The sequence below is a fragment of the Quadrisphaera sp. RL12-1S genome, from assembly GCF_014270065.1.
Taxonomy (GTDB): domain Bacteria; phylum Actinomycetota; class Actinomycetes; order Actinomycetales; family Quadrisphaeraceae; genus Quadrisphaera.
The window spans coordinates 56,761-172,103 of sequence record NZ_JACNME010000007.1 but is presented as its reverse complement, the minus strand read 5'-3'; the positions used below and the strand labels follow the sequence as shown (position 1 = coordinate 172,103).

The 115,343-nt window shown below is 76.8% G+C and carries 89 protein-coding genes and 1 riboswitch (2 of these 90 only partly in view); of the genes, 54 read left to right on the top strand and 35 right to left on the bottom strand.

Annotation, left to right across the window (positions count from 1 at the left end; genetic code table 11):
* From H7K62_RS14565 to H7K62_RS14555, 3 genes are all read left to right on the top strand, one after another.
* Positions 1 to 93, top strand: the 3' end of a protein-coding gene (locus H7K62_RS14565) for an HNH endonuclease signature motif containing protein (RefSeq protein ID WP_186719522.1). It extends 1,419 nt beyond the left edge of the window; only the last 93 of its 1,512 coding nucleotides appear in the window; its start codon lies off the left edge, out of view; the stop codon is at positions 91 to 93.
* Between the two features lie 85 nt (positions 94 to 178).
* A complete protein-coding gene (locus H7K62_RS14560; RefSeq protein WP_186719520.1) occupies positions 179 to 1,525 on the top strand; it encodes a hypothetical protein in 1,347 nt (448 codons plus the stop codon).
* 44 nt (positions 1,526 to 1,569) lie between these two features.
* Positions 1,570 to 3,081 carry a threonine/serine exporter family protein gene (locus tag H7K62_RS14555; RefSeq protein ID WP_186719518.1) on the top strand — a complete coding sequence of 504 codons (1,512 nt, stop codon included), beginning with the start codon at positions 1,570 to 1,572 and terminating at the stop codon, positions 3,079 to 3,081.
* Positions 3,082 to 3,131: 50 nt separating this feature from the next.
* Here H7K62_RS14555 and H7K62_RS14550 read toward each other — a convergent pair whose 3' ends face one another.
* The 3 genes from H7K62_RS14550 to H7K62_RS14540 all read right to left on the bottom strand — a co-directional run bounded on the left by H7K62_RS14550 (position 3,132) and on the right by H7K62_RS14540 (position 7,043).
* On the bottom strand, positions 3,132 to 4,430 hold the full coding sequence (locus H7K62_RS14550) for a multidrug effflux MFS transporter (protein ID WP_186719516.1): 1,299 nt from the start codon (positions 4,428 to 4,430) through the stop codon (positions 3,132 to 3,134).
* Between the two features lie 121 nt (positions 4,431 to 4,551).
* Positions 4,552 to 6,078 (bottom strand): hypothetical protein, encoded by a 1,527-nt coding sequence (locus H7K62_RS14545; protein WP_186719514.1) that lies wholly within the window; start codon positions 6,076 to 6,078, stop codon positions 4,552 to 4,554.
* A complete protein-coding gene (locus H7K62_RS14540) occupies positions 6,078 to 7,043 on the bottom strand; it encodes a glycosyltransferase (RefSeq protein ID WP_186719513.1) in 966 nt (321 codons plus the stop codon). Before H7K62_RS14540 ends, H7K62_RS14545 begins: the two co-directional genes overlap by 1 nt.
* A gap of 175 nt (positions 7,044 to 7,218) precedes the next feature.
* On the opposite strand from H7K62_RS14540, the gene H7K62_RS14535 reads away from it, so the two are divergent.
* Positions 7,219 to 8,298, top strand: coding sequence for a cell wall-binding repeat-containing protein (locus H7K62_RS14535; RefSeq protein ID WP_186719511.1), 1,080 nt, complete (start codon positions 7,219 to 7,221; stop codon positions 8,296 to 8,298).
* A gap of 73 nt (positions 8,299 to 8,371) precedes the next feature.
* Here H7K62_RS14535 and H7K62_RS14530 read toward each other — a convergent pair whose 3' ends face one another.
* A complete protein-coding gene (locus H7K62_RS14530; protein ID WP_186719510.1) occupies positions 8,372 to 10,936 on the bottom strand; it encodes a putative bifunctional diguanylate cyclase/phosphodiesterase in 2,565 nt (854 codons plus the stop codon).
* A 93-nt stretch (positions 10,937 to 11,029) separates the two neighbouring features.
* Positions 11,030 to 12,784, bottom strand: coding sequence for a S8 family serine peptidase (locus H7K62_RS14525; RefSeq protein WP_186719509.1), 1,755 nt, complete (start codon positions 12,782 to 12,784; stop codon positions 11,030 to 11,032).
* Between the two features lie 269 nt (positions 12,785 to 13,053).
* On the opposite strand from H7K62_RS14525, the gene H7K62_RS14520 reads away from it, so the two are divergent.
* The 8 genes from H7K62_RS14520 (at position 13,054) to H7K62_RS14485 (ending at position 23,602) form a co-directional block, all read left to right on the top strand.
* Complete coding sequence (locus tag H7K62_RS14520; RefSeq protein WP_186719507.1) at positions 13,054 to 14,175, top strand: class II histone deacetylase; 1,122 nt, start codon at positions 13,054 to 13,056, stop codon at positions 14,173 to 14,175.
* Between the two features lie 119 nt (positions 14,176 to 14,294).
* Positions 14,295 to 15,611 (top strand): APC family permease, encoded by a 1,317-nt coding sequence (locus H7K62_RS14515; protein ID WP_186719609.1) that lies wholly within the window; start codon positions 14,295 to 14,297, stop codon positions 15,609 to 15,611.
* Positions 15,612 to 15,985: 374 nt separating this feature from the next.
* Positions 15,986 to 18,016: a putative bifunctional diguanylate cyclase/phosphodiesterase gene (locus tag H7K62_RS14510; protein WP_186719506.1), complete on the top strand. Its 2,031-nt coding sequence runs from the start codon at positions 15,986 to 15,988 to the stop codon at positions 18,014 to 18,016.
* Between the two features lie 15 nt (positions 18,017 to 18,031).
* Positions 18,032 to 18,715, top strand: coding sequence for a TetR/AcrR family transcriptional regulator (locus H7K62_RS14505; RefSeq protein WP_222437629.1), 684 nt, complete (start codon positions 18,032 to 18,034; stop codon positions 18,713 to 18,715).
* Between the two features lies 1 nt (position 18,716).
* Positions 18,717 to 21,209 carry an MMPL family transporter gene (locus tag H7K62_RS14500; RefSeq protein ID WP_186719504.1) on the top strand — a complete coding sequence of 831 codons (2,493 nt, stop codon included), beginning with the start codon at positions 18,717 to 18,719 and terminating at the stop codon, positions 21,207 to 21,209.
* A gap of 112 nt (positions 21,210 to 21,321) precedes the next feature.
* Positions 21,322 to 21,831, top strand: coding sequence for a hypothetical protein (locus tag H7K62_RS14495; RefSeq protein WP_186719503.1), 510 nt, complete (start codon positions 21,322 to 21,324; stop codon positions 21,829 to 21,831).
* A gap of 95 nt (positions 21,832 to 21,926) precedes the next feature.
* Complete coding sequence (locus tag H7K62_RS14490; protein ID WP_186719501.1) at positions 21,927 to 22,865, top strand: EAL domain-containing protein; 939 nt, start codon at positions 21,927 to 21,929, stop codon at positions 22,863 to 22,865.
* A 350-nt stretch (positions 22,866 to 23,215) separates the two neighbouring features.
* A complete protein-coding gene (locus H7K62_RS14485) occupies positions 23,216 to 23,602 on the top strand; it encodes a hypothetical protein (RefSeq protein ID WP_186719500.1) in 387 nt (128 codons plus the stop codon).
* Positions 23,603 to 23,610: 8 nt separating this feature from the next.
* Here the strand turns inward: H7K62_RS14485 and H7K62_RS24045 are convergent, their stop codons facing one another.
* From H7K62_RS24045 to H7K62_RS14460, 5 genes are all read right to left on the bottom strand, one after another.
* Positions 23,611 to 26,199, bottom strand: coding sequence for a cell wall-binding repeat-containing protein (locus H7K62_RS24045; RefSeq protein ID WP_186719499.1), 2,589 nt, complete (start codon positions 26,197 to 26,199; stop codon positions 23,611 to 23,613).
* 69 nt (positions 26,200 to 26,268) lie between these two features.
* A complete protein-coding gene (locus H7K62_RS14475) occupies positions 26,269 to 27,069 on the bottom strand; it encodes a TSUP family transporter (RefSeq protein WP_186719495.1) in 801 nt (266 codons plus the stop codon).
* A gap of 69 nt (positions 27,070 to 27,138) precedes the next feature.
* The gene (locus H7K62_RS23305; RefSeq protein WP_186719494.1) at positions 27,139 to 29,754 is read right to left on the bottom strand and encodes a cell wall-binding repeat-containing protein; all 2,616 of its coding nucleotides are present in this window, start codon (positions 29,752 to 29,754) and stop codon (positions 27,139 to 27,141) included.
* 350 nt (positions 29,755 to 30,104) lie between these two features.
* Positions 30,105 to 30,305 (bottom strand): hypothetical protein, encoded by a 201-nt coding sequence (locus tag H7K62_RS14465; protein ID WP_186719492.1) that lies wholly within the window; start codon positions 30,303 to 30,305, stop codon positions 30,105 to 30,107.
* A 91-nt stretch (positions 30,306 to 30,396) separates the two neighbouring features.
* The gene (locus H7K62_RS14460) at positions 30,397 to 30,870 is read right to left on the bottom strand and encodes a hypothetical protein (RefSeq protein ID WP_186719491.1); all 474 of its coding nucleotides are present in this window, start codon (positions 30,868 to 30,870) and stop codon (positions 30,397 to 30,399) included.
* Positions 30,871 to 31,029: 159 nt separating this feature from the next.
* Here H7K62_RS14460 and H7K62_RS24040 point away from each other — a divergent pair, with 159 nt between their 5' ends.
* From H7K62_RS24040 to H7K62_RS14445, 3 genes are all read left to right on the top strand, one after another.
* The gene (locus H7K62_RS24040) at positions 31,030 to 32,241 is read left to right on the top strand and encodes a glycosyltransferase (RefSeq protein ID WP_186719490.1); all 1,212 of its coding nucleotides are present in this window, start codon (positions 31,030 to 31,032) and stop codon (positions 32,239 to 32,241) included.
* Entirely contained in the window at positions 32,238 to 33,305 is a 1,068-nt protein-coding gene (locus tag H7K62_RS14450; protein WP_186719489.1) for a glycosyltransferase, read from the top strand. Before H7K62_RS24040 ends, H7K62_RS14450 begins: the two co-directional genes overlap by 4 nt.
* 125 nt (positions 33,306 to 33,430) lie before the next feature.
* Positions 33,431 to 34,723, top strand: a complete 1,293-nt coding sequence (locus tag H7K62_RS14445) for a lipopolysaccharide biosynthesis protein (protein WP_186719487.1) — start codon at positions 33,431 to 33,433, stop codon at positions 34,721 to 34,723.
* A gap of 250 nt (positions 34,724 to 34,973) precedes the next feature.
* On the opposite strand, the gene H7K62_RS21625 is transcribed toward H7K62_RS14445, so the two are convergent.
* Positions 34,974 to 36,380, bottom strand: coding sequence for a PRC-barrel domain-containing protein (locus tag H7K62_RS21625; protein ID WP_222437628.1), 1,407 nt, complete (start codon positions 36,378 to 36,380; stop codon positions 34,974 to 34,976).
* A 146-nt stretch (positions 36,381 to 36,526) separates the two neighbouring features.
* Here H7K62_RS21625 and H7K62_RS14435 point away from each other — a divergent pair, with 146 nt between their 5' ends.
* From H7K62_RS14435 to H7K62_RS14420, 4 genes are all read left to right on the top strand, one after another.
* Positions 36,527 to 37,765, top strand: coding sequence for a glycoside hydrolase family 3 protein (locus H7K62_RS14435; protein WP_186719479.1), 1,239 nt, complete (start codon positions 36,527 to 36,529; stop codon positions 37,763 to 37,765).
* Positions 37,766 to 37,785: 20 nt separating this feature from the next.
* On the top strand, positions 37,786 to 39,852 hold the full coding sequence (locus tag H7K62_RS14430) for a DUF6541 family protein (RefSeq protein WP_186719478.1): 2,067 nt from the start codon (positions 37,786 to 37,788) through the stop codon (positions 39,850 to 39,852).
* A 64-nt stretch (positions 39,853 to 39,916) separates the two neighbouring features.
* Entirely contained in the window at positions 39,917 to 41,020 is a 1,104-nt protein-coding gene (locus tag H7K62_RS14425) for a hypothetical protein (RefSeq protein ID WP_186719476.1), read from the top strand.
* A gap of 75 nt (positions 41,021 to 41,095) precedes the next feature.
* Positions 41,096 to 43,270, top strand: a complete 2,175-nt coding sequence (locus H7K62_RS14420) for a DUF6541 family protein (protein ID WP_186719474.1) — start codon at positions 41,096 to 41,098, stop codon at positions 43,268 to 43,270.
* Between the two features lie 10 nt (positions 43,271 to 43,280).
* On the opposite strand, the gene H7K62_RS14415 is transcribed toward H7K62_RS14420, so the two are convergent.
* Together H7K62_RS14415 and H7K62_RS14410 are read right to left on the bottom strand one after the other, a co-directional pair.
* Entirely contained in the window at positions 43,281 to 44,636 is a 1,356-nt protein-coding gene (locus tag H7K62_RS14415) for a DUF1501 domain-containing protein (RefSeq protein ID WP_186719472.1), read from the bottom strand.
* Complete coding sequence (locus H7K62_RS14410) at positions 44,636 to 46,114, bottom strand: DUF1800 domain-containing protein (RefSeq protein WP_186719470.1); 1,479 nt, start codon at positions 46,112 to 46,114, stop codon at positions 44,636 to 44,638. The genes H7K62_RS14415 and H7K62_RS14410 overlap by 1 nt, the downstream gene beginning before the upstream one ends.
* 112 nt (positions 46,115 to 46,226) lie before the next feature.
* On the opposite strand from H7K62_RS14410, the gene H7K62_RS14405 reads away from it, so the two are divergent.
* From H7K62_RS14405 to H7K62_RS14370, 8 genes are all read left to right on the top strand, one after another.
* A complete protein-coding gene (locus H7K62_RS14405; protein WP_186719468.1) occupies positions 46,227 to 47,273 on the top strand; it encodes a cell wall-binding repeat-containing protein in 1,047 nt (348 codons plus the stop codon).
* Positions 47,274 to 47,377: 104 nt separating this feature from the next.
* A complete protein-coding gene (locus H7K62_RS14400) occupies positions 47,378 to 48,355 on the top strand; it encodes a glycosyltransferase (protein WP_186719459.1) in 978 nt (325 codons plus the stop codon).
* A complete protein-coding gene (locus H7K62_RS14395) occupies positions 48,352 to 49,251 on the top strand; it encodes a glycosyltransferase (protein ID WP_186719452.1) in 900 nt (299 codons plus the stop codon). Before H7K62_RS14400 ends, H7K62_RS14395 begins: the two co-directional genes overlap by 4 nt.
* 173 nt (positions 49,252 to 49,424) lie before the next feature.
* A complete protein-coding gene (locus H7K62_RS14390; RefSeq protein ID WP_222437627.1) occupies positions 49,425 to 51,542 on the top strand; it encodes an ArnT family glycosyltransferase in 2,118 nt (705 codons plus the stop codon).
* A 250-nt stretch (positions 51,543 to 51,792) separates the two neighbouring features.
* Entirely contained in the window at positions 51,793 to 52,986 is a 1,194-nt protein-coding gene (glf, locus tag H7K62_RS14385) for a UDP-galactopyranose mutase (RefSeq protein ID WP_186719450.1), read from the top strand.
* The gene (locus tag H7K62_RS14380; RefSeq protein WP_222437626.1) at positions 52,983 to 55,058 is read left to right on the top strand and encodes a glycosyltransferase; all 2,076 of its coding nucleotides are present in this window, start codon (positions 52,983 to 52,985) and stop codon (positions 55,056 to 55,058) included. Before glf ends, H7K62_RS14380 begins: the two co-directional genes overlap by 4 nt.
* Positions 55,055 to 55,930: an ABC transporter permease gene (locus H7K62_RS14375; protein WP_186719444.1), complete on the top strand. Its 876-nt coding sequence runs from the start codon at positions 55,055 to 55,057 to the stop codon at positions 55,928 to 55,930. Before H7K62_RS14380 ends, H7K62_RS14375 begins: the two co-directional genes overlap by 4 nt.
* A gap of 25 nt (positions 55,931 to 55,955) precedes the next feature.
* Positions 55,956 to 56,723 (top strand): ABC transporter ATP-binding protein, encoded by a 768-nt coding sequence (locus H7K62_RS14370; protein ID WP_370591785.1) that lies wholly within the window; start codon positions 55,956 to 55,958, stop codon positions 56,721 to 56,723.
* Positions 56,724 to 56,785: 62 nt separating this feature from the next.
* Here H7K62_RS14370 and H7K62_RS14365 read toward each other — a convergent pair whose 3' ends face one another.
* Positions 56,786 to 60,175, bottom strand: coding sequence for an arabinosyltransferase domain-containing protein (locus tag H7K62_RS14365; protein WP_186719440.1), 3,390 nt, complete (start codon positions 60,173 to 60,175; stop codon positions 56,786 to 56,788).
* Between the two features lie 157 nt (positions 60,176 to 60,332).
* On the opposite strand from H7K62_RS14365, the gene H7K62_RS14360 reads away from it, so the two are divergent.
* Both H7K62_RS14360 and H7K62_RS14355 read left to right on the top strand, forming a co-directional pair.
* On the top strand, positions 60,333 to 61,643 hold the full coding sequence (locus H7K62_RS14360) for a hypothetical protein (RefSeq protein WP_186719439.1): 1,311 nt from the start codon (positions 60,333 to 60,335) through the stop codon (positions 61,641 to 61,643).
* A 9-nt stretch (positions 61,644 to 61,652) separates the two neighbouring features.
* Positions 61,653 to 62,849, top strand: coding sequence for a glycosyltransferase family 4 protein (locus H7K62_RS14355; RefSeq protein ID WP_222437625.1), 1,197 nt, complete (start codon positions 61,653 to 61,655; stop codon positions 62,847 to 62,849).
* 45 nt (positions 62,850 to 62,894) lie between these two features.
* On the opposite strand, the gene H7K62_RS14350 is transcribed toward H7K62_RS14355, so the two are convergent.
* Together H7K62_RS14350 and H7K62_RS24035 are read right to left on the bottom strand one after the other, a co-directional pair.
* Entirely contained in the window at positions 62,895 to 63,830 is a 936-nt protein-coding gene (locus H7K62_RS14350) for a decaprenyl-phosphate phosphoribosyltransferase (protein ID WP_186719438.1), read from the bottom strand.
* Positions 63,827 to 64,381: a phosphatase PAP2 family protein gene (locus H7K62_RS24035; protein WP_222437624.1), complete on the bottom strand. Its 555-nt coding sequence runs from the start codon at positions 64,379 to 64,381 to the stop codon at positions 63,827 to 63,829. Before H7K62_RS24035 ends, H7K62_RS14350 begins: the two co-directional genes overlap by 4 nt.
* A gap of 140 nt (positions 64,382 to 64,521) precedes the next feature.
* Between H7K62_RS24035 and H7K62_RS14340 the strand changes: the two genes are divergently transcribed.
* Together H7K62_RS14340 and H7K62_RS24030 are read left to right on the top strand one after the other, a co-directional pair.
* A complete protein-coding gene (locus H7K62_RS14340; protein WP_186719437.1) occupies positions 64,522 to 66,555 on the top strand; it encodes a SpoIID/LytB domain-containing protein in 2,034 nt (677 codons plus the stop codon).
* Positions 66,556 to 66,703: 148 nt separating this feature from the next.
* Positions 66,704 to 68,797, top strand: a complete 2,094-nt coding sequence (locus H7K62_RS24030) for a peptidoglycan recognition protein family protein (protein WP_186719435.1) — start codon at positions 66,704 to 66,706, stop codon at positions 68,795 to 68,797.
* Positions 68,798 to 68,899: 102 nt separating this feature from the next.
* Here the strand turns inward: H7K62_RS24030 and H7K62_RS14330 are convergent, their stop codons facing one another.
* Together H7K62_RS14330 and H7K62_RS14325 are read right to left on the bottom strand one after the other, a co-directional pair.
* Positions 68,900 to 69,904: a GDP-mannose 4,6-dehydratase gene (locus H7K62_RS14330; RefSeq protein WP_186719427.1), complete on the bottom strand. Its 1,005-nt coding sequence runs from the start codon at positions 69,902 to 69,904 to the stop codon at positions 68,900 to 68,902.
* Positions 69,901 to 70,890, bottom strand: a complete 990-nt coding sequence (locus tag H7K62_RS14325) for a GDP-mannose 4,6-dehydratase (RefSeq protein WP_186719425.1) — start codon at positions 70,888 to 70,890, stop codon at positions 69,901 to 69,903. The genes H7K62_RS14330 and H7K62_RS14325 overlap by 4 nt, the downstream gene beginning before the upstream one ends.
* A 62-nt stretch (positions 70,891 to 70,952) precedes the next feature.
* Positions 70,953 to 71,018, top strand: a riboswitch (guanidine-III (ykkC-III) riboswitch).
* 29 nt (positions 71,019 to 71,047) lie between these two features.
* On the opposite strand from H7K62_RS14325, the gene H7K62_RS14320 reads away from it, so the two are divergent.
* A complete protein-coding gene (locus tag H7K62_RS14320; RefSeq protein ID WP_186719423.1) occupies positions 71,048 to 71,362 on the top strand; it encodes a DMT family transporter in 315 nt (104 codons plus the stop codon).
* Between the two features lie 32 nt (positions 71,363 to 71,394).
* On the opposite strand, the gene H7K62_RS14315 is transcribed toward H7K62_RS14320, so the two are convergent.
* Entirely contained in the window at positions 71,395 to 72,045 is a 651-nt protein-coding gene (locus tag H7K62_RS14315; RefSeq protein ID WP_186719421.1) for a TIGR03089 family protein, read from the bottom strand.
* 68 nt (positions 72,046 to 72,113) lie between these two features.
* Here H7K62_RS14315 and H7K62_RS14310 point away from each other — a divergent pair, with 68 nt between their 5' ends.
* The gene (locus tag H7K62_RS14310; protein WP_222437623.1) at positions 72,114 to 73,139 is read left to right on the top strand and encodes a DNA-3-methyladenine glycosylase family protein; all 1,026 of its coding nucleotides are present in this window, start codon (positions 72,114 to 72,116) and stop codon (positions 73,137 to 73,139) included.
* Positions 73,140 to 73,173: 34 nt separating this feature from the next.
* Here the strand turns inward: H7K62_RS14310 and H7K62_RS14305 are convergent, their stop codons facing one another.
* Entirely contained in the window at positions 73,174 to 74,073 is a 900-nt protein-coding gene (locus H7K62_RS14305) for an SDR family NAD(P)-dependent oxidoreductase (RefSeq protein ID WP_222437622.1), read from the bottom strand.
* 101 nt (positions 74,074 to 74,174) lie between these two features.
* Here H7K62_RS14305 and cofD point away from each other — a divergent pair, with 101 nt between their 5' ends.
* The 6 genes from cofD (at position 74,175) to H7K62_RS14275 (ending at position 83,344) form a co-directional block, all read left to right on the top strand.
* Positions 74,175 to 75,194: a 2-phospho-L-lactate transferase gene (gene cofD / locus H7K62_RS14300; protein WP_186719595.1), complete on the top strand. Its 1,020-nt coding sequence runs from the start codon at positions 74,175 to 74,177 to the stop codon at positions 75,192 to 75,194.
* 23 nt (positions 75,195 to 75,217) lie between these two features.
* Positions 75,218 to 75,640 (top strand): hypothetical protein, encoded by a 423-nt coding sequence (locus H7K62_RS14295; protein ID WP_222437620.1) that lies wholly within the window; start codon positions 75,218 to 75,220, stop codon positions 75,638 to 75,640.
* A complete protein-coding gene (gene cofE / locus H7K62_RS14290; protein ID WP_186719415.1) occupies positions 75,637 to 76,752 on the top strand; it encodes a coenzyme F420-0:L-glutamate ligase in 1,116 nt (371 codons plus the stop codon). Before H7K62_RS14295 ends, cofE begins: the two co-directional genes overlap by 4 nt.
* 873 nt (positions 76,753 to 77,625) lie before the next feature.
* The gene (locus H7K62_RS14285; RefSeq protein WP_186719591.1) at positions 77,626 to 77,880 is read left to right on the top strand and encodes a WhiB family transcriptional regulator; all 255 of its coding nucleotides are present in this window, start codon (positions 77,626 to 77,628) and stop codon (positions 77,878 to 77,880) included.
* Positions 77,881 to 77,942: 62 nt separating this feature from the next.
* Positions 77,943 to 81,581 carry a glycosyltransferase gene (locus tag H7K62_RS14280; RefSeq protein WP_186719406.1) on the top strand — a complete coding sequence of 1,213 codons (3,639 nt, stop codon included), beginning with the start codon at positions 77,943 to 77,945 and terminating at the stop codon, positions 81,579 to 81,581.
* Complete coding sequence (locus tag H7K62_RS14275) at positions 81,578 to 83,344, top strand: DUF5719 family protein (protein WP_186719404.1); 1,767 nt, start codon at positions 81,578 to 81,580, stop codon at positions 83,342 to 83,344. The genes H7K62_RS14280 and H7K62_RS14275 overlap by 4 nt, the downstream gene beginning before the upstream one ends.
* On the opposite strand, the gene H7K62_RS14270 is transcribed toward H7K62_RS14275, so the two are convergent.
* Both H7K62_RS14270 and H7K62_RS14265 read right to left on the bottom strand, forming a co-directional pair.
* Positions 83,331 to 84,251, bottom strand: a complete 921-nt coding sequence (locus tag H7K62_RS14270; RefSeq protein ID WP_186719402.1) for a cytochrome c oxidase assembly protein — start codon at positions 84,249 to 84,251, stop codon at positions 83,331 to 83,333. The genes H7K62_RS14275 and H7K62_RS14270 overlap by 14 nt on opposite strands.
* Positions 84,251 to 84,688, bottom strand: a complete 438-nt coding sequence (locus H7K62_RS14265; protein ID WP_370591784.1) for a metallopeptidase family protein — start codon at positions 84,686 to 84,688, stop codon at positions 84,251 to 84,253. The genes H7K62_RS14270 and H7K62_RS14265 overlap by 1 nt, the downstream gene beginning before the upstream one ends.
* A gap of 80 nt (positions 84,689 to 84,768) precedes the next feature.
* Here H7K62_RS14265 and H7K62_RS14260 point away from each other — a divergent pair, with 80 nt between their 5' ends.
* Positions 84,769 to 85,176, top strand: coding sequence for a DUF3499 domain-containing protein (locus H7K62_RS14260; protein ID WP_222437619.1), 408 nt, complete (start codon positions 84,769 to 84,771; stop codon positions 85,174 to 85,176).
* Positions 85,177 to 85,282: 106 nt separating this feature from the next.
* On the opposite strand, the gene H7K62_RS14255 is transcribed toward H7K62_RS14260, so the two are convergent.
* Positions 85,283 to 85,603 carry a hypothetical protein gene (locus tag H7K62_RS14255; protein WP_186719395.1) on the bottom strand — a complete coding sequence of 107 codons (321 nt, stop codon included), beginning with the start codon at positions 85,601 to 85,603 and terminating at the stop codon, positions 85,283 to 85,285.
* A 170-nt stretch (positions 85,604 to 85,773) separates the two neighbouring features.
* Here H7K62_RS14255 and H7K62_RS14250 point away from each other — a divergent pair, with 170 nt between their 5' ends.
* From H7K62_RS14250 to H7K62_RS14240, 3 genes are read left to right on the top strand one after another with little or no spacing between them, the layout of a single operon-like run.
* Positions 85,774 to 87,207 (top strand): phosphomannomutase/phosphoglucomutase, encoded by a 1,434-nt coding sequence (locus H7K62_RS14250; protein WP_370591783.1) that lies wholly within the window; start codon positions 85,774 to 85,776, stop codon positions 87,205 to 87,207.
* Complete coding sequence (locus tag H7K62_RS14245; RefSeq protein ID WP_186719394.1) at positions 87,207 to 87,416, top strand: Trm112 family protein; 210 nt, start codon at positions 87,207 to 87,209, stop codon at positions 87,414 to 87,416. Before H7K62_RS14250 ends, H7K62_RS14245 begins: the two co-directional genes overlap by 1 nt.
* Before the next feature lie 51 nt (positions 87,417 to 87,467).
* Entirely contained in the window at positions 87,468 to 88,595 is a 1,128-nt protein-coding gene (locus H7K62_RS14240; protein ID WP_186719393.1) for an SIS domain-containing protein, read from the top strand.
* A 37-nt stretch (positions 88,596 to 88,632) separates the two neighbouring features.
* Here the strand turns inward: H7K62_RS14240 and H7K62_RS24025 are convergent, their stop codons facing one another.
* On the bottom strand, positions 88,633 to 90,228 hold the full coding sequence (locus H7K62_RS24025) for a methyl-accepting chemotaxis protein (protein ID WP_186719391.1): 1,596 nt from the start codon (positions 90,226 to 90,228) through the stop codon (positions 88,633 to 88,635).
* 247 nt (positions 90,229 to 90,475) lie between these two features.
* Here H7K62_RS24025 and ahcY point away from each other — a divergent pair, with 247 nt between their 5' ends.
* Positions 90,476 to 91,921: an adenosylhomocysteinase gene (gene ahcY, locus H7K62_RS14230; RefSeq protein ID WP_370591782.1), complete on the top strand. Its 1,446-nt coding sequence runs from the start codon at positions 90,476 to 90,478 to the stop codon at positions 91,919 to 91,921.
* Between the two features lie 136 nt (positions 91,922 to 92,057).
* Here the strand turns inward: ahcY and H7K62_RS14225 are convergent, their stop codons facing one another.
* The gene (locus tag H7K62_RS14225; protein WP_186719387.1) at positions 92,058 to 92,888 is read right to left on the bottom strand and encodes an RDD family protein; all 831 of its coding nucleotides are present in this window, start codon (positions 92,886 to 92,888) and stop codon (positions 92,058 to 92,060) included.
* Positions 92,889 to 92,952: 64 nt separating this feature from the next.
* Between H7K62_RS14225 and H7K62_RS14220 the strand changes: the two genes are divergently transcribed.
* The gene (locus tag H7K62_RS14220; RefSeq protein ID WP_186719385.1) at positions 92,953 to 93,948 is read left to right on the top strand and encodes a stage II sporulation protein M; all 996 of its coding nucleotides are present in this window, start codon (positions 92,953 to 92,955) and stop codon (positions 93,946 to 93,948) included.
* Positions 93,949 to 94,005: 57 nt separating this feature from the next.
* Here H7K62_RS14220 and H7K62_RS14215 read toward each other — a convergent pair whose 3' ends face one another.
* From H7K62_RS14215 to H7K62_RS14190, 6 genes are all read right to left on the bottom strand, one after another.
* The gene (locus H7K62_RS14215) at positions 94,006 to 94,542 is read right to left on the bottom strand and encodes a TetR/AcrR family transcriptional regulator (protein WP_186719383.1); all 537 of its coding nucleotides are present in this window, start codon (positions 94,540 to 94,542) and stop codon (positions 94,006 to 94,008) included.
* A gap of 145 nt (positions 94,543 to 94,687) precedes the next feature.
* Complete coding sequence (locus H7K62_RS23300) at positions 94,688 to 96,079, bottom strand: DUF58 domain-containing protein (protein WP_186719381.1); 1,392 nt, start codon at positions 96,077 to 96,079, stop codon at positions 94,688 to 94,690.
* A gap of 67 nt (positions 96,080 to 96,146) precedes the next feature.
* Positions 96,147 to 97,133, bottom strand: coding sequence for an AAA family ATPase (locus H7K62_RS14205; protein WP_222437645.1), 987 nt, complete (start codon positions 97,131 to 97,133; stop codon positions 96,147 to 96,149).
* 137 nt (positions 97,134 to 97,270) lie between these two features.
* On the bottom strand, positions 97,271 to 98,737 hold the full coding sequence (locus tag H7K62_RS14200; RefSeq protein WP_186719377.1) for a DUF4350 domain-containing protein: 1,467 nt from the start codon (positions 98,735 to 98,737) through the stop codon (positions 97,271 to 97,273).
* The gene (locus tag H7K62_RS14195; protein WP_186719375.1) at positions 98,734 to 99,429 is read right to left on the bottom strand and encodes a DUF4129 domain-containing protein; all 696 of its coding nucleotides are present in this window, start codon (positions 99,427 to 99,429) and stop codon (positions 98,734 to 98,736) included. The genes H7K62_RS14200 and H7K62_RS14195 overlap by 4 nt, the downstream gene beginning before the upstream one ends.
* A 7-nt stretch (positions 99,430 to 99,436) precedes the next feature.
* Positions 99,437 to 100,558 carry a glycerophosphoryl diester phosphodiesterase membrane domain-containing protein gene (locus tag H7K62_RS14190; protein WP_186719373.1) on the bottom strand — a complete coding sequence of 374 codons (1,122 nt, stop codon included), beginning with the start codon at positions 100,556 to 100,558 and terminating at the stop codon, positions 99,437 to 99,439.
* A gap of 92 nt (positions 100,559 to 100,650) precedes the next feature.
* Here H7K62_RS14190 and mtrA point away from each other — a divergent pair, with 92 nt between their 5' ends.
* From mtrA to H7K62_RS14155, 7 genes are all read left to right on the top strand, one after another.
* Entirely contained in the window at positions 100,651 to 101,328 is a 678-nt protein-coding gene (gene mtrA / locus H7K62_RS14185; RefSeq protein ID WP_186719371.1) for an MtrAB system response regulator MtrA, read from the top strand.
* A 140-nt stretch (positions 101,329 to 101,468) separates the two neighbouring features.
* Positions 101,469 to 103,040 (top strand): MtrAB system histidine kinase MtrB, encoded by a 1,572-nt coding sequence (gene mtrB, locus H7K62_RS14180; RefSeq protein ID WP_186719369.1) that lies wholly within the window; start codon positions 101,469 to 101,471, stop codon positions 103,038 to 103,040.
* Complete coding sequence (locus tag H7K62_RS14175) at positions 103,033 to 104,856, top strand: LpqB family beta-propeller domain-containing protein (RefSeq protein WP_186719367.1); 1,824 nt, start codon at positions 103,033 to 103,035, stop codon at positions 104,854 to 104,856. Before mtrB ends, H7K62_RS14175 begins: the two co-directional genes overlap by 8 nt.
* Positions 104,857 to 105,022: 166 nt before the next feature.
* Positions 105,023 to 105,868: a phosphoribosyltransferase family protein gene (locus H7K62_RS24020; RefSeq protein ID WP_186719365.1), complete on the top strand. Its 846-nt coding sequence runs from the start codon at positions 105,023 to 105,025 to the stop codon at positions 105,866 to 105,868.
* A gap of 278 nt (positions 105,869 to 106,146) precedes the next feature.
* Entirely contained in the window at positions 106,147 to 106,911 is a 765-nt protein-coding gene (gene hpf / locus H7K62_RS22635; RefSeq protein WP_186719363.1) for a ribosome hibernation-promoting factor, HPF/YfiA family, read from the top strand.
* Between the two features lie 282 nt (positions 106,912 to 107,193).
* A complete protein-coding gene (locus H7K62_RS14160; protein WP_370591781.1) occupies positions 107,194 to 107,937 on the top strand; it encodes a response regulator in 744 nt (247 codons plus the stop codon).
* An 81-nt stretch (positions 107,938 to 108,018) separates the two neighbouring features.
* Positions 108,019 to 109,275 (top strand): winged helix-turn-helix domain-containing protein, encoded by a 1,257-nt coding sequence (locus H7K62_RS14155; RefSeq protein ID WP_370591789.1) that lies wholly within the window; start codon positions 108,019 to 108,021, stop codon positions 109,273 to 109,275.
* A 2-nt stretch (positions 109,276 to 109,277) separates the two neighbouring features.
* Here the strand turns inward: H7K62_RS14155 and H7K62_RS14150 are convergent, their stop codons facing one another.
* Positions 109,278 to 109,658, bottom strand: coding sequence for a hypothetical protein (locus H7K62_RS14150; protein ID WP_186719354.1), 381 nt, complete (start codon positions 109,656 to 109,658; stop codon positions 109,278 to 109,280).
* A 51-nt stretch (positions 109,659 to 109,709) separates the two neighbouring features.
* Entirely contained in the window at positions 109,710 to 110,906 is a 1,197-nt protein-coding gene (locus tag H7K62_RS24015) for a GNAT family N-acetyltransferase (protein ID WP_186719352.1), read from the bottom strand.
* 123 nt (positions 110,907 to 111,029) lie between these two features.
* Between H7K62_RS24015 and secA the strand changes: the two genes are divergently transcribed.
* Positions 111,030 to 113,726, top strand: coding sequence for a preprotein translocase subunit SecA (secA, locus tag H7K62_RS14140; protein WP_186719350.1), 2,697 nt, complete (start codon positions 111,030 to 111,032; stop codon positions 113,724 to 113,726).
* 52 nt (positions 113,727 to 113,778) lie between these two features.
* On the opposite strand, the gene H7K62_RS14135 is transcribed toward secA, so the two are convergent.
* A complete protein-coding gene (locus H7K62_RS14135; protein ID WP_186719341.1) occupies positions 113,779 to 114,351 on the bottom strand; it encodes an Rv3235 family protein in 573 nt (190 codons plus the stop codon).
* Positions 114,348 to 115,121 (bottom strand): LysM peptidoglycan-binding domain-containing protein, encoded by a 774-nt coding sequence (locus H7K62_RS21620; protein WP_222437617.1) that lies wholly within the window; start codon positions 115,119 to 115,121, stop codon positions 114,348 to 114,350. Before H7K62_RS21620 ends, H7K62_RS14135 begins: the two co-directional genes overlap by 4 nt.
* A gap of 141 nt (positions 115,122 to 115,262) precedes the next feature.
* Between H7K62_RS21620 and H7K62_RS14125 the strand changes: the two genes are divergently transcribed.
* Positions 115,263 to 115,343 carry the 5' end (the start) of a hypothetical protein gene (locus H7K62_RS14125; protein WP_186719339.1) on the top strand. It continues 471 nt past the right edge of the window, so the window shows 81 of its 552 coding nt (coding positions 1–81); it begins with the start codon at positions 115,263 to 115,265; its stop codon lies off the right edge, out of view.

The following is a 115,343-nucleotide window of genomic DNA, read 5'->3' as shown; positions in this document are numbered from 1 at the left end:
GCGAGGGCGCGCCAGCTGGTCCTCGGCGACCCGCCGGGCGGTCCACCGCTGGGCGAGGACGAGCGCACCGCCGGGGCGCTCGCTCGTCGCTGACCCCTGCCCGTCGGCGACCCGAGAAGTCCGGATCGTCCCGGCGCGCCTCCCCGGATCCGAGCGACCGGTCCTGCACGATCATGGTGTGCGTCGAGGTGCCCCGCTCCGGAGCGCCGGCGTGCTGTCGGCGGCCGTGCTCGCCCTCCTCGCGGTGGCGTCCCCCGCGGCTGCGAGCACGGCGGCAAGCACGTCTGGCGCTTCTGGGGCGTCTGGCGCCCAGCGGAGTCCCGCCACCGCCCAGACCCCTGCTGCAGCCCAGACGCCTGCTGCAGCCCAGACCCCCGCCGCGGCGCAGGTCCCCACCTCGGCGGCGACGACCGGTGGCGCGACCGCCCCGGCGTCCGCCCCGACCTCCGACTCGACGCCCAGCCCCTCCTCGCCGTCGTCGTCGGCGGTCTCCTCCTCCGGGAGCGCGGCGGCGACCGGCGGGGCGCCGTCGGCGTCGTCCTCGTCGCCGACGGCCACGGCGGTCGGGCCCCAGGCCGCCGCCGGTGTGACGGGCGTGCTCTACGCGGTGCTGCCGCACCCGGACGACGAGTTCGAGGTGTGGTCGCAGGTGGAGCAGACCCCGGACCTGTTCAAGGTGTTCGTGCTGCTCACGCACGGGGAGGAGTCGAGCAACTGCGACCCGGACCTGCCCGGCTACGACCGCGGCGAGGAGCCCGCGCCGGTCCCGCTGCCCCAGGGGAAGTGGACCCCCTCGTGCGAGGCGGCGCGCATGGACAGCTGGCGCGGGTTCTTCACGGACATGGCCGCCTCGGACCCCTCGGTGCCGTCGCGCTTCACCGACCGCGGTGAGGTCTCCCGCCTGGTCGGCGCGCGCAGCACCCCGGTGTGCCGGGTCGACGCGACCCCCGGCGTCTGCGCCAGCCGCGACCGCAGCGCGCACGTGTGGACCGACGACGGCGGCCACGGCGCGCTGGTGGTGTTCGACCTCGGCGACCGCGACGTCACCCCTGACGAGGTGGTGTGGGCGGTGGAGTCCGTGCGGGACAACCGCACCAGGCTGGGCGTTCCGGCGCTTCCGAGCCGCGGCGTGGTGGGCGCCTACTACGAGGAGGTCACGGCCTCCGGCTTCGCCTACCCCCACCCGGACCACCGCGCGGTGGCGGACGCGCTGTCCAGCACGGACCTGCACCTGGGCCCGCAGCTGGGCGCCACGGCCATCGACGACCCGCGGGTGCGCGTCACCGCCGCCGTCAGCGACCAGGGGATGGCCTCGGCCTTCGGGTGGGGGGACTGCACGGGGGCGCACCCGCGCCGCTACGGCTGGCTGTGGCACGACGACCACGACGCGCTGACGGGCGGCGTGGCCCGCTGCTTCCAGGTGGACCGCACCGGCCAGAAGCGTCTGTTCAGCCGCATGCAGTACTTCTGGCGGGACTTCGCGCCCGCGGCGTCGAGCACCTCCACCGCCGAAGGCGCCCGCTGACGCCCGCCCTGCCGGGGGACGAGGGCGGCGCTACGGTCCAGCCGGTGCCCGACCCCCGACCGCCCCGACCGCCGCGCCACGCCCGGGCCTCCCCGAAGCTGACGTCCGCGGTCTCACCCGGGCGCCGCCGGCAGCTGCTGGCGGCCCTCGACGAGCGCCTGAGCGGCAGCGCCCCCGCCAGTCCCGTCGGGCGGCGCGCCCAGCGCGCCCGCCTCGCCGAGCGCCAGGTGCGCGAGGTGCTGGAGGTGGCCGTCCGGTTCGGGGAGGCGGTGCTCTCCCTCGGTGCCACGGCGGCGGCCTCCGTGGACGTCATCCAGCGCACCTGCGCCGCGTTCGGGGTGCCCTGCCAGGTGGACGTCACCTTCACCGCCATCCTCGTGGCGCACGACGGTCCCGACGCGGGCACCGTCAGCGTGCTGCGCGTGGTGCAGACCCGCGCGGCCGACTACCACCGCCTCAGCCGGCTCACCGCGCTGGCCCACGACGTGCAGACCGACCCGGGCACCCCCGAGCTGGCCGACGCCCTGGACGACCCCGCGGTCCGCGAGGCGGTGCAGCAGCGGCTGGAGCGCGTGCACGCCAGCCTCGACGAGGTGCTCGAGGCGCCGCACCGGTACCGCCCCGCCCTCGTCACGGCGGCGCTGGGCACCATGGCCGCCGGGGTGGCCGTGCTGCTGGGCGGCGGACCGCCGGTGGTGCTGCTCTCCGCCACCGTGACGGCCGTCATCGACCTGGTGCTGCGGCGCCTGGGCGGGTGGGGCCTGCCGTCGTTCTTCCTGCAGGCCGCGGGCGCGGCGATGGCCACCACGGTGGCGGTGGCGCTGCTGGCGGTGCCCGGCCTGCCGGTGGCGCTGTCAGCGCTGCCGCCGTCGCTGGTGGTGGCCTCGGGGATCATCGCGCTGCTGGCCGGGCTCTCGCTGGTGGGCGCCGCCGACGACGCCATCAACGGCTTCCTCGTCACGGCCAGCGGCCGCCTGCTCGAGGTGCTGGTGCTGACGCTCGGGCTGGTGGTGGGCATCGGCGGCGTGCTGGACGTGGCCGACCGGCTGGGCGTGCAGCTGGTCATCGCCGACACCTCCCAGACCCCGTGGCCGCTGGCGGTGCAGGTGGTGGCGGCGGGCGTGGCCTCGGGGGCGTGGGCGGCGTCGTCGTTCGCGGGGCCGCGGGCCGCCGCGCAGGTGGCCGCGTGGGGGGCGCTGGGGTACGCGGTCTCGGCCCTGCTGGTCGGAGCCGGCGCCGCGCCCGCCGTCGGTGCGGCGGTGGCGGCGCTGCTGGTCGGCTTCGGCGCGGAGTCGCTGGCCGAGCGCACGCGCGTGCCCGCGGCGGTCACCGCCACGTGCGCGATCGTGCCGCTGCTGCCGGGTCTGACCATCTACCAGGGGCTGTTCGCGATGATCAGCGGCGCCCCGCCCGGCACCGGCGGGGGGCTGCTCCTGGGGGCCGCGATGGTCGGCGTGGGCCTGGCCGCCGGCACCACCCTGGGCACCACGCTGGCCAGCCGCGTGCGCGAGACGCGCCGGCGGCCGGCCGACGCGCAGGCCCCCGGCGCGGGCTGAGCCGGGACCCGGCGAAGGCCCGGCGGGGGTCCGACGGCTCCGGGCGAGCCTCAGTGGGCGCCGGCTCCAGGCTCGACGTCCACCGGGCCCAGCCGCCACGGGCGGACCACGACCACCAGCACGGTGGCGGCGGCGAGGGCGGCGCCGAGGATCACCACGGACATGGCGGTCGCGTCGTTCCCCAGGATCCCCACCAGCGGTGAGACCAGGGCGCCGACGCCGAACTGCACCGCACCCAGCAGCGCCGCCGCGGAGCCGGCGGCCTCGCCGTGGCGCGAGAGCGCCAGCGCCGGGGCGTTGGGCAGCGCCAGGCCTCCGGCGAACAGCACCGCCCACAGCGGCAGCGCCACGCCCCAGATCCCCCCGAGGCCCGAGGTGGCCAGCACGACCAGGACGGCGGCGGCGACCACCGCCGCGACGCTGCCGCCCAGGAGGATCTGCGCGGGCTCGAGGCGGCGCAGCAGCAGCGGGTTCAGCTGCGTGGCGCCGATGAGCCAGACCGCGCCGGCGCCGAAGAGGAACGCGAACTGCTGCTGGTCGAGCCCGAACTGCTCCTGGTAGACGAACGAGGCGCCCGAGACGTAGCTGAACAGGCTCGCCATGGTCAGGCCGGCCACCGCCACCAGCCCGAGGTAGGTGCGGTCGCGCAGGAGCGAGCCGAAGGTGGCGACCGTCGAGCGCACGCGCAGCGGCTGCCGCCGCTCGCGCGGCAGCGTCTCCCGCAGCGCCAGCGACCCCAGCACCAGCAGCGCGACGCCGTACACGGCCAGCACGGCGAAGACCCCGCGCCAGGACGTGACGCCCAGCACCAGCCCGCCGAGGGTGGGGGCGAGCACGGGCGCCGCCCCGATGACGAGGAACAGCCGCGACAGCATGGTGGCCGCGGCCCGCCCGGAGAGGCTGTCGCGCACCACGGCCAGCGCGATGACGGCGCCGGCCGACGTGCCGACGCCCTGCAGCACGCGCAGCACGCCGAGGGTGGTGATGTCGGGCGCGACGAGGATGAGCACCGAGCTCAGCACGTGCAGTGCGGTCCCCGCGAGCAGCGGGCCCCGGCGCCCGAGCGCGTCGGACAGCGGGCCCAGCACCAGCTGGCCCAGCGCCAGGCCCACGAGCGTGCCGGTCAGCGTCAGCTGCACGGCCGCCTCGGTGGTCTGCAGCTGGCTGGTGATGGTCGGCAGCGCCGGCAGGTACATGTCGATGGTCAGCGGGCCGATCGCCACGAACGCCCCCAGCACCAGCACCGTGCCGAGCAGGCTGCGCTGGGTGGGGGGCGCGCTCGCCGTCGTCGTCGTGCTGGCCGAGGTGGGGGTGGCGGCGGGCGCGGAGCGCTCCTCGCGCAGCGTCATCGTGGTCCTCCAGAACCGGGGGAGAGCGGTGGCGTGCGCGGGGGACCCGTGCTGCTGCCACCCAGCCAGAGCCCAGGGAGCACCGAGGTTGTTCCCGGACCCGCCCGGCGTCACGCACTGTTCACATCGGTGAGCGCTCCGGGGAGACCACCCGGCGCGAGGAGCCGCTCCGAGCGGACAGCACGCACGCCGCCACGACGATCCCCACGGCCGCCGGGACGCTGCGGTAGGTGAAGAACGCGTGCACCTGGGAGTGGTTGCTCAGCACCTCGTACCAGGCCGGCACCAGCAGCGCCGGGGCCGCGAGCACCGCCGCCAGCAGCAGCCGCTCGGCTCCGCCGCGGCGGGCTGCCACCACCAGGGACACCACGACGACGACCGCGGCGGCCACGAGCAGCGGCTGCGCCGTGGGGGCGGTGTCGAGCCACCGCGTGACGTTGGCGGCCGTCGGCGCGCCGAAGGATGGGTCCACCACCTGGCTGGCGCCGTCGAGGCGCTCGGCGGACTTGTCGCGGATGGCGGTGAACACGCCGGGACCCTGCACGGCGGCGGCGATGAGCCACCTGCACGCCCACGTGACGCCGTAGGCCACCGGCCAGGCGGCGCCAGCGGCGAGCACGGACAGCAGGACCGGTCGCAGCGCCCGGGGGCGGGGGGCGGCGCCCCAGGTGTCCGCGCCCCAGGTGTCCGCGCCCCACGTGACGGCGCCCCACGTGACCGCGCCGGCCGCCGCCGCGCACAGGCTCCAGGACATCGCGGGGGTGGTGAGCAGGTCGGTGTAGGCGAGCAGCGCCCCCGCCCCGCCCGCCCCGACGGCGGCCCCCCGCCAGCCGCGCAGCCGCACCGACCCGGTGGCCGCGGCGGTCAGCGCCACCCCGGCGGCGATGGCGGCCAGGGCCAGCGCGTGCGTGAACGCCAGCGCGGGCATCGCGAGGGCGTTGGTGGAGACCGCCACCGGGAGGACCAGCGCGCACGCCGCGGCGGGGCCCGCGCGGCGGCGCAGCGCCGCCCACGCCGCGATGCCCGCGGCGGCCAGCAGCGCGCCCGAGACCATGCGGACACCGGGCACGCCGAGGGTCGCGAGGACCGGGCGGGTGAGGAGGGCGTACCCGTTCCAGTAGCGGTAGTAGGTGGCCGGCGGCAGCACCTGCGCACCGGCGGCGAGCGCCCTGACCTGCGTGGCACCCGCGTCGCACGACTCCAGGCGCGGCCCGCCGGTGGCGCGGAACCACAGGCTGCGGGGGTCGTCCGGGGAGCTCACGCCGTAGCCGAGCTCCACGCACTCGGTGAACCTGTCGGCGCGCCCGCCCATGCCGTCCGAGACGTAGGAGGGGCCGTAGTCGCCGTCCGAGACGGCCTGCGCGAGCCTGTCGACGATCGGCGCGTTCGGCACGGCCTGCGCGACGATGAGCCCGGCCAGCAGCACCAGCTGCAGGAGCACCAGCGCCACGGCCCACTCCACGGCGAAGCGGGTGGCCGTGCCCAGCACCTCGACCTGGCGCGGACCGCGGTGCGGGGGAGCGCCGGCCCGGGCGGGGGCGCGGGCGCGGGAGGGCGTCCGCTCGTGCTCGCGCCGGTCGCGCCGGGGGCCGGCTGGACCGGCTGGACCGGCCGGGGACAGCGGGGGCGCCGGGTCGGGCGCGGACATCAGGTGCCCGCGGGCACGCGAGGCCGCGGCCGGGTGCCGGCCACCGCCTCGCGGACCAGCGGGGCGCCGGCGCTCCCGGCCCGGCTGGGACCACCCGGCACGGGCAGCTGCAGGTAGGCCAGCCGCAGCGCCTCCTGCCGGCCCCGGCGCACGCCGTCCAGCACCAGCCCCGAGGCCGCCGCGATCCCACCCAGCACCGCCGCCGCCAGCGGGGAGCCCAGGAGCAGCGCCACCGCCACCACGGCCGCGGCGAGCGGCGCGTGGAGGGCCAGCGGCCGCTCCGCGTGGGCCAGGCGGACCACCCAGCCCAGGATCCGCAGCCCGTCGCGGACCGTGCGCAGCTTGCTCTCGCTGCCCGCGGGGCGGTCCTGGAAGCCCACCGGCACCTCCACCTGCGGCACCCGCAGCACCGAGGCGTGCACGGTCAGCTCGGTCTCCACCTCGAAGCCGCGGCTGCGCGCCGGGAACGTCTTGACGAAGCGCCGGGACATCACGCGGTAGCCGCTGAGCATGTCGGTGGTGTCCGTGTCGAAGACCAGCCCCACCAGGCGGTTGAGCGCGCGGTTGCCGGCCGCGTGCCCGAAGCGGTACGCGGTGCCCGTGCTGGCGCGGCGGGCTCCGACGACGTGGTCGTACGGGCCGGACAGGAGCACCTCGACGAGGTCGGCGACGGCGCTGGCGTCGTAGGTGTCGTCGCCGTCGACGAGCACGTACACGTCCGCGTCGACGTCGGCGAAGGCCCGGCGCACCACGTTGCCCTTGCCGGGCGCGGGCTCGCGGCGCACCACCGCTCCGCGGGCCGCGGCCACCGCGGCCGTCCCGTCGGTGCTGGCGTTGTCGTAGACGACGACGGTGGCGTCCGGGAGCGCGGCGCGCAGGCCGTCGACGACCGCACCGACCGCTGCCGCCTCGTTGAAGCACGGGACCAGGACGGCGACCCGCCCTGCGCTGCTGGGCCACGACACACCGCAACGTAGCGCCGCGACGCGTCAGACCACGGGAGATCGCCGCAAGTGCCGCTGCGGCGTGGCGCCGCGGTCCGGGGCCGCCGGTGTGCCACGGTCGTCGGGACACCGACCACACCCGTGGTCACGTCTGGGGGGACTGGCTGTGCGCACCACCGGCTCGAGGGCAGCGGCGATGGCCGCTGGCCTGTTCGCCACCACGCTGCTGGGCACCCTGTGCACGGCCGGCGCTGCCAGTGCGGACACCGTGGCGACCGCCAGCCCGTCGGCCACTGCGAGCCCGTCGGCCAGCGCCAGCGCGTCGTCCGGGGCGCCCGAGGTCCGGCGCCTGGCCGGGGACGACCGCATCGGCACCGCCATCGCCGTCAGCCAGGCCGTCTTCTCCGACGGCGAGGGCGCGTACGCCGCCTTCGTCGCCTCGGCCGCCAGCTGGCCCGACGCTCTGGCCGCCAGCGCCCTGGCCGCCCAGTACGGCGCGCCGCTGCTGCTGGTGCCCGCTGACGGGCAGCTGCCCGGCGCCGTGCGCACCGAGCTGCAGCGCCTCAAGGTGGAGCAAGTCTACGTGCTCGGCGGTGACCGGTCCGTCAGCGACCGCATCAGCGCCCAGCTCAGCGACCTCGCCCAGGTGGAGCGCTTCGACGGCAACGACCGGTACGACACCGCCGGCTACGCCGCCAGCGTGCTCGCCGACCCCGGCAAGCCGCTGTACGTGGCGTCCGGGACGGGCTTCGCCGACGCCCTCGGCGGCGGCGCGGCCGCCGGGGCCGTGGGCGGGGCGCTGGTGCTCACCGACCCGGCGCGCCTGCCCACCTCCCTGGCGGCGGACGTCAAGACCCTCGCGCCCAGCAGCGTGGTGGTGCTCGGCGGCCCCGGCACCGTCTCCGACGCCGTGGTCGGCCAGCTCAAGGCGCTCCTGCCCGGCACGTCCGTGACCCGCACCTACGGGGCCGACCGGTACGAGACCGCCGCCCGGGCCAGCGCCCAGGTGCACGCGCAGGGCAGCCCGTCCACCCGGGCCGCCGACGGCGAGGACACCGTGTCCGCGGTCATGCTCGCCAGCGGCACCAGCTTCCCGGACGGCCTGGCCGGAGCGGCCGTGGCCGGGCCCAGCGGAGTCCCGCTGCTGCTCACCACCAAGGACTGCGTGCCGGCGGCGACGCTGGCGGAGATCAGCCGCCTGCGCGCCCAGCGCGTCGTCGTCCTCGGGGGACCGACCGTGGTCGGCCCGGCGGCAGCGGCCCTCACCCCCTGCTGAGGTGCGACGACGCCCCGCAGGATCCTGTGGGGTGGGCCGTTCCCGGGGTCGTGGGCGGCCGGTCGGGTGCCGCTCAGCCGCCGACGACGTCCGGGGTGGTCCGCAGGCGCGTGGTGGCTGCGTCCAGCTGGTCCGCGGCGGCGGGACGCGCGACGTGGAACCCCTGCACGAGGTCGCAGCCGAGCTCTCGGACGCGCTCGAGCACGAAGGCGTCCTCGACGCCCTCGGCCACCACGCGCAGCCCGAGGGCGTCCTTCAGCGCGGTGATGCTGCGGATGAGCGCCGCGGCGACAGCGGAGTCCTGCGCGCTGGCGGTGGACTCCAGGCCCCGCACGAAGCTCCTGTCGATCTTCAGCTCCTGGACCGGGAGCCGCTGGAGGTAGGAGAGCGAGGAGTAGCCGGTGCCGAAGTCGTCGAGCGAGAGGGTCACCCCGAGGGCCGACAGGCGCCCCAGCACCGGCACGGTGCGGGCGTGGTCTCCCATGACCACCGACTCGGTGAGCTCCAGCGTGAGCCGGGTGGCCGGCACGCCGGCCCGGGCCAGCGCCGCCGCCACGAGGTCGGGCAGCGCGGGGTTCGCCACGTTCCGGGCCGAGAGGTTGACCGCCACCGAGACGTCCACCCCGTTGTCCTGCCAGGAGCGCAGCTGCCGCAGGGCCACGCCCAGCAGGTGGTGCGTGAAGGGCTCCACGAGCCCCGTCGACTCGGCCAGCGGCACGAACCTGTCGGGGCTCAGCCGCCCCAGGCGCGGGTGGTCCCAGCGCACCAGCGCCTCCACACCGGTCACGAGGCCGGAGGCGAGGTCCAGCTTGGGCTGGTAGTGGAGCATCAGCTGGTCGGTGTCGAGGGCGCGGTGCAGGTCGGACAGCAGCTCCACGCGCTCCGCGCGGCCCTCGTCCATCGACGAGGTGTAGACCACGGCACCCGTGCCGCCCCCGGCGCCACCGCCGTTCGTCCGTGCGGTGTCGGCCCGCCGCAGCGCGTCCTCGAGCTCGTCACCGGGCTGCGCGACGGCCAGGCCGAGGCTGGCCGAGGTGGACACCGACGCAGATGTCAGCTGCACCGGCGCGTCGAGGACCCTCTCGATGCGCTCGGCAGCGGCCAGTGCGGCGGGGAGCGCGGGTGCTCCGTCCTGGGGGACGAGCACCACGGCGAACTCGTCTCCGCCGAGGCGACCGACGAGCGCGCCCGGCAGCGCCAGCTCCAGGCGGCGCGCCACCAGCACCAGCAGCTCGTCACCGCTGCGGTGGCCCAGCACGGCCTTCACCTCCGAGGCCCTCTCCAGGGCCAGCACCACCACCGCCGGCGCGGGCCCGGTGGCGAGCAGCGGAGCGGCCAGCTCGGCCAGGCCGGGGAGGTTGGGCAACCCGGTCAGCGCGTCGTGGCGGGAGTCGTGGCGCAGCCGGTCCACCAGCCACGCGCTGCGCAGGGCGACCTCGACGTGCCCGGTGAGGGTCTGGAGCAGCGCCAGGTCGTCGCGACCGAAGGTCGCCGTGTCCCCGGTGCGGTCGGCCACGACGAGCACGCCGCGGCGGCCCTCCACCTCCAGCGGGCAGGTGATCGCGTCGCGGAGCCCGTGCGCCGCCAGCCACTGCTGGTGTCCCCGGTCCCGCGTGCGCGCCCCCACCAGGCGGCCCTGACCGCTGGCGGCCACCTCCGCGAGGAGGGTGTCCGACGCCCGGCGCCCCGTGCGCGGCGGCGCCGGTTCGAGCCCTCCCTCGGTGGAGCGCGCCAGCGCCGTCCAGCCCTGCTCGCCGTCCTGCGACGGCAGCAGGACCACGGCCCTCTCGGCCCTCAGGTCGGTCCGCGCGCGGTCGAGCAGCACCTCGGCCAGCGGGCCTCCCTGGGCGGCGGTGCGCGCTCCGAGGTCCACGAAGTCCTTGACCAGCTGCAGCGAGGCGTGCCGGCGGCGCAGCACCAGGTGCAGCCGGTAGGTGACCACCACGACCACCACGAAGACGGCCAGGAGCACCAGGCCCAGGGCGCCACCGCCCGCCAGCAGCGCCACGAGGAGGCCGACCGCGGCGTTGATGACCACGAACACGACCGCTGGCACGACCGAGCCGACCACGTCGCCCACCTCCAGCGGTCCGCTGTTGATGCGGATCACGAGCAGGACGAGGCACGTCATGAGCAGGTCGACCACCGCCATCGCGGCGTAGGCGGTCAGCGCGAGGTGCAGGTCCAGGGCCTCCCGCGGTCCGGACAGCAGCCCGGCCAGCAGCAGGACCAGGGAGACGTCCAGCAGGTAGGCGGCCAGGTTGAAGGCGGACTTGGCGGGGCTGACCCGCTGGATGCCGAAGGCGACGGCCGCGCAGGCCACGCGCACCGCCACCAGCACCGCCGGCGGGCAGAACAGCACGCCCAGGAGCAGCGGCACGCCGGTCAGGGAGAAGCTGTACGCCTCGTGGCGCACCTCGACGTGGGCCTGCGCCAGCTCGGCGGCGACGAGCGCCACGGCGAGGACGGCGAGCCCGGCCCAGCCTCCGAGCGGGGGGACGGGCAGCAGGGGGTGGGCGGGCAGCTGGCCGGCGGCGACGACGCCGCACGCGAGGATGGCCGCGGTGAGGGCGAGGGTCGGGGCCCCGGGACCGGAGGCCCAGCTGCGCAGCCGCGCCGCGGTACCGCTCACCTCCACCACGCACCTCCGGGAGCGCTCGAGTCCCCCTGTCCTTCGGGGGAAGGACAGGGGGACTTGAGGTCTGCGGTGTCTCCCGAGCGAGGTGCTCGGTCAGGACCAGCGCGCGCTGTCGTAGCTGGCGCTGCTCCAGCGGGCCCTGCTCCAGCGGGCGCTGTCCCACCCGGCGGCCGACCAGCGGGCCCGCTGCCAGGCGGCGTCGCTCCAGCGAGCGCGCTCCCAGCCCGCGGTGGTGGCCCAGCCGTCGCCGCTCCAGCGCTCGCCGAGCCACAGACCGCCCGACCACGTCGCGTCGCGGGCGGCGGCGTCGGCCCACACCCGACCGTCCCAGGGGCGACCCTGGACGTCGACCTCGCCGGTCAGCGCCTCACCCGTCACCGGGTCGGCCAGGTGCGCGTCGCCGCGCGCCGCCTCCAGGCTGCCCAGGCCGGTGGCCTCGGGGAAGGTCTGGCGGGCCGCCAGCACGGCCTTGGCCCGCGCATCACCGCTCGCAGCGGCCTTGACGGTGCGCAGCGCTGCGGCCACGTCCACCTGGCCCGCCCCGACGTCGCGCCGGTCGGCGCCCCAGACCGGGTCCGCCGTGGCCTGGAGGACCGCCTTCACGGCGTCGGGCGTGAGGCTGGGGTCGGCCTGGAGCAGCAGCGCCGCGGCGCCGCTGACCACGGCCGCCGCCTGGGAGGTGCCGCTGCCGCGGAACAGCCGCGAGCTGGAGTCGGCGGCGACGCGGCCCTCGGGGTGCTCGGTGTCCACGAAGGAGCCCGGGTCCCGCAGGCCGACCACGGAGGTCCCGGGGGCCGAGAGGTCGACGGGGCGGGAGGATGTGCCGCGCGAGGAGAAGGAGGCCGAGCTGGGCGACGACCAGCCGTTCCAGGCCTGCGAGGCCCCCGTCAGGACGGTGCTCACCGGCGACGCGCTGGGGCTGGTCGCCCCCACGGCGATGACGTACGGGTCGATGGCGGGGTTGGTGAGCCCGTCGGAGCCCTTGCCCTCGTTGCCCGCGGAGACGACGACCACCACGCCGCGGTGCCAGGCCCGCTCCACGGCCGCCGCCAGGGGGTCGACCTGGTAGTCCTGCAGCCCGGAGGTGCCGAAGGAGAGGTTGACCACCCGCACGTGCATGCCGTTGTCGTCGCGGTGCTCGACCACCCAGTCGAGCCCGGCGATGACCTGGCTGACGTCGGTGCTGCCGTCCGTGGTCGCGAGCTTGAGCGCGAGCAGCCCGGCGCCGGGGGCGACGCCCAGCTGGGCGCTGCTGTCCAGCACCGAGGGGCTGCCGGCCCGGCTCGTCGCCACGGGGTCCGAGGCGCCGATGATGCTGGCCATGTGCGTGCCGTGCCCGTAGGAGTCCGTGGACAGCGGCGTGGGGCTGTTGGCCTCGATGGACAGGTCCGGGCCCTGCACCAGCTTGCTGCTCAGGCCGCGCACGGGAGCGACCCCGCTGTCGACGACGGCGACGGTGACCCCCTTGCCCGTGATGGCCGCCCCCCGGGCATCGGTCTGCTGCCACGCCGAGCGCGCCCCGATGGCCGTGGTGATCGAGTACAGCGACCCCGGGTCGCGCCGGGCGTCGTACTGACCGGTCAGCGGGTTGCGCGACAGGTCGTCGGCCCGCCGGTCGCCCCACAGGGTCCCGAGGACGGAGGTGAGGATGCCGGACCCCAGGGGGCCCGCGGAGACGGCAGCCGTGGTGGGGGAGCCACCACCGGCCGCCTCGGGGGTGGCCGCCAGAGCGGGGGCGGCGGGCACGAGCGCGACGGCGGTGGCGAGCGCCGTGCCGGCGAGTGCGGCGCCTCTGAGGCGGCGCGCCGCGCGCCGCGTCCCGCGGCGAGGTGAGGAGGATGTGGTCACGCAGCGAATCTGAGGGAATGCGCAGCGTCACTGCGAGGCCGTGTCGGTCGTGACACCCGTGCGGCCCAGCCGCCAGAGCCCTTCGGCCCCTCCGGACCGGGTCCGACGTCCCCCGGGGTGGTGGGGACACCGCCTCGGATCCGCGCCGCGCTCCTTGTCGGCGCCTGCTGCGGCGCCTAGTGTCCGGGACACCCGCGACGGCGCCGTCCTCGGTGCCCGTCGCGACGGCCAGCGTCAGCCGCCGAGGCTGAGGGCGACGGGGGAGGGCCATGCGCACCGGCTACGTCTGGGAAGAGCTCTACGGCTGGCACGACACCGGCACGCACGCGGCGTTCGCCCGGCCCGGCGGGTTCGTCCAGCCGCACCACCACGTGGAGTCCGCCGAGTCCAAGACGCGCTTCGCCGCGCTGGTGGAGGTCAGCGGGCTCGCCGCCAGGCTCGACAGGATCCGGGCCGTGCTCGCCACCGAGGACGACGTCCTCGCCGTCCACACCCGCGAGCACCTCGAGCGCATCCGTGCCGGCAGCGCCGCCGAGCGCGGCGGTGACGCCGGTGACGGCACCTCCCCGTTCGGTCCCGGCGGCGTGGACATCGCCCTGCTCGCCGCGGGCGGTGCCGTGCAGGCCGCCAAGGCCGTGGTGACCGGCCGCACCACCAACGCCTACGCGCTGGTCCGCCCGCCCGGCCACCACGCCCGCCCCGAGACCGGCATGGGCTTCTGCGTCTTCGCGAACGCCGCGATCGCCATCCAGCACGTGCGCCGCCACCACGGGGTGGAGCGCGTGGCGGTGGTGGACTGGGACGTCCACCACGGCAACGGCACGGAGGAGGTCTTCGCCGAGGACCCCGACGTGCTCACCATCTCCGTCCACCAGGACCAGCTCTACCCCAAGGGCACCGGCCGCCTGACCGACCGCGGCCGCGGCGCGGGGGAGGGCAGCGCCATCAACGTGCCGCTGCCCGCGGGCACCGGCAACGACGGCTACCTGCACGCCGTCGAGCAGGTGGTGCTGCCGGCGCTGGAGCGCCACCGGCCCGACCTCGTGGTGGTCGCCTCCGGGTTCGACCCCGCGGCCCTGGACCCGCTCGGCGGCATGGTGGTCACCACCACCGGCTTCCGGCGGATGGCCCGCGCCGTGCTCGACGCCGCCGACCGCCTCTGCGACGGGCGCGTGATCATGACGCACGAGGGCGGCTACAGCCCCGTCTACGCCCCGCTGTGCGGCGTGGCCGTGCTCGAGGAGATGTCGGGGGAGCGCACGGAGGTCACCGACTTCCTCGCCGAGGAGTACGAGGACCTGCCCGACCAGGCGCTGCGCCCCCACCAGGCCGAGGCCGTGGCGGCCGCCGCCCGCGCCGCCGGGCTCGCGCTGGCGGAGGTGGCCCGGTGAGCACCGTCGACCGCAGCGGCGCGGACCCGCGCCAGGCGTCGCAGCAGCCTTCCCAGCAGCCCTCCCAGCAGCCCTCCCAGCAGCCCTCCCAGCAGCACGGGCTCGTCGTCGACGGGACGCTGCGGCGGGTGCTCGGCACGCCGTCGCTGGTGCTCTTCGGGCTCGCCTACCTGGTGCCCCTCACCGTCTTCACCACCTACGGGCTGGTGACCCAGCAGACCAGCGGGCACCTGGCCACCGCCTACGTCGTCACCACCGTGGTGATGGCCTTCACGGCGGTCAGCTACGCGCTCAACGTCAGGAGCCACCCGTCGGCGGGCTCGGCCTACACCTTCGTGCAGCGCGCCTTCGGCGCGAAGGCCGGCTTCCTCACCGGCTGGGTGCTCATGCTCGACTACCTCCTGCTGCCGATGATCAACTACCTCGTCGTCGGCCTCTACATCAACGCGCAGTTCCCCGCGGTGCCGCAGTGGCTGGTCGTGGTGGTGGCCGTGGTGCTCGTCACCGCGCTCACCGTGGTGGGCATCACCGTGGTCGACAAGGCGAACGTGCTGCTGGTGGGCGTGCAGCTGGTGTTCGCCGTGGTCTTCGTGGCGGTGGTCGTGGCGCAGCTGGCCGGCGCCGCCGACGCCCCCTCGCTCACCGCCCCCTTCGTCTCCGGCGAGCTCTCCTGGGGCACCGTCTTCTCCGGCGCCGCCGTGCTGGCGCTGTCCTTCCTGGGCTTCGACGCCATCTCCACCCTGTCCGAGGAGGCCAGGGAGCCCCGCCGCACCGTGCCGGCGGCCATCATCACCACCACGGCCCTGGGCGGCGTGATCTTCATCGTGCTGTCGTGGGCCTCCCAGACGGCGCTGCCGGACTGGCGCTCCATCACCGACCCCGACTCGGCGGGCCTGCAGGTGATGACCGAGGCCGGCGGGAAGGCCCTCGCCAGCTTCTTCCTGGCCGCCTACATCGCCGGCTGCGTGGCCTCCGCGACCGCCAGCCAGGTCTCCGTGGCGCGGATCCTCTTCGCCATGGGCCGCGACGGCGTGCTCCCGCGCCGCGTCTTCGGGGTGCTCTCCGCGCGGTGGGCCACCCCGGTGGGCGCCACGCTGGTGGTGGGCGCGCTGTCGCTGGTGGCCCTGGCGATCGACCTGGCGACGCTCGCCTCCATCATCAGCTTCGGGGCGCTGGCGGCGTTCTCCCTGGTCAACCTGACGGTCATCAAGACCTACGTGGTGGACGGCGGTCGCCGGTCCCCGCGGGACCTGCTGCTCTACGCCGTCGTCCCGGTCGTCGGCTTCTGCCTGACCCTGTGGCTGTGGACCCAGCTGACCTCGCTGACCTTCGAGGTCGGAGGGGTGTGGGCCGCGGCCGGGGTGGTCTACCTCGCGGTGCTGACCCGCGGGTTCCGGCGGCCGCCGCCGCAGCTGGCCGTCGACCACACCGCCTGACCGCCTGACCGCCAGGCCGGTCAAGGGGTGCGGTCCGGGTGTCGATGATCCACGCGTGACGCGGTTGCGGCGGCACTGGAGCGGGGCGCTGGCGCTGGGGGTCGCCGGCGCCGTGGTGGTGCTCGCGCTGGCGGGTCCGCTGTCCGCCCTCGTCCAGCTGCCGCTGAGCGCGCTCGGCGTGACGGCGATGGTGGTCGGCGCCCGCCGCCGCGGACGTCGCGGCGCGGGCTGGTGGTGCCTGGCCACCGCCTACGCCCTCTGGCTGGCGGGAGACGGCCTGCACGTCCTGGCCCTCCAGCTCGGCTACGTCGGCGGGGGCTCCCCCGGCGGCCCCCCTCTACCTGGCCGGTTACCTCCCGCTGGCCCTGGGACTCGTGCTGCTGACCCGCGACGCCGGCGAGCGCCACTGGCGCCCCCGGGTGCTCGAGGGCGGCATCGCCGCCGTGGCCCTGGCGCTGCTCTGCTGCGCGGCGGTGGTGGGGCCGGCCCTGGACAGCCAGCACCGGGTCGCCGCCGACCACGCCCTGGGCGTCAGCTACCTCATCGGTGACGTGGTGCTGGTCTCGCAGGCGGTGGTGCTCCTGTCAGCCACCCGGTGGCGCAGCGCCGGACCGCGCCTGGGGGCGGCCGCCGTCGTCGTCGTCCTCGCCTGCGACGCCACCTGGCTGCTGTGGGGGAACCACAACCCCTACGCCTCCGTGCTGGCGGCCGGCACGCTCGTCGGCAACCTGCTCTGGGCGTCCGCCGCCCTGCACCCCGACCCCGACCAGGGCGACGCGGAGGCGGAGCCCGTGGCGATGGGCCTGTCGTCCGGGGTGGTCCTCACCGCGGCGATGGGCCTGCCCTCGGCGGTGCTCGCGCTGCTGCTCCTCCGGCCTCGCACCGAGCCCGCACCCGGCGGCGGCCAGGGGTGGGCGAGCAGCTGGCTCGTCTGGGCCGTGGTGGTGGCGGGCGCGCTCCTGGCGGTGCTGGTGGTGGCGCGGACCGCCGAGGCCGTCCGCGCCGCCGGCAGGTCCGTGCAGGCGCTCGAGGGCCTCACCCGCACCCTGGAGCGGCAGGCGGCGCACGACCCGCTGACGGGCCTGGCCAACCGCGCCACCAGCCGGGCGCGCCTGGGCACCGCCCTGCGCGCCGCCCGCCGGGAGCACCGCGGGGCGGGGGTGCTCTTCGTGGACCTGGACGGCTTCAAGCGCGTCAACGACACCCACGGGCACCGCGCCGGCGACGAGGTGCTGCGCACCGTCGCCGGGCGGATCGCCTCCTGCGTGCGCTCCACCGACGTGGTGGGGCGGCTGGGGGGTGACGAGTTCGTGGTGGTGCTGACCAGTGCGCAGGGCGAGGACGACGTCATGGCGCTCGCCCGGCGGCTGGTGCAGCACCTGTCGGCCCCCATGACCGCCGACGGGCGGGCGGTGGCGGTCGGCGCCAGCGTCGGGGCCGCGTGGAGCCCGGACGGGCAGGCCGACGCGGACGCCCTGCTCCACGAGGCGGACACCGCCGCCTACCGCGCCAAGGCCGCAGGGCGCGGCCAGGCCGTGCTGTTCGGTGAGGAGCTGCGCCGCGAGGTGGCCGAGCGCGCCGCCCTCGAGGCAGACCTGCGCGCCGCCCTGGCGGCCGACCAGCTGCAGCTGCACTACCAGCCGGTGGTGGACCTGGCACGCGGCGCGGCCGACGGCCTGGAGGCCCTGGTGCGGTGGGACCACCCGCAGCGGGGCCCGCTGGTACCGGACGTCTTCGTGCCCCTGGCGGAGCGCTCCGACCTCGTGTGCGACCTCGGCCGGTGGGTGCTGCGCACCGCTGTCGCCCAGCAGGCGGCCTGGGCGCGGGCGCGGGGCGACGACGGGCCGATCATCGGCGTCAACCTCGCCCCGCGCCACCTCGCCTCCCCCTCCTCGGTCGAGGACGTCGCCGCGGCGCTGGCCGCCGCGGGCGTCCCGCCCGGCCGCCTGGTCGTGGAGGTCACCGAGACCGACGTCGTGGAGCAGGGCCCGTCCGTGGAGCACCTGCAGGCCATCCGCGACCTCGGCGTGCAGGTGGCCATCGACGACTTCGGCACCGGCTACACCTCGGTGGGCCAGCTCAAGCGGCTCCCCTGCGATGTTCTGAAGATCGACAGGTCGCTGGTGGTGTCCTCCGAGCCGGGTGCCGCGGAGCTGCTGGCGCTCGCGGTCCGCGCCGGGCACGCCGTGGGCGCCCTGGTCACGGCGGAGGGCGTGGAGACCTCCGAGCACGAGGCCGCTGTGCGCGCCGCCGGCGCGGACCTGGCCCAGGGCTGGCTGTGGAGCCGGGCCCTGCCGGCCGACCAGCTGGACGAGCTCGTGCTGGCGCGGGGTGACGCGAGCCTGCTGCGCGGTGCCGGTGTCGCCGACGCCACACCCGGTGCACCGAGCGCAACGTTGCACTGAGTGCATGATGGGGTGGTGGACCTCGCCGCCCCCGACCGCCGGGCCGCGCTGAAGGCGCGGCACCGCGCGGCCATCGTCGCCGCCGCGCGCGAGCTGGTGGACGAGCGCGGCGCCGCCGGCTTCACCACCGACGACCTCGCCGCGCGCGCCGACGTCTCCCGCCGGACCGTCTTCAACCACTTCGACCACCTCGAGGACGCCGTGGTCGCCTGCGTCGAGGCCGAGCTGGAGCGCGCCATCTCCGCCGTCGAGCTGGACCTGGGCGCGGCGGCCCCCGGGCCGAGCCCGCTGGACGACCTCCAGGCCACGCTCACCACCCCCGAGGTCGCCACCGCGCTCAGCTGGCTGGGCCGCACCCTGTCGGCCCCGGGGCGCGAGGCCGCCGCCGAGCGGGTGCGCCAGCAGGCGATGCACCGCTTCGGCGCCGGGGCGGCCGTGCGCCTGCGCCAGCGCCACCCCGGCCTCACGCCCCTCGAGGTGCAGCTGCTCACCACCACCGTCATGAACGGCATGGCGGTGGTGGCGACCACCTGGCTCGAGGAGACCTCCGGCTCCCTCGACCCCGTGGGGCGCCGCCGCCTCGAGGAGCTGCTCGAGCTGCTCTTCGACGCCGTGCGCCACGGCTTCGGCCGCCTCGGCGCCCACCCGAGGACCGACCCGACGACCGACCTGACGACCGACCCGACGGAAGGCTCCTGACGTGGCCCGCTGGCTCTACGCGCTCGGCTCCCTGGCGGGGCGCCGACCCCGCACCGTGATCGGCACCTGGCTGGCGCTGCTCGCCCTGGGCGTGACGGGGTACCTCACCCTGGGCGGCACGCTGTCGTCGACGGTGAGCCTGCCCGGGACGCCCACGGCGAGGGTCGCCGCGCAGCTGCAGCGGGAGTTCCCCGCCGCCAGCGGCGGCAGCGGCACGGTGGTGTTCCACGCCACCGACGGCGCCGCCCTCACCGAGACCCAGCGCGCGCAGGTCTCCCAGCTCCTGCAGCGCGTGGCGTCGACCCCCGGGGTCAAGGGCGTGGTCGACCCCTCCACCACCACCGCTGAGCGCGAGCAGCGAGCGGCCCAGCTGCAGTCGGGCCAGCAGCAGCTGCAGGCCGCCCGGGCCCAGCTCGACGCCGGCCAGGCGCAGCTCGACGCCGGCCGGGCCCAGCTGCAGGCGCTGCCGGCCGCCGCGCAGCAGTCGGCGCGGGTGCAGGCGCAGCTGTCCGCCCTCGACCAGCAGCAGGCCCAGGTCGACGCCGGCCGCGCGCAGCTGGAGGAGCAGGCCCGCCAGGCGGACCTCGGCAGCCGCCTGCTCGCCGTGTCCGAGGGCGTCCGACAGGTCTCGCAGGACGGTGGCACCGCCCTCGGGGTGGTCCAGTTCACCCTGCCCCAGGACCAGGTCACCCCCGAGACCAAGGAGGCCGTCGCCTCCCAGCTGCAGGGCGCGGACCTGCCGGGCGTGCAGGTGGCCCTCAGCCAGGAGCTGGTCCAGGAGGTCCCCGAGGTCCTCGGCCCCGGTGAGGCGGTGGGCCTGGTCATCGCCGCTGTGGCGCTGCTCGTGGTGCTCGGCACCGCGATCGCCGCCGCGGTGCCGATCGTCTCCGCCGTGGTGGGCGTGGGCGTCGGGGTCACCGCGGCCCTGTCGCTGTCCGGCGTCGTCGACATGATCTCCGTGACGCCCGTCCTCGGCGTGATGCTCGGCCTGGCGGTCGGCATCGACTACTCCCTGTTCCTCATCAACCGCCACCGCCGGCAGCTGCTGCACGGGATGGAGCTGCGGCCCTCGATCGCCCTGGCCACCGGGACCGCGGGCAACGCCGTGCTCTTCGCGGGCCTGACGGTGGTCATCGCCCTGGCCGCGCTCAACGTCACCGGGATCGGCTTCCTGGGGCTGATGGGCACCGTCGGCGCCTTCTGCGTGCTCGTCGCGGTGGCGATGGCCGTGACGTTCACCCCCGCCGTGCTCTCCCTGCTGGGGGCTCGCGTGCTGCGGCGGAAGGAGCGCGCGTTCTACGACCGGCACGACGCCGCCGCGGAGCAGCAGCGCCACGACGACGACGCGGCCGAGGCTGCCGCCCAGGGGGCGCTGCGCCCGATGCGCACCGGCCGCGCCGTGCTCACCGTGGTCCTCGGTGTGGCCGTGCTCGGCGTGCTGGCCGTGCCCGCGGCGTCGCTGCGCCTCGGGCTGCCGGACGGCTCCTCGGAGTCGAGGGACTCCACCCAGTACCAGGCCTTCGAGCTCACCCAGCGCGCCTTCGGCGAGGGCGTCAACGGTCCGCTGCTGGTGGTGGCCGACCTGGCCCAGCCGGTCACGGGCACCGACCAGCTGGCCGACCAGGTGCGCATCGCCGAGCAGCTCAAGGGCCTGCCGGACGTCGCCGCCGTCGCCCCGATCGGCGCCTCCGCCGACCAGCGGCTGCTCGCGTTCCAGGTGGTCCCGACGAGCGGCCCCACCGCTGAGGCGACCGAGACCCTCGTCAAGGACATCAGGGCCCTGCCCGAGGGCTACGGGGTGGCCGGTGTCGCCAGCGGCAACATCGACGTCTCCGAGAAGCTGGCCGGCGCGCTCCCGGGCTACCTCGGCCTCGTGGTGGGGCTGTCGCTGCTCATCCTCGTCGTCGTCTTCCGGTCCCTGCTGGTGCCGCTCACGGCGACGCTGGGCTTCGTGCTGTCGCTGTTCGCCACCCTCGGCGCCATCACCGCGGTCTACCAGTGGGGCTGGCTCGGGTCGGTGTTCGGCGTGACGACGCCCGGCCCGGTGCTGAGCTTCCTGCCCACGATCGTCATCGGGATCATGTTCGGGCTGGCGATGGACTACCAGCTCTTCCTCGTGTCCGGCATGCGCGAGGCGTACGCCCACGGTGCCGGCGCGCGCACCGCCGTCACAGCGGGCGTGAAGGCGGGGCGCCGGGTGGTGGTCGCCGCGGCCATCATCATGATCTCGGTCTTCGCCGGGTTCATCGGCTCCGACTCGGTGATCATCAGGTCGTTCGGGTTCGGGCTGGCCTTCGGTGTGCTCGCCGACGCCTTCCTCGTGCGGCTGCTCGTCATCCCCGCGGTGATGCACCTGCTGGGGGCCAGCGCGTGGTGGCTGCCGCGCTGGCTCGCGAGGGTGCTGCCCGACGTGGACGTCGAGGGGGCCTCCCTGGAGCGGTCCCACGGCGGCGGGTCGACGACCGGGGCCCCGCAGGCTGCTCCGGCCGGGTGAGGCTCCCCGCGCGCTGCCCATGACGTCCTGCGGCGCGGCCCTCCACCCGGGGATCCGGTGCGACGACGGGTGGGGGTCGCGCCGCGTCCGCGGCGCCGGGGAGGAGCCCACCGTGAAGCACACCGCCGTCGTCGTGCCCGTTGCGCTGCTGCTGGCCCTCGCCGGGGCAGCAGCCGCCTACGCCGAGCCCGGCGACCCCGCCCGCGGCACCGCCGCCACCGCCGAGGCGGCTCCCACCGCCGAGGTCGCCCCCACCGCGGCGACCGCGGAGACGGCCCCGACGGGGACCCCTGCGGCCACGGCGGCCACGGCGGACCGGGCGGCCACGGCGAGCACCGCCGACACCGCCGCGACCGCTCCCGTCGGCGCGCCGGGCACCACCGCCGGTCTGGCGCTGTCCGCACCGGTCGCGGGCACCGCGGCGACCGCCTCCGTCGCCAGTCCCGGGGTGGCCGGGGTGGCGGGGGTCACCGGGGTGGCAGGGGCCACCGGGGTGGCGGGGGTGACCGGGACGGCGGGGGTCGCCGGGACGGTCGGCGCTGTCGCCGGCGTCGCGGCCACCGCCAGCACGGCCCCGGCGGGGCTGACGGCGTCGCTGGGACTGACCGCCGCCGTCGGGTGATCATGCTCAAGGAGCTGTCCTGAGCCGCCGAAGCAACCACCACGAGCGCGCGTCTCCCGACCGGGGGCGCCGCACCACTCCGGGAGGACACCGCCGTGCCCCAGCGACCCGCACCGCACACCGCACGGGCGGGGGAGGCCCGGCGGGGCGTCTGGGACGTGGCCGACCTGCGCGAGCTGGTGGCCGGCGGCCGGTCGGCGGGAGAGCTGCTGGTGCGCTACCAGCCCGTGGTCCGCACCGAGGACGGCGAGCCGCTGGCCGTGGAGGCCCTGGCCCGCTGGCGCCGGCCCGACGGCGCCCTGGTGCCGCCGGACCGGTTCATCGGGGTGGCCGAGGCCCACGGCCTGGGCGCCGCGCTCGACGAGCTGGTGCTCCACGAGGCGCTGCACCAGGTGCTGCGCTGGGACGCCGCCGGTGTCCGCGTGCACCGCGTGGGCGTCAACCTGGGCCGGTCCAGCGTGGAGCGCCAGGACCTGCTCGACGTGGTCGCCCGCGCCTGCGCCTGCGCCGGGACGGGAGCGGACCGGCTGGTGCTGGAGGTGCTCGAGCACGACCGCCTCCACCTCGACGACGGCGTGCTCGACCGGCTCCAGGCGCTGACCGACTCCGGCGCGACCCTGGCCGTGGACGACTTCGGCTGCGGGTTCGCTGACGTGGGCCGCCTGGCCCAGCTGCCGACCGGGCTGGTGAAGCTGGACCGCTCGCTGCTGCCCGGGAGCGGCGCTCTTCGGGCGCGCACCGCACCGGACCCGGAGCGGCTCCTCGCCGCGGTGGTGGCGCTGGTCCGCGAGGCCGGCGCCGAGGTGACGGCCGAGGGGGTCGAGACCGCCGAGCAGCGCGCCGCGTGCGCCCGCGCTGGCGTGGGCCACCTGCAGGGGTGGCTGTTCGCCCCCGCGCTGGAGGCGGACGCCGTGGTGGACCTGTGGCGCGCGCACGCGGCCGGTCAGCAGCCCGGTCAGCAGTCAGGTCAGCAGTCGGGTGAGCAGGGGGCGCATCCGGCCATCCCGCTGCTGGCCTCGTCGTCGTCGTCCTGAGGGCAGCGGCCGGCCCGCGCGGTCAGCGGCGGCGCAGCACCAGGCGCAGGAGCGTCCCGACCACGGAGACCACCGCTCCGGCGACGGCGAGCGGGCTGCTGCTGGTGGTGCGGGGGGCGGTGGCGGACCGGGACACGCGGGTGCTCCTCGTCGAGCGGGGGGACTGACCCGGCAGACGCTAGGGGTCCGGGAGGCCCGTCCGCACCCGGTCCGCCCAACCGGAGCAGGGCGCGCGCGGCGCGGCGCGGCGACACGCCCGCACTGCTCCGGGCGGGTGACCCGGCGCGACCGGATGATCACGCGCCCGCGCCGGGCTCGAGGTCGCGGCCCGGGCTGCCGATGCAGAGGGGGTGACCCAGCGCACCGACGCACTGCGGGGCGTGGAGCAGCAGCTCCTCGCCCTGGTCTCCGTGCCCGACCGGCAGCTCGCGCCCGCGGCCCTGGCCGGACCGCGGCACCTCTTCCGCGCCGTCTCCTCCATCCAGCGCGACGGCGTCCCCGAGCCCCTGGTGGGCGTCGACTCCGACGGCGACCTGCAGTGCCGGTGGACCGTCGGCACCACCGAGCTGGTGCTCACCGTGGAGGACCGCGGCGCCGGCTACCTGTGGGCGCTGGACGTCGACGGCGCGGAGCTGCTCTACGCGGAGTGGTCACCGTCGGAGCAGCCGCACGAGCTGTGGAGCAGCGCCTCGGCGCTGCTGCAGGCGCGCCTGGCGGAGCCCGTCGCCGCGAGCTGACCCGCGGGTCAGCCGGCCACGACGGCGGCGAAGGCGTCGGCGGCGCCCGGGGACACCACCGACGGACCGCCGAACACCAGCGCCGACGTGGGCCTGCCCGCCGTCGACAGCGCCCGCAGCGCCGGTGCCACCGCTGGTGAGAGGGAGTCCGGCCGGGTCAGCAGCAGCGGCCCGCGGAGGTTGCCCATCGCCGCGGCCCCCGCCAGGGCGTCCGGCCAGTTGGTGCCGGTGGCCAGGCCCACGTCATCGACGCGGGGCGCTCCGGGCTGGGCCGTGAACCGCGCCGCGACCAGGCGCGCGGTGTCGTAGCGGTCGGTCCCGACGATCGCGCGGTCCCCGCCGTGCCCGGCGGTGGCCGCCGCGGCCGGGCCGCCCACGGCCACGAGCAGCTCGCTGTTCGGGTCGTACGTCTGCAGGTAGCCGAGCGTGGCCGCCGGCATGGTGGAGCCCTGGGTGAGGAGCACCACCCCGCCGGTGCGGGAGGCGAGCGCCGCGACCGCGAGCCCGTCCGGGTAGTCCGCACCGCTGGCCACGTAGACCGGAGCGCCGGGCACGGGGTCGTCGACGGCGGTCTGGGCGGCGATCTTCACGGCGGTCTCGTAGCGGTCCGCCCCGGACAGCCGCGTGACGGTGTACTTGGTGCTCACCGCCCGGAGCGCGGTCTCCGTGGCGGCCGAGACGGCCGTGGTGCCGCCGAGCAGGTAGACGGTGCCGGTGGCGGTCGGCTTCACCGCGGTGGCCGAGGCGTCGGCGGCGGCCAGCGCCACCGGTGACGTGCTGGGGGCCGCCGGGACCGCCAGCACGCGGGCGACCTCCGCGGCCACCTCGGGGTTGAGGGCCAGCGGGTCGGTGAGCAGCAGGGGGGCGCCCACGGCCGCGGCCAGCCGGGCACCGGCGAGGGAGTCGGCGTAGCTGGTGGAGCTGGCCACCACCACCGCGCGGGCGCTGCCGGTGTCCGGGAACAGCTGCCGGGACGTGGTCACCGCGGTGAGCACCCGGTTGCCGCCCTGGTACCGGGTCAGCCCGGGCCCGGGGCCGGCGATGCCACCGTACGGCGTGACCGCTGCGGACGCCGGAGACGGCGCCGCGGTGCCGAAGGCGTTGGTGGCCGCCACGGTGAACGTGCAGGCGGCGCCCGCCTTGAGGCCCGAGAAGGTGGTGGACAGCACGCCGGCCGGCACGGAGCGCGGCGCGCCGGCGCTGCCGCCGCAGGTGGGCGTGACCACGTAGCCCGTCACGGCCTCGCCGGCGGCGGTGCTCGCCGTGGGGGCGGTCCAGGTGGCGGTGGCGCCGCCCTGCCCCGCGGTCGCGGTGGGCTTGGTGGAGATGGTGGCGGGCACCGAACCCACCGCGAGGCTCACCACCTGGTCGTCGTGGCCCTGGGCGTTGGTGGCCCGCACCGTGAAGGTCACCGGCCCCGAGGCGGTCGGCGTGCCCGTCAGCAGACCCGACGTGGTGCCGATCGCCAGCCCGGTGATGCTCGCCGGCGGGGTGCCGACGATCGACCACGTCGGCTGCGGGAAGCCGCTGGCCGTGAAGGCGCGGCTCAGGGCGACGCCCTTGGCGGCGCTGGTGGGGGCCGCGGACGTGATGAGCGGGGCGGCCGCCACGCCGGTGGGGGAGAGCACCACCACGCGGGAGGCCGACCCGGCCGCGTCGCCCACGACGGCCGTGCCGGTGGCGGTGGCGGCCAGGCCCTCGGGCGCGGTGAGCCCGGTGGCCACCGCCGACGCCGCCCCGCCGGACACCGGCGCCGCCACCACGGAGGTGCCCGTGCCGACGAACAGCGTGGTGCCGTCGGTGGCCACGGACAGCGGAGACGCGGCGGTGGTGAGTGTGGTCAGCTGCGTGCCGCTGACCACCTCGACGGCGCCGTTGCCGGTGTCGGCGATGTAGACGTTGCCGGCGGGGTCCGTGGCGACGTCGCGGGGCGCGTTGAGCCGCGAGGCCGTGGCCAGGCCCGGGGTCTGGGCGCCGGGGGTGGACGACCCGGTGCCGGCGACCACGGCGAGGGTGCCCGCGACCACCTTCTCGACCTGGTTGTTGCCGGTGTCGGCGATGTAGAGGGTGCTGCTCGCCGGGTCCCACGCGACCCCCTGCGGGGCCGTCAGCGGCGAGCTGGTCGCCGGCCCTGGGACGGGGGCCCCGGACGTGGAGGTGCCCGCCACGGGCGTCAGGGTGGGTGAGCCGGTGCCGAGCGCCGACACCGGCAGGGAGACCACGCGGTGGTTGCCCGTGTCGGCGATGTAGAGCACCGGCGCTCCGGCGGGGCCGCCGAGGGCGAGGTCCTGCGGGCCGCTCACCCCGGTGAGGGTGGTGGGCGCGGGGACCGAGCCGCCCGAGGACGTGCCGAACGCCTTGATGGTGCTGCCGTCGAGCACGTAGACGGTGCTGCCGTCGGCGCTGGTGGTCACGCCCGCGGCGCCGGTGAGCGAGCCCGCGCCGAGCACCGCCTGCCCGTAGACGGGCACCGCCTGCGCGGGGGGTCCGTCGCCCACGCCCACCACCCCGAGGACCCCGACGACGACGACCGCGGCCGCCGCACCGGCGGGCCGCCGCCGCGACCGGGGCGGCCGGGGCGTCTGCGGGCACTCCACAGGGACGATCGTGCGCGAGCCGGGCCGTCCCGCGGGGGAGCGACACGCCCGCGTCGTCGTCCTGCGCGGTCAGAGGAGGAGCAGGGCGACGGCGGAGGCGGCGGTCAGCACCAGCGTGAGGTGGGTGAAGAGCTGCTGGGGGACCCGGCGCAGCACCTTGACGCCCACGAAGGCGCCCACCAGCAGCGCCGGCACGAGCAGCAGGTCCAGCAGCAGCGACTGCGGGTTGATGAAGCCCAGCTGCACGCTGAAGGGCACCTTGGTGACGTTGACGATGGCGTAGAGCCACGCGGCCGTGCCGACGAACGCCATCTTGCTGACGCGCATGACCAGCAGGTACATCGACGAGATCGGGCCGGCGGCGTTGGCGACCATGGTGGCGAAGCCCGCGCCGCCACCGGCGAGCGCGGCGGTGGTGCGGCGGCGCAGCGGCCCCCAGGTCTCGGGGCCGCTGGGGGCCGTGACCACCCCGGGCTCCTCGGTCGGGGCGGCCGGACGCAGCAGCGAGCGCAGCTGGACCGCCGCCAGCACGAGCAGCAGCACCCCGAGGAAGCGGCGCAGGGCGCCGTCGTCCACGGAGTCGAGGAAGACGACGCCGAGCAGCAGCCCACCGATGAGGTACGGCAGCAGCCTGACCAGCAGCTTCCAGTCGGCGTGGCGGCGGTACAGGGACACGGCGATGACGTCGCCCACGATGAGCAGCGGCACGATCGCCCCGGTCGAGGCGCGGGTGGGGAGCACCAGCGCGAAGACCACCGCGACCAGGGTGCCCAGGCCCGAGAACGCCGTCTTGGAGAAGCCGATGATGAGGCCGCCGAGGGCCAGCAGCGCCCAGTCGAGGGGGGTGAGGCTGGAGACGTCGATGCTCACCGGGCGCTCACCGCTCGACCCTACGGGGCTGTTGGTCCGCCCTGGCCGGCAGCCGGGTCAGCAGCCGGGTCAGCAGCGGTCGAGGGAGGCGGCGCCGTCGGACAGCGACTGCGGGCCGCCGAGCACCGTGGCGGTGGTGGCGCCGAGCTTCTTCACCTCGTCGACCACCGGTCCCGGCGCGCAGGTCGGCTGCACCAGCAGCAGGGGCGCGTGCAGCGACGCCGCCAGCGGGCCGCCGGTGAGGGCGTCGGGGAAGGCCGCGCCCGTGGCGAGCACCACCCTCCCCGCGCCCTGGGGAGAGGACGTGTCGGCCACGAGGGCCGCCGTCTCGTACCGGTCGGCGCCGGCGAGCCGCTTCACCGCGGCGCCGGGCACCGCCGAGGCGACCTGGCTCACCACGGTGCCGGAGATGCCCCCGCCGAGCACGTAGACGCGCGTCGGCCTCAGCGCGTCCAGGGCGCCGAGCGTGGGGCCGGACAGCGAGCCCGGGTCGGTGAGCAGCAGGGACCCGCCCAGCTGCGCCGCGGCCGAGGCGCCGGACAGCGCGTCGGGGAAGTCCAGGCCGGTGGCCAGGAACACCGCGCCGCCAGTGCCGCCGGTGCTGCCGGTGTCCTTGGCGGTGGCGGTGGCCACCGCCGCGGAGGTGGCGTAGCGGTCGTCGCCCTGCACCCGGTCCACGGTGGCGGCGTAGGCGCCCAGCTGGCCGAGCACGCCGTCGTCCACGGCCTTCGCGCCGCCGACCACGGTGATCCGCGCCGGCGCCAGGCGGCGCAGCTCGGTGGCCACGGCGTCGGGCAGCGCCCCGGTGGCGGGGACCAGGAGGACGGGGGTGGGGGAGCCGGCGCGCCCGGCGGCCGCGCCGGCGGCGAGGGCGTCGGGGAAGGCGGAGCCGGAGGCGACGAAGACCCGCTGACCGCTGACCGGCGTCTTCACGAGCGCCCCGGAGACCGCGGCGGCGGTGCCGTAGCGGTCCTCGCCCTGGAGCCGGGCGGTGACGGAGGCGGTGGGGGGCTGCCAGTGGTCCTGCCCGGCGGGCGCGACGGACACCTGCGCGGTGACGGACCCGTCGGCGTTCGCGGTGGTGCGCACGGCCACACCGCCGGCGGCGCTGGTGAAGGTGGTCCCGGGGGCCACCACCGCGTTGGAGTCCGTGCCGGTGGTGGGCGTGGGGTCGAGCAGGAGGCTGCCGCCGTCGTCGTTGGCCTTGAGCACGCGCAGCCCGTAGGTGACGCGGGTGGAGCCGCCCCACCCGAAGGTGTCGCGCCCGGCGTTCGCGCGGACCTCGAGGTCGTAGACGTCCCCGCTGCGCGGGTCGGTGACCAGCACCGAGCGCAGCCCGGACAGCGACGACAGCGGCTGGATGGTCCAGCTGGTGGTGCCGGCCGAGGTCACGGTGGCGCGACCGCCGGAGCTCAGCAGGCCCATGCGCGCCAGCTCGAACGCCGAGGCGCTGCCGGTGGCCTGGATGGGCGTGCCGTCCGAGCGCGCCGCGGCGCTGGACATGACGTCGGTGCGGTCGCCGTACTCCTGCACGCTGCAGCTCTTGTAGGCCGCGGTGGTGCCGACCGCCTCGTCCACGGCGGAGCCGCACTGCAGGCGGTTGGCGTGCAGCAGCGACATGTTGTGCCCGAGCTCGTGGGCGATGGCCGGCCAGCTGGCGTCGGTGACGTAGGTGACCCCGCCCGCCCCCGGCGAGGAGCCCACGGACCCGAGCCCGTACGAGCACCCGGAGGAGTAGGCCTGCGGCGGCAGCAGCAGCAGCAGGTGCTTGCCGGCGCCCTGGCTGAACCCCGAGCGCTGCGCCGCCTCGCTCCACAGCGCGTTCGGGTCCGAGCAGCCCAGCGAGCTGGAGTAGCGCGTGACGGCACCCTCGCGGCGGAACCCGACGGCCCCGCCGGTCTGCTCGCCCCAGTAGTCGTTCACGGACGAGAGCAGGGAGTCGACGGTCGAGTCGCTGTAGTAGGAGTCCGAGCCGCCGAGCATGGAGACCGCCACCACCGTCACCGTCTGCGACGACGTGACGCTGGTGGTGGCCGGCGTGGTGGCCGCCACCACCTGCGCGGCCACCGGGGTGGCGGCCGCCGCCGCCGCGACGGCGCTGGCCCCGGCCAGCGGTGAGGAGGCGGCTGCGGGGGTGTCGGTGGCCGCGTCCAGGGCCTGCGCGCTGATGGCCGTGGTGGAGGAGGCGCGGCCGTCGGGGACCGCGTCGAGGCGCTGCCCGTCCTGGACCGCCTGCACCACGGGAGCGGGCACCTCCACCCGGACCGTGACGGCGCTGCCGGGGGCCACGTCCGCGACGGAGCCGGCCCTCAGGGGCACCCACACGCCGCCGACCTGCAGGTAGGGGGCCACGGGGTCGAGCCGGCGACCGGGCCCGGAGGCCGGGCCCATCGCACCGCCCAGGGACGCGGCCGCCTGGCGGCGGGCGGCGTCGAGGGTGCCGGTCTTGACGTGGTCGACGTCCGCGAGCACGCGCAGGGTGCCGGTGAGCAGGGCGGTCGGCGCGCTGTCGTCCACGGTGTCGGCGGAGGTGCCGGAGGTGCCGGAGGTGCCGGTGGTGGCCGTGGTGGCGGCGCTGCCGGCGGGGTCGTCCGCCCAGGCCGGGAGCACGAAGGCGCCAGCGCCCAGGAGGCCCGCGGCGGCCGCTGCGGCCGTCGTGGCCAGGGCGGGCAGGGCGCGGCGCATCAGGACCTCCGGGAGGGGTGGACCTTCACCGTAGGTAGCCGCGCACGGAGATCGCGGGAGAACACGCCCACCCGCGGGAGGTTCAGGGATCTCCCAGGACCGTCGGCCACCGGCTTCGGTTCCCCCACGGGTCCGCGCCACGTCCCCCCGAGGTCGTGCGTCTGGGTGCCACTGGGCCGCAGCCTCGCGGGCCGTGCGCGGTGGTGGGCAGGCTCAGCCCCGGCGGGCAGCCTGAGACCCGCTTCCGGGGCCGGATCCGGGCCTGGGCCTGCCCACCGGGTCTCAGGTCCCCCGCTCGGGGGCGCGGGGACGGGCCGCCACCAGGCGCGGTCTGGCGCGCTCTGGTGGGGTCAGGCGGTCATGCCGGGTGCGAGCCGCTGCTCGAGCGCGGAGGAGAGCGCCTCCAGCCCGATCCCACCGTCGGCCAGCATCGTCGAGAGGTCGTCACCGGCCTCCAGCCGGGCCTGCAGGGACGCGGCGTCGGTCCGCAGCAGGTCGCTCAGCGCTGACAGCGCGGCGGTGCGAGCGCAGAAGGGGTGGGGCGTGCTCATCGGGACCTCCTCAAGAGCCGGACCGTCCGACCTGGTGTCCATCGGTCGGCTGACGCCCGTGCTTGATCCCCTGGGGGCAGTGGCTTCCGCGTCAGCTGCTGACGACGTGGCAGGAGGTGGCGCGCGCCGTCCTCTCGCCGTTGACGTAGAGCTTCACGCAGGCGCGGCCGGGGCTGACCTCGAGGGGGGCGCGGGGGTTGCTGAGCCGGATGCCCAGGGTCCGGCAGCCCGACAGGGACGCGTCCCTCTGGTCGACCACGGCACCGGAGGTGCTCGTGAAGACGAAGGAGACCCTCACGTCGCAGAACAGGGAGTCCTGCATGGCCGCCCAGCCCGCGCAGTCGACCGTGGCGGTCTGCGCCGAGATGCTGACGCCCTCTCCGGAGATGCTGTGGATGAGCGCACAGCCGTAGGGGACGGACTTGGCGGCCCCGGAGGGCGCCGTGTAGCTGAACGGGGTGATGGCAGACGCTCCGTACGCGGAGGCCTGGGCGGCGCCAGCGCCGGCGACACCCATGACTCCCGCGGCAGCGAGCGTCATGACAGCGCGGAGGGCGCGGCGCATGAGGGGCCTCTCGTCGGACGGTTGAGCACTTGATAGTCGAGGTCCGCCGCTCTCGGCAAGTAGGTGGCCGCGTGGCGGTGGAGAACCGCCGCAGGGTGCCCGTGCGGTGACACTCCGTGCGGGGACAGGCCCGGACGGGTGGGTGCGTACGGTGCTCGTGTGCGCACGGTCGTGGTCACCCGCGCCTACGCCCCGGAGCCGGCCGCGGCCGCCTGGCGGCAGGCCGCCCTCGGTCGCGCCCTCGCGGGCGCGGGGCACGAGGTGGAGGTGCTGACCTCCCGCCTGCCCGCCGGCACCACCCCCGAGGCGGACGTCGGCGGCAGCGGCCCGCGGGTGCGCCGCTGGCCCGTGCTGCGCGACGCCAGCGGCAACGTCCGCGGGTACGTGCAGTACGCCAGCTTCGACCTGCCCGCCGGTCTGCGGCTGGCGGCCCGCGTGCTCGGGCCGCGCGGGCGGCGCCCCGACGTCGTCGTCGTCGAGCCCCCGCCCACCACGGGCCTCGTGGTGCGGCTGGTCTGCGGCCTGCGGCGCACTCCCTACGCCTACTACGCCGCGGACCTGCTCTCCCTGGCCGCCGCCGAGGCCGGTCTCCCGCGCCCGGCGCTGCGGGCGCTGACCGCGCTGGAGGCGTGGGTGCTGCGGGGCGCGGCCCGCGTCATGACCGTGGACGAGGGGTACGCGGCGCGCGTGCGCGCCCTCGGGGTGCCCGCGCAGAGGGTGGTGGTGGTCGGCACGGGCGTCGACACCGACCGGCTGCGTCCGCCGGACGACGCCGCCCACGCCGCCGCCGCCCCCGCCGGCTGGGACCGGCCCGCCTTCGTCTACGCCGGCACGATGTCGGAGGTGCAGGGCGCGGGCGTGCTGGTGGACGCCCTCGCCCGCGTGCTGCCCGAGCACCCCGGCGCGCGCGCCGTGTTCTACGGGGGCGGCGTGCAGGCCGCCGAGCTGGCAGAGCGCGCCGCCCGGCTGGCCCCGGGGCTCATCGACTTCCCCGGGCTCGTGGACCCCTCGGTGATCGCGCGCACCACCGCCACCGCGCGGGCGGGCCTGGCCAGCCAGCGACCCGACACCGCCTACGCCTTCGCCTTCCTCGTCAAGCCGCTGGCCGCCACCGCCTGCGGGGCGCCCGTGGTCTACGCCGGTGCCGGCCCCTTCGCCGACCTCGTGGGGGAGCACCGGCTGGGCTGGGCGGTGCCGTTCGACGTCGACGCGGTGGCCGCCGCCCTGCGCGAGGCGCTCGAGCGGCCGGAGCCCACCGCGCAGGAGCGCGCGCGGCTGGTGGCCTGGACGCGCGAGCACCACTCGCTGCGCTCGGTGGCCCGCCGCGCCGTCGCCGCCGTCGAGGCCGCCGCCTCCCACCACTGCGCATGACCGTGGGAGGTGGGCCACCGGCCGCGGTCTTCGTGCTCTCCCAGGCCACCCCGCTGCGCGGCATGGAGCGCGCCGCCACCGAGACCGTCGCCGCGCTCCAGGCGCACGGCCTCGACGTGTCGCTGCACGCCCTCCTCACCCGCCCGCGCTCCGGACGGGCCGGGCGGCTGCTCGACCTCGCCACCTCCTTCGCCGCCGCCCGCCGCCTCGTGCGCCAGCCGGGACCGCCGCTGGTGCTGGTGGGCATCTGGGTGGGGCTGCGGGTGCTGCCGTTCCGCAGGCCCCACGACCGGGAGGTCATCGCCTGGGAGCACTCCCTCACGCGCGAGCGGCGCGCGGCCCTGCGCTCCTTCGACGCCGTGGCCCGCCTGGTGCTGCCCCTGTACGCCCGCCGCGCCCGCCGGGTGGTCGCCGTCAGCGCCGCCGTGGCCACGGCGCTCGCGGACCAGCCGGGGGTGGGCGAGCGCGTCGTCGTCGTCGCCAACCCGGTGGGGAAGAGACCGGTGGCGGGCACCGGCCGCCGCGCGCCGCAGCCGTCCCGCGGCGGCGGTCGGCTGCTGTACGTGGGCGGTCTGGAGCCGCTGAAGAACCCCGAGCTGGCGCTGGAGGCCCTCGCGCTGCTGCCGGACGCCCACCTCGACGTGGCCGGCGGGGGAGCGCGGCTGGAGGCGATGCGCCGGCTGGCCGGGCAGCTGGGCGTGGCCGACCGCGTGACGTGGCACGGCCACACCGACCGCGTGCCGGAGCTGCTCGACGCGTGCGACGCGGTGGTCCACACGTCCCGGTCGGAGACGTTCGGGTACGCGCTGCTCGAGGCCGCCGCCGCGCACCGGCCGGTGGTGGCGGCGGCGACCGAGCAGGCCCGCCACCTCGTGCCCGCCCTCGTGCCGGGGACGACGACGACGGCGGACGCGCCCGCCCTGGCCGCCGCCGTGCGCGCCGTGCTCGCCGCCCCGCCGGGGGCGGCCGAGTTCGAGGCCGCCGACGCCGCGCGGGAGCGGGCCTACGGCCCGGGCGCGCTGGTGGCCGGCTGGCGCGCGGTGCTGCACCAGACCCCGTCGTGACCAGTGGCGTGCGGTGCGCGCGTGTGCAGATCGCCCATGATCACGGTGGGTCGTGCGCAGAACGCCCATGATCACGGAGGGGAAGGGGGCACGGGAGGCGGCGCGCGGCCGTAGCGTCGTGAGGCGTGGCAGCAGCGGACGTCGAGTCCCCCGTGGTGGACGGCAGCACCTCCGGGCTGGGGCGCAGCAGCGCCAGCATGCTCCTCGGCCACGGCGGGCGGGCCGCGTTCGCCGGGCTGACCTTCCTGCTGGTGGCCCGCGAGCTGGGACCGGACGGCTTCGGCGCCGTCGGCGCGGTGATGGCCGCCGCGGCGCTGGCGCTGCCGTTCGCCTCCCTCGGGGCGGTGCACCTGCTCGTGCGGTCCGCGGTGCGCGCCCCGGAGGGGCTGCCGGGCGCCTTCGCCGGGGCCGCCGCCATCACCGCGGGCGGGGGGCTGGCGGCCACGGTGGTCGCAGCGCTCGTGTGCCTGCTCGTGGTGCCGTCGGTGCCGCTGCCCGCCGTGCTCGCGCTGCTCGTGGCCGACCTCGTGGGCGCCGCGCTGCTCGAGCTGGCCGCCGGCGTGCAGGTGGCGCGCCACCGGGCGCTGGGCGCGGCCCGGGCCCAGCTGGTCTTCCACGGGCTGCGGTTCGCCGCCGCTGTCGCCCTGGTGCTCACGCCGGCCGGTCTGACCGTCGGCGGCTGGGCCGTCGCCTACGCGGTGACGTCGCTGGTGGGGGGCGCGGCGGCCGTCGTCGTCGTCCGCCGGCAGCTGGGACGCGGCGGCGCCCCGCTGGGCGCGGAGGTCCGCGGGCTGCTCGCGCAGTGGCGCGACGGGTTCCACTTCTCCGTGGGGCTCGGCGCGCAGGCGCTCTACAACGACCTCGACAAGCTCATGCTCACCCGGCTCGGCTCCGAGGCCGCCAACGGCGCGTACACCGTGGCCTACCGGCTGGTGGACCTGTCGCTGGTGCCGCTGCGCGCGGTGCTCGCCGCCGCGTACCCGCGCTTCTTCGCCGCCGGCGCCGCTGGGGGCCAGGCGGGGCTGCGGGCGGCCGTCGGGCTGGCGCGCAGCATCGCCCCGACCACCGTCGGGTGGTGCGCGCTGGCGTCGGTGGCGCTGGTCGCCGGGGCCGACCTCGTGCCGCTGCTGCTCGGGTCCGCGTACGAGCCCGCCGTCGGGGCCCTGCGGTGGCTGGCGCTGCTCCCGCTGCTCAAGGTCGCGCACTACCTCGCCGCCGACGCCCTCACCGGCGCCGGCCAGCAGCGCGTGCGCAGCGCCTGGCAGCTGGGCGTGGCGGTGGGCAACGGCCTGCTCAACCTGTGGCTGATCCCCGCGTTCGGGCTGGCCGGTGCCGTGGCGGCGAGCCTGCTCTGCGACGGCGTGCTGGCGCTGGCGCTGTGGGCGGTGGTCTGGGGCCGGCTGCGCCGCACCGCCTGACGCCGTCGGCGTGACGTCGGACGCGTCCCGCCGAGCATGCAGAAGTCCGCCTGAGCGGGGTCTGGACGCCTGCCGGCGCACTTCTGCATGTCTGACGGGACGCCCTCGGCGTGACGTCGGACAGGCAGAACCCCGCCCGGGGCGGCTGTGGAGCCACCCGGACGGGGTTCTGCCTGTCGGTGGTCACGTGCTCCGGGCCGCCGCAGAGGGGGCGGCGGCCCGGGACGCGTCGTCGCGCCGGCGCGTCAGGTCAGCGGAGCGTGCCGCCGTCCTGCTGGGCAGCGAGGCGCTCGGCCTCGTCGGCCGGCACCTCGATGACGTCCTCCCGCTTCACCAGCACCCACTGGCTCAGGCGCGGCTTGCGCTCACTGCCGGTCGTCGAGCCGGTCGCCGAGCCGGTCGTGGGCGACGACGACGAGCGGCCAGCGGCGTACCCGCCCGCGGCCCCCGCGGCGGCGCCAGCGCCCGCCGCGACCGGAGCGGCGCCCAGGCCGGAGGAGGAGCGGTCGTCGCGGCGGCCGACGTCCTCGCCGTCGGCGAAGCGGTCGTCGCGGGCCGTCGCGGTGTCCGTGCCGGTGCGCCCGTCGGTGCGGTAGCCGTCGCGCACGTCGTCGCGGCGGTCGTCGCGGTAGCCGTCGCGGCGGTCGTCACCGTCGAGCTTGTCCTTGATCTTGTCGACCACGCCCCGGTCGTCGTCCCGACGGGCGTCGTCGCGGCGGTCGTCGGCGTAGCCGGCCGGGCGGTCGTCGCGGTACCCGTCGCGCACGTCGTCGCGGCGGTCGTCGCGGTGACCGGCGGCAGCGGCCAGTCCGCCGAGACCCGCGCCCGCGGCACCGGCGGCGACAGCGGTGCCCGCGCCGTGCCCGCGGTCGTCGTCACGGCGGTCGTCGCGGTAGCCGTCCCCACGGGCCTCACCCGCGTAGCCGGCGGGGCGGTCGTCGCGGTAGCCGTCCCCACGGGCCTCACCCGCGTAGCCGGCGGGGCGGTCGTCGCGGTAGCCGTCGCGGGTCTCACCCGCGTAGCCGGCGGGGCGGTCGTCACGGCGGTCGTCACGGCGGTCGTCGCGGCGGTCGTCGCGGTAGCCGTCGCGGCGGTCGTCGTCGCCGTCGAACTTGTCCTTGATCTTCTCCACGACGCCGCGGTCGTCCCGGCGGTCGTCCCGGTAGCCGTCGCGGTGGTCGTCCCGGTGGTCCTCGTGGCGGGCCGCGGCGGCACCCAGGCCCGCTCCCGCGGCCCCGGCGCCCGCCGCCGCGGCCCCAGCGCTGCGCCCGTCGCGCCCGTCGCGGTCGCCGTAGAACTCCCGGTCGTCGCGGACGTCGTGCGCGGCGGAGCCGTCCGGCCCGGCGTTCCCGACGCCGTAGTACTCGAAGAGGCGGTCCTCCTCGGTGATGTCCAGGTGGCCCTCGTCGTCCACGCGCGGGGCGTCCTTGACCTTGGCCTTGTCGTAGGGGACGCGCAGGTCGTCGCCGTCGAAGCTCGCCTGCGCCAGCGGGACGAAGCTCTCGGACGTGCCGAACAGGCCCGTCTGCACGGTGACCCACTCCGGGCGCCCGGACTGGTCGTCGCGGTAGACGGCCCCGGCCTTGCCGATCTTCTCGCCGTCGGCTCCGTAGACGGCAGCTCCGGGGATCCGCTCCACCTCAGCGTCGGTGATCATGGCCGCTCCTCGCGATCGTCGGTCGGCGCGCACCTCTGCGCACCGACACCCCGCTACCCCGGTCCCCACGGCTCACACGTCCCCCGTCCGAGCCACCGCGGCCTTCCCGGCGTGGCGCTCGCGTGTCGCCGGGTAGCGTCGAGGTGATGGCACCAGCGCAGTCCGCTCGCCCGCCCCGCGCCGCTCTCGGGGTGCTGCTGGTGGGACTCCTCGCGCTGGGCGGGTGCTCCTCGCCGCAGTCCGCCACAGCCGGCGCCCCAGCCAGCGCCAGCACCTCCGCGGGGAGCGGGGCGGGCTCGGCGAGCCCGTCGCCGTCGCCGTCGCCACCACCGGTGGACCCGCACGTCGCGGCGGCGCAGCGCGCGCTCGAGCGGATGGACCTGCGGGCGCGGGCGGCGCAGCTGCTGGTGGTGGGCGTGCCGGCCGCGGACCTCGACGACGGCAGCGCGCTCCTCGCCCAGGCCCCCTACGGCGGCCTCTTCGTCGGCGGGCGCTCCCAGGCCTCCGCCGCGGCCGTCGCCGCGGTGACCGTGCCGTGGGCCGAGCGCGCCCGCCAGGCCGGCCAGCCGGTGCCGTGGGTGGCCGCGGACCAGGAGGGCGGCGCCGTGCAGACCTTCTCCGGACCCGGCTTCGAGCGCCTCCCCACGGCCCGCCAGCAGGGCCGGCAGCCCGCGTCCGCCGTGCAGGAGACCGCGCGCCGCGCGGGGGAGCAGCTGCGCGCCGCGGGCATCACCCTCGACCTCGCGCCCGTCGCCGACGTCGTGCCCGCCACCACGGGACGCGCCAACGCGCCCATCGGCAGGTACGGCCGCGAGTACGGCGCGACCGCCGAGGAGGTCTCGCAGGACGCCGGCGCCGCGGTCACCGGGCTCGGCGAGTCCGGCGTGGTGGCCACCGTGAAGCACTTCCCGGGGCTGGGCCGGGTGACCACCAACACCGACTACTCCCGGGACGTCCACGACACCGAGACCTCCGCCACCGACCCCGGCGTCGCCGTGTTCGGGCAGCTCGCGGCGCTGCCGCAGCGGCCGTTCGTCATGACCTCCTCGGCCGTGTACGACCGGATCGACCCCGCCAGCCCCGCCGCGTTCTCCTCCGCCGTGGTCACCGACCTGCTGCGCGGTCAGCTGGGGGTGGACGGCGTGGTCATCTCCGACGACCTCGGCCGCGCCGAGGCCGTCGCCTCCGTGCCGCCGGCGGAGCGCGCCACCCGGTTCGTGGAGGCCGGCGGCACCCTGGTGCTGACCGTGGACTCCGCGCTCGCCCCCACCATGCTCGACGCGCTGCAGGCCAGGGCGAGCGCTGACCCGGCCTTCGCCGCCGCGGTGGACGCCGCCGCCCTCGTGGCGCTGGAGGCCAAGTCCCGCGCGGGGCTGCTGCCCTGACCGGTCCCTCGGCGGTCCTCGTGGTCCTGCCCGTGGTGGCCGCGCTGCTCTGGGCGCCCGGCGCGCTGCTCGCGCAGGCCCTGGGGGTGCGGCGCCGCTGGGCCCTGGTCGCCGCGCCGGTCCTCACGTGGGGGCTGGTGGCGCTCGGCGCGGTGGCCGTGCCCCGCGCCGGTCTGCGGTGGACGACGACGACGGCCGCCGGCGTGCTCGCCGCGTCCCTGCTGCTCGCGCTGGCGCTGCGGCTGCTGCCCCGGCGGCGGCTGCTGTCCCGGCCGGGCCAGGCCCGGCGGCGGGAACCGCTCGAGCCGGTCTCCGCCGTGGGGCCGGTGGTCGGCGCCGCGGCGGCGGCGCTGCTGGTGGTGGCGGTCGCGCGGAGCGCCGGCCACCGCCTCGGTGACATCGCGCAGACCTGGGACGCCGCCTACCACGCCAACCTCACCGAGCTCATCGTCCGCACCGGCGACAGCGACCCGGTCACCGCCCCCAGCGCCCTGGCCTCCGCCGGCTGGCGCGACGTCTCCACCTACTACCCCGACGCCCTCCACGCGCTCGCGGCGCTCGGCGTGCGCCTCACCGGCGCGGGCCCGGCGACCGTGCTCGACGTGCTCGCCGCCCTCGTGGCCGGTGCCGTGCTGCCGGTCGCGGTCGGCGCTCTCGCCGGGGCCGTGGCGCCGGTGCGGCGCGGGACGGCCGCCGCGGTGGGCGCCGTCGTCGCCGTCCTGCCGGTGGCGGCGCCGTGGGACCAGTGGTGGCGCGGGGTGTGGAGCTACGGAGCCGCCCTGGCCACCGCGGTGCTCCTGGCGGCGGTCGCGGTGCGGGCGCTGGAGGGGCGGCTGGTGCCCCGGCGCCCGGTCTCGGCTGCGGTGGCCGTGCTCGTGGGGACCGCCGGCGTGGCGGGGCTGCAGCCGGCCGGGGTGGTGCTGGCCGGTGCGCTCGTGCTCGGGTGGGCGCTGTCGCGGCTGGCCGTGCACGTGCTGTCCGGGTGGTCGGCGGGGAGCTCGCGGTGGGGGCTGGCGGGTCTGGGCGCGGCGGTGCTCGGCACGCTGCTCCTGCCGCCGCTGGTGCTGGCGCTGGCGCGCTGGTCACCGGCCCTGCGCAGCCTGGCCGCCTACGACTACACCTCCCGCCCCGCCACCTGGGGCGGCGTCGGCGACGCGCTGGTGTCGGTGCTCGGCGGTGTGCGCCGCATCAGCGGCGGCTACGGCTTCGGGCTGCCGCCCCAGGGCGGCCAGTGGGCGCTCGCGGCCGTGGTGGTGGCGGCGGTGGTGCTGCTGGCCACCTCCCGGGCCACCGCCTGGCTGGCGGTGGTCTGGGTGCTGGCGGTGGCCGCCGCGGTGGCCACGGTGGTGCCGCTGGGACCCGTGCTCGCGCAGGTGGTGGGGCCCGTGGGCGCCGCCGTGGCGGACCTGCTGCGCTCGGTGACGCTGTTCTTCTACAACGCCCCCTTCCGGCTCATGGCCGTGGTGGCGGTGGTCGGTGCGGTGGCCGCGGGCGTGGGGGCCTCGCGCGCCGCCGACCTGCTGGCGGACCTCCTCGCCGGTCCGCTCGCCCGGTGGACGGTGCTGCGCGCCGTCGTCGCCGGGGCCGCGGTGCTGCTCGCGGGGACGGCGGCGGTGAGCACGCTGGAGGTCGCCGCGCCGCGCCTGGCCGCCGGGTACGCGCCCCGCGTCACCGGACCCGACCAGCAGGCGGTCATGGACCGCCTGGCGCAGGTGGTGCGGGACCAGCCGCTGCCCGCGGGGGCGGCGGTGGCCAACGACCCCGTGGACGGCTCCGCCTGGCTGTACGCCCTCCACGGCGTGCCGGTGCTGTTCCGCCACTACGCCCCCGGACCGCTCACGCCGGACGCGCAGCTGCTCCTGGCCCGCCTCGACGACGTCGACACCGACGCGGGCGTCCAGCAGGCCCTGCGCGACCTGCGCGTCTGCTACGTCTACACGGGCGGGGAGGCGGTGTACGCCTCGATGCGCCTGGCGCCCGGCTTCACCGACCTGGACCGGGCCGCCTCGCTCGAGCCCGTCGCCCGCGCCGGCACCGCCTCGGCCTACCGGGTGCTGGTGCCCGGCACGCCCTGCGCCCCGGCCTGAGAGGGCTGTGGGGACGCCTCCTGGTCCAGCCGGTCGTTCACCTGCGGGGCCTACAGTCCCCGCCATGGCCCTCGGGCAGGCCGGCGACGCAGCCGGCGACGCAGCCGGCGACACCGACCTGCTCGACCTCGACGCCGACCTCGACGCGGACCTCAAGGGCGACGGGCGCGGTGGCGAGGGCGGTGGCGGCCGGGCGGCGCGCGGGTCCCGCGGAGCCGGCCTGTCGCGCTGGCCGGAGGCCGTGCCGGCGTGGGCGCGCGGGCCCGCCGCCGTCGTCGTCCTGGTGCTCGCGGCGGGGCTCGGGGGCGCAGCCGTCGGCAGCTCCCACCGCGACGCCCTTGACGCGCGCTCCGCCCTGCAGGAGGCGCTCACGGTCGGGTACGCCTTCGTGACCCAGCGGGACGGACGCGGCAGCACGCTCGCCGCCCAGGTGCACGTGGCGCTCTTCAACCACGGCGACGCGGCGCTCGACGTGCGCCTGCAGGGCCTGTCCACCGCGCACCAGGGCACCGCGTCACCGCCGGACGAGGTGCAGGTGGACCCCGGCGCCCTCGTGGTGGCGCCGGTGGCGGTGCGCGTCGACTGCCAGGCGGTCCGGGACGACGCCCGCGCGCAGGCCGCGGCCGCGCAGCCGGACTCGCCCTTCGACATGGGCCCCTACCCGACCCCGGCGCCGACCGCCCCGACCGTGGTGCTCGCCTCCGTGCGCCGGGCCGTCGGCGGCCCGGCGGTGGACGTGCGGCTGCCGGTGGTCGACGCGATCGCCAGCTCCCTCGACCAGTCCCTGGGCGACGCGTGCGGCTCCGCTGACCCGGCGCAGCTGCAGACGGGCTGGCTGTGGAAGGAGGACGGCGCCCTCCGCGTCACCGTCAAGGCGCTGACCGGCGCCGCCCCCGTGCGGCTGCAGCTGGACAGCACCCCCGGCCTCGACCCGACGTCCGACCCGCCGCTGCCGCGGGACCTGCGCCCGGGGGAGACGGCGGTGGTCGACATCTCGGTGCACCCCCAGTGCTCGGTGGTCGGTGACGGCGCGCTGAGCCGCCTGGACCTGCAGGCCGTGAGCGGTGACGGCGCGACCGAGTCCCTCGGCGGGGCCTTCGACGCGACCACACCAGCGGCGGGCACCCCGCAGTGGCTGGCCCGCCGGGTGGCGCTCGCCTGCGGCTGACCCGGCTGACGGGCCTGGACGACGGGCCTGGACGTTCGCCCGCGCCGCGGGGCCGCACCTGGTTACGGTCGGTGGGTGGTCGGCTGGTCGGGTGCGGTCGCGCCCGCAGCCATCGCCGTCGCCGTCCTCGTGGTGCCCGGGCTGCTCGTCGGGCGCGCCGCCGGCCTGCGCGGACTCGTGTGGACCGGCGTGGCGCCGGCGCTGTCCACCGGGGTGGTGGCGCTGGCCGCCGTCGGCGCCGCCGTCGCCGGGCTGCGGTGGGGGCTGCTGCCGCTCGCGCTGGCCACCGCCCTCGCCGTCGTCGTCGCCCTGCCGGTGGGGCTGCTGGGCGGCGGGCTCGGGAGCGGGCTGCGGGGCAGCGGCCGCCTCGCGCCGGGGAACCGGCACCTGGCCGTGGGGCTGAGCGCCGCGGGGGGCCTGGTCGGCGGCGGTCTGCTCGCAGGGCGCCGCCTCACCTCCGCGCTGTGGGACCCCACCGCGGTCTCGGAGAGCTACGACGCCGTGTTCCACCTCAACGCCGTCCGGTGGGTCGTAGACACCGGCGACGGGTCCTCGCTGCACCTGGGCCGCCTGACCCACCCGGGGGCGGCGACGTCCTTCTACCCGGCCGCCTGGCACGACGTGGTCTCCCTCGCGGCGATGACCACCGGCGCCGGCGTGGACGTGGCCACCAACGCCACCGCCCTCGCCGTCGCGCTGGTGGTCTGGCCGCTAGGAGCGGTGGGCCTGGTCCGGGCAGTGCTGGGCCGACGCCCGGTCGCCCTGGCCGCGGCGGGCGCGCTGACCGCGGCGTTCACGGCGCAGCCCGTGGCCACGCTGGGCTGGGGAGTCCTCTACCCGACGCTGCTCACCAACAGCCTGCTGCCCGCACCGCTGGCCCTGCTCGTGGTGGCCGCGGACCGGTCCCGCACCGTCCGCGCGCGCCTCGGCGCGCTCGCCACCGCGGCCGGCACCCTGCCGGGGCTCGCGCTCGCCCAGCCCAACGGCGGCTTCGCGCTGGTGGCCCTGGCGCTGCCGCTGGGGGTGGTGGTGCTCTGGCGCACGTCCGGCACCTGGTGGCGCGCCGGGCGGCGGGTCGCCGCGGTGGTGCTGCCCGTGCTGGCGGTGGGCGTGAGCGTCACGGCCTGGGCGGTGGTGACCTGGAGCGCGTCCGTGGCGAGCGCCCGCGACACCCTGTGGCCGCCCAAGGCCACGCTGAGGGAGGCCGCCGAGCAGGCCGTGCTGTTCAGCCACCTCAGCATCACCCACCCCGTGGCCTCGGAGGTGACGCGCCCGCCGCTGTGGCTGGCGGCGGCCCTGGTGCTGCTCGGGCTGGCCGTCGCGGTGCGCCGCCGCCCGCTGCGCTGGGTCGCGGGAGCGCACGTGGTGGCGTCGGTGCTGTTCGTCCTGTCGTGGGCGGTGCAGACCCCGGAGAGCCGGTACCTCACCGGCTACTGGTTCAACGACGCCTACCGGATCGCGCCGCTCGCGAGCCTCACCGGGCTCGTGCTGGCCAGCGCCGCCCTCTCGCTCGGGCCGGGCGCGGTGCGCCGGCTCGTGCGGCGGCTGGGAGGGCTCGTCGGCCCCTGGCGCCCGCCGGCGCGCACCCGGCCGCTGGCGGTGAACGGCCGCCGGCGGGCGGTCCCGGCGGTGCGCCTGGTCCCCGCCGAGCGCTGGGCGGCGCTGACCACGATGAGCGCGGCGCTGGCAGTGCTGGTGGTGCTGGTCGCAGCGCGGGGGCAGGGCTACGCGGTCACGTACGGCTGGCTCTACGCCAACTCCGTGGCCACCAGCGACACGAAGTACTCCGACCTCCTGGACGCCCCCGAGCGGGCCCTGCTGGACCGCGTGGCCTCCGAGGTCCCCGCCGGCGTCATGGTGGCCGGCAACCCGTGGAACGGCTCGGGCTTCGTCTACGCCCTCGCCGACCGGCAGACGCCGTTCCCGCACATGACCTCGACCTTCACCCCCGCCCGCGCGGTGGTGGCGGCGCACCTGCGCGACGCCGCCACCGACCCGTCCGTGTGCCCAGCCGTGCGGGAGCTGCACCTGGGGTACGTGCTCGACTTCGGCACGTACTACCTGTGGGGCGGCGACCCCGCGGACCGCGACAAGCGGTACCCGGGCCTGCTCGACCTGGCGACGGCGCCCGGCTTCACCGCCGTCGACTCCGAGGACGGCCCCGACCCCTCGCAGGGCCCGGTGGCCGTGCTGTACCGGATCGACGCGTGCGGGGCGATCACGCCCGGTCCGCTGCCGTCGTCGTCCTGACCCCGGCGCGTCAGCGGGCGCGGACCAGGCCGAGCGCCCCCGCCGGGGAGAAGCCCGGGAAGACCTCCGACAGCGCCCCGGCCCCGCACCGCTTCTGCAGCACCTCGCCGATGACGTCGCGGTAGTCGGTCACGCTGGCCACGGCGCCGTTGTCGAGCGCCTGCGGCCCCAGCCCGGGGTACCTGCCGTGCACGCGGCCCCCCACCACACCGCCGCCGAGCGCGAGCATGAGGTTGCCGTGACCGTGGTCGAGGCCACCGGAGCCGTTCTCGTCGGCCCGGCGCCCGAACTCGCTGATGGTCAGCACCGTCACGCCGGACATGAGCGCGCCGAGGTCGGCGTCGAAGGCCGCCAGCGCCGTCGACAGCTCGGTGAGCTTGTCCTTCATCCAGCCGCCGCCCGCGGCGCCCAGGCCGGAGTGCATGTCCCAGTCGCCGGAGTCGACGGCGGCGACCTGCACGCCCACACCCGCCTTGACCATCCGGGCGACGTCGCGCAGGGACCGCCCGAGGTCGGTGTCCGGGTAGCCGCTGCCCGCCGGGGTGGAGCCGAGGGTGCTGGAGATGGTGGCCGCCGCGGCCAGCGCCGCGCGCCCGGTCTCGGCGACGGTCGGCGGGCCCTCGGCGTGGAGCGCCGTGTAGGCCCTGGTCCAGCGCGCCCTCTCCACGGCGCTGTCTCCCGGCCCGCTCAGCGCGAAGCCCTCCAGCTTCTTGAGGGTCAGCTCCGGGGCGGGCCCGGCGAGCGCCTGCGGCGTCTGCGAGCCGGTCATCGACACCGCCTGGAACGTGCCCGCAGCGGCCCGGGTGCCGAGGGTGCGGTCGAGCCACCCCGTGCGCAGCGACGTGCCGGGCGCGGCCTTCTCCATGTCCTCCATGGCGGCGAAGTGGCTGCGGCTGGCGCCGGGCAGCCCCACGCCGTGCACGGCACCGAGCCGGCCGGCCTTCCACAGCGGCAGCAGCGGCGCCATGGCCGGGTGCAGCCCGAACGTCCCGTCCAGCCCCAGCAGCGAGGACTGCGGCACGCCGATCGTCGGCCGCAGCCGGTAGTAGTCGGGGTCACCGCCGGGGACGACGGCGGACAGCCCGTCCATGCCGCCGCGCAGGCTCAGCACCACGAGCACGTCGCCGGCGTAGCCCGGTGCGGCGAACGCCACCTGCGTGTGCACGTGCTCCGTGGCCACGAGGGTCATCGCGCCCACGCCGAGGGCCTTGAGCAGCGAGCGGCGCGAGAAGCTGCCCGCGCCGGGGCCGTCGGGGCAGCCGCAGTCCTCCACCGACGTCGCCGACGTCGCCGACGTCGCCGACGTCGCCGAAGACACCGAGGACGACGACGGGGCGCTGCGGGGGCGGGGGAGTGCGGGGTCCATCAGCGCTCCATGTGTCCGGGCGAGTTGAGGACGGTGGCCAGCACGCTGCCCAGACGCCAGCCGACCCACTGGTCGGTCGGCTTCAGGGCGTCACCGGCGCCGTGCTCGGTGAAGGCCAGCAGCGCGGCGCGCTCGGTGGTGGTGGCCGGGCGGCCGAGCAGGCGCAGCACGAGGGCGTCGACGAGGGCGCCGAACGTCGACGGCAGCGGGTCGGGCAGCACGCTCGTGGCGGGCAGCCGGACCAGCGCCTTCGGCCACCAGCCGTTGACGACGTTGGTGGTGGCGTTCCAGCGGCTCATGGTGCCGCCGGCGGAGCGCCACGCGGCGGCGACGTCCGGGTAGCCGTTCGGCGGGGCCCAGGCCAGCGGTGCCTGGCCCACCTCGCGGCACTGCCAGTACAGGTCGTCGATGCCGCCGCGCCCGGTGGCGCCCGGCGTGGAGCCGGTCGCGCGGACGGCGGCGAGGTAGCCCTCGAGCGGACGGCGGGTCTTCCTGCCCGCGGAGGCCCAGAACTCCTCGGAGGCGAACAGGGCTCTCAGCACCGGCAGCACCTGCGTGCCGCCGGCGGTGTACACACCGGCGAGGCGGCTGACCAGGGAGGCCGGTGGGTCGTCGCTGACGAAGCGGACGGCCAGCTTGCGCGCCACCGCCGTCGCCGTCGCGCTGTGCCGGGCCAGGTGGCGCAGCAGGGAGGTGGCCACCGCCTCGCCGTCGGCGGCGCTGTGGGCCGGCGTCGACCAGCCGAGCACCGCGGCGGCGGAGGTGTCGTGGCGCTTCGGGTCGTAGGCGTAGCCACCGTCCTCGCCCACGGTCAGGCCGGTCAGCACGCGGGCGGCGGCGCGCACGCCGTCCTCCCCGTACCCGGCGGCGACGCCGACCGTGTGCAGCTCCATGACCTCGCGGGCGTAGTTCTCGTTGGGGTGCGCCTTCGTGGAGGAGGCGTTGTCGAGGTAGCGCAGCATCGCGGGGTGCTGGGCCGAGGCGACGAGCATGGCCTCGAAGGACCCGAAGGCGTGGCGGCGGATGACGGCCGCGTCGTAGTCGTGCCGGCTGTCCCACACGTCGGAGCTGGGGGACGTCACGTTGAGGTGGTTGGACCAGAAGTCGCACACCACCTCGAAGAGCTGGCGCCGGCTCCACGCGTACCGCGCGGTGGTGAGGAACCCCAGCTCGGTCATGGTGTCCCAGCTGCCGTTCTGGTCCTGCGCCCTCACCTCGGCGATCGAGCGCCGCACCTTGGTGAAGCGGGAGGTGTACCCGTCGCAGGCGCTGTCGTCGAGGCGCGCCGGGTCGAGCTGGGCGTCCAGCCAGCCCTGCGGGTCGCGGCGGACCTCCTCGACCAGCCCGGGGGTCTCGCCCCACGTCAGGCGGCGCACGAGGTGGCGCACGCCGGAGGCGTCGAGCGGCAGCGGAAGCCCTCCCGGCTGGTAGCGGCGCACCCGCGCGTGCAGGGACGCGAGCTGCGGGCTCAGCGCCACGGTCCCCCCAGGAGGTCGGCTCCACCGGTCGTGTTCCGGCCCGACGCTAGGGGAGGGCGTGTGACGATCGAGCGGTTTCGGACGATCCGGCACCGCACCCAGGAGGACGCCCGTGGCCGACAGGACCGGCGGGGAGGACCGCTACGCGACCGCGGCGCTCGTGGCCGCCCAGGTGGTGGCGGTGCTGCGCGCGGCGGGGACACCGCCCGGCGGGGTGCTGCTGGCCAGCGGGGAGGACGCCTCCGGTGGCATCGACGCCCTCTCGGCGTCCTTCCTCGCCGGGCACCTGTCGGCGCCGCTGCTGCTCACCGCCCGCGGGTCGCTGCCGGCTCCGACGGCCGCCGCGCTGCGCGACCTGCTGCCGGCGCTCCCGGGCGGACCCGTCGTCCACGTCATGGGCGGCCCCGCGGTGGTGGCGCCGGACGTGGAGCGCGCCGTGACGGCGCTCGGGGCCCGCGTGGTGCGCGTCGCCGGCGACGACAGGTACGGCACCGCGGCCGCCGCAGCGGCCCTCGGCGCCCCGAGCGCCCGCGCCCACGCGCTGGTCGGCGGTCCCTCCGGCGCCAGCCCCCAGCGCACCGCGATCCTCGCCAGCGGCACCAGCCCCGCCGACGCGCTGGCGGCGGGGCCGCTGGCGTGCGCCGCACGGGTCCCGCTGCTCCTCACCGCCCGCGACGCCCTGCCCGAGGCCACGCGCACCGCGCTGAGCTCGCTGCAGGTCCGCCAGGTGGTCACCCTCGGCGGCCCGGCGGCCATCGGGACGGCGGTCCTCGACGCCCTCGACGCCCTCGGCCTGGCGGTGCTGCCCGTGCGCGGGTCCGACCGCTTCGACACCGCCGCGGTGCTCCTGGCGCTGGCCTGCGCGCCGCCGCTGGACAGCACCGCGGAGGACGGCGACGTCGGCGGCTTCGGGACCGGCTTCGACACCGCCGCGTCCGGCTACCTCGCCAACGGCACCCGCTTCCCCGACGCCCTGGCCTGCGGCCCGCTGGCCGGGCTGTCCGGCAGGCCGCTGTTCCTCACCGGCCCCGACGCCCTGTCCGACGCGACCCGGGCCCTGCTGCCGGGCACCGCGGCCCGCTCGCTCGTGGGCGTGGGGCGCTCCGGCGCCCTGCCCGACGCGGTGCTCGACGCCGCCGTCGCCGTCCTGCCCCGCTAGCCGCCCCGCCAGCCGCCGGGCCCGACCGGACCGCGCCGAGCGCCCGGCGCCGAGGAGATCGCGGGCTCCGCGCCTCCTCGCGGGCCGCCGTCTACGGTGGTCCCGTGTCCGCACAGCTCCGCGTCGTCGCCGTCGTGGTCGCGCACGAGAGGCGCGAGCTGCTCCTGGAGTGCCTGAGGGCCCTGGCGCGCCAGAAGCGCCCCGTCGACCTCGTCGTCGTCGTCGACAACGCCTCCCACGACGGGTCGGCCGACGCCGCCGTGGAGCTCGCCCACGAGCTCGAGCTCCCCCTGGACGCGATCCGCCTGGTCCGCAACACCGGCGGGGCGGGCGGCTTCGCGGCCGGGCTCGCACGGGCCGTGGCCGGGCACGCCGCCGACCGCGTGTGGCTCATGGACGACGACACCATCCCCAGCCCCACGGCCCTGGCCGAGCTGCTCGCCGTGGACGAGCGCTACCAGTGGCTCGGCGGCGCCCGCCCCGCCGTCACCGCCAGCCGCGTGCTGTGGACCGACGGGCGCGACCACCCCATGAACACCCCCCGCCGCCGCCCCCTGGCGCGGCAGGCCGACCAGCGCCTCGCGGCGCGCGCCGGCGCCGTGCCAGTGCGGTCGTCGTCGTTCGTCTCCATGCTGGTCGACGCCTCCGCGGTGCGCCGCCACGGCCTGCCCGTGGCCGACTACTTCCTCTGGAACGACGACTTCGAGTACTCCACCCGCCTGCTGCGCCACGGCGTCGGCCTCTACGTGCCGACCTCGGTGGTGGAGCACCGCACCAAGACGTTCGGCGCCACCGACGCCGACCCCGGCGAGCGCTTCCGCTGGGAGGTGCGCAACAAGCTCTGGATGTTCACCCGCTCCGGCAGCCTCGCCTGGTGGGAGAAGGCCGCCTACGGCGGCTCCAGCGTCCGCCGCTGGGTGCGGACCTTCCAGCGCTCGCAGGCCCCCGAGGTGCTGTGGGCCGCGGCGCGCGCGGGGGCCCGGGAGGCGCTGCGACCGCCGCGCACCACCGCGCAGGTGCTCTCCGGCCTCGGCCCCGTCAGCGAGCAGGCCGCGGGCCTGGAGGCCGGGACCTGGCGATGAGCCGTCCGCTCGGAGGCGGCGGCGAGCCCTTCTCGCTGCTCCTGCCGGTCTACCGCCGCGACAGCCCCGCCTTCCTGCGGCGCGCGTTCGCCTCGGCCACCGCGGACCAGACCCGCCCTCCGGCGGAGGTGGTGCTGGTGCGCGACGGCCCTGTGCCGCCGGCGCTCGCGGCCGTGCTCGAGGAGCTGACCGCCACCTCCACCGCGCCCGTGGTGCGGGTGGACCTGCCCGACAACCTCGGCCTGGCGGTGGCCCTGGAGGCGGGCCTGGCCCGCTGCGCGCACGAGCTGGTGGCCCGCATGGACGCCGACGACGTGTCCCTGCCCCACCGCTTCGCGGTGCAGCTGCCCCTGCTGGACGGCGAGGTCGACACCTGCGACGTGGTCGGCTCGGCGCTGGAGGAGTTCTCCGGTGGCGCCGCCGACGACGACGAGGGCGCTGGCGCGTCCGCGGGGGAGACCACGCTCGCCGTGCGCACGCCTCCCGCCGGGCACGACGCCATCGCCGTGCGGGCGCGGTTCCACAGTCCGTTCAACCACCCCACGGTGGTGTACCGGCGTTCCGCGGTGGCGCGCGCCGGCGGCTACCGCGACCTGCCGCTGCTCGAGGACTACTGGCTGTTCACGCGGATGATCGCCACCGGAGCCAAGGCGGCCAACGTGGCCGAGCCCCTGGTCCGCTACCGCGTCGGCGCGGGGGCGTACGCCCGGCGCGGGGGGCTGCGCCTGCTGCGCAGCGAGCTGGCCCTGCAGCGCCACCTCGTGGCGGAGGGGTTCACCACGCCGGCGCAGTGCGCCCGCAACGTGCTCGTGCGCGGCGGCTACCGGGCCGTGCCGCAGGGGCTGCGCCGCCTGGCGTACCGCGCGGTCTTCACGCGCCGCCCCCCGTCGTCCTGACCTCCCCCTCACCCCCCGGGACCACCCGCAACCAGGCGCTCCGCTGCGGTGAGGGGGGCGGGCGGTCATAGCGGAGCCACAGCGGGCTCCCCGGGTCACGGCACGCGGGCGCTCGAACCTCGGGGGTGACACCGGCTCCACGAGCCGACAGGCCCCCGTCCCAGGAGCGCTCCGTGAGCACTGCCACGCCCACCCGTCCCAGCGCCGGCCCGCCCTCGGGCCCGCCGGCCGCCGCCACCCGGTCCGGGCGGCGCGTCCGCCCGGCGGACGGCGACCCCGCCTGGACCCGGCCCGCCCTGTGGGTCCTCCTGGCCGGCACGGCCCTGCTGTACCTCTGGGACCTCGGCGCCTCCGGCACCGCCAACAGCTACTACGCCGCCGCCGTCCAGGCCGGCACGCAGAGCTGGAAGGCGCTGCTGTTCGGCTCCCTGGACGCCGGCAACGCCATCACGGTGGACAAGCCGCCCGCAGCGCTGTGGGTGATGGCCCTGTCGGGCCGCGTCTTCGGCTTCAGCAGCTGGAGCATGCTCGCGCCGCAGGCGCTCATGGGCGTCGCGTCCGTGGCCCTGGTGCACGCCGCCGTGCGCCGCACCTCGGGCCGCGTCGCGGGGCTCCTCGCGGGCCTCGTGCTGGCGCTCACCCCCGCCGCCGCGCTGATCTTCCGGTTCAACAACCCCGACGCCCTGCTCGTCCTGCTCATGACGCTCGGCGCGTACGCGGTGGTCCGGGCCCTCGAGGGGGCGCGCACCCGCTGGCTCGTGCTGGCCGGGGCGGCCCTCGGGTTCGCGTTCCTGACCAAGATGGGCCAGGCGTTCCTCGTGCTGCCGGCGTTCTCGCTGGCCTACCTGCTCTTCGCCCCCACGGGCCTGGGGCGCCGGGTGCGGCAGCTGCTGCTCGCCGGGGTCGCCCTGGTGGTCTCCGCCGGCTGGTACCTGGCGCTGGTGGAGCTGTGGCCGGCCTCGTCCCGCCCGTACATCGGCGGCTCCAGCGACAACAGCCTGCTGCAGCTGGCCCTGGAGTACAACGGCCTCGGCCGCCTCTTCGGCGGTGACGGCAACGGCGGCGGTGGCGGCGGTGCGGCCGGCGCGTCCTCGGGCGCCACCGGCACCAGCTTCGGCGGCGCCGCCAGCCCCTGGCGCCTGTTCAGCAACGAGTTCGGCAACGAGATCTCCTGGCTGCTCCCCGCGGCGCTCGTGGCGCTGGTGGCCGGCCTGTGGCTGACCCGTCGGGCGGTCCGCACCGACGCCGTGAGGGCCTCGCTGGTGCTGTGGGGCGGCTGGCTGCTGGTCACCGGCGCCGTCCTCAGCGCCATGAGCGGCACCGTGCACCCGTACTACACCGTGGCGCTGGCCCCGGCGATCGCCGCGCTGGTGGGCACCGGCGCGGCCGCCGCGTGGCGGGCGAGGACGGCGGTCAGCGGCCACGTGGCCCTGCTCGCCCTGGTGGTGTCCGCGGCCGTGTGGTCGTTCGTGCTGCTGGGCCGCACCTCCTCCTGGTACCCGGCGCTGCGCTGGGCCGTGCTGGCGGTGGCGCTCGCCGCGGTGCTCGCCCTGGTGGCCAGCGCCGTCGGCGGTCCGCAGCTGCGGCGCGCGGTGTCGGTGGCGGTGCTCGCGGGAGTCCTGTCGGGGGTGGCCGGGGCCGGGGCGTTCTCCGTGGCGACCGCCGCCACCACGCACGCCGGCAGCATCCCCAGCGTCGGTCCGGCCGCGGCGGCCCAGGCCGCCGGCGGCATGGGCGGCTTCCCGTCCGGCCAGCGCACCACCTCGGGCGGCACGTCGGCGCAGGCGCCGGACAGCACGACGACGACGGGCGGGGACGCGTCCGCCGCTGCGTCGTCGTCGTCCTCCGCCGCCGCCGACGGTGCGCGGGCCGGCGGCCAGGGCGGGCCCGGAGCCGGGGGCGAGCAGGGGGCCACGAACAGCGAGCTGGTGGCGCTGCTGGAGGCGTCCTCGGGCTACCGCTGGGCCGCGGCGACCACCGGGGCGCAGTCCGCGGCGTCGCTGGAGCTGGCCAGCGGCACCTCGGTGATCGGCATCGGCGGCTTCACCGGCAGCGACGAGGCCCCCACCCTCGCGCAGTTCCAGGCGGCGGTGGCGGCCGGTGAGGTGCACTACTTCATCGCCGGCGGCGGCATGGGCGGCACGGGCGGCATGGGTGGCATGGGTGGACGCGGCGGCGAGGACGGCACCACCTCCGCGGCCAGCCAGATCAGCGCCTGGGTGGAGGCGCACTTCACGGCCAGCACGGTCGGGGGGACCACCGTCTACGACCTGACGGCGTCGGCCGGCTGACGGCCTGACGGCGGGCGGGCGGAGCGGGTCGGCTGGTGCCCGCTGGGTGGCCCCGTGCCCGGCGGAGGAGGCGGCACCCGGGCACCAGACCACCCAGCGGGCGCCCGACCACCCAGCGCTGTGGTCGGGTGCCTGCCGCCACCGCCGCGAGCACGACGGGCAGCCGGGCCGGGTGGACGAGCCTGACCAAACGGGCGAGGTCGTCGGGCTGCGCCGTTAGGGTGAGCCGGTCGATCGAGGCAGGAGTGTCGTGAACGCAGATCTGGTGGTCGTGGGCTCCGGCTTCTACGGCCTGACCGTGGCCCAGCGGTGTGCCGAGGAGCTCGGCCTGGAGGTGCTGGTCATCGACCGGCGCTCGCACATCGGCGGCAACGCCTACAGCGAGTTCGAGCCGGAGACCGGCGTGGAGGTGCACCGCTACGGCGCGCACCTGTTCCACACCAGCAACGAGCGGGTGTGGCAGCACGTCAACCGGTTCACCAGCTTCACGAGCTACGTCCACAAGGTCTACTCGACCTACAAGGGCGAGGTGTACCCGCTGCCGATCAACCTCGGCACCATCAACCAGTTCTTCCGCTCCGCGCACAGCCCCGACGCCGCCCGCGCGCTGGTGGCCGAGCAGGCCAGCGAGATCGAGACCGCCGAGGCGTCCAACCTCGAGGAGAAGGCGATCTCCCTCATCGGGCGCCCGCTGTACGAGGCGTTCATCAAGGACTACACCGCCAAGCAGTGGCAGACCGACCCTCGCGACCTGCCCGCCGAGGTCATCGCCCGGCTGCCGGTCCGCTACACCTACGACAACCGGTACTTCAACGACACGCACGAGGGCCTGCCGACCAAGGGCTACACGGCGTGGCTGGAGAACCTCGCGGACCACCCGAAGATCACGGTCCAGCTCGACACCGACTTCCTCGACCTGAGCCAGCCGCTCAACAAGCGCGACGTCGTGGGCCAGGTGCCGGTCATCTACACCGGCCCGGTGGACGAGTACTTCGACAACACCGAGGGCCCGCTCAGCTGGCGCACGCTCGACTTCGAGCAGGAGGTCCTGCCCACGCGCGACTTCCAGGGCTGCCCGGTCATGAACTACGCCGGTGACGAGGTTCCCTACACGCGCATCCACGAGTTCCGGCACTTCCACCCCGAGCGCGAGGCCGAGCACTCCCAGGACAAGACCGTGATCATGCGGGAGTACTCGCGCTTCGCCGACAAGGGCGACGAGCCGTACTACCCGGTCAACACCGCCGAGGACCGCCAGCGCCTGCTGGCCTACCGCGACCTCGCCAAGGGCGAGGCCGGCACGATCTTCGGCGGTCGCCTGGGCACCTACAAGTACCTGGACATGCACATGGCCATCGGCGCGGCGCTGAGCACCTTCGACAACAAGCTCGTCCCGCACTTCACGAAGGGCGAGGCCTTCGCCTCCGGCGGGGTGGACGCGTGACCGCGGCACCCACGACGTCGACCGCGGCGCAGCGCGGCGCCTCCGGCGCGCAGGGCGCCGTCGAGCGCGTCCTGCAGCGCGTGGTGCTCCCGCTCGACGGGGACCAGGACGTGCTGCCCCTGTACGTCGACGGCCAGCTCATGGCCGCGCCGCGCACCGACAGCACGGCGGCCGGCCCGAACGCCGTGCAGGCCACGGTCGCCGCGCCGGGCACCGCGCCCACCACCGACCAGGTGCTGGGTCGCACGCGCTTCTGCGTGCCGGTGGGGGAGCGGGCCTCGTTCGCCACCTACTTCAACGCCTTCCCCGCCAGCTACTGGCGGCGGTTCAGCGTGGTGTCGGTGGTCCGCCTCTCGGTGCGCACCACCGGCTCGGGCACCGTGGTGGTGTACCGGTCCAACGCCAAGGGCAACGTCCAGCGCGTCTCCGCGGTGGCCGTGAGCTCCGCCGGCGGCCCCACCACCACCACGTTCGACCTGCCGCTCAAGCCGTTCACCGACGGCGGCTGGTACTGGTTCGACCTGCACGCCGGCGCCGACGACCTGGTGCTGGAGGAGGCGGCGTGGACCACGTCGCCCACGGCGCCGCTCACGCCCGAGCAGGCCGCGACGAAGGGCAGCGTGGTGGTCACCATCACCACGCTCAACCGCCCCGACTACTGCTCGCGCCTGCTGCGCACCCTCGGCGAGGCCGTGCAGCCCGGTGGCGGCCTGGACGGGATCGTCGCCGAGGTGGTCTGCACCGACCAGGGCACCCAGCTCGTCTCCGACGACACCGAGGCGTTCCCCGACGCGCAGCGCCTGCTCGGCGACAAGCTCACCGTGATCCGGCAGGCCAACCTCGGCGGCTCCGGCGGGTTCGCCCGCGGCATGTACGAGGGCCTGCAGCGCGGCCACGACTACGTGCTCCTCCTCGACGACGACGTCATGGTGGAGCCGGAGGGCATCGCCCGCGGCGCCGCCTTCGCCGACCTCGCCAAGACGCCCACCATCGTGGGCGGCCACATGTTCTCGATGTACCAGCGCACGCTGCTCAACGCGTGGGCCGAGGGCGTGCAGCGGTGGAAGTTCTGGTGGGGCCCGTCGGGCGCCTCCGAGCCCAACCACGACCTCGGCATGCAGAACCTGCGGTCCACGCCGTGGCTGCACCGCCGCTTCGACGTCGACTACAACGGCTGGTGGATGTGCCTCGTGCCCACCTCCGTCATCCGCCAGCTGGGCCTGTCCCTGCCGATCTTCATCAAGTGGGACGACGCCGAGTACGGCCTGCGCGCGCAGGACGCCGGCATCCCCACCGCCTCCTTCCCCGGGATGGCCGTGTGGCACATCCCGTGGACGGACAAGGACGACGGCATCGACTGGCAGGCCTACTACCACGCGCGCAACCGCGTGGTCGCCGCGCTGCTGCACTCCCCGTACCCGCGCGGCGGCAACGTGGTGCGCGAGCTGCTGGTGACCCAGCTCAAGCACCTGCTGTCCATGCAGTACTCCGCGGCCGAGCTGCGCCTGATGGCCCTGGAGGACGTCTTCTCCGGCCCGCAGGACCTGCACCGGGACCTCCCGACGAAGCTGCCGGAGATCCGCGCCCTGCGCGCGGGCTACTCCGACGCCGTCTACAAGCCCGAGGCCAGCGACTTCCCGGCCCGCAAGCGCAAGAAGCCGCCGCGCAAGGGCCGCGAGGCCGAGGTGCCCCAGGGCCGTCTCGCGGTGCTCAAGGCCGCGGCGATCGGCATCGTCAAGCAGGGCCGCGACGTCGACGCCCTGGCCAAGAGCAACCCGCAGACCGCGGTCGCCCACCAGGACGCCCGCTGGTGGATGCTCAGCCAGTACGACTCCGCGCTCGTGTCCGCCGCCGACGGCACCGGCATGGCCTGGTACCGCCGCGACCGGGGCCGCTTCCTCGACCTCGTGCGCCGCAGCACCGCGCTGCACGAGCGCCTGGCCCGCGAGTGGCCCGAGCTGGCGGCGCAGTACCGCGCGGCCATGCCCGACCTGGTCTCCCCGGAGAGCTGGGCGCGGACCTTCCAGGGCACGCCCGTCAGCGGCCAGCCGGCCGACCCCGCGAAGCGGTGAGCGCGCCCACCTCGCTCGTCGACCAGCCCTGGACCGAACCGGGGCGGGGCGCCGGGCTGCTGGACGTGGTCCGCCGCCGCTACCTGCTCAAGCTGCTGGTCCGCAAGGAGCTGCGGGTCCGCTACCGCGGGTCGGTGCTCGGGCTGGCGTGGAGCTACGTCAAGCCCGGCGTCCAGTACCTGGTGTACTTCCTCGCGCTCGGGGTCTTCCTCAAGCAGTCCCGCGCCATCGAGGACTTCCCGGTCTACCTGTTCTCCGGGCTCGTGGTGGTCAACGTCTTCACCGAGGCGTTCGGCAACGCGACCCGGGCGGTGGTCTGGAACGCCCCGCTCGTCAAGAAGATCTTCCTGCCGCGCGAGCTGTTCCCGGTGGCCAGCGTCTGGGTGGCCGGCGTGCACTTCGTGCCGCAGCTGGTGGTGCTGCTCGTCGGCGCCGTCGTCTCCGGGTGGCGCCCGGAGGTGCTGCCGCTGCTGGGAGCGGTGCTCGCCACGCTCATCATCGCGGCGCTGGCCACCGGCCTCGGGCTCCTGTTCGGCTCCCTCAACGTCGTCTTCCGCGACATGGAGAACTTCGTCGACCTCGCCAACATGGTGGTGGTCTGGCTCTCCCCGGTGCTCTACCGCTGGGACCAGGTGGCCTCGGCCGTGCCGTCGTGGCTGGCGACGCTGTACCAGCTGAACCCCGTCACCGTGGCCGTCGAGCTGTACCACTACGCGTTCTGGTGGCCCGCCACCACGGACACCCCCGCCTCGGCGCTGCCCCCCGACCTCCTGGTGAACTCGCTCGTGGCCGTGGTCATCGCCGCCGCGGTGCTGGTGGCCGGCCAGCTGGTCTTCCGGCGCGTCGAGGGCCGCTTCGCCATCGACCTGTGAGACACGAGACCCGCGTGAGGGCACGATGACCTCGATGAGCACCACGTCCAGCGCCCCGCGCACGGCCGGGCCGAACGCCCGCATCGTCGTCGACGACGTCCGCATGCAGTTCGTGCTGCGCCACAACCGCTCCCTCAAGGAGCTGGCGATGGCGATGGTCCGCGGCAAGGACCTCGGCAACACGTTCATGGCCCTGGACGGCGTCTCGCTCCAGGTCGACTCCGGCGAGACCGTCGCGCTGCTCGGCCACAACGGGTCCGGCAAGTCGACGCTGCTCAAGCTCATCTCCGGCGTCATGCACCCGACGTCGGGCTCGGTGCGCCTGCGCGGCCGGATCGCCGGCCTCATCGAGGTGGGCGCCGGGTTCCACCCCGACCTCACCGGCCGGGAGAACGTCTACCTCAACGGCGCGATCCTCGGCATGGACGAGGCGTCCATCCGCGCCCGGTTCGACGAGATCGTCGCGTTCAGCGAGATCGAGAGGTTCATCGACACCGAGGTCAAGCACTACTCCTCGGGCATGTTCCTGCGGCTGGCGTTCTCCGTGGCGGTGCACACCGACCCGGAGATCTTCCTCATCGACGAGATCCTCTCGGTGGGTGACGAGCCGTTCCAGCGCAAGTGCCTCGACCGCATCCGCGAGCTCAAGGACGAGGGCCGCACGCTCGTCGTCGTCTCCCACGACCTGGGCATGGTCTCCGACCTGTGCTCGCGCGGGATCGTCCTGCAGCACGGCAACCAGGTCTTCGACGGCTCCGCCGCCGACGCGGTCGCGCACCTGCGCTCCCTCTGAGCCCGGCCCCTGCCCACCGGCCCTCTCCCCGCACCCGCCGCGGAGGGCGCGGGGGAGGGGTGTCAGCCGAGGTCGGGCACCGTCGGGCCCTGCCAGCCCGGCGCCGTCTCCGGCTCCAGGGTGAGGTCGTACGCGGCCGCCGCGTACGGGTAGCGCAGCTGGACCACCTGCCCCCACTGGCCGACCACGTCGCGGGCGCTCGGGTAGCGGAACTCGCTGACCGGCTCGTACAGGGTGGCGGCGTCCGGCAGCGGCGCGGCGATGCCGCCGCGGGAGTACTGCCAGATCGAGTCGTTGGTGCCCTCCAGGGCCTGCCGGCCCCACAGGACGGCGTAGGCGGGCCGCTCCACGACGCCGTCGCGGATGGTGGGCTGGCGGGCGCAGCTGAACAGGTACGTGAACTGCCAGGAGACCAGGGTCACCGCGTCCCGCGGGATCCAGTCGGCCAGCACCACCGCGGGCTGCGCCACGGGAGCCGAGACCGCCAGCCACCCGCCCGTGCCGCCGGAGGCGTCCCGGGCCACCAGCCGCACCGCGTCGGCGCCGCCGGCGGCGTCCTGGCCGGGGCGCAGCAGCCGCACGGAGCGCCACTCGGGGGAGGTCGGGATGCCGTCGTCGACCGCGTGGGTGCTCACCACCTGCACGGACCCGTCGGCGGCGGTCCTGCCGTACTCCACCTGCAGCTCGTTGCCCTGCTCCAGGCTGCCGGCCACCGTGATGGTCACGTACTGGTCCTGCGGGCGCGAGGCCAGGTCGTACCAGCCGGTGGTCAGCTGGCCGGTGCCCGCGTCACCGTCCGCGTTGAGGCTGCCCCACACCTGGGTGAAGGGGCCCTGGCCGGCGGTGCCGGGCAGCGGGTCGCCGTTCCACCAGCCGCCCTGGGACACGAAGCCCTCGTCCTCGGCGCGCCCGGCGGCGCCGGGCACGGCGGCCAGGGCGGTGGACCGCGCCGGGTCCGCCACCTGGACCGCGGAGGCGGCGTCGCAGCGCCGGTTCAGCGGGTCCCGCAGGTACTCCGCACCGGGGGAGTACGTGTCCCAGGTGCGCACCGCGGACGCCGCGAACGTGCTGCCCAGCAGGGCCGTGGTCAGGCCCAGGGCCACCACGGCGGTGACGGCCGCCCCCACCACGAGGACGTCGGGCCGCTCCTGCGCCCCCTCGGCGAGCGGGGTGTCCCCCGCGGAGCCCTCCGCAGAGCTCTCCGCGGGCGTCCGCCCGCGGCGCCGGCGCTGCAGCAGCCACACGAGGACGACGACGACGGCGGCGCCCAGCGCCCACAGCACGGGTGAGCTCAGCGGCCCCCGGGCGACGGCGTTGTCGCCCTGGAACGGCAGCCCGAGCACCCAGTTGTACGGCCACAGGTTGGGACCGCGGAACGACAGCGCCGCCACCGCCACCACGGCCACGAGGAGCCCCAGCCGCGGTGCGAGCGCCGTGCGCGGCCACACCCGTGCCGCCAGGCCGGGGCCGACCAGGACGAGCACCACCACGAGGAGCGGGAGCAGCCCCGACAGGCTGCCGAAGTGGTGCGTCCACTTGCTCGGCGTGACCCACAGCGCGAGGTAGGCCAGCAGGCCCGTGACGCCGAGCGCCGCGAGCTCGGCGGGCACCGGCGGGGACGCCCGGCGGGAGGCGGCGGAGGTGCCGGTGCGCTCGGTGGGGCTGGAGCTGGGGCTGCGCCGCCGTGCGGCGGCCGTGAGCAGGAGCGCGCACAGCACCGCCAGCAGCCCCACGAGCACCGCGGTGCGCTTGGCGTAGGCGCCCATGGGGATGTTCGGGTTGAGCAGGAAGCCGTACCGGACGTACTCGTCGGTCCAGCGCAGCGGCTCCTCGATGGCCGTGAAGACCCTGCGGCCCTCCTGGTAGTCGAAGAGCGTGCCGTCGGCGAAGCCGGCGGCGCTGGCCGTGGCGCCGGGGGCGATGACGGCCAGCGCCCGCACCCAGCCGGCCACCCGGCCCACCCCCGCCGCGGCCCCCGGGCTGACCAGCGCCCACACGCGCGGCAGGAACGCCACCAGGGGGGCCACCGCCACCAGGCCCGTCGGGTGGGAGGCGCACGCGAAGGCCGCGAGCACCACGGCCACGGCCAGCGGCAGCAGGCGGCGCGAGCGCAGCGCCGTCAGCACGCCCACCAGCACCCAGATGGACAGCGCCGCGGGGATCCCCTCGGGCCGCACGCCCATGACGAACGGCGCGGCGGCCGCCGAGTACGCCACCGCGAGCAGCCAGACCGCGCTGTGGCGGGCGCCGTCCCGGCCGTCGGAGGTCGGCCCGCCGCGCCGCCACGCCGGCACCAGGGGCAGCACGAGGTCGAGGGCCCGGCGCAGGCCGAACCAGGTGACGATGCAGAAGAGCAGCGCCGGGACGCGCAGGAACAGCGGGCCGCTGCCCAGCTGCTCCCACCACGACAGGGCGTACCAGGGCCACGTCAGCGGCACGAACGACTGGTCGTACAGCTGGTAGTACTGCCCGACGAACCCGCTGGAGGGCACGTTGCGGGACATGGCGGCGTAGTAGCCGTCGTCGTCGGTCATCGGCGCGAGCGCCGTCCACAGCGCGAGCCCGGCGATGACGAGGACGTGCACGGACACCGGGCGCAGCGACGCCCGGCGGCGCGGCAGCGCGAGCTCGGCCTCACCACCCGCACCGCCACCCGCACCGGCCGGACCGGCGCGCACCGGGCGCCCGCGCCGGTCGAGCAGCCACACGCCGCCCAGCAGCAGCAGGCCGCTGGCCACGAGCAGGCCGACCAGCACCAGCTTGAGCGGCGTGGGGGAGCTGGCGAACTCGTCGTCCACCGCCACCTGCACCTGCAGCCGCTGCCCGGTGCCCTGCGTCGCGGAGGTCACGTCCGTGACCAGGGAGTCGACGCGGGGGTACGTGCGCGAGCGCTCGCCGACCTGCTGCCCGTCGAGGGTCACCACGAGGCGCTGGTCGCGCAGGTCAGCGACCAGCTCGCAGTCCCCGCTGGTGGGCAGCGCGGTGTCCGCCACCGCGGCGCCGCGGAACGAGAGCACCGCGCGCCCGTCGCGGACCTCCCACAGCAGCGCCTTCTGCGTGGCCCGGGCCACGTCGGGGCGCTCGGTGGAGAAGAGCACGCCGTCAGCGGTCTGGCCGGCGGCGCGGGCCGCGGCGCAGTTGGCCTCCACCCGCATCGCGGACGGGGTCTGCGCCGCCAGCAGGAGGCTGCTGCTCACCGGTGCCGAGGGGTCCCTCGGCCAGGAGACCACCGGGCGCTCGTGCTGGACGGGTGCCAGGGGCAGGGCGGCGGCGCACACGAGGGCGAGGAGCCCGAGCAGCGCCAGGACGGGGAGCAGCAGGTCGCGGCGACGGGAGGCGCCGCTCGGGGCGTCCTCCCGGGGTGCTGCCGCGGCCGCCGCCGGGACCTTCGCGGACTCGCCGGCGGAGCCACCCGCCTCCGGACGCTCGGGAACCCCCACTGCCTGTGCCACGCTCCCGCCGGTCTCCGGCGCCGTCGGGGCGCTCGGTGCTGTGCTTCGCAGCCGCCACCGTAACGGGAGTTGCCGAGAGCCCGGTCCAGGCGCGGCTGGACCCGCGCGGCGTGCGCGCACCGCTGCCGCGGGCGCCCGGCCCGTAGTGTGGCCGCTCGTGCGCGGCGGCTTCCTCGGCGTGGCGGTGGCCACCGCCGCCGCCGCCGTCTTCACCCTCCTGCTGAACGCCGCCGTGTTCCACGGATCCACCACCCAGGCGCAGCAGGCCGACTTCAACGTCTTCTGGTACGGCGCGCTGATCGTCAGCTTCGGCGTCTTCCTGCCGCTGGAGCAGGTGGTGTCGCGGGCTGCGGCCGAGGGGCGGCTGCGCGGTGCTGCTGCCGTGCGCCCCGCGTTGGTCCTGCTGGCGGTCGCCGTGGCCGGCGTGCTGCTGGCCTCCCCGCTGCTGGGCGACGACGCAGGCACCCGGACCTGGGTGGCGACGGCCCTCGTCGTCCTCTCCGCTGTCAGCGCCCTCCAGTACGCGGCCCGTGGGCTCGCCCTGGGCCGGGGACGGCTGGGCCCGTACGCCGGGGCGCTGGCCGCTGACGCCGCGCTGCGGGGGCTCGCCGCGACGCTCGTCACCGTGCTGGTCTTCCAGCCGCCGGCGTGGCTGTTCGCGGCGTTCGTGGTGGGCAGCGCTCTCCTCGCCCACGTCGGTCTGCTGCTGGCCGTACGGCGTCGGCGCTCGGGGGCGGCGGCCGCACCGACGGACCTCCACGACGTCGGAGACCTGGGTCTGGCCCGCGAGCACCCGCGCACGGGGTCGGCCGCCGTCGGTGCACCGCGGAGCATGACGCGGGCGGTGCTGACGCTGCTCGGCGCCAGTGTCGCCGGGCAGCTGCTGCTCAACGCCGGGCCGATCGTCGTCGGGCTGGAGCGCACGGACGACGCCGTCCTGGCCGCCTACGCAGCGGCGTTCACCCTCGCCCGGGCGCCGCTGTTCGTCGTCGTCCCCGCCCAGGCGGTGCTGGTGCCCCCGCTCACGAGGATGGTGGCCGAGGGACGCCTGCACGAGCTGCGGGTGCGGATGGTGCAGTTCTCCGCGGCCGTGGTGGGACTCGCGCTCCTGGGCGCGGGGGCCGGGGCGCTCCTGTCGGGGCCCGCCATGGACGTCTTCACCGGCGGGGGCCTGGGGGTGCCCGCCGGGCTCATGGCGCTCATGGTGGGCGGCTGCCTCGTCCACGCCGGCCTGGTGGTCGGGACGCAGGCGCTGGTCGCCACCGGCCGGGAGCGCGCGGTGCTCACCTGCTGGGGGGCGGGCCTGGTCGTGGCCGCGGCGTGGATCGCGGTGGTCCAGCTCGGGCTGGGCGTCGGCGCCTCCTGGGGGGTGGCCGGCGGGTTCACCGCGGGGTCGGCGGCGGCCTGGCTGCTCTCGGTGCTCGTGCTCGTGCAGCGCCCGCAGGGCGCCACCGGCGACAGCCGCTAGCGTTCACCAGTGCCTCGTTCGACCCGACCCTCCGTGACGCCGCCGCCCGCTCCCGCGGGGACGCGCCCGCCGGACGTCGTCATGGGGCTCACGTACTACACGCCGTACGTCTCCGGCCTGACCAACGCCGCCCGCGACGTCGCCGAGGGCCTCGTGCGCCGCGGCCGCTCCGTGACGGTGATGACCACCCGCCACGACGACGCGCTGCCCGTCGAGGAGTGGGTCAACGGCGTCCGGGTGCTGCGCGCGCCGGTCGTGGCCCGGGTCGGCAAGGGCACCATCGCCCCGGCGCTGCCGGTGTGGCTGGCGGCGGCGTCGAAGGGCGCCGGCGTGGTCAACCTCCACCTGCCGCTGCTCGAGGCCGGCGTGCTGGCCGCTGCCGCCCGCGGGGCGGGCGCGCCCGTCGTCCTGACCTACCAGTGCGACGTCGACCTGCCGCCCGGCCTCGCCGGGGAGGTGCAGAAGGTCGTCGTGGACGCCTCCTCGCGGGTGGCGATGCGCCTGGCCACCACGGTCTGCACCACCTCGATCGACTACGCCGAGCACAGCCGCCTGTTCGCGTCCATGCGCGGCAAGGTGGAGGGCATCCCCGCCGCCTGCCACGACAGGTCCGGCGGCGCCCCCCGCTTCCGCGACGGGAGCGGCTTCCACGTGGGCTTCCTCGGCCGGATCGTGGAGGAGAAGGGCGTGCCGTGGCTGGTGGAGGGCTTCCGGGCCCTCGACGACGACGACGCCCGCCTCATCATCGCCGGAGACTTCGCCAAGATCGCCGGCGGCAGCGTCATCGACGCCGTCCGCGACGCCATCGGCGGCGACGACAGGATCCGCGTGCTCGGCTTCGTCCCCGACGACGCGCTGCCCGACCTGTACGCCTCGATCGACGCGTTCGCGCTGCCGTCGGTCAACGCCTTCGAGGCGTTCGGCATCGTGCAGGTGGAGGCCATGATGCTGGGCGTCCCCGCGCTGGCCAGCGACCTGCCGGGCGTGCGCGTGCCGGTGCAGCGGGTGGGGGAGGGCGTCATCGTGGCCCCCAAGGACGCCGCCGCCATCACCCGCGGGCTCGCCCAGCTGCGCGACCAGCACGTGGCGGGGACCATCGACAGGCCCGCCCTGGCGGAGCGAGCGCGCCAGCACTACGGCGTGGAGCTCACGGTCGACTCCTACGAGCGCGTCTTCGACGCCGCCCGGGCCGCCGCCCGCCGCTGACGGGCCGCCCGTGATCATGGACCTCCGGAGCACCCCGGAGGGAGGTCAGCGCAGGGGGAGGTAGACCCCGAGGGCGAAGCTCGCGACCCACGCCAGGGCCACGACCTGCAGCACCCGGTCGCGCAGGGCGATGTCCTCCGGGGCGCCCGCGCGGCCGCCGTCCACGTCCACCGCGTACCGCAGCACCGCCAGCACGAACGGCACGATGGAGATGGCCGACCAGGTCGAGCCGCCCGCCGAGACCGTGGTGGGGTCCCCCTCGCGGATCTCGAAGGCCCACAGCGCGTACGCGGTGACCATGACGCTGGCCGCCAGGCTCCACACGAACCGCAGGTAGCTCTGGGAGTACCGCAGCAGCGACGCCCGGGTGGTGCCGCCGGCGGCCTCGGCGAGCTTCATCTCGCTGTACCGCTTGCCGGACACCATGAACAGCGACCCGAACGCCGTGACCAGCAGGAACCACTGCGACAGCTCGATGCCGCTGGCCACGCCGCCGGCGATGGCGCGCAGCAGGAACCCCGAGGCGACGATGGCGATGTCGAGGACCGGCTCGTGCTTGAGGCGCACGCAGTACGCCACCTGCACCGCGAGGTAGACGGCCATGAGCACCACCAGCTGCCACGACGCCAGCGCCGCGACCCCCAGGGAGGCCAGTGCCAGCACCACCGCGGTGGCCCCGGCCGCCGGCACCGGCACCACGCCGGCGGCGATGGGGCGGTTCCGCTTGGTGGGGTGCGCGCGGTCGGCCTCGACGTCGAGGGTGTCGTTGAGCAGGTACACGGCGGAGGCCGCCAGGCAGAAGCTCACGAACGCGTAGACCGTGGTGAGGACCACGCCGGCGTCGGTGACCAGCCCCGCCGACAGCGGCGCCGCGCCCACCAGCACGTTCTTGACCCACTGGCGGGGCCGCATGGTGCGCAGCACGCCGAGCGCCGCGCCCTGCGGCGTGCGGCGGACCGGGGTGTCCACCCCCGAGCTCACCGCCGGCCGCCCGTCGCCGCGCCCCGGGAGGCGACCAGCCGGTCGGTGACCACGCCCGTCAGGGCCCCGACCAGCACGTCGGTGGGGAAGTGCAGCCCCAGCAGCACGCGCGACACCCCCTGCGCGGGGACGACGACGGGGGCCAGCGGCAGGCGCAGCAGCCGCCCGTAGGCCAGCGCCGCCGCCGTCGTCGAGGCGGCGTGGGAGGAGGGGAAGCTCAGCCGTGAGGGCGAGGTGGAGCGCACCTGCACGGCGGCGTCGCCGGGGGAGCCGTCGGTGCCGGGGCGCAGGCGCCGCACCACCCGCTTGAGGACGACGGTGGCCGCGTGCGCGCCGAGCACGGACACCAGCGCCCGCGCCCACTGCGGGCGGCGGGGCGCGTCGAGCAGCCAGCCGGCGGCGCCGATGACCAGCCACCCGGCCGCGTGGTCGCCGAAGCGCCCCAGCTGCGTGGCGGCCGCCACCACGACCGGCTGCTGCGTCCTCCGCTGGAGGGTCACGAGCAGGGAGGTCTCGGCGCCTCTGAGCGAAAGCGCACCGCTGGACGTCACGTCCTGGGACAGTACCCGGTGAGGCGAGCCCGGTCCCCCGACCGGCCGGTGGGCCTGCGTCGGCCGGTCGCCCGGACGGACGACGCGCCCCGACGTCGACGGCGGTCAAGGCTGCCCCCGGACCTGCCGAGGTGATACCTGTGCACCACCACGCCCGAGACGCCCAGCCCGCCCCCCGCCACGCCCGCCGCGCTCCCGAGCGCGCCGCAGGCGCGCAGGCAGCGGACGGGGGTGCGCGCCACCGGCGCGGGCGCTGGTGGCACAAGCCGGCCGCGCTGCTGGCCGTGGTGGCCGCCGGCGCCGGCGGCGCGCAGCTGGTGCGAGGAGGGGCCGCGCAGGCCGACACCAGCCAGCTGGTCCTCACCGGGCACGGCTACGGGCACGGCCGCGGCCTGAGCCAGTGGGGTTCCTACGGGTACTCCGTGGACCAGGGCTGGAGCTCCGCGAGGATCCTCGACCACTACTACGGCGGCACCACCGCCGGCACCATCCGCAACGACGAGGTCTCCGTCCGGCTCATGGCGCTGGACGGCGCCTCCACCATCACGCTGGTCTCCGGGGCCGACTACTACGTGGCCGGCACGGCGGTGCCCGGGGGCACCGCGGCCCGCTTCACCCGCACCGGCGGCACCTGGGCGCTCACCACGGTCGCCGGCGGCTGCGCCGCGACGGCCGGTCCGTCCCCCTCGGCGTCGCCCTCCGGGGCCTCGGCAGCCCCGGTGGACGTGGGCGCCAGTCCGGCGGTCTGGCTCGCCGGCGACCCGGGTGACGACCGCTCCAGGATGTTCACCGTCTGCGGCACCGGCGCCACCTACCGCGGCAACTTCCGCCCGGTGGTCGACAGCACCGGCGCCTCCCACCTCGTCAACTTCGTGCCCATCGAGCAGTACCTGCGCGGCGTGGTGCCCTCGGAGTCCCCGGCCTCCTGGGGCGACGCCGCCGGTGGCGCCGGCATGGCCGCGCTGGAGGCCCAGGCCGTCGCGGCCCGGTCCTACTCCCGCTCGGAGGGCCGCTACAGCTACGCCCAGACCTGCGACACCACCTCCTGCCAGGTCTACGGCGGCGCGGGCCGCGAGGACCGCCGCACGGACACGGCCATCCGCAGCACCGCCGGCGTGGTGCGCCTGGACTCCAAGGGCGCGGTGGTGCGCACCGAGTTCAGCTCTTCCACGGGCGGCTGGACCGCGGGCGGGGCCTTCCCGGCCGTGGAGGACGCCGGGGACTCCCGCTCGCCGTACCACGACTGGAAGGTCACGATCGACGGCCCGACCGTCAGCCGCGCCTGGCCGCAGATCGGCACCTTCTCGAGCATGCAGGTGACCGGCCGCAACGGCCTCGGGGCCGACGGCGGACGCGCCACCACGGTGGTGGTCACGGGCAGCTCCGGCACCGTGAAGACCACCGGCAACGACGTGCGCAGCCGCCTGGGGCTGCGCTCGGACTGGTTCTCCGTGGTGGCGCCCTCCACGCAGGTCTGGATGCTGCGCGGCAGCACCGACGGTGGCGACCCGGCGCTCACCTCCCGCTTCGGCGGTCCGAAGGACACCACCCTGGCGTGCGACTTCGACGGCTCCGGCCGCGACGGGCTGACCACGTACCGCAACGGCGTGTGGACCAAGCGCGACGACGCCTCCGCCCCCGACCCGAGCGCCGTGGCAGCCGCCGACGCGACGGTCTCCTACGGCGCCGCCTGGATGCTGCCGGTGTGCGGTGACTGGGACGGCGACGGCAAGGACGGCATCGGCGTCTACGACACCCGCACCGGCACCTGGTACCTGCGCAACTCCTTCACCGGCGGCAACCCCGAGGTCAAGTTCCAGTACGGCTGGTCCGCCGCCCTGCCCGTGGTGGGCGACTGGGACGGCGACGGCAAGGACTCCATCGGCGTCTACTACGCCGGCACGTGGATGCTCCGGAACACCGCGACCCCGGGCCGGCCCGACACCACCGTCCAGTACGGGTGGAAGGGCGCCACGCCGGTGACCGGTGACTGGGCGGGGAGCGGCACGTCTGGTATCGGCGTGTTCTCCGACGGACGGTGGATGCTCCGTGACACGGTGTCACCGGGTGACCCGCAGCGGCTGTTCGACTACGGGGTGCCCGGAGACGCCCCGGTGCCCGGCCGCTGGACGACCGGCTCCGACGGCGCCGGCATCACCCGCCCGAGCGTCTGACGCGCCAGACCCGCGCGTCCTCCCGCCGGACGGGCCCGCCCTGCCTGGCGGACCCGCCCGCGCACCCATCCGACAGATCCCACCCGCCGACCGAGACGACCGGTCGCCCGTCCGCTGACGGGGCGGCCGAGCGCGAGGAGAAGCACCTGTGAAGACCCCCACGTCCAGCGTCGAGCCCTCCCCGCGGGAGGCTCCGCGCACCAGCCGGGCCGCGAGGTGGTGGGGCGGCCGCTGGGCGCTGCGCTGCGGAGCCCTCGCCGTCCTCGCCTCCGGCGCCGGCGTGGTGCCGGTGGCGGGGGCGGGCGCCGCTGCCCCGCCGCCCGTCACACCCACGGCGCAGGTGCTGTCCGTGCCCGCCGTCGACGGCCCGGTCGCGTCCGAGGACGCGCCGCCGGTGGTCGTCTCCCCGCTGGCCCCGGGCGCGGTCAGGACGCCCTTCCTCAAGGGCGACGCCCTGGCGGCCGCGGGCGTGCAGACCCTGCCCCCCGACCAGCCGGTGAAGCTCCTCGCCACGGGCCCCAAGACCACCCGGTCCTTCAACATGGTCTCGGTGCTGTGGGACGGGGCGCCGGTCCCGAGCATCGGCGTGGAGGTCCGCGTCCGCACCGGCACCGGGTGGACCGACTGGCAGCCGCTCGAGGTGGAGGACTCCTCGCCCGACCCGGGGAGCCCCGAGCTGTCGCGCGCCACCCGCAAGGGCGGCACCACCCCGCTGTGGGTCTCCGGCGGAGCCGACGCCGTCGACGTCCGGGTCGCCCTGCCGTCGTCCGCCGGCAGCGCCGCCGCCGTCACCAACGTGCGGACCAGCCTCGTGGACCCCAAGACCTCGGTGACCACCGCCGACGGGCTGGCCAGGTCGGCGGGCTCGTCGCCCGCCGCCACGGCCCGCGCCGACACCCGCGCGATGCCCGGCGTCATCACCCGCGCGCAGTGGGGGGCCGACGAGTCGATGCGCCTCAAGAACTGCAGCGCGCCCACCTACACCGGCACCCCGAAGGTCGCCCTCGTCCACCACACCGCGGGCTCCAACTCCTACTCCGCCGCGGACTCCGCCGCGATCGTGCGCGGCATCTACTACGAGCACACGCAGGTCCAGGGCTGGTGCGACATCGGCTACAACTTCCTGGTCGACAAGTACGGCCAGGTCTTCGAGGGCCGCTACGGGGGCATGGACAAGGCCGTGCTCGGGGCGCACACCGGCGGGTTCAACACCGACACCTTCGGCGTGTCCATGCTGGGCAACTTCGAGACCGCCACCCCCACGAGCGCGGGGATGGACGCCCTCGCCCGCGTCATCGCCTGGAAGTTCGCGATCTCCCACACCGACCCCACCGGCACGGCGACGCTCACGAGCGCCGGCCTGTCGGGCTCCAACATCCGCTACCAGGCCGGGGCCCAGGTGACGGTGAGCACCATCTCCGGCCACCGCGACCTCAACGCCACCGCCTGCCCGGGGGCCAACCTCTACTCCCAGCTCCCGTCGCTGCGCACCAGGGTCGCGCAGCTGGTGTCGGAGAAGGAGTGGGACCTGCGCACCACGTCGTCCCCGGGCGCACCCGACGGCACCGCCTACTTCGGCGACCCCAGGGGCACCGCCCTGTCGTGCGACTGGGACGGCGACGGCACCGACGGGCTGGCCGTCTACAGCGCCGGCCAGTGGGCCGTCCAGCAGTCACCCTCCAGCAGCGGACCGGACCTCACGTTCAGCTACGGCTCCTCCACCATGGTCCCCGTCTGCGGAGACTGGACCGGCAGCGGCACCGACGGGATCGGCGTCTACGACCCGGCCACCTACACGTGGTGGCTGCGCGACACCGCCACCCCCGGACCGCCGGACCACAAGTTCGTCTACGGGTTCAAGGGCGTCCGCCCCGTGGTCGGCGACTGGGACGGCAAGGGCCGCTCGGGCATCGGCGTCTACGACGGCTACAGCTGGTGGCTGCGCGGCACCGCCACCCCCGGCCCGGCCGGCGCCGTCTTCCAGTACGGCTGGCCGCAGGCCACCCCCGTGGTCGGCGACTGGGACGGCGACGGCAGGGACACCGTCGGCGTCTACTCCGCCGGCACGTGGTGGCTGCGCAACTCCATCACGCCCGGGCAGCCCGACTCCCTCTTCGGCTACGGCGCCGCCACGGACAGGCCCGTCGTGGGCCGCTGGGACGTGAGCGGGGTCTCGACCGGGTCCGCCACCAGCACGCCGGACCGCGGTGACGGCGTGGGCGTCTGGCGCACCTGGCCGTAGCCCGACGAGGCCCTGACGACGACCGGCCCGTCCCCGCACCGTGCGGGGGCGGGCCGTCTCGTCGTCGTCCTGCTGTCGGACCGCGACCGGCTGCGGAGGGGGTCAGGCGTCGAGCGCGGCGAGGTCGGCGTCGACCATGGCGCCGACCACGTCAGCGAACGAGCGCGTGGGCGCCCAGCCGAGCACCTCGCGGGCGAGCCGCGGGTCCCCCACGAGGTCGGCGGCGTCGTTGGGGCGCACGAAGGCCGGGTCGGTGCGCACGAGGTGGCGCCACTGCGCCACCCCGGCGCGGGTGAACGCCGCGGCGACGAAGTCCTCCACCGAGTGGGACGTGCCGGTGGCCACCACCACGTCCAGCGGCTCGTCGTGGCGCAGCGCCGCGACCATGGCGCGGACCGTGTCCGGCGCCCAGCCCCAGTCGCGGCGGGCGGCGGTGTTGCCGAGCACCAGCTCGTCGGCGCGGCCGCGGGCGATCGCCGCGACCGTCGAGGTGATCTTGCGGGTGACGAAGCGCGCCGGGCGGCGGGGCGACTCGTGCGGGTAGAGCACCGCGTTCACCGCGAACGCGCCGCCGGCGCGGTGCAGCTGCACGAGGTGGTGGGCGTAGGCCTTCGCGGCCCCGTACGGGGTCACGGGGACGACGGGCGTCGACTCGTCCTGCGGGGTCACGCCGGCGCCGGCGAAGACCTCGGCGCTGGAGGCCTGCAGCACCCGCACCGGGCCGCCGCCGGTGGCGGTGGTGCTCGCCGCGGCGTGCAGGATCGCGGCGGGCAGCACCGCGTCGAGCAGCGCGGTCTCCACCGGCTCCTCCCACGAGCGGGCCACGGAGCTCTCGGCGGCGAGGTTGTAGACCTCGTCGGGCCGGACCTCCCGCACCAGCGCCGCGGCCGCGCCGGGGTCGAGCAGGTCCGCGGTGTGGACGACGAGCCGGTCGCCCAGGGCCTCCAGGTGCGCCGGCAGCGGCCCCGCGCCGCGGCGCACGCCGTGCACGAGGGTGCCCTCGGCGGCGAGCAGTTCGGCGAGGTAGCCGCCGTCCTGCCCGGTCACGCCGGTGACCAGCGCCACCCGGCGGGTGGCGCCCGGGGGCGCGCTCTGCTGCTGCGTCACTTGCCGGCGAGCGCCTTCTGCTCGGCGAGGTCGGCGTCGACCATCATCCGGACCAGCTCGGTGAACCCGACCTTGAGCTCCCACCCGAGCTGGGTCTTGGCCTTGGTGGGGTCACCGATGAGCAGGTCGACCTCGGCGGGGCGCATGAAGGCCGGGTCCTGGCGCACGACCTTGGACCAGTCGTCGATGCCGACGTGGGCGAAGGCCACGTCCAGCAGCTCGCTGATGGCGTGGGTCTCACCGGTGGCCACCACGTAGTCGTCGGCGACGTCTTGCTGCAGCATCCGCCACATCGCCTCGACGTAGTCCCCGGCGAAGCCCCAGTCGCGGCGGGCGTCGAGGTTGCCCAGCACCAGCTCGTCCTGCAGGCCCAGGGAGATCCGGGCGACGGCCTGGGAGACCTTGCGGGTGACGAACTCCGGGCCGCGGCGGGGGCTCTCGTGGTTGAACAGGATCCCCGAGGAGGCGTGCATGCCGTAGGACTCGCGGTAGTTGATGGTCATGTAGTGGCCGAAGACCTTGGCCACGCCGTAGGGCGAGCGCGGCCACAGCAGGGTGTCCTCCTTCTGGGGCACCTGCTGGACCTTGCCGAACATCTCCGAGGAGGAGGCCTGGTAGAAGCGGACCTTGTCCACGTCGTCGCCGGCGTAGAGGCGGACGGCCTCCAGGGCGTTGAGGACGCCCTTGCCGGTGACCTCGGCGGTGAGGTCGGCGTTCTCCCAGGAGTAGGCCACGAAGGAGATGGCGCCGAGGTTGTAGAACTCGTCGGGCTGGGCGATGTTCAGGGCCCTGATCAGGGAGGACAGGTCCATGAGGTCGCCGGTGAGGACCTTGACCCCGGGCACCTCGCGGGCCAGCAGCGGCAGCTTGGGGTTGTTCTGCCCGCGCACCAGGCCGTAGACCTCGTAGCCCTTGGACAGCAGCAGCTCGGACAGGTAGAGACCGTCCTGGCCGGTGACTCCGGTGATCAGCGCGCGCTTGGCCATGCGCCGACCCTAGGGGACGGGCTCACCGCCGTCCTCGGAGCGCTCCCGTGTGCCACCCTGGTGGCGGGCCCCTGACCGGGCTCCCGGACGAGGGTGCCGTACCCGGACAGCGACAAGACGGCCGTGCTCCTGCCCCCCCGACCCGTGGAGGTCCGTCGTGTCCTGGCTCGTGCTCGTCCTGTCCGGTGTGCTGGAGGCCGTCTGGGCCACCGCCCTGGGGCGCTCGGAGGGCTTCAGCCGCCCCGGCCCCACCGCCGTGTTCGCCGTCGCGATCCTCGCGAGCATGGCCGGCCTCGCCTACGCGATGCGCGAGCTGCCCGTGGGCACCTCGTACGCGGTGTGGGTGGGCATCGGCGCCGTGCTCACGGTCGCGTACGCGATGGTCACCGGCACCGAGCCGGTGTCGGTGCTCAAGGTGGTGTTCCTGACCATGATCGTCGGTGGTGTGGTGGGTCTCAAGCTCGCTCACTGACGCCCCGCGTCACGGGGCGGCGGCGCGGGCGGTCAGGCGGTGCCCTCCTGGGCGGCGACGCGCTCGGCGTCGGGGGCGCCCGGCCCCAGCAGCACCGCGCTGCCGCCCCCGGCCAGCGCAGCGAGCACGGCGTCGAGCGCGGCCGCGTCGCCGACCTCGCGCACGTCGACGAGCACCCGTGCGCCCGGTGCCGCCGCGGTGGCGACCACGAGCCCCGGCGCGTCGGGCACGAAGGGGAAGGCGTCGCCGAAGCCCGCGACCACCGCGGCGGCGTCCAGCGCCCCCGCCGGCACGGAGGTCGCGCGCAGCGCCAGCGCGCCCAGCGCCTGGACCACCACGTGCTCGGCACCGGCGGGCGCGGGCGCTCCGTCGGCGACCACCGCGACGCGGGCGTCGTCGTCGTCCTCCACCGGCTCGGCGCCGACCGCGCCGAGCGCGAGCCGCCAGGCCACCGTCCGCCAGTGCGCGGGCAGGGCGAGCACCACGCCGTCCCCGGTCTCGACGTCCAGCTCCTCCACGAGGAGGTTGGCGGTCTTGGCCACCCAGTTCTCCAGCACCCGCGCCGACAGCTCCACGCGCTCCCCGTCGGCGCCGTACCAGGTCACTCGGGGGCGGCCGGAGTCCTGCGCGCGCAGGCGGGCCAGGAGGCGGGCGACGTCGACGCGGTCCGTGGGCGAGCTCACGACGACGACGGTAGGCGGCACGCCGGAGCGGGTTCCGCGCCGCCCGGCGCAGCCCGCAGGATGAGGGGGTGACGGCGGGTGGTGCTCCGGTGGCGCAGGGCGTGCTCGTGCTGCGCCAGCCGCTGGACCTGTCCGCCACGCTGGGCGCCCTGCGCCGCGGAGGAGGGGACCCCGCGGTGCGCCGCGAGGGGATCGGCCCCTGGTCGATGTGGTGGTGGGCCACCCGCACGCCCCACGGCCCGGCGCTGCTGCGGCTGCGCCACCTGCCGCCCGCGGTGCTGGGCGGCGGTCCTCACGGCGTGGTCGAGGCCTCCGCCTGGGGCGAGGGCGCCGCGTGCGCCGTCGACGGTGCGGCGGAGCTGCTGGGGGAGGACCAGGACGACAGCGGGTTCGTGCCGCGGGCCGAGCACGCCGTGCTGGTCTCCGCGTGGCGCCGCCACCGGGGCGTGCGGGTGCCGCGCACCCGCGCGGTCTTCGAGGCCCTCGCCGGCGCCGCGATCGAGCAGGTGGTGACGGGCGTGGAGGCGCACCGCGCCTGGCGCGACCTGCTGCGCCGCTTCGGCGAGCCCGCCCCGGGCGGCCTGCACGACGCCGGACCGGGCGGCCCGTCAGCGCCCGGTGGGCCCGCCGAGGGCATGCGGGTGCCGCCGAGCGCCCGCGCGTGGGCCGCGATCCCCAGCTGGGAGTGGCTGCGCGCCGGGGTGGAGGAGCGCCGCCGCCGCGTGGTGCTGCACGCCGCGCGGTGCGCCCCGGCGCTGGAGCGCACCGTGCACCTGCCGCCGGAGCGCGTGGAGCCGGCGCTGCGCACCCTGCCGGGCGTGGGCGTGTGGACGGCCGCCGAGGTGCGCCACCGCGCCCACGGCGACCCCGACGCCTTCTCCTTCGCGGACTACCACGTGGCCAAGAACGTCTCCTACGCGCTGACGGGCGAGGTCCTCGACGACGCGGGCTGCGCCGAGGTCATCGAGTGCTACCGCGGGCACCGGTACCGGGTGCAGCGGCTGCTCGAGCTGGACGGCGTCGCGCGCCCGCGCCGCGCGGCGCGGATGACGCTGCCGACGCACGTGCCCGTGGCCACCGGTATGCGCAGCTGAGGGACTCCCGTGGACGGGCCCTGGGCGGTCGGCGTCAGAGTCGCAGGCGGCGCAGCAGGCGCGGCGGCGCCCAGCGCAGCGCCTCGGTGACCACCTGGGCGCCCGGCGGTGCCCACACCACGTCGCTCCCGGCCTCCAGGCCCTGCGCGGTGAGGTCGGCGACGGCCTCCTTGGTGGTGGCCAGCCAGGCCGACCGCCCCGCCGTCATCCGCGTCCGCACGAAGCCCGGGCGCACCACCACCACGCGCACGCCGTCGCCGCGGACCGCCTCGCGCAGCCCCGAGGCGAACGCGTCGAGCCCGGCCTTGCTGGCGCCGTAGGCGAAGTCGGTGGAGCGGGCGCGCACGGCCGCGGCGCTGGAGAGCACCACGAGGGTGCCGCCGCGCTGGGCCCGCAGCCGCTGCGCCACCTCGGCGGCCAGCGCCACGGGTGCCGCGGTGTTGACCTGCACGAGGTCGGCGGCGGCCGTCGGGTCCTGCCAGGAGCGCTTCCCGTCGGGCAGCACCCCCACCGCGAGGACGACGACGTCGACAGGGCCGACGGGCACCCCGGCGGCCACGCCGCGGGACCCGAAGGCCTCCGCCAGCGCCGGTGACCACGTGGCGGGCGCGCGGGCGTCCAGCGGCACGGCGCGCGCGGAGTGCCCCTCGGCGGCCAGCGCCGCCACGGCCTCGGACAGCCGGGGTCCGGGGCGACCGGCGAGCACCACGTCCAGCGGCCGCTCGCGCCCGAGGCGCCTCACGAGGGCCAGGCCGATGTCGGAGGTGCCACCGAGCAGCAGCACGCGCTGCGGCTCGTGGGGCGGGCGGACCGGCAGCGCGGCCGGGGCGGCCGGGCCGGCCGCGGGGTCGTCGTCGCGACCCGTCAGCCGGCTCGCCAGCTGGTCCGAGACGCGGTCTGCGAGGTCGCCGAGCGGCAGCTTGGGGAGGCGCACCCGAGCCATGCTGGCCTGGGGGCGGCCCAGGGGCCAGAGCGGGCCACGGCGGACCACGGCGGGCCACAGCGGGCCCCGGTGCCGGTGTGAAGATGGACGACGTGCACATCTCGGCCATCGCCGGTGGTGTGGGCGGTGCGCGCTTCCTGCGCGGGCTGCTCGCCCACCTCGCGGCCTCGCCCGACCCCGACCGCCGGAGCGCCCGCGTGACCGCCGTCGTCAACACCGGCGACGACACCACCATGCACGGCCTGCGCATCACGCCCGACCTCGACACGGTGATGTACACCCTCGGCGGCGCCGTCCACGAGGAGCAGGGCTGGGGCCGGCGCGACGAGACCCGCGTGGTCTCCTCCGAGCTCGCCGCGTACGGGACGGGCCCCGACTGGTTCACCCTGGGGGACCGCGACCTCGGCACGCACGTCTTCCGCACCCAGCTGCTGCGCGAGGGCCTGCCGCTCTCGGCCGTGGTGGAGCGGCTGTGCCAGCGGTGGCTGCCGGACCCGGGGGAGGGGCGCCCGCGCGTGCGGCTGCTGCCCATGAGCGACGACGACGTCGAGACGCACGTCCACCTCGCCGACGGCCGCACCGTCCACTTCCAGGAGTGGTGGGTGCGGCTGCGCGCCTCGGTGCCCGCCACGGGCTTCACGCAGGTGGGGGTGGACGCCGCGAAGCCCGCACCCGGCGTGGTCGAGGCGCTGCGCGACGCCGACGCGGTGCTCCTGCCGCCGTCCAACCCCGTGGTGAGCATCGGCACGGTGCTCGGGGTGCCGGGGGTCCGCGAGGCCCTGCGCGAGGGGGGCGCGCCCGTGGTCGGCGTCTCCCCGGTGCTGGGGGGCCGCGTGGTGCGGGGCATGGCCGACGCCTGCCTGACCGCGATCGGCGTCGAGACCTCCGCCCTGGGGGTGGCCGGCCTCTACGCGGACCTGCTGGACGCCTGGCTGGTCGACGACGACGCGGACGGCGCCCTCGACGGCGCCGCCGTGCCCGGGGCCGCGCCCGGCCGGGGGCGCGTGCTCGCGCGGCCCCTGCTCATGAGCTCGCCGCAGGCCGCCGCCGACCTCGCCGGAGCCGCCCTCGACGCCGCCCTGGCCACCGGCCGCCGAAGCCCTCGACCGTGATCATGGGCGACAGGAACGGGAGGGTGCTCCGGACGTCCATGATCACGGTGGTGAGAGGGGGTGGCCGCGTGGTGGCCGAGGGCGTGGGGCTGCTCGCCGCAGCGCTCGCCCGGGTCGACGGCGCCACCTGCCGCGTGGTCGAGGTGCCGGGCGTGCCCGGCGCCCGCGACGGTGAGCGGGTGCGGGTGCGGGTGTGCTCCGGTGCCCGGGGGCGCACCTACGCCCGCGGCGGCACCACGTACGGCACCACCTACGTCACCGGCTCCGACCCGCGCACGTGCGCCGACGACCGGCTCCGCCACGAGGCCGTCCACGTGCTGCAGTGGCGGCGCTGGGGGCTGCTCCTGCCGCTGCTGTACGGCCTGTCCGAGCTGCGCGCCGGAGGCGACCCCACCCGCAACCGCTTCGAGGCCGCCGCCGGCCTGCGCGACGGAGGTTACGCATGAGCACCACCCCTGCGGCCACCACCGCCCCGCTGCCGCCCGCCGAGGTGGTGGCCCTCTCGGTGCCGGGCCTGCCCGAGATCGGCCCGGGTGACGACCTCGCCGGCCTGCTCGCCCGCGCCTGCGCCGCGGCGGGGATCGCGCTGGGGGCCGGGGACGTCGTCGTCGTCGCCAGCAAGGTGGTGGCCAAGGCGGAGGGCCGGGCCGTCCCGGCGGCGGTGCGCGAGCAGGCCCTCGACGAGCAGTCGGTGCGGCTCGTGGCGGAGCGGGGCCTGCCGGACGGGCGCACCACGCGGGTGGTGCACTCCCGGTCCGGGCCGGTGATGGCCGCCGCGGGCATCGACGCCTCCGACGTCGCCGAGGGCACCGTGCTGCTGCTCCCCGCCGACCCCGACGCCTCCGCGCGAGCCCTGCGGACCCGCCTGCGGGCGCTGCTCGAGCCCGCCCTGGGCGGCGGAGCCCCGGCCGTGGTGGTCAGCGACACCAGCGGGCGGCCCTGGCGCGACGGCGTCACCGACTTCGCACTCGGCGCCGCGGGCCTGGAGGTCCTCGACGACGCCCGCGGACGCCTCGACAGGTCCGGCCGCGTCATGGAGGTCACCGTGCGCGGCGTGGCCGACGAGGTCGCCGCGCTCGCGGACCTCGTCAAGGGCAAGGCCGCCGGCACGCCCGTGGCCCTGGTGCGCGGCCTGGACGCGCACGTGGGCGACGACGACGGCACCGGCGCCGCCCGCCTGGTGCGCACCGGACCCGGCGACTGGTTCGCCTTCGGCCACGTCGAGGCGGTCCGCGCGGCGCTCGGGCTGGGCGAGCGGGAGGTGGCGCCGCCGCCCATCGCCCCGGGCGGCCCGGTCCGCGAGCGGGTGGCGCGCGCCGTGGACGTGGCGGCCGCGGGACGCGGCCTCGGCGGCGCGGCCGTCTCGGCCGACGGGGACGTGCTCGCCGTCAGCGGGCCGGCGTACGACGTGGGCGCGGCCGTGGAGCGGCTGCGCGCCGCGCTGTGGGCCGAGCGGCTCGAGGCCGACGTGGTGCCTGGCGCCGTGCGGACGGTGGACGGCGAGGAGGTCGTGGACGCTTCCGTGGCCGTCGAGCTGCGGGCGCGCGAGCGCGCCTGACCGCCGAGGCGTCCCCGCGCGCCCCCAGGCCCGGCTGGCCCGGCTGGCCCACCGCTGCACCGGCTGGCCCGCCGCCGCAGGTGACCGTGGTCAGTCCCGGGGGTGACCGTGGTCAGGTGCGGTGGCGTTCGCCCTGGAGCGCTCGCCGCAGGTGACCTCGGTCAGTCCCAGGAGTGACCGAGGTCAGGTGCCGAGGCTCCGCCACCGGCGCGCCGGCCCGCCGGCCCCCTGTCGGTGGTCGCGCTGCGTGACGGGCTGTCGGTGGTGCCTGCGAGGCTGCGGCCGAGCCGTCACCGTGGCGCATGTGATCGGTGGTACAGATGTGACTCGTGGGGCATAGTCCCAGGTCAGTGGCGCGTCCCCGTCCCCCGTCGTCGTCGCCCGTCCGATCCGCCCGTTCCGTCCCCGCGCCCAGGTGGGCCCGGAGTGTCCGGCGGTGTCCGTTCTGCCCCGCGGCGCGCAGGGCGCGACACGCCCAGCGGACCAAACACGTGCCGCCGCTTCCTGCGTTTCGCCTGCACGCCGCGTAGTCGCACGTATGTAATTCAGTCACCGCCTCGCAGGGCGGGAGCTCCTCCGCGGGGCTCGCTGAGACTGATCCAAGGAGTCGAGATGAGCGAGAGCACCACCGTCTCCCTCGGCCTGCCGCGACCGCGGACGGCCCTCCCCACCGAGACGGGACAGATGCCCGTCATCGCCGCCCCGAGCGCCGGCGTCATCGCCCCGCGCAGCTCGTTCGAGGCGCTCACCGGCCCCTCGCTGGAGGAGCTCTCCCCGGAGCTCGAGGCCGAGCTGGACGACCTGGCCGACGACCTGGCCGACGTCGAGGACGACGACGACGAGGACGCCGAGCCCCTCGACGGCGACCCGGCGCTGGAGCTGCTCCTCGGCGAGGGCGACGCCGACGACGCCGTCGACTGGCAGGAGCGCGCCCTGTGCGCGCAGACCGACCCCGAGAGCTTCTTCCCCGAGAAGGGCGGCTCGACCCGCGAGGCCAAGCGCGTCTGCATGAGCTGCGAGGTGCGCGTGCCGTGCCTGGAGTACGCGCTGGCCAACGACGAGCGCTTCGGCATCTGGGGCGGGCTCTCCGAGCGCGAGCGGCGCCGCGTCAAGCGCCGCGCGGTCTGAGCCCCAGCCCCTCCTCGGCGCCACTGTCGCCGCAGCCCCGGCACGCCCGCCGGGGTGCGGCGGTGCGCGGCGCCACCGCCAGCGGTGAGCCGGGCGCCGGGGAGCACCCCGAGCGCCCCGGGCACCCCGGACGCACCGGGAGCCTGCGGCTCCCGGGCCGCGAGCGCGGTGCGGACGCCCTGGTCGCGCACGTCGACGCGGTGGTGCTCGCCTGCGACGGCGAGCGCTGGCTGCCCACCGCGCTGGACGCCCTGGACGCCCAGACGCGCACCCCGGACCGCGTGGTGCTGCTCGACGCCGCCTCCGCGGACGGCAGCGCCGCCCTGCTGGCGGCGCACGCCCGCCGCTCGCGGGTCCTCGGCGGTGCCCCTGCTGTCGGCGTGCTGCCCCTGCGGCGCCGCGCCGGCCTGCTGGACGCCGCGCGCGCGGCGCTGGCCGCCACCGACGCCACCGCGCTCACCGCCGGCCCGGCCTCCCCGCCCCTTGCGCGCCAGCACACCTCGGTGCCCGCGCCGCTGCGCTGGGTGTGGCTCCTCCACGACGACTGCGCCCCCGCCCCCGACGCGCTCGAGCAGCTGCTCGCCGCGGTGGAGGTGGCGCCCTCGGTGGGGGTCGCCGGCTGCAAGGTGGTCGACTGGCACGACGAGGGCCTGCTCCACCAGGTCGGCTTCAGCACCTCCGCCCTGGGGCGGCGCCTGACCGGCGTGGAGCACGGCGACCGCGACCAGGGCCAGCGCGACCACCGCGACGACGTCCTCGCGGTCTCCACCGCCGGCATGCTCGTGCGCCGGGACCTGCTGGAGCGCCTCGGCGGCGACCCCGCCCTGCCCGTGCTCGGCGAGGACCTCGACCTGTGCCGCCGCGCCCGGCTCGCCGGCTCGCGCGTCGTCGTCGTCCCCAGCGCCGTGGTGCGCCACGTCGACGCGACGCGGTCGGGGATGCGCGACACCCGCGCCGCCCGCGCCGTCCGCTGGACCGAGCGCCGCCACGAGGCGCACGCCCGCCTCGTGGCGGCAGCACCCGCCGCTCTGCCGCTGGTGGCCCTGGCCGTGCTGCTCGGCGGTCTCGCCCGCCTCCTCGTGCGCGTGGCGGCCAAGCAGCCCGACAGCGCCGGCGGGGAGCTCACCGCCGTCCTCGCCGCCCTGGCCCGCCCCGACCGGGTGCTCACCGCCCGCCGCGCCGCCGCCCGCACCGCGGTGCGCCCGCGCAGCTCCCTGAAACCGCTGCTCGTCCCGCGCCGGGAGGTGGTGCGCTGGCACCGCGACCGGTGGGCGCGCACCGGCATCGCCCCTGCCACCGGGGTGCTGCCGGTGGTGGCGGCCCGTGCCCTCGCCGCTGCCACCACCCCGCCGTCCGGTGTGCCGGTGGTCCGCCTCCCGGAGGTGCCCGCGCCGCGCGAGGCCGCTGACGCGCAGGGGTCCCGGACCGATCCGCTGGGAGCGGAGCCCGCCGGAGCCGGCGCCGCGACCGACGCCGACGCCCTCGCCCCGCGCCGCGGTCTCGGTGTGCTGCTTCCGCTGCTCGCGGCGCTCCTCGTGGTGGGCGCGGTGGCGCTGCACCCGCTGCTGGGCGCTCTGGCACCCGGCGCGCAGGTGACCGGCGGCGCCCTCGCCGCCGCCCCGGGGCTGGGCGACCTGTGGTCCGCCGCCCGCTCCGACTGGCAGCCGACGGGCCTGGGGGTGGCCGCCCCCGCCGACCCCTGGCTGTCCGCGCTGGCGCTGCTGGGCCTGCTCGCAGGCGGCTCCCCCCACCTGGCCGTGGTGGCCCTGCTGCTCCTCGCCCTGCCGCTGGCCGGCCTCGGCGGCTGGTGCGCCGCCGGCGCTGCCACCCGCTCCCGCCTGCTGCGGGCCACCGCCGCCCTGACCTGGGCCGGTGCCGCACCGCTGCTGGCCGCCTCGGGCACCGGGCGCGCGGGGGCGCTGCTCGCCCACCTCGCGCTGCCCTGGGCGGCCCTGGGCCTGGCGCGCGCCGCCACCGCGCCCGCCCGCCGCCCGGCCATGGCCGCCGGTGCCCTCGCGGGACTGGCGGGGGCGCTGGCCGTGGCCGGGGCGCCGCTGCTCCTGCTGCCGCTGCTGCTGGTGGTGGCGGTGGTGGCCGTCACGGCGCGGCGCTGGCCGGGAGCGGTGCTCTGGGCGGTGCTCGCCCCGCTGGCCGTCACGGGGCCGCTGCTCGCCCCCGCCCTCGCCGACCCGCGCGCGCTGCTCCTCGGGCCGGGGCTGCCGCTGGCCGCTCCGGCGGTGCCCCCGGTGCAGCTGCTGCTCGCCGACCCGGGCGCCGTCCTGGGCGACCCGGCGGCCGGGTCCGCCCTGGCCGCCCTCACAGGCGGTGCGCCCCTGGCCACCGCGCTGGTCACCGCGCTGGCCGCGCTGCCCGGGGCGGTGCTGGTGGTGCTGGCCCTGCTCGGCGCTGCTGCCCGCGGACCCCGGGCCCGGGCGGCGCGCACCGGGTGGTGGGCCGCTGGCGCCGGGCTCGTCGCCGCGGTGACGGCCGCGTCCGCCGGGGGCTGGGCCGGGCCCGCCACGAGCCTGGTGCTGCTGGGCCTGGGGACCGCCGCCCTCGCTCGCGCCCCCCGCGTGCTGCGGACGCCGCCTGCGGGACAGGACCTGGACGACGACGCCGTCGAGGACCCCACCGAAGGCGCCCTGGGCACCGAGGACGCCGGTCTCGGCGACGAGGTCGACAGCACCGCCCCGCGGCCGGGGCGCGGTGCCCGGTGGGCCGCGCTCGTCGCCGCGGTCGCGCTGGTCGGTCCGACGGGTCTGCTCGGCGCCTGGGCGCTGCAGCAGTCGGGCCACCCCGGGCTAGTCGCCGGCCGCCCCACCGACCAGGTGCCCGCCGTGGCCCTCGACGCCGCGCGCTCACCGGACGCCGTGAGCACCCTGCACCTGCGGGTCGACGACGACGGCGGCGTCCGCGCCCTCCTGCGCCGCGGTCCGCTGACGCTGGCGAGCACCTCGGTGGTCTCCGGGCTCGCCGCCGCGGGCAGTCCCGTGGCCGGGGCGAGCGCCACCGCGACCGGTGCCGCCGCTGACGGGGCGCTGCGCTCCGCGACGGCCCTGCTGGTGGCCGGCTCGGCCGACCCCCGCCCCGCTCTGGCCGACCTCGGCGTCGGCTACGTGCTCCTCGAACCCTCCGCCTCCGGGACGCAGGCGCAGGGGCAGGCGCAGGGCGCCGTTGCGCCGGCGCAGGGCGACGCCGCGCCGGCGGTGCCCGAGCGGGCCACCGCCCGGCTCGACGCGGTGGCCGGGCTCTCGCGCGCCGGCAGCACCGGCGCGGGGGTCCTCTACCGCGTGCTGCCGGCCAGCGGGGGCGGCGACACCGCCGCGGACCGCCCGGCCCGCGCGCGACTCCTGGCCTCCGACGGCACGGTGCTGGCGGCCCTGGCCTCCGACGGGCTGGACGTCGACGCGCAGGTGCCCCCCTCCGGCTCCTCGGACGGGGACGGTGCGGACGACCGCACCGCCGTCGTCGCCGAGCGCTCCGACAGCGGCTGGACCGCCCACCTGGACGGGCGCCGCCTCCCCGTCGTGACGGTGGACGGCTGGGCGCTCGGCGTGGAGGTGCCCCCCACCGGTGGCCACCTCGTCATCACCCGCGCAGCACCGGCCACCCTCGTCTGGGACTGGCTGCAGGGCGTGGTGCTGCTGCTCACCGCCATGGTGGCCGTGCCGGTGCCCGTCCGCGGACGGAGCCGGCGGTGAGCCGCGCCGGACGCGTCGCCGCCGCGCTCAGCGGACTGGGTGCCGCGGCGCTGGTGGCCGGGGGGCTGGCGCTGGGCGCCGTGGCGGCGCCCAGCGCCGCCCCGGGCGGCGGTCAGCGGAACGCGGCCGTGGAGGTGCCCGTGCCCGCCTCCGGGGCGCAGCTGGTGTGCCCCGGTGCCCCCGTGCCCGTCACCGGCGCCGAGGGCGGTGTCCGCCGCGGCAGCACCCCGAGCACCACGAGCGCCGCGAGCAGCGCCACGGGCCTGGTGCTGGCCAGCGGCGCTCCCGCGCTGACCGGCACGACGCTGCTGCAGCGCCCCAGCGCAGCGGCGGACGCCTCCACCCCCACCAGCGCGGCGTCGTCCTCCGCGTCGTCCTCCTCCTCTGCGTCGGCCTCGTCGTCGGCCCCGGGCGCGTCCACGGCGAAGGCCCTGGGCGACCTGCAGCGCGTCGAGGCGGACCCCTCCGCCGCGTCGGCCGGCGCCGCGACGTCGCTGGCGGCGGGCCCCGTGGACGGTCGCGCACCGCTGCTCGCCGGCGCCGCGACGTCCGTCACCACCTCCGGGGACCTGCGCGGCCTGTCCACGCCCGCCTGCGCGGCGCCGCAGGAGCAGACCTGGCTCGTGGGCGGCGGCACCGGGGTCGGGCGGTCCACCCGGCTGGTGCTCGCCGACGCGGCGCAGACCCCCACCACCGTCGACGTCACCGTGCTGACGGCGACCGGTGCGCAGCAGCCGAGCGCCCTGCAGGGGCTGTCGCTGGGACCCGGTGAGCAGCGGTCCGTGCTGCTCGAGGGGGTGCTCGAGAGCGTGGTCGACAGCGCGTCCGCGGGCGGCGCCGCGAGCACCTCGGGCGCCCCGCTGGCCGTGCAGGTCCGCTCCTCCGCCGGCCCGGTGGCCTCCTGGCTCGTCGAGTCCGTGCTCCACGGCCTGGTGCCCGGGGGCACCGAGGTGGTCGGGCCGGCCGCCGCGCCCGCCACCTCCCTGGTGGTCCCCGGCATCGCGGCCACCGGCTCGCAGCCGGCCGTGCTGCGCCTGGCCAACCCGGGCACCGACCCGGTGGTCGCGCGCTTCGCCGTGGTCGGCGCCTCGGGCGCGAGCGTCCCCGCGGGGACCGCTCCCGCCACGGCCGTGCCACCGCAGTCGGTGGTCGACGTGCCGCTGCCGGGGCTGCCCTCGGGGGGCGTGGCGCTCTCGGTGCAGGCGGACGGGCCCGTGCTCGCCGGTGTCCGCACCGACACCGCGCCCACCGGGGACGGGACCCAGCCCGGTGACCTCGCCTGGACCGCGGCCACCCCGCCGCTGTCCGGGCCCACCCTCGTGGCGCTGCCCCCCGCGGCGCGGCAGGGCCGCCAGGGCAGCCTGACCACCCCCGACGTCCGCCTCGTGCTGAGCTCGCGCGGCGCCTCGCAGGTGGACGTCGCGGTGGTCGGTGCCGACGGGCGCGCCAGCGCGGCGCGGCGGGTGGAGCTGCCGGCGTCCACCACCACGGCCGCCGACGTCGACGACCTCGCCCGCACCGCCGGCGCCCAGGGCAGCCCCGTGGCGCTGCTCCTCACGCCGGTCGCACCCGCCCAGCCGTCCGGGCAGACGTCAGGTCAGACGTCAGGGCGGGACGCCGACGGCGCCGGTCAGGTGGTCGCCGCGCTCACCGCGCGCGTCCCCGCGCCGGCCGGCGGTGGGGGAGACCTCGTCTCGGCGGCGCCCGTGGGCGGCGGCGCGGCCGCGCCGTCGTCGGTGGCGGTGACGCTCAGCGGTCCCTGAGCGGCGGCCGCTGGGCGGCGTCGCCGCGCTCGAGGACGTCGAGCAGGGCGTCCTCCCGGGCCGCCTGCGCCGCGTCGGCACGGGCCCAGCGTCGGCAGGCGTGCAGCAGCAGCGGCGCCGCCACCACCTCGGCCACCACCACCAGGAGCGTGCCGCCGAGCAGCTGGTCCTGGTCGGCCGGCATCGCTCCGGGCGACCGGTGGGCGGCGTACCACCCCCCGGCGACCGCCGCGCCGCTCACGCCCACCACGAGGCCCGGCACCGCGTCGACCAGCGCGTCGACGAAGGCGAGCAGCACCCGCAGCCCCGCGGCGCCGGCGGTCTCACCGGCGGCGCCCTCGTCAGCCCCGAACACCGGCACGGCGAACAGCGTCCCCACCGCCACCAGGGCCAGTCCCGTGACGGAGCGGACGGCCCCGGAGCGCAGCGTCGCCGCCCACCAGGGGCTCAGGAACAGGGCCAGCTGCAGCGCCACACCCGCCAGCGCGCCCACCACGGGCACGGCCAGCGCCCCGCCCAGCAGGCGCCGCAGCCGCCCCCGCGGCACGCGGCCCGCGTCGTCGTCCGGGGCGGTCCGGGGCACGCCCGCCAGGCGCAGCAGCCTCAGCGGGTCGCCCAGCGCCAGCCCCGCGGGGACGACGACGAGCAGCACCGCGCTGGCCAGCGCCCCCGGCCAGAACGCCACCGCGCGGTAGACGGCGAGGAACGAGCAGCTGGCCAGCACCAGCGCCCCCGGGCCCGCCACGGCGCCCACCGCGGTGCGCCACCACGGCCAGCGGTGGCCCCGGCGCCGCGCGCGGCGCACCAGCCACAGCTGCCCGGCCGCCAGCAGCAGCGCCAGGGCCACGGCCGCCGGGTCGAGCGTCCACGTCGCCGCGGCGGTGGCGGGCGTCAGCGGCGCGAGCATCAGTCGTCGTCGGGGCGGTAGCGGGGGTCGACCTGCTCCGGGGTCATGCCCGTGGCGGCGGCCACCTGCTCCACCACCACCTCGTGGACGAGGGCGGCGAGGTCGGCCTCGTCCGTGCCGCGCGTCTCCAGCGGACGGCGGTACAGCACGATCCGCGCCCGCTGCGTGCGGGTGGCCGGGAAGAACCGGCCCAGCGCCACCTCGGGGCGCTCCCAGGCGGCGGAGTCACCGGGTGGCACGTCCTCCACCGCGAACTCGATGGCGGCCATCGGCTCGGCCCACCGGCGCTCCAGGCGCTCGACCGCGTCCAGGACGACGTCGTCGAAGCGCTCGGCGCGGGTGCGGGTGCCGGGCAGCTCCGGCGGCATGAGGGGACCGCGCAGCCCGCGGCCGTGGCGGTCGCGGCGGCGGCGTCGGACTCCGCGGGCGCTGGGCACCACCCGACCCTAGACAGAGACCCCGGGGTGCGGCGACGCGCCCGGGATCGTGACGACCCGAACACGGCGAGTCGCGGCGAATGCCCGTCCGGGGGAGCGGGCAGGAGTACCGTCTGGACATGGCGTCGCGACGGTGCAGCAGGACAGGGTGCGGAGCTCCCGCGATCGCCACCCTCACGTACGTGTACGCCGACTCCACGGCCGTGCTGGGGCCGCTCGCGCTGTCCGCGGAGCCCCACTGCTACGACCTGTGCTCGGCCCACGCCGAGCGGCTCACCGCTCCCCGCGGGTGGGAGGTCGTCCGGCTCCAGCCGGAGGCGTACGAGCACCGGCAGAGCCACGACGACCTGCTGGCGCTCGCGGACGCGGTCCGCGAGGCCGCCCGCCCGGCCCCCGAGCCGGTGCCGGCGCGCGAGCCTGTCGCGGTCGGCACCCCCGCCGGGAGCGGCCCGGGCCGCCGCGGGCACCTGCGGGTGCTGCGGGACTGATCCTCGGGACCCCCTGACGCGGCTGAGCCCCGTCGAGCGCGTGCTCGACGGGGCTCAGCGCTGCGGGGCCGTGGGGCGCTGCGGGGCTGCGGGACTGACGAACGCGTCAGCCCCGGCTGCGCTCCAGCACCTCGGTGATGGTCAGCGTGGTGTCCTGCGCGTCCCACTGGCGGTGCTCGCAGCCGCGGCAGGAGCTGAAGCGGACGGCGGTGCCGTCGGTCAGCGTCATCGAGAGCACCGTGAGCTGGTCGGCGCCGCACGCCGGGCACGCGGGGCGTGCGGACGTGGCCTGCAGCAGCGACCCCAGCGGCGCGGCGGTGGCGCCTGCGCGGCGACGGCGGCGCGGAGCACCGGCCGGTCCCGCCGGGCTGCCGCCCGCGGCGGCGATGGTCGGGGTGGACGGCAGGGTGGTGGTGGTGTGGACCACGGTCCTCCTCGGCGGGGAAGTGCCAGGGTGCGCCGCTGGTCAGCGCGGGTGCTCGCGCTGCGGCAGTCATCCCATCGGCTCAGCGGACTGCTCCCTGAGGGGTTCGGTGGGCCCACCCGGGTGCGGTCGACCTGACGAGTGGGGCGGGGTCGTGGCTACGCTTCCTGGTCGTGCCGACCCAGCGGATCGACCTGGCCACCATCGTCAAGGCGTACGACGTCCGGGGCCTCGCCCCCGAGCAGCTCGACGAGACGGTGGCCCACGCCCTCGGAGCTGCCGCCGCCGACGTCCTCGGAGTCGCCGGTCGCGCCGGCCGCCCCGGTGGGACCCTCGTCATCGGGCACGACATGCGCCCGACCAGCCCGCTCCTCGTCGACGCCTTCGCGCGCGGCGTCACCGACCGCGGCGGCGACGTGCTCGTCATCGGCCTGTGCTCCACCGACGGCCTGTACTTCGCCTCGGGCCACCTCGACGCCCCCGGGGCGATGTTCACCGCCAGCCACAACCCGGCCGCCTACAACGGCATCAAGATGTGCTTCGCCGGCGCCAAGCCCGTCGGCACCGGCACCGGCCTGGACGACGTGCGGACGCTGGCCCAGCAGTACCTCGACTCCGGGGAGCTGCCGCCCGCGGCAGCCCCCGGCTCCCGCAGCGACCGCGCGCTGCTCGCCGAGTACGCCGCGCACCTGCGCTCCCTGGTGGACCTGTCGGGCTCCCGCCCGCTGAAGGTGGTCGTCGACGCCGGCAACGGCATGGCGGGCCTGACCGCCCCCGCCGTGCTCGGCACGGAGGCCGGGCTGCCCGCGCTCCCGCTCGACGTCGTCCCGATGTACTTCGAGCTGGACGGCACCTTCCCGAACCACGAGGCGAACCCGCTCGAGCCCGCCAACCTCGTCGACCTGCAGCGGGCCGTCGTGGAGCACGGCGCCGACATCGGCCTCGCCTTCGACGGCGACGCCGACCGCGTCTTCGTGGTCGACGAGCGCGGCGAGCCGGTGAGCCCGTCCGCCGTCACCGCGATGGTCGCCCTGCGCGAGCTGGCCAAGCACCCGGGCGCCACCGTGCTCCACAACCTCATCTGCTCGCGCGCCGTGCCGGAGCAGATCACCGCCGCCGGTGGCGTCCCGGTGCGCACCCGCGTCGGCCACTCCTTCATCAAGGCCGAGATGGCCCGCACCGGAGCCGTCTTCGGCGGGGAGCACTCCGCGCACTTCTACTTCACGGACTTCTGGGGCGCCGACACCGGCATGCTCGCCGCGATGCACGTGCTCGCCGCCCTCGGCGAGCAGCCCGGCGCGCTGTCGGCGCTGGTCGCCGACTACGACCCGTACACCGCCAGCGGCGAGGTCAACTCCACCGTCACCGACGTGGCCGGGACCACGGCGGCCGTGCGCGCGACCTGGGAGGCCCGCGGCGGCGTCGTCGACACCATGGACGGCCTGACCATCTCCTCGCCCGAGGGGGAGAGCCCGATGTGGTGGTTCAACCTGCGCCCCTCCAACACCGAGCCGCTGCTGCGCCTCAACGCCGAGGGCGCGGACACCGCCACCATGGAGCGCGTGCGCGACGAGGTGCTGGCCCAGGTCCGCGGCGGGGTCGCCTGATGGCCGCGACCGCCGGTGGCGAGCCGTGGCGCGAGGCGTGGGTCCGCTCGCTCCTGCGCTGCCCGGTCGACGGGGCCGAGCTGCGCGACGTCGCGCTCGCCGACGAGGTCGAGGGGCTGGCGTGCACCGACGCGGGGCACCGCGTGGCCTACCCGGTCATCGACGGCGTGCCGGTGCTCTTGGCCGACGACGCCGTGCCCCTGAGCTGACCGCGCCCAGCGCGCCCTGACCAGACCCGCACCTTCCCCCGGGAGCCCGCGATGATCGACGAAGCCCTCCTCGACGACCCCGCCGGCCTCGAGGCCGGAGATCCGCTCGGCGTGCTCCGTGCCCTGGCCGGCGCCGGCGCGCAGGTGCGCCGCGCCACCGACCACGCCCTCGAGTCGGGCATCGCGCGGCTCGACCCCTCCGACCGACCGCGCGCCGTCCTCGTGGCGGCCCGCGGCGGCTCGGAGGTGGTGGCGGACGCCGTCACCGCCCTCGCCGGAGCCGCGTCACCGGTGCCGGTGATCTCCCGCACCGGTGACGTGCTGCCCGGATGGGTGGGCCCGCTGGACATGGTGGTGTCCGTCTCGCTGTCCGGGTCCCAGAGCCCGGCGATCCCCGTGGTCGCCGAGGCAGGACGACGAGGGGCGCGCGTGCTCACCGTCTCCCGCGAGGGCTCGGCGCTCGCCCGCGTCAGCCAGCAGGTGCGCGGCCTGCACGTGGAGACCCCCTCACCGGGGCGCGACGCCGTCGCGGTGCCCACCACGCGCACGGCGCTGTGGTCGCTGCTGACGCCGGTGCTGCTGGCCTTCGACCGGCTGGGGCTCCTGGCCGCCGGCCCGTCCGAGCTCGCGGCCCTCGCCGACGTCCTCGACGAGGAGGCCCGCGAGGACCGCCCGTCCTCGGACACCTTCGTCAACCCCGCCAAGACCCTCGCGGTCGAGCTGGACGGCTCGGTGCCGGTGGTGCTCGGCGACGGGCCCGTGTCCGCCGTGGCCGCGCGCCGCGCCGCCACCGTGCTCGCCCGCTCCGCGCGCGTCCCGGCGCTGGCCGGGACCCTCCCCGACGACGCCGGCGACGTGGTCGCCACCTTCGGCGGCCCGTTCGCCACCACCGCTGACGACGTCTTCGCGGACCCGTTCCTCGACGGCCCGGGCGGCCCCAAGCTGCGGCTCATGCTGCTGCGCGAGATGGAGGCGCCCGCCAGCTCCGCCGTCGTCGCCATCGCCGAGCGCGCCGGGGTGCGCGTCTCCCAGGTGTCGGTGCAGGGGGAGACGCCGCTCCAGCGGCTCGGGCTGCTCATCGCCCGCACGGACTTCGCCGCCACCTACCTGGCGCTGGGGTCGGGCACCGACCCCGGCTCCAGCCCGCACGTGGCCGACCTGCGCGACGCCCTGCGGTAGGGCGCCGCGCAGGCCGCGGCCGCACGGGGGAGGGCTGTCAGAAGCGGAAGACGGCCACGTCGGTGCGCAGGTCGGACGCCCTCCGGGCGAGCTCCTCCACGGCCGTGCCCGTGTGCGCCAGCGCCGAGCTGGTCGCGGACGCCGCGCGGGTGACCCCGGCGATGTTGGCGGCGATCTGGTCGGTGCCGCCGGCGGCCTCCGCCACGGCCCGGGACATCTCCTGGGTGGTGGCGGTCTGCTCCTCGACCGCCGAGGCGATGGCGGTCTGGTAGCCGGAGATCCGCTCGATGACGCCGGCGATCCCGGCGATCGCCTCGGCGGCGCCGGAGGAGTCCTGCTGGATGGCCTCCACCCGCCGCACGATGTCCTCCGTGGCCCGGGCCGTGCCCTGCGCGAGCTCCTTGACCTCCGTGGCCACCACCGCGAAGCCCTTGCCGGCCTCTCCGGCGCGGGCGGCCTCGATGGTCGCGTTGAGGGCCAGCAGGTTGGTCTGCTCGGCGATGGAGGTGATGACCTTGACGACGTCGCCGATCTCCCGGCTCGAGGCGCCCAGGCGCAGCACCGTGTCGTTCGCGGCGCTCGCGGCGCGCACGGCCGTCGAGGCCACCTGCGTCGCCTCGGACGTGGACCTGGCGATCTCCCGGATGGCCGCGCCCATCTCCTCCGCACCGGCCGCCACGGTCTGCACGCTGCCGGCCACCTCGGTGGCGGCGCCGCTGACCACGCCGGACTGGACGCTCGTCTCGTCGGCCGAGGCGCCGACCCGCGTCGTCGTCGTCGAGAGCTCGGCGGACGCCGCGGCCACGGCGTCCGCCGAGCTGACCACGGACCCCATGACGGTGCGCAGCGAGGTCATGGCCCGTCCCAGCGCCTCGGCGGTCGCCCCCAGCTCGTCGCGGCTGGTCACGGCCGGCGCGGCGGTGAGGTCACCGGAGGCCAGCGCCTCCACCGAGGCGCGCACGGCCCTCACGGTGCGGAGCACCCGCCGGACCACGACGAGGGCGACCGCCCCGGCGGTGAGCACGCCGAGCACGAGCGCGAGCCACATGACCAGCTCGGCGCGCGCGGCCGTCGCGGCGCCCTGGGCGTTCACGGCGGCGGCGCGGTCCCGGGTGCCGTCGGCCTCCGCCTGGATGTCGTCCATCACCACGTCCACGGCGTCCTGCAGCGGGCCCGTGACCACGGTGCCGACGTCCGCGAGCCTGCCGGCGTCGGCCGCGGGGACCAGCTGTCCGGTGGCGACGGCGTAGTAGGCGGCGAGGTCGTCGCCGAGCTTCTTCGCGCTCGCCGGGTCGTCCGCGACCTCCTGGTAGGCGCTCAGCGTGGAGTCGAGCTTCGTCCTGCGCTCGGCCAGCTCCGCGGTGAGGTCCTTGCGGCGGCCCGCGTCGAGCAGGCCGTAGGAGGCGTACCTGGCCCGGTCGCCCTGGTAGGCGCGCTGCAGGTCGTTGAGGCGGCTCATCGGCACGACGGTCTCGGAGTACAGGTGCTGCTGGCCCCGCTCGAGCGCGTGCAGCCGGTCCACGGCGAGGATCGTCAGGCCGGTGCTGACCAGGCCGAGCACGGCGAGGGACGCGCCGAGCTTGACGGCCAGCGGCGCGTCGGAGAGGCGGCGGGCGGGAGGAGCGGTCGTCACGGGACCCCCTGGTGGCGTGCGTCGCTGCGAGAGGCCCGGCAGTGGACCTCACCGCGGAGATCGGCACCCGCTGCGGCCCCCTTGAGCGTCGGACCCTCGGCGCGTCCGCGATCTCGGGCGTAGCATGGAGTGGTCCGGCGTCGGTGCTGACCGAGGCCCAGAGGGGCCGCGCCGGCAGGTCATCGACACGGCCGCCGCCCCCAGGTGCTGCGGCCACCGTCGCTCACCCGACCCTCTGGAGACCCCTGTGACTGTGCAGCACCGCGTCCGCGACCTCTCCCTGGCCGAGGCCGGCCGCCACCAGATCCGCCTCGCCGAGCACGAGATGCCGGGCCTCATGGCCCTGCGCGAGCGCTACTCCGCCTCGAAGCCGCTGGCCGGGGCGCGCATCGCCGGATCCATCCACATGACCGTGCAGACGGCCGTGCTCATCGAGACCCTGGTGGCGATCGGCGCCGAGGTCCGCTGGGCCAGCTGCAACATCTTCTCCACGGACGACGCCGCCGCGGCGGCCGTCGTCGTCGGCCTCCCCGAGCACGGCGGCACCCCCGCCGACCCGAAGGGCGTGCCGGTGTTCGCCTGGAAGGGCGAGACCCTCGCGGAGTACTGGGAGTGCACCGACGAGATCTTCCGCTGGGAGGGGCACGACGGCCCCAACATGATCCTCGACGACGGCGGAGACGCCACCCTCCTCGTCCACAAGGGCGTCGAGTTCGAGGCGGCCGGCGCCGTGCCGCAGCCCACGGACGACGACAACGAGGAGTACCGCGTCATCCTCGAGGTGCTGCGCCGCTCCGTCGCCTCCGACGGCTCGCGCTTCACGCGCATGGCGCCCGGCATCCGCGGCGTCACCGAGGAGACCACCACCGGCGTGCACCGCCTCTACGAGATGCAGCGCGCGGGCACCCTGCTCTTCCCGGCGATGAACGTCAACGACGCCGTCACCAAGAGCAAGTTCGACAACACCTACGGGGTGCGCCACTCGCTGGTGGACGGCATCAACCGCGCCACCGACGTCCTCATCGGCGGCAAGACGGCCGTGGTCTGCGGCTACGGCGACGTCGGCAAGGGCTCCGCGGAGTCGCTGCGCGGCCAGGGCGCCCGCGTGCTCGTCACCGAGGCCGACCCGATCTGCGCGCTGCAGGCCGCGATGGACGGCTACCAGGTGGTGCGCCTGGAGGATGTGCTCGACGAGGCGCACTTCGTCATCACGGCCACCGGCTGCAAGGACGTGGTGACGGCCGAGCACCTGTCCAAGCTGCGCGACAAGGCCGTGGTCGGCAACGTCGGCCACTTCGACAACGAGATCGACATGGCGGGCCTCGCGCGGATCCCGGGCGTCACGCGCCAGGAGATCAAGCCGCAGGTCCACGAGTGGGTCTTCCCCGACGGCCACTCGGTCATCGTGCTGTCGGAGGGGCGCCTGCTGAACCTCGGCAACGCGACCGGGCACCCCTCGTTCGTCATGTCGAACTCCTTCTCGGACCAGACGATCGCCCAGATCGAGCTGTTCACCAAGCCCGAGGAGTACTCCACCGCCGTCCACCTGCTGCCCAAGCACCTGGACGAGGAGGTCGCGCGCCTGCACCTCGAGGCGCTCGGCGCCAAGCTCACCGAGCTGACCAAGGCGCAGGCCGAGTACCTCGGCGTGGACGTGGCCGGCCCGTACAAGCCGGACCACTACAAGTACTGAGCGGCTGCTCGACCAGCTGACGCGTCCCGGCGGGCCGCTCCCTCACCGCGAGGGGGCGGCCCGCCGTCGTCGTCCTGCGCCCCGCCCCGCGTCCGGGACCGCAGCCGGAGGCCCGGCTGCGGTCAGGGGACGGGCGTCAGAGACCGGTGAGGCGGCGGGCCTGCTCGTGCAGCGCGTCCCGGCGGGCGCGCTCGCGCTGCGCCCGAGCCGTGTCCCGGTCGCGCCGCTCCGCCAGGACGGCCGCCAGCAGCCGCTCAGGCGGCGTCCCCGCGGGAGGTGGCGGTGCCACCAGCGCCGCCACCTCGGCGGCCAGCGCGCCGAGCACCCGCTCGCGCGACGACGGGTGCAGGGTGTCCGCCCTCGCCAGCGCCGTGCGCGCCGCCACCGCGAGCCGGCCCGGCAGCATGCCGACGTCGGCGCTGCGCGCCCAGGCCGCGAGCTCCGGCGCCTGCGGCAGCGGCTGCGGCCGCAGGCGCGCCACCCGGTCGCGCACCACCACGGTCCCCGCCAGCTGGTCGCCCACGCGCTTGCCGCGGCGGGAGGCCAGCGACGCGATCGCGGCCACCGAGCCGCCCGTGATCCACAGCTCCCCGACGGCGGCGAGCGCCCGCACCAGCGCCTGGCGGGCGCGGACGGGACCGCCGTCGTCGCGCACCACCCGCAGTCCCGCGGCGGCCTTGCCGGGGGAGCGGCCGCGCGAGAGCGTCTCCCACGTCACGGGCAGCACCACGAGCACGAGCACCGACAGCCCCAGGCCCGTGGCGGCGAGCGTGGCCTCGTCGGCCCCGTCGGTGGCCACCGCGAACACCACGAACCCGCCGACGAGCAGGCCCAGCTGGACGACGACGTCCAGCGCCAGGGCCAGCACGCGCGAGAGCAGGCCGGCGGGGCGGACCTCCAGCTCCACGGCCTCGCCCGTGACGAGGGCAGGGGGGAGGACCAGCGCGTCGTCGTCGCGGTCTGCCACTCGCCCTCCTCCGCCGGGGTGTGACCGGCAGTCTGACGGGTCGCCGGCACGGCACACTGGGCGGGTGGACGCCGAGGCCTTCGCGGCCGTGCACTCCGACGAGTGGGACGAGCTCGAGCAGCTGCTCCGGCGCCGGCAGCTGACCGGCGCCCAGGCGGACCGGCTCGTGCTGCTCTACCAGCGCGCCGCCACGCACCTGTCGCAGGTGCGGTCCTCAGGCGGTGACCCGGCCGTGGCCGCCCACCTGTCGCGGCTGGTGGCCCGCGCCCGGACGCGGATCGCGGGGGCCCGCGAGCCCGCCTGGCGGGACCTGGCGCGCTTCGTCACCACCTCCTTCCCCGCGGCGCTGTGGCGGGTGCGCTGGTGGACGGCGGGAGCGGCGGCCTTCACCCTCGCCGTGGCCACGGCCACGGCGCTGTGGGTGGTCAGGGACCCCGCCGTCCTCGCCGCGCTGGGCACCCCCGAGGAGCTGCGCCGCTACGTCGAGTCCGACTTCGCCGGCTACTACTCCGCGGACCCGGCCGCCGCGTTCTCGGCCCGGGTGTGGACCAACAACGCGTGGATCGCCGCCCAGTGCGTCATCTTCGGGATCAGCGGGTTCTGGGTGCCCTGGGCGCTGCTGCAGAACGGTCTCAACGTCGGCGTGGCCGCCGGGCTGATGATCAGCTACGGCAAGGGCCCGCTGTTCTTCGGCCTCATCCTCCCGCACGGCCTCCTGGAGCTGACCAGCGTCTTCGTGGCCGCGGGGGCCGGCCTGAAGCTGTTCTGGGCCCTGGTCGACCCGGGCCCGCGGCCGCGCAGCCGCGCGCTCGCCGAGGAGGGCCGCGCCCTGGTCACCGTCGCCCTGGGGCTCGTGGCGGTGCTCGGCCTGTCCGGGCTCGTGGAGGGCTTCGTGACCCCCAGCGGACTGCCCACCTGGGCGCGCATCAGCATCGGCGCCCTGGCGCTGGCGGCGTTCCTCACCTACGCGGGGGTGCTCGGCCGCCGCGCGGCCCGCCGCGGCGAGACCGGTGACGTGCGCGAGGAGCAGCGCGAGGCCGTCGAGCCCGTCGCCGGCTGAGCCGGGGGACCGAGGAGCCCGGGGAGCCGGGGGAGACGGAGGGGACGTGCCCCGCGGTCAGGTCTGCCGAGGACGGGGCGGGAAGGGCTCGTCGAGCGGTTCGAGCACCGCGAAGCAGCGGTCCAGGTGGTCGGCCAGCGAGCCGCCGTCCAGCGCCCAGTGCTCCGAGGCGGTCAGCACCGCCCCCATCACCGCGGCCGCCAGCACCTCGGCGCGCTGGGTGCCGGGACCGGTCGGCGCACCACCGACGAGCTCCGCCAGCCGCTGCTGGCCCGCCCGTCCGACGAGGAGCCACCTGGCCGTCAGCGGCGGGTGCTGGAGGCACACGGCGATGGTCCGGCGCAGGTCCAGCGCCGGTGCCTCGACCGCGTCGAGCGTCTCCTGCGCGGCGTCGCGGACCGCCCGCAGCAGCGTCGTGCCGCTCCGTCGCTCCACGGCGCCGGCCAGGTCCTCGGCCGCGGTCTCCAGGTGGCAGGTGGCCGCGTCCTCCTTGGTGGCGCAGAACCGGTGGAAGGTGCTCGTCGAGACCCCCGCCGCCGCGACGATCTGGTCCACCGCCACCGCCTCGACGCCGTGCTCCTCGAACAGCTCCACGGCCGCGCGCTGGATGTCCAGCCGAACGGCCCGCCGTCGCCGTTCCATGAGATCCATGCCCACCTCCGGCGGAGGATCTTGCCAGGATGTCGATCTTCCGCTGCGCGGGGGTCCCGGCGCGTGCCCGGTGGTCCGCGCCACGGCCTCAGAGGCGACCGGCGGCCTTCAGCGACAGGTAGGCGTCCGCGAGCCGGGGTGGCAGGTGCTCCGGGTCGGCCTCCACCACCACGGCGCCTGTGCGCCGCACCAGGGCGGTCATGGCCGCCCGCTCCAGCCGGGTGCGCTCGGCGGCCGCCGCCGTGTACGCGTCGGCGGCGTCAGGCGCCCCACGGGCACGGCGTCCTCCGGGGCCGTCCCCGCGCTGGGCGGCCAGGACGTCCAGCGCCGGGTCCGCCACGGACGCCACCACCACGGTGTGGAGCGCGGTGAGGCTGGCCAGCACGGGCAGCAGGCCCGCCTCGGCCGCCGGCTCCAGGGGTGTCAGCAGGACCAGCAGGCCCCGGTGCGGCATGCGGCGGCGCACCTGGGCCACCAGCGCCGGCCAGTCAGCCTCCACCAGCGCCGGCTCCAGCGGGGCCATCGCCTGGACGAGGGCGGGCATCAGCGCGGGCGGTCGCTGCGCCACCACGGCGGCGCGCACGGAGCGGTCGGCGGCCAGCAGGTCCACCCGGTCACCGGCGGTCGCCGCGACGGCGGCCAGCAGCAGCGACGCGTCCATGGCGGCGTCCAGCCGGGGCGCGTCGCCGATGCGCGCGGCGGACGTGCGGGAGGTGTCCAGCACCACCAGCACCCGCCGGTCGCGCTCCGGGCGCCAGGTCCGCACCACCGGCGTGCCCCGACGCGCGGTGGCGCGCCAGTCCAGGGAGCGGGCGTCGTCCCCCTCCACCCACTCGCGGAGGCTGTCGAACTCGGTGCCCTGACCGCGCACCTGCACGCTGGCGGACCCGTCCAGCTGCCGCAGCCGCTCCAGCGCCGCCGGCAGGTGCCGGCGGGAGGTGAAGGGCGGCAGCACGCGCACCCGTCCGGGCGCGGGCAGCGTCCGCTGCCGCGCCGCCAGACCCAGCGGGCCCACCGACCGCACCACCACGGCCGACGCCTCGCGGTCACCGCGCCGCCACGGCTCCAGGTCGGTGACCAGGCGGCGGCGCTCCCCGGGGGGCAGGTCGAGGCGGTGTCGACCGGCCCGGGGGACGACGACGCCCGCGGACGGCGGCCACGCGTCGCGCAGCGCCCCGCGCACCCGGCGGCCGCCGGAGTTCTCCACCACCAGCGGCACGGCGGTGCGCTCGCCCAGGCGCACGGCCCCGGGCTCCTCGCGCCGCACCGACAGCGACCGCGGCGAGCCCGCCAGCACGAGGTCGAGCACCACCAGGACGACGACCACGAGCGCCCACCCGAGCACGCCCGACCAGCGCAGCCAGCCGGCGGCCCCGTCCCCGCCGCCGTCCCCGGCCCCGGTGCCCAGCAGCGCCGGCACCAGCGCCGCGGGCAGCGCGCCGAGCACCACCAGCAGAGCCCACCGGCCCGTCAGCACCACGGCGCGACCACCGGGCCGGAGGACCGGCTGGTCACCGGGCTGCTCACCGGGCTGGTCACCGGGCTGGTCACCGGGGGACCGGCACGCCGGCCAGCACGCTCTCCAGCACCGCGTCGACGCTGGCGCCGTCCAGCTCCGCCTCCGGACGCAGCTGCACTCGGTGGCGCAGCACGGGCAGGCTGAACGCCTTGACGTCGTCCGGCACCACGTAGTCTCGACCGGTCAGCCACGCCCACGCACGGGCCGCGGCCAGCAGCGCGGTCGCGCCGCGCGGCGAGGCGCCCAGGCGCAGCGACGGCGCCGAGCGGGTGGCGCGGGCCACGTCCACCACGTACTCGACCACCTCGCGCGCCACGTGCACCCGGGCGACAGCAGCGCGCGCGGCCGCCAGGTCCTCCGGCCCGGCGACGGCGCGCACGCCCGCTGCGGCCAGGTCGCGCGGGTCGAAGCCCGCCGCGTGGCGCGCCAGCACCTCCACCTCGGTGTCGCGCGGCGGCAGCGGCACCACCAGCTTGAGCAGGAACCTGTCCAGCTGCGCCTCCGGCAGCGGGTAGGTGCCCTCCTGCTCCACGGGGTTCTGCGTGGCGGCCACGAGGAACGGCTCGGGCAGGCGGTGCGCCGTGCCGTCCACCGTGACCTGGCGCTCCTCCATGGCCTCCAGCAGCGACGCCTGCGTCTTGGGAGGGGTGCGGTTGACCTCGTCCGCGAGCAGCAGCTGGGTGAAGACCGGACCGGGGCGGAACGCGAACTCGCCGGCGCGGGCGTCGAAGACCAGGGAGCCGGTGACGTCGCCGGGCATGAGGTCGGGGGTGAACTGCACCCGCTTGCTGCTCATCGACAGCGACGCCGACAGCGCCCGCACCAGCAGCGTCTTCGCGGTGCCGGGCACGCCCTCCAGCAGCACGTGGCCACCGCACAGCAGGGCGACGACGACGCCGGTCACCACGCCCTCCTGCCCCACCACGGCCTTGCCCACCTCCGCGCGCACGGCGGCCAGCGCCGCGCGGGCGCGCTGGTCCGCCGCGGACGCGCCACCCGAGGGCTGGGCGGGCAGCGGCGGGGGGAGCTCCGCAGCGGCCTCGGGGGCGGCTTCCGCAGCGGCCTGCGGAGCCGGCTCGGCCGGGCGGTCGGCCGGGCGGTCGGCCGGGCGGTCGGTCGGGCGGTCGGTCGGGGGGTCGGCGGGGGAGTCGGTCACGGGAGGTCCTCCGGGGTCGTCGACGGCTCGGGCGCCTGCGCGGTCGCCGGTCTGGGGGGTGGGGCGGGTCTGACGGGGGCGAGGTCGGCCTCCAGGGCGTCGACGTCGCGCAGGAGCTCCGCCAGCTGGGCGTCGTCCGCCGGCGGCGGGCCCGTGAGCAGGCGCTCGACGGCCTGAGCGGTCCACCGGTCGGCCGCGGCGCTCGCGCCGGTGGTGCGCACCGCGTGGGCCGTGCCCGCGGCCAGCGCGCTCACGGCGGTGCCCGGCGGCACGCCGAGGCGCTGCTGCAGCCGCCAGCGCAGGGCGGCCCGCAGCGCGCCGCCGGCGCCGCCGGGGTCGCGCGAGGCGCGGTAGAGGGCCGCCCGCCCGCGGGCGGTCTCCACCGACCGGACCACCACCGGCAGCGGCTCCACCACCAGCGCCCCGAAGCGGCGCGCCCGCCACACCACCGCGGCCACCGCGGCGAGCACCAGCTGCACGGCCAGCGGCAGCACCCAGCCCGGCACGAGCTGCGCCAGGGACGGCGCCGTGTCGGGGGCGGCGTCCAGGGGGGAGGCCACCAGCCACACCACGCGCGGCTGGGAGCCGGCGGCCCGCAGCCCGAGCGCGGCGTCGCCAGCTTCGGCGAGCAGCTCGTTGGAGACCAGAGCCGGCTGGGTGAGCACCTGCACCCGCGCTCCCCCCGGCGCGGTGCCGGTGCCGTACAGCCCGTCGAAGCACGTCCGCGCCATCGAGCCGCCCGAGCCGCCCGAGCCGCCCGAGCCGGTGGTGAGCAGCTGCTCGCGGGCGTCGTGCGCGGCGGCGGCCGCGGTGTCGGCCGGGCTGGCAACGGTGCCGGCGGCCGACGCGTCGCCGTCGTCGCAGCGGGCCGGCACCGGGTCGTCGCTGGGCGGGCCGTCCTGGGCGGCCACGGGCGCGGAGACCGCCGCCGTCGACGGGTCCGTCCGCGGACCCGTCCCGGGGGCCGTCCCGCGGGTCGTCTCGGTGGTCTGGGACCGCTGCACGTCACCGGCCAGGCGCAGGCCCGTCCCGGTGGCCTCCAGGGCCGCGCTCGACGCGCCCAGCAGCAGCACCGCGCGCGAGCGTCCCAGCAGGCCGGTCAGGAGCGCGGGGTCGAGCAGGTCCGGGTCGGTCACCACCAGGGTGGCCCCGCGGCCGCTGTCGGTCTCGAGGGCGCGGGAGGCGGCCGCGGCGGTGCCCACGCGCTGCACCGGCACTCCGCCCTGCGCGAGCAGCGCGGCCAGGGCCCGTCCGCCACCGGGCGCGGGGTTGTCGGGGTCGAGGTCGCGTCCGCTGGAGCGGGAGCCCAGGGCGGCGGCGAGCACCGGCACCCCGACCAGCAGGACGACGAGGAGGGCCACCAGCAGCCGCCTGCGGCCAGCGCCCGCGGCACGGGTGGTGCCGGTCGTGGTGGTGGGGGTGGTCGCGCCGGTGGACCCGGGCGCGGAGGTCGTCGTCGTCACCGGGCCCTCCCCGCCAGGTCCGGTTGCCCCGGGTCTGGCTGCGCCGGGTCCGGCCGCGTGGAGCGCGCCGGCCGGGTCGCCGCAGCCGAGCTGTCCACGCCCGCCACCGCCTCGGCGTCCGCCTGGGAGGCCCGTCGGCCGCCGTACAGGACGCCGTCGAAGAGGTCCGCGACCGCGCGGAGCCGGCCGGCGAGCTCGGGAAGGGCCCGCCCCGCCTCCCGCGCGGCCTCGGAGGCGGTGAGGCCGGGGGCCGCGCCCACGAGGTCGCGCTCCTGCAGACCGCGCACCAGCGCCCGGAAGCCGACCACCACGGCGTCGTCCCACCGCTCCTCGCGGGCCGCCCGCGCCGCCTCGGCCCGCAGCGCCGCGGCGTCCACGGGGCCGGTGAGCCCCGCCTCGGCGGTCGAGGACGCCCGGCGCGCCGCGGCGCCGGTGCGGCGCACGAGCAGGGCCACCACCACCACCACGGCCAGGACCAGCAGCACGACCACCAGCACCTGCAGCACACCCCCGCCGGAGGGGCCCTGCAGGCGGGAGAGGGCCTCGAGCACCGCGTCCCAGGCGCGCTGCAGCAGACCGGGCTCGGCGTCGCGGTAGACCCGCCGGGCCAGCTCGCGCTCGGCGGCGCGGCGCGCGTCGTCAGCGCTCGGCGCCAGCGGGGCACCGGCCAGCACCGACGTGAGCAGCGTCACCGGGGGATCACTGCGCCGCGGAGCGGGCGAGCTCGACGTCCAGGCCCTCCTGGCGCATGCGCTGGTCGACGTAGAGCAGCGCGGTCACCGCCGACTGCAGCGGGTAGACCACGGTGGACACCAGCGCCGTGCCGATGCCGGTGATGCCGAGGGTCACGGGCAGGTACAGCGGGCTGTCGACGCCGACCACCGTCCCCACGACGGTCGCGATGATGGAGAAGGGCGCGGTCACCACGCCCGAGACCACGAGGATGCACACGGTCGTGAGCAGCCACACGCCCAGCAGGCGCCAGAACCCGCGGCGCGACAGCCCCCAGGCCCGCTTGACCGCACCGCCGACGCCCTGGCCCTCGAGGATCAGCGCCGCCGGCGCGAGGAGCAGCCTCGCGGTGAGCCAGAAGGACGCGACGAGCCCCAGCAGCAGACCCACCAGCAGCAGCACCACCCCGCCGGCCACGGAGCCGCCGCTGCCACCGACGGCCCCGCCGACCGTCAGCAGGAACCCCGGCAGGAGGAGGACCAGCAGGGCGGCCCCGGGGATGAGGGAGATGACCACCGACACGCCCACGAGCGCCCACAGGCGCTCGCGCACCCGGCGCCACAGCTCCGCCCCCGGGGTGCGCCGCCCCAGCACGGCCGTGCTCACGGACACGGTCACCACGCCCGTCAGCACCGCCGTCGCCACGAGCGTCAGCACCGCTGAGACCAGGTAGCCGCCCACGAGCCCCGGGGCATCGCCCCCCAGCGTGCTCAGCACCTGCTCGGGAGAGGCCGACGGGTCCTGCTCGAAGGAGAGCAGCCGCCCCTGCAGGGCGGCGTTCACGGCCAGCGACGCCGCCGTGATGACCACGACGACGACGGCGGAGAAGCCCAGCAGCGGCTTCGGGTTGGTGCGCACGGCGCGGAAGGCGCCGTCCCACAGCTCGCCCAGGGTCAGCGGCCGCAGCGGGACGATGCCCGGCCGCGGCGCGGGCGCCGCCCACGAGCCGCCCGGCACCGCGGCCGGCTGGCCCCAGCCGCCCGCCGGCGGCCCCTGACCCGCAGGGGTCCCCGGGCCCGGGGCCGGGTGCCGCTCGGGACGGTCCGGGTCCCCGGCGCCGGGCGCGGTCCAGCTCGGCGGCTCGCTCATGCCACCCATCGTGGCACCCCGCGGCGGCCGACCGGGTGCGGCGCTCACCCGAGCGCGGCGGCGCTGCCGGCGCGGTCAGGCAGACTGTGGGGGTGAAGGGACGCGTCCTCGTCGTGGATGACGACACCGCGCTCGCCGAGATGATCGGCATCGTGCTCGGCGCCGAAGGGCTGGAGGTCTCCTTCTGCGCCACGGGCAGCGGCGCCGTCACGGCGTTCCGCGAGTCCCGCCCCGACCTCGTCCTGCTCGACCTCATGCTGCCCGGCATCGACGGCATCGAGGTCTGCCGCCGCATCCGCGCCGAGTCCGGCGTCCCCATCGTCATGCTCACGGCGCGCACCGACAGCCTCGACGTGGTCGCCGGCCTGGAGTCCGGCGCTGACGACTACGTGCCCAAGCCGTTCAAGCCCAAGGAGCTCGTGGCCCGGGTCCGCGCCCGGCTGCGCCGCAACGACGCCCCCGAGCAGGAGGTGCTGCGGATCGGGCCGGTGACCATCGACGTCGCCGGGCACGCCGTGCACCGCGGCGACGACCCCGTCAACCTCACCCCCCTGGAGTTCGACCTGCTGCTGGCGCTCGCGCGCCGCCCGTGGCAGGTCTTCAGCCGCGAGGTGCTCCTCGAGCAGGTGTGGGGGTACCGCCACGCCGCCGACACCCGCCTGGTCAACGTCCACGTCCAGCGGCTGCGCTCCAAGGTCGAGACCGACCCCGAGCACCCCGAGGTGGTGCTCACGGTGCGCGGCGTCGGCTACAAGGCCGGCCCGCCCTGACCGGCGCGCCCCTGGAGCAGGGCGACCTGGCGGTCCTCCACCGCGGCGGCGGAGCGCGCGGCCGGTGGCGCCGGCGCTGGCAGGCGCTCCTCGCGGGACCCGGCCCGCGGCGGCGCTGGCGCCGCTCCCTGCAGCTGCGCGTGGTCGCCACCACCACCCTGCTCACCCTGCTCGCGGTGGCGCTCGCGGGCGCCTACCTCGCCGGGCGCATCAGCGACCAGCTCTTCGACAGCCGCCGCGACCAGGCCCTCAGCCAGGCGCTGAACGGCGCGCGGAACGCCCAGACGCGCTTCGACCAGTTCACCGCCCAGGACACCTACGAGGTGCAGCAGCAGACGCAGACGCTGCTGGGCCAGCTGCAGGGCGTCGGCGTGGGCCTGGACCGCACGGTGCTGCTCCTGCAGCCGCCGGGAGCCCAGCCGCAGACGTCCATCGGCAGCGCGCTCTTCAGCGCCTCCAGCGGTCCGCTGGCCGTCCCCGACACGCTGCGCGCCGCGGTGCGCCAGGGCGGCACCACCCAGCAGTACCAGTCCATCAGCGTCGACGTGGACGGCCGGGAGCGCCCGTGGCTGGCCGTCGGGTCGATGGTCAAGGTGCCCATCGCGGGCAGCTACGAGCTGTACTTCCTCTTCGACCTCTCGCGCGAGCAGGCCACCCTGGACGCCGTGCAGCGCACGCTGCTCGTCGGGGCCTTCGTGCTGGTGCTGCTGGTCGGGGTGGTCACCGCCGTCGTCGTCCACCAGGTGGTGCAGCCCGTGCGCGCCGCGGCGGCGGTCGCCTCGCGGATGGGCGACGGGCACCTGGGCGACCGGATGGAGGTCAGGGGCGAGGACGACCTCGCCCGCCTCGCGGCGTCGTTCAACACGATGGCGTCGAGCCTGCAGCGCCAGATCACCGAGCTGGAGCAGCTGGGCACGCTGCAGCAGCGCTTCGTCTCCGACGTGTCCCACGAGCTGCGCACCCCGCTGACCACCATCCGCATGGCCGGGGAGGTCATCCACGACGCCCGCGAGGACTTCCCGCCCGCCGTGGCCCGCTCGGCGGAGCTGCTCTACACGCAGGTGGACCGGTTCGAGGAGCTCCTGGCGGACCTGCTGGAGATCAGCCGGTACGACGCCGGGGCCGCCGCGCTCGACCTGGAGCGGGTGGACGTGGGGGTGCTGGCCCGCCGGGCCGCCGAGGGAGCGCTGCCGCTGGCCGAGCGGACCGGCACCGAGCTGCGCGTCACCGTGCACCCCCGCGCCGTCGACGAGGTCACCGGCGTCGAGGCGGCCCCCGGGGAGGGTGGCTGCTCCGCCGAGGTGGACCGCCGCCGCGTGGAGCGCGTGCTGCGCAACCTCGTGGTCAACGCCGTCGAGCACGGCGAGGGGCGGCCCGTGGAGGTGGACGTCGCCGCGGACGACGTGGCCGTGGCGGTGCGGGTGCGCGACCACGGCGTCGGGCTGACCCCCGCCGACGCCGCCCGCGTCTTCGACAGGTTCTGGCGCGCCGACCCGGCCCGGGCCCGCACGACGGGCGGCACGGGGCTCGGCCTGGCGATCTCGCGCGAGGACGCCCTGCTGCACCGCGGGCGCCTGGAGGTGGTCGGGCGGCCCGGGGAGGGCGCCACGTTCCTCCTGACGCTGCCGCGGACCCGGGACGCGCAGCTGGGCGCCGGGTCACCGCTGCCGCTGCGCCCGATGCTGCAGATCACGGCGGCGCCGCGTGCCTGACGGCGGCGGCCCGGTCCGTCCCGGCCGGACCGGTCTGCCGGGGCGCCGCGCGGTCCTCCTGGCCCTGACCGGTCTGCTGGGGACGGCCGCGGCGGGCTGCGCCCGCATCCCCGTGACCGGTCCCGTCCGCCAGGGCCGGGTGGTCCGGGCGGACCCCGACCCCGGCTACCGCGTCGAGCCCGTGGGGCCGGTGCCGGGCGCCACGCCGGAGGGGGTGGTGCGGGGCTTCCTCCTGGCCGGGGTGGGCGTGGAGGAGGAGTTCCAGGCGGCCCGCGAGTTCCTCAGCTCCTCGCGGCGCGCCAGCTGGAGGCCCACCGCGCTCACCGTGGTGCTGCCCGTGGGCGCCCTCGTGGTGCAGCAGGGCGCGACCAGCGCCGACGGGACCGTGGTGGTCTCCGTGGCGGCGCCCGAGCTGGCGCAGGTGGACCCGACCGGCGTCTACCGGCCCTCGCCGGTGGGGCAGCGGCGCGAGTTCTCCGTGACGCTGCTGCGCGAGGACGGGCAGTGGCGCATCGACGACGCCCCCGACCTGCTCCTGCTCGACGAGGCCCGGTTCCAGCAGACGTTCACCCAGCGCCCGGTGATGTTCGTGGCGCGCCCCGACGGCGACGTCCTCGTCCCCGACCCCCGCTGGCTGCTGGACCGCCCGGCCACGGCCACCACCCTGGTGGAGCAGGTGCTGGCGGGACCGCCGTCACAGCTCGCGGCGGCCACCAGCAGCGGGGCTCCCACGGGCACGGACCTCCCGGCGAACAGCGTCACCGTCACCGACGGGGTCGCGACGGTGGACCTGCCGGCCGGTCTGCAGCGGCAGCGGGCGGCGCAGACCCGCCAGCTGCAGCAGCAGGTGAGCGCCACCCTCCAGTCCTCCGAGCTGGGGATCACCCAGGTGGTGACCAGCCTGGACGGTGGTGAGCTCTCACCGGTCTCCACCCTGCCCCTGCCGGTCCCGCCCGACTCCGACGCGCCCTACCTGCTCTCCCAGGACCGCGTGTGCCGGCTGGTCGGCTCCCAGGTCGTCCCCGTCGAGGGGCTCCCCGCCGTGCCGGGGGCGGCCTCGCCCGCGGTGCGCGACGACGCCGTCGTCGTGCTGGTCGCGGGGCGCAGCGCGCTGCAGCGGCTCAGCGCCGCCGCGCTCGACGGCGCCGCCGAGGCGATGCCGCCCGCCGTCCCCCTGGGCGCGGACCTCACACCCCCCTCGATCGACCCCGGAGGGTGGACCTGGACGACGCCCGCCGCCTGCACCGGCGCGGTGCTCGCGGTCGGGGAGGACGGCGCGGTGGCCCAGGTGGCGGCCGCCTGGCTGGCCGGCCGGCGCGTGCTGGGCGTGCGGATCGCCGAGGACGGCGCGCGGGCGCTGGTCACCTCCACGGGAGCGGCCGGGCAGCCCGACGCGGTCCGCGTGGACGTGGCCGGGGTCCAGCGCAGCTCCAGCGGCGCCCCGCAGCAGCTGACCGCCGCGCAGGACCCGCCCACCCCCTGGCTCGCCTCGGTGGCCGCGGCGGTGTGGGTGGGCTCCACCACCGTGGCGGTGCTCGGGACCGTCGTGCCGGGCAGCGCCCAGGCGGACTCCGCGCGCCTGGCGGGCGGGGGCGCCGCATCCCTGGACGCGCCCGGCGTGTGGCTGGTCGACGGCGGACGCGTCACCTACCTCGGCGGACCGCCCGGCACGGCCGGCGCCGTGACGCTCGCCGGCGGCTCGGGGCGGCAGTCCCTCGTGGTCGGCGCCGCGGACGGCCAGGTCTGGCCGCGCGAGGGCTCGCGGTGGCTGCCGCTGCAGCTGCCGGCCGCCTTCGACCCCGTCTACCCGGGCTGACCCCGCTCCCGCCCCGCTCGACCCCCTGGCCCGGCCGCAGCAGCTGTCCACAGCTGTCCACAGCGCCGTCCACAGCTGTCCGCAGCCCCCCGCCCAGGGGCGCCGCCGTCCACAAGCACCTCCGACGGACACCGGCGCACGCCGCCCCCGGGCCAGGGTGGCTGCCGTGGCACCCAGCACGAGGCCGGTCCCGCATCGCCCCCGGCGGCCGCCGGGCCCGCTGCGAGCGCTCGCAGCGGTGGTCTGGCCCGCCGTGTGCGCCGGCTGCGGGGCCGCCGACGAGCCGCTGTGCCGGCCCTGCGCCGCGGCGGTGCGCGGCGGCGGGCTGCCCGCGGCGCTGGCCGGCACCACGGTGCGCGGAGCCCCGCCGACCTGGGCCGCCGCGGCCTACGAGGGTGCGGTGCGCCGGGTGGTGGTGGCCTGGAAGGACCGTGACCGGGCCGACCTGGACCGCTGGCTGGTCCCGGCGCTCACGGGCTCGGTGCTCGCGGCCCTGGAGCAGACCGAGCGCCTGGCCGCTCCGCCCGCTCCTGCCGGAGCGACCAGGGCGTCCCCCGGCGGGCGCGGGCACGCGGGTGCGCCGGTCCTGATCGTACCGGTGCCGTCAGGGGGCCGGGCGGTGCGGCGGCGCGGACGCGACGTGGTCGCGGGCCTCGCGGTCTCGACGGCGCGCGAGCTCCGCCGTCGCGGCGTGCCGGTGGTGGTGGCGCCCGTGCTGCGCCCGTCGCGCCGGCTGCGCGACCAGGCGGGCCTGGACGCCTCCGGGCGCGCGGGCAACCTCGCGCGCGCCCTCGTGGTGGACGGCCCGGCCGCCTGGGCGGTCCCGGTGCGCGGGGCGCCGCCCGGCGCGGGGGCGGTCGGGCCCGTCGTCGTCGTCGACGACGTGGTCACCACCGGGGCCACCCTGGCCGAGGCGGCGCGGGCGCTCCGGGCGGCGGGCGCCCCGGTGGTGGCGGCGGCGGTGCTGGCGGCCGCCCAGCGGCGTGGCGACGGCGAGCCGGGTGACGGATGACGTCCGGGACTGGTCACAGCCGGAGGGGCCCACTAGCGTCGGTCCATGGCAGCCCCCTCGCCGTCCGCCCCGTGGTGGAGCCGAGCGCTGGGCGCCCCCCGCCGCCGTCGCGAGGGGGTGGTCGCCGTCGTCCTGAGCGCCGTGCAGAGCGTCTGATGCTCGTGCCTTCCGCGCGGCGCGCACTCCCGGTCCCGGCTGTCCGGCGCGGCTCACCCCTGGAGCCGGCGCGGAGCCCCGGACCGCCATCCGTCCCCCTGCAGCATCGGAGGAGAGACATCGTGGAGATCGTGGTCACCGCTCGGCACACCGAGGTGCCCGGACGGTTCCGCCGTCACCTGGACGAGAAGCTCGCGAAGGTCGAGCAGCTCGCGCCCAAGGTGCAGCGCATCGAGGTCGCCGTCAGCCACGAGGCCAACAAGAGGCAGTCGGAGCGCTGCGAGCGCATCGAGCTGACCCTTCGCGGTCCTGGGCCGGTCGTGCGCGCCGAGGCGTGCGCTGGAGACGCCTACGCGGCCCTCGACATGGCCACCACGAAGCTCATGGAGCGGCTGCGACGGGCGAGCGACCGCAAGAAGGTCCACAAGAACGGGCACGCCGGCCACCACGCGCGGGGGAGCGCGGAGCCGGTGGTGGAGCCCGCGGGTGCCGGCCCGGCACCCGCGGACGCCGTCGCCGAGGCCGACGCGGTGCCGCTCGCCCTGGACGACCACGTGCACCGCGGCCAGGCGCCGCAGGTCCAGGACGGCGAGTGGGTGCTGGGGGAGTCACCCGTCGTCATCCGCGACAAGGTGCACCCGGCCACGCCGATGAGCCTCGAGGCGGCCCTGGAGCAGATGGAGCTCGTCGGGCACGACTTCTACCTCTTCGTCGACGCCGAGAGCGGACGGCCCAGCGTCGTCTACCGACGCCGCGGCTGGAGCTACGGCGTGCTCAGGCTCGCCGGGGAGGGCGAGACCGCTGACGACGGCACCGCCTCCGAGCCGGCGCAGGACGCCGCCGCGGAGCGCCGCGAGCCGGTGGCCGCGGGGGCCGGCGCCAGCTGAGGCCGTCGGGGCGGGCGCCGGTCCCTCGGACCCAGCAGGCGCCCGCCCCGGTGCCTCGCCCGCGGCGCGACCGGGCCGGCGCGAGCCGCCCGGATCGCCCGGATCGGGCGGATTTCCACCGGTTCGGCACCGGATGTCGGCGAGTCGCCCGGGTCTGGAGGTTACGGCTGGCACGATGCTGGGGGCCGAGCGACGCGCGAGCACCGCGCGATCCGGGCCCGGGCGTCGGTCTTCCCGACGGCGGGGGCACCGGTGGCGGCAGGCGTGAGCGGGGGACGACGGGTGACGGGGTCTGGCAAGAGCGCCGAGGTCGCAGGCGGCGCGGCGGGTGACGCGATCGACGTGCGGTCCACCTACGTGCCCGGCGACACCATCCGCGTGCTCATGGCCGACGACCACGCGCTGTACCGCCGCGGCCTGGAGATGGTCCTCGACACCGAGGACGACATCGACATCGTCGGTGAGGCCGGGGACGGTCTCGAGGCGATCACCAAGGCCCGGGCGCTGCTGCCCGACATCGTGCTCATGGACCTGCGCATGCCGCGGCGCTCCGGCACCGAGGCCTGCTCGGCCATCAAGGCCGTCGCTCCCTCCACGAAGATCATCATGCTGACGATGAGCGACGAGGAGGCCGACCTCTTCGAGGCCGTCCGCGCCGGCGCCAACGGCTACCTGCTCAAGGACGTGCCCGGCGAGGACATCGCCGACGGGCTGCGCGCCGTGATGGGCGGTCAGTCCCTCATCAGCCCGTCCATGGCCGGGGCGCTGCTGTCGGAGTTCGCGGCGCTCTCGCGCGCCAGCGAGGCCCGCCCCTCGATGCCGGTGCCGCGGCTCACGGACCGCGAGGTGCAGGTGCTGGGGCTCGTCGCCCGCGGGATGGGCAACCGGGACATCGCCGCTGAGCTCTTCATCAGCGAGAACACCGTGAAGAACCACGTGCGCAACATCCTGGAGAAGCTGCAGCTGCACTCGCGCATGGAGGCGGTCATGTACGCCGTCAAGGAAGGCATGATCGAGTTCAGCTGACCCGGGGCCGCGGGGCCGCGGGGCCGGGGCACCCGGGCCGGCGGGCCGTCGGTGGTCGCTGGCAGTCTCGCCGGGGTGAGCGTGCGCGCGGCAGCAGGCCCCCTCCCGGTCCCCACCGAGCGCTGGACGGCGGCGCAGGCCCGCCGCACGGCCATCGCGGCCCAGGGCCTCGCGGCGGCCCGCCCCGAGGGGGCTCCCACCACGCGGCACCTCCAGCGGGTGGTCGACGCCGTGGGGCTGCTGCAGATCGACTCCATCCAGGTGCTCGCCCGCAGCCACACGCTCCCGCTGTTCAGCCGCCTCGGCCCGTACGACCCCGAGCTGCTGCGCCGGGCCGCCGAGAGCAGCCCCCGCCGCCTCGTCGAGTACTGGGCGCACGAGGCCAGCTACGTGCCGCCGTCCACCCACCGCCTGCTCCGGTGGCGGATGGCCCGCGCGGCCTCCGACGCGTGGGGCAGCGTGCGCAGCGTGGTCACCGAGCACCCCGGGGTCGTCGAGGCGGTGCGCGCCGAGGTCACCGCCGGTGGTGCCCAGACCGCCCGGGAGCTCGAGGCGGCCCTGGCCCACGACGCCCCGCGCGCCCGCGACCACTGGGGCTGGAACTGGAGCGCGGTCAAGCGCGCCTGCGAGCACCTCTTCTTCACCGGTGAGCTGACCGCCGCCGGGCGCACGGCGTCCTTCGAGCGCCGCTACGACCTCACCGAGCGGGTGCTTCCGCCCGAGGTGGCCGCCGCCCCGGACCCCGACGAGGCCGACGCGGTCCGGGGGCTGGTGGAGGTCTCGGCGCGGGCGCTCGGCGTGGCCGACGAGCCCGCACTGCGCGACTACTTCCGCCTCAAGCCCGAGCCGAGCCGCCGTGCCGTGGCCGAGCTGGTCGAGGCCGGCACCCTCGTGCCGGTCGAGGTGGCCGGCTGGGGGAGGCCCGCCTACCGGTGGGCGGACGCGCCCCGCCCGCGGCGCGCGGCCGCACGGGCGCTGCTCTCGCCGTTCGACTCCCTCGTGTTCTTCCGCCCGCGCACCGAGGAGCTGTTCGGAGTGCGGGTGCGCCTGGAGGTCTACACGCCCGCCGAGCAGCGCGTGCACGGCTACTACGTGCTGCCGTTCCTGCTGGGCGACGCGGTGGTGGGCCGGGTGGACCTCAAGGCCGACCGCGCCCGCGGCGTCCTCGTGGTGCTCGCGTCCCACCGCGAGGCGTGGGCACCGCCGGAGACCGCTTCCGAGCTCGCCGCGGAGCTGGCGTCGATGGCCGCGTGGCTCGGCCTGGGCGACGTCGAGGTCGCACCGCGCGGTGACCTCGCCGAGGACCTCCGCGCGGCGGTGCGGCGGCGCGTCCCGTGACGTCAGGGCAGGTAGGCGTCCCTCACGACGACCTGGCTGGGGGTCGCCGACTCCTCGTCCAGGCCGGCCCCGCCCAGGGCCTCGCGCACCACCGAGACGGCTTCCTCCTCGGCCTCCTGGTCCGTGCTGGCCTCCAGGAGGAGGACGACCTCCAGCGAGCGGCTGTCGTCGGCGGCCACCACGGCGCCGGCGCGCGAGGCGCTGTCGGTCATGGCGGGGAGCCGGCCCCACGGCAGCCGGGCGGCCACGGCCTCTGCCACCCCCTCGAGCCCACCCGCGGCGCCGTCCGGGGGTGCCTGCAGGTCCACCACGACGTGGACCCGGCGCAGCGACGGGTCACCGGGTGAGGCGAGGGGCGCGGACGCGCTGGTCGGCTCGGTCATCGGGCCAGTGTGGAGCGCTCCCGCCCGCGGCACCTCCGGAGCGCGGCTCCGTCAGCCGCCCGGACGGCGCGGGCCCTGCTCCTCACCCGCGAGGAGGTCGTAGCGGACGAAGTCGTCAAGGGTGCCGTCGCGCAGCCGCTCCGCCGCCCTGTCGACGCCCACCTCGCGGAAGCCGGCCTTCTCCGCGACCCGCCGGCTGGCGGCGTTGCGGCTGGCCACCCGGACGACCACCCGCTCGAGACCCAGCCCGCCGGTGGCGGTGGGCGCGAGGGCGTGCCGGACGACCAGCCTGACCGCGGCCGTCGTGACGCCCCGCCCCCGAGCGTCGGGGTGGCACCAGTACCCGACCTCGCCGCTGCGCACGCCGTCCCCGAGCGTGAAGAGCCCCACCTCGGCGATGAGCGGCCCGTCGACCGCGCCGCCGCCGTCGTCGTCGTCGTCCTCAGCGCTGTCGGCGCTGTCAGCGCGCACGGCCCAGAAGACGCCCGCGCCCCGGGCCTGCTCCTCCTCGCGCCCCGCGATCCAGCTGGCCGCGTCGAGGACCGTGTACGGCGAGGGCAGCGACGGCAGCCACGCCTGGGTGGACGCCGCGGAGCACGCCTGGGCCACCCGCTGCACGTCGCCGACCAGGTGGGGGCCCAGCCGCACGCCGCCCCCCACCAGCTCCACCGGGCTGAGCCAGCGGTCCGCGCGCTGCAGGGAGGAGTCCCAGCGCCACGTGCCGACCCAGGCGTCGCGGCGGTCGCCGCGGACCGGCAGCAGGGACCCCACGGTGCCGTCGACGCCGCTGCCGCACGCCCACGCCAGCCGCCGCGCCGGCCACGCGCCGGCCTCGACGCTCCAGTGCACCGCCTGCAGGCCGAGCTCGACGAACGCCCACGTGAGCGCGAGCCTCACCGCCCGGGCCGTGGTCCCGCGGCCACGGGCCGCCGGGGGGGCGGCGCAGGTCAGCCAGCCGCCGCCCTCGCCGTCCTCGGTGAGCAGCACCAGCCCGGCGAACCCGCCGCGGACCTCCACCACCAGCCGGTGGGCCGGCCCCGCGGGCCGCACCCCGGGCACTCCCAGCGGCCCGGCGGCCCCGGGCTCCGTCGACAGCGCCAGGTCGGGCAGCCAGCGCCGCACGTCCCGGTCCTCCAGCAGAGCGGCCACCGCGGGGGAGTCCGCGGGGGACTCGCGCCGCACGAGCACGTCCCGCTCCCGCAGCACGGGCCCGGCCGGCGCCGGCTCCTCGCGATCGCTCCCGGCCACGGCGGCACAGTGTGCCCTGGGAGCCTCCTGGGCAAGTGGGCCTGCGCGACCTGGCCCGCGCCTACGATGGCAAGACCCTTTCGGGTGCTGTGCGAGTGGAGAAGAAGGAAGCGGGGAGGGACCGTGCCTGGTCTGCTGGAGAAGGTGCTGCGCGCCGGCGAGGGTCGGACGCTGCGCCGCCTGCAGGGGCTCGTGAAGCAGGTGAACGCCCTCGAGGACGACTTCACCCCCCTGTCCGACGCGGAGCTCGCGGAGGAGACCGACAGGTTCCGCGCCCGCTACAAGGACGGCGAGACCCTCGACGACCTGCTGCCGGAGGCCTTCGCGGTGGTCCGCGAGGGCGCCCGGCGCGTGCTGGGCCAGCGCCCGTACGACGTGCAGCTCATGGGCGGCGCCGCCCTGCACCAGGGGAACATCGCCGAGATGAAGACCGGTGAGGGCAAGACCCTGACCGGCGTCTTCGCCGCGTACCTCAACGCCATCCCCGGCCAGGGCACGCACGTCATCACCGTCAACGACTTCCTCGCCAGCTACCAGAGCGACCTCATGGGCCGCGTGTACCGCCACCTGGGCCTGACCAGCGGCTGCGTGCTGGACGGCATGGCCCCCGCGGAGCGGCGCGCCCAGTACGGCGCGGACATCACCTACGGCACCAACACGCAGTTCGGCTTCGACTACCTGCGCGACAACATGGCGTGGAACGCCGGCGACCTCGTGCAGCGCGGCCACCACTTCTGCATCGTCGACGAGGTCGACTCCATCCTCATCGACGAGGCCCGCACCCCGCTGATCATCTCCGGTCCCGCCCAGGGCGACGCCTCGAAGTGGTTCGCCGAGTTCGCGCGGATCGTGCGGCGCCTGGAGCGCGAGAAGGACTACGAGGTCGACGAGAAGAAGCGCACCGTCGGCATCCTCGAGCCGGGCATCGAGAAGGTCGAGGACCAGCTCGGCATCGACAACCTCTACGACTCGGTGAACACCCCCTACGTGGGCTACATCAACAACGCGGTGAAGGCCAAGGAGCTCTTCACGCGCGACAAGGACTACGTCGTGGCGGACGGCGAGGTGCTCATCGTCGACGAGCACACCGGCCGCATCCTCGCGGGACGCCGCTACAACGAGGGCATGCACCAGGCGATCGAGGCCAAGGAGGGCGTCGAGGTCAAGGCCGAGAACCAGACCCTCGCCACGATCACGCTGCAGAACTACTTCCGCCTCTACGACAAGCTCTCGGGGATGACCGGCACGGCCACCACCGAGGCCGCGGAGTTCCACCAGACCTACAAGCTCGGCGTGGTGCCGATCCCCACCAACAAGCCGGTGGCGCGCACCGACCAGCCCGACCTCGTCTACAAGACCGAGGTCGCCAAGTTCGACGCCGTGGTCGAGGACATCGCCGAGCGCCACGGCACCGGCCAGCCGGTGCTCGTGGGCACCACGAGCGTGGCCAAGAGCGAGTACCTGTCCCAGCAGCTGGTCGCCAAGGGCATCCCCCACGAGGTCCTCAACGCCAAGCAGCACGCCCGGGAGGCGGCGATCATCGCCATGGCGGGCCGGGCCGGGGCCGTCACCGTGGCCACCAACATGGCCGGCCGCGGCACCGACATCATGCTCGGCGGCAACGCGGAGTTCCTGGCCGTGGCCGAGCTGTCCGAGCGCGGTCTCGACCCCGCCGAGGACGCCGAGGCCTACGACGCCGCCTGGCCCGAGGCCCTCACCCGCGCGAAGGACGCGGTGGCCGCGGACGCCGCCAAGGTCACCGAGCTGGGCGGCCTCTACGTGCTCGGCACCGAGCGCCACGAGTCCCGCCGCATCGACAACCAGCTGCGCGGCCGCTCCGGCCGCCAGGGCGACCCGGGCGAGTCCCGCTTCTACCTGTCCATGGCCGACGACCTCATGCGCCTGTTCAACTCGGGCCTGGCCGAGTCGATGCTGACCCGCGCCGGCATCCCCGACGACGTGCCGCTGGAGTCCAAGCTGGTCAGCCGCGCCATCCAGAGCGCCCAGAGCCAGGTGGAGTCCCGCAACTTCGAGATCCGCAAGAACGTCCTCAAGTACGACGACGTCCTCAACCGCCAGCGCGAGGTCATCTACGCCGAGCGCCGCCGCGTGCTCGAGGGCGAGGACCTGCACGAGCAGGTCGGGCACTTCGTGCGCGACGTGGTCACCGGCTACGTCACCGCGGCGACGGCGGACGGCTTCGCGGAGGACTGGGACCTCGACCAGCTCTGGCAGGCCCTCAAGACGCTGTACCCGGTGTCCATCACCGTGGCCGACGTCGAGGAGGAGGCCGGCGGCCGCTCCGCCGTCACCCAGCAGATGCTCCTGGAGGAGCTGGTCTCCGACGCCGAGCAGCAGTTCCTCGAGCGCGAGCGCACCCTCGGCGCGCCCGTGATCCGCGAGCTGGAGCGCCGGGTGGTGCTGAGCGTCCTGGACCGCAAGTGGCGCGAGCACCTCTACGAGATGGACTACCTGCAGGAGGGCATCTCGCTGCGCGCCATGGCGCAGCGCGACCCGCTCGTGGAGTACCAGCGCGAGGGCTACCAGCTGTTCCAGGCGATGCTCGAGGGCATCAAGGAGGAGTCGGTCGGGTACGTCTTCAACCTCGAGGTGCAGGTGCCCGAGGAGCTGGTCCGCGACGACGACGCGGCGGTCGCGGGCGAGCAGGCCCCGGCCCTGGTGGCTCCCGGCCTGGACGGCGGGGGCGCCCCGCAGCAGCTGCAGTACACGGCGCCCTCGGCCGACGGAGACGTCGAGGTCACCGGAGGCGCTCCCGAGGGCGGCAGCCGGCGCGAGCGGCGGGCCCGCAAGAAGGCCTGACCGGGCTCGTCCGCACCGCTCGCGGGCACCCCCCTCGAGATCGGCTGGATCCTCAGCCGATCTGGAGGGCGGTGACGCGCCAGCGCCCGTCCACGCCCTCCAGCCGCAGCGCTGCTGCGCGCACCCGCTCCCCGTCCCGCACCACCACAGCTGCCTCCACGACCCCGTCGCGCGGGGAGCTGGCGAGGACCCGGCGGACGACGGCGCGGGTGTGGCGGCGCCTCCCGTGCACCCGCTGCGTCAGCGCCGCGCGCTGCTGCAGACCGGCGTAGACGTCGGCGGTCAGCCAGCGCAGGAGCTGGGCCGCGGGGCGGGCCCCCGCGAGCACCTCGACGGCCGCCACCACCAGGCCCCCGCACAGGGGCTCGGGGTCGGGCAGGGAGGAGGACGCCGTCGGGCGCGGAGCGACGGCGGGGTCGACCCCCCGCGGCAGCCTGCCGTCGAGCACGAGCGGCAGCACCCCCTGCAGGGCGATGACCGGAGGACGACGCCGTTCGACCGGCGCCCCGAGGGCCTTCGGCTCCGAGCGCGGCGCCGGGACGACGCGCAGCACGGGCGGAGCGGCGGGTGCGGGGGCTGCGGGAGGTGCGGGAGGCGCGGTGCTCGCCGCGCTGGTCGCGCTCACGGTGCCACCAGCCGCTGCCCGGGACGCAGGTGGTCCGGGTCGGCACCGATGACCGCCCGGTTCGCGGCGTACCACCGCGGCCACGCCGCCGCGACGGCGGCGCGCGTGCTGCCGGCGGGCAGGTGGCCGGCGGCGATGGACCAGAGCGTGTCGCCCGCGCGCACCACCACCTCGGTGCGGCCCGGCTGGTCGCGCTGCCCGGACGGGCCCGTCGCGCGAGCCGGCTCGCTCGCCGTCGCCGTCGCCGTCGCTGTAGTCGTCGTCGGCTTCGTCGTCGTGGCCGGAGCTGGAGGGGACGACGCCGGCGTGGTCGGCGCGGTGGTCGGCGCGGTGGCTGGCGCGGTGGCGGGTGCCGGGGCCGCGGGCCACGTGAGGCCGGCGGCGGTCGGCGCTGTGCTGGCGGCCGGGGGGACGGCGGCGAGGGCGGGACCGGTCACGCCGCCGAGCACCGCCGCGCCGAGCGCTGCCGCGAGCAGTCGGCGGAGCAGGAGCGGCGTGGTCGCGCCGGCGACGGCCCTCAGCGCAGTGCCCGCCGTGCTGGCGGTGCCGACCAGGGCGGCGCCGACGGTGGCCGCGGCGCCAGCGCACCACACGAGCAGCAGCACGCCGAGGGCCAGTCCGGCGAGCGCGGCCACCACGGAGTCCACGTCAGCGGGGGTGCGTCCGAGGTCGCGCACGGCACCCGCGGCGAGGAGGGCGCCAGCGGACCCCAGGGCCGCGGTGGCCGAGGCGGTCAGCAGCGGCCCGGTCCAGGATCCCGCTCTTCTCATGCGCTTGCCTGCGTTTGATGCAGTTTGCTGTCGCTTGATGGCATGCGCGGATCATGCACGACCGCGGTGGCTCGGGTGGGTCCCGACGCCCGGCCTGTGGATGCCGGCAGCTGCAGGGAGCAACGCCCCTACCGTGTGCTCATGCGCTGGGACGCTCTGTTCGCCGACCTGGAGGCCCAGCTCGACGCCGCCGACGACGACGTCAGCGCCATGCACGCCGAG

What these genes read in the sequence shown, in the direction of transcription:
- H7K62_RS14415 (WP_186719472.1), bottom strand. Translation starts at nt 44,636, where the DNA reads ATGGACCCCGCACTCCCCCGCCCCCGCAGCGCCCCGTCGTCGTCCTCG.
- H7K62_RS14395 (WP_186719452.1), top strand. Translation starts at nt 48,352, where the DNA reads ATGAGCCGTCCGCTCGGAGGCGGCGGCGAGCCCTTCTCGCTGCTCCTG.
- H7K62_RS14465 (WP_186719492.1), bottom strand. Translation starts at nt 30,305, where the DNA reads ATGAGCACGCCCCACCCCTTCTGCGCTCGCACCGCCGCGCTGTCAGCG.
- H7K62_RS14450 (WP_186719489.1), top strand. Translation starts at nt 32,238, where the DNA reads ATGACCGTGGGAGGTGGGCCACCGGCCGCGGTCTTCGTGCTCTCCCAG.
- H7K62_RS14545 (WP_186719514.1), bottom strand. Translation starts at nt 6,078, where the DNA reads ATGTCCGCGCCCGACCCGGCGCCCCCGCTGTCCCCGGCCGGTCCAGCC.
- H7K62_RS14435 (WP_186719479.1), top strand. Translation starts at nt 36,527, where the DNA reads ATGGCACCAGCGCAGTCCGCTCGCCCGCCCCGCGCCGCTCTCGGGGTG.
- H7K62_RS14270 (WP_186719402.1), bottom strand. Translation starts at nt 84,251, where the DNA reads ATGCTCGCGCCGCTGACGCCCGCCACCGCCGCGGCGACGTGGACGCTC.
- H7K62_RS23305 (WP_186719494.1), bottom strand. Translation starts at nt 29,754, where the DNA reads ATGCGCCGCGCCCTGCCCGCCCTGGCCACGACGGCCGCAGCGGCCGCC.
- H7K62_RS14535 (WP_186719511.1), top strand. Translation starts at nt 7,219, where the DNA reads ATGGCCGCTGGCCTGTTCGCCACCACGCTGCTGGGCACCCTGTGCACG.
- H7K62_RS14370 (WP_370591785.1), top strand. Translation starts at nt 55,956, where the DNA reads ATGACCTCGATGAGCACCACGTCCAGCGCCCCGCGCACGGCCGGGCCG.
- H7K62_RS14460 (WP_186719491.1), bottom strand. Translation starts at nt 30,870, where the DNA reads ATGCGCCGCGCCCTCCGCGCTGTCATGACGCTCGCTGCCGCGGGAGTC.
- H7K62_RS14550 (WP_186719516.1), bottom strand. Translation starts at nt 4,430, where the DNA reads ATGACGCTGCGCGAGGAGCGCTCCGCGCCCGCCGCCACCCCCACCTCG.
- H7K62_RS21625 (WP_222437628.1), bottom strand. Translation starts at nt 36,380, where the DNA reads ATGATCACCGACGCTGAGGTGGAGCGGATCCCCGGAGCTGCCGTCTAC.
- H7K62_RS14190 (WP_186719373.1), bottom strand. Translation starts at nt 100,558, where the DNA reads ATGAGCGAGCCGCCGAGCTGGACCGCGCCCGGCGCCGGGGACCCGGAC.
- cofE (WP_186719415.1), top strand. Translation starts at nt 75,637, where the DNA reads ATGAGCACCACCCCTGCGGCCACCACCGCCCCGCTGCCGCCCGCCGAG.
- H7K62_RS21620 (WP_222437617.1), bottom strand. Translation starts at nt 115,121, where the DNA reads ATGAGAAGAGCGGGATCCTGGACCGGGCCGCTGCTGACCGCCTCGGCC.
- H7K62_RS14425 (WP_186719476.1), top strand. Translation starts at nt 39,917, where the DNA reads ATGGCCCTCGGGCAGGCCGGCGACGCAGCCGGCGACGCAGCCGGCGAC.
- H7K62_RS14245 (WP_186719394.1), top strand. Translation starts at nt 87,207, where the DNA reads ATGGCCGCGACCGCCGGTGGCGAGCCGTGGCGCGAGGCGTGGGTCCGC.
- H7K62_RS14240 (WP_186719393.1), top strand. Translation starts at nt 87,468, where the DNA reads ATGATCGACGAAGCCCTCCTCGACGACCCCGCCGGCCTCGAGGCCGGA.
- H7K62_RS14325 (WP_186719425.1), bottom strand. Translation starts at nt 70,890, where the DNA reads ATGGCCAAGCGCGCGCTGATCACCGGAGTCACCGGCCAGGACGGTCTC.
- H7K62_RS14260 (WP_222437619.1), top strand. Translation starts at nt 84,769, where the DNA reads ATGCCCGTCCGGGGGAGCGGGCAGGAGTACCGTCTGGACATGGCGTCG.
- H7K62_RS14150 (WP_186719354.1), bottom strand. Translation starts at nt 109,658, where the DNA reads ATGACCGAGCCGACCAGCGCGTCCGCGCCCCTCGCCTCACCCGGTGAC.
- H7K62_RS14520 (WP_186719507.1), top strand. Translation starts at nt 13,054, where the DNA reads ATGCGCACCGGCTACGTCTGGGAAGAGCTCTACGGCTGGCACGACACC.